The sequence below is a fragment of the Sphingobium aquiterrae genome, assembly GCF_037154135.1.
GTDB lineage: Bacteria > Pseudomonadota > Alphaproteobacteria > Sphingomonadales > Sphingomonadaceae > Sphingobium > Sphingobium aquiterrae.
Window position 1 is genome coordinate 110,318 of record NZ_JBANFL010000007.1, and the last position, 113,434, is coordinate 223,751.

At 64.3% G+C, this 113,434-nt stretch carries 110 protein-coding genes and 3 tRNA genes (2 of these 113 cut by a window edge); 76 read left to right on the top strand and 37 right to left on the bottom strand.

Translation table 11 applies throughout. From position 1 onward, the window contains the following. Nucleotides 1–208, bottom strand: partial view of a Ros/MucR family transcriptional regulator gene (locus WFP78_RS09380; RefSeq protein WP_336960978.1) — the 5' end (the start) only. 548 nt of this gene lie to the left of the window's left edge; the window shows 208 of its 756 coding nt (coding positions 1–208); it begins with the start codon at nt 206–208; its stop codon lies off the left edge, out of view. A 361-nt stretch (nt 209–569) separates the two neighbouring features. On the opposite strand from WFP78_RS09380, the gene WFP78_RS09385 reads away from it, so the two are divergent. The 36 genes from WFP78_RS09385 to WFP78_RS09560 all read left to right on the top strand — a co-directional run bounded on the left by WFP78_RS09385 (nt 570) and on the right by WFP78_RS09560 (nt 29,794). After that, nucleotides 570–776: a hypothetical protein gene (locus tag WFP78_RS09385; RefSeq protein ID WP_336960980.1), complete on the top strand. Its 207-nt coding sequence runs from the start codon at nt 570–572 to the stop codon at nt 774–776. A gap of 276 nt (nt 777–1,052) precedes the next feature. Further along, nucleotides 1,053–2,690 carry a PRTRC system ParB family protein gene (locus WFP78_RS09390; RefSeq protein ID WP_336960983.1) on the top strand — a complete coding sequence of 546 codons (1,638 nt, stop codon included), beginning with the start codon at nt 1,053–1,055 and terminating at the stop codon, nt 2,688–2,690. A gap of 36 nt (nt 2,691–2,726) precedes the next feature. Next, nucleotides 2,727–3,149: a PRTRC system protein E gene (locus WFP78_RS09395; RefSeq protein ID WP_336960986.1), complete on the top strand. Its 423-nt coding sequence runs from the start codon at nt 2,727–2,729 to the stop codon at nt 3,147–3,149. Between the two features lie 44 nt (nt 3,150–3,193). After that, the gene (locus tag WFP78_RS09400) at nt 3,194–3,400 is read left to right on the top strand and encodes a PRTRC system protein C (protein ID WP_336960989.1); all 207 of its coding nucleotides are present in this window, start codon (nt 3,194–3,196) and stop codon (nt 3,398–3,400) included. Between the two features lie 75 nt (nt 3,401–3,475). Beyond that, nucleotides 3,476–4,567: a hypothetical protein gene (locus WFP78_RS09405; protein WP_336960992.1), complete on the top strand. Its 1,092-nt coding sequence runs from the start codon at nt 3,476–3,478 to the stop codon at nt 4,565–4,567. Nucleotides 4,568–4,574: 7 nt separating this feature from the next. After that, nucleotides 4,575–5,390 (top strand): PRTRC system protein B, encoded by an 816-nt coding sequence (locus tag WFP78_RS09410; protein WP_336960995.1) that lies wholly within the window; start codon nt 4,575–4,577, stop codon nt 5,388–5,390. Beyond that, nucleotides 5,387–6,046 carry a PRTRC system protein A gene (locus WFP78_RS09415; RefSeq protein WP_336960998.1) on the top strand — a complete coding sequence of 220 codons (660 nt, stop codon included), beginning with the start codon at nt 5,387–5,389 and terminating at the stop codon, nt 6,044–6,046. Before WFP78_RS09410 ends, WFP78_RS09415 begins: the two co-directional genes overlap by 4 nt. Further along, nucleotides 6,036–6,794, top strand: a complete 759-nt coding sequence (locus WFP78_RS09420) for a PRTRC system ThiF family protein (protein ID WP_043152525.1) — start codon at nt 6,036–6,038, stop codon at nt 6,792–6,794. The genes WFP78_RS09415 and WFP78_RS09420 overlap by 11 nt, the downstream gene beginning before the upstream one ends. A 124-nt stretch (nt 6,795–6,918) precedes the next feature. Next, nucleotides 6,919–7,194 carry a hypothetical protein gene (locus WFP78_RS09425; protein ID WP_336961002.1) on the top strand — a complete coding sequence of 92 codons (276 nt, stop codon included), beginning with the start codon at nt 6,919–6,921 and terminating at the stop codon, nt 7,192–7,194. Next, nucleotides 7,191–7,391 carry a hypothetical protein gene (locus WFP78_RS09430; RefSeq protein ID WP_336961005.1) on the top strand — a complete coding sequence of 67 codons (201 nt, stop codon included), beginning with the start codon at nt 7,191–7,193 and terminating at the stop codon, nt 7,389–7,391. Before WFP78_RS09425 ends, WFP78_RS09430 begins: the two co-directional genes overlap by 4 nt. 122 nt (nt 7,392–7,513) lie before the next feature. After that, entirely contained in the window at nt 7,514–7,756 is a 243-nt protein-coding gene (locus tag WFP78_RS09435) for an AbrB/MazE/SpoVT family DNA-binding domain-containing protein (protein WP_043152496.1), read from the top strand. Continuing rightward, nucleotides 7,753–8,145 (top strand): type II toxin-antitoxin system VapC family toxin, encoded by a 393-nt coding sequence (locus tag WFP78_RS09440; protein ID WP_336961009.1) that lies wholly within the window; start codon nt 7,753–7,755, stop codon nt 8,143–8,145. The genes WFP78_RS09435 and WFP78_RS09440 overlap by 4 nt, the downstream gene beginning before the upstream one ends. A 61-nt stretch (nt 8,146–8,206) precedes the next feature. Continuing rightward, a complete protein-coding gene (locus tag WFP78_RS09445) occupies nt 8,207–8,896 on the top strand; it encodes a Mom family adenine methylcarbamoylation protein (RefSeq protein ID WP_336961011.1) in 690 nt (229 codons plus the stop codon). A gap of 202 nt (nt 8,897–9,098) precedes the next feature. After that, nucleotides 9,099–10,337 (top strand): hypothetical protein, encoded by a 1,239-nt coding sequence (locus tag WFP78_RS09450; protein WP_336961014.1) that lies wholly within the window; start codon nt 9,099–9,101, stop codon nt 10,335–10,337. Nucleotides 10,338–10,485: 148 nt separating this feature from the next. Further along, a complete protein-coding gene (locus WFP78_RS09455) occupies nt 10,486–10,968 on the top strand; it encodes a hypothetical protein (protein WP_336961017.1) in 483 nt (160 codons plus the stop codon). After that, on the top strand, nt 10,965–11,330 hold the full coding sequence (locus WFP78_RS09460; RefSeq protein WP_043152500.1) for a hypothetical protein: 366 nt from the start codon (nt 10,965–10,967) through the stop codon (nt 11,328–11,330). Before WFP78_RS09455 ends, WFP78_RS09460 begins: the two co-directional genes overlap by 4 nt. Then, nucleotides 11,323–11,541, top strand: coding sequence for a hypothetical protein (locus WFP78_RS09465; RefSeq protein WP_048577606.1), 219 nt, complete (start codon nt 11,323–11,325; stop codon nt 11,539–11,541). Before WFP78_RS09460 ends, WFP78_RS09465 begins: the two co-directional genes overlap by 8 nt. Continuing rightward, a complete protein-coding gene (locus tag WFP78_RS09470; protein WP_043152504.1) occupies nt 11,538–11,819 on the top strand; it encodes a hypothetical protein in 282 nt (93 codons plus the stop codon). The genes WFP78_RS09465 and WFP78_RS09470 overlap by 4 nt, the downstream gene beginning before the upstream one ends. 64 nt (nt 11,820–11,883) lie before the next feature. Beyond that, a complete protein-coding gene (locus tag WFP78_RS09475; RefSeq protein ID WP_336961025.1) occupies nt 11,884–12,360 on the top strand; it encodes a hypothetical protein in 477 nt (158 codons plus the stop codon). Between the two features lie 240 nt (nt 12,361–12,600). After that, entirely contained in the window at nt 12,601–17,754 is a 5,154-nt protein-coding gene (locus WFP78_RS09480; RefSeq protein WP_043152506.1) for a lactate dehydrogenase, read from the top strand. A 59-nt stretch (nt 17,755–17,813) separates the two neighbouring features. Then, nucleotides 17,814–18,509 carry a DUF5983 family protein gene (locus tag WFP78_RS09485; protein ID WP_043152508.1) on the top strand — a complete coding sequence of 232 codons (696 nt, stop codon included), beginning with the start codon at nt 17,814–17,816 and terminating at the stop codon, nt 18,507–18,509. 75 nt (nt 18,510–18,584) lie between these two features. Next, nucleotides 18,585–19,232 carry a hypothetical protein gene (locus WFP78_RS09490; RefSeq protein WP_043152509.1) on the top strand — a complete coding sequence of 216 codons (648 nt, stop codon included), beginning with the start codon at nt 18,585–18,587 and terminating at the stop codon, nt 19,230–19,232. 12 nt (nt 19,233–19,244) lie between these two features. Further along, nucleotides 19,245–19,706, top strand: coding sequence for a hypothetical protein (locus WFP78_RS09495; protein ID WP_048577612.1), 462 nt, complete (start codon nt 19,245–19,247; stop codon nt 19,704–19,706). Between the two features lie 39 nt (nt 19,707–19,745). After that, nucleotides 19,746–20,225 carry a hypothetical protein gene (locus WFP78_RS09500; RefSeq protein ID WP_048577613.1) on the top strand — a complete coding sequence of 160 codons (480 nt, stop codon included), beginning with the start codon at nt 19,746–19,748 and terminating at the stop codon, nt 20,223–20,225. A 368-nt stretch (nt 20,226–20,593) separates the two neighbouring features. Beyond that, entirely contained in the window at nt 20,594–21,874 is a 1,281-nt protein-coding gene (locus WFP78_RS09505) for a DUF3560 domain-containing protein (RefSeq protein ID WP_336961032.1), read from the top strand. A gap of 32 nt (nt 21,875–21,906) precedes the next feature. After that, nucleotides 21,907–22,587, top strand: coding sequence for a methyltransferase type 11 (locus tag WFP78_RS09510; RefSeq protein ID WP_336961035.1), 681 nt, complete (start codon nt 21,907–21,909; stop codon nt 22,585–22,587). A gap of 28 nt (nt 22,588–22,615) precedes the next feature. Next, entirely contained in the window at nt 22,616–24,718 is a 2,103-nt protein-coding gene (locus WFP78_RS09515; RefSeq protein WP_336961038.1) for an ATP-binding protein, read from the top strand. A 184-nt stretch (nt 24,719–24,902) separates the two neighbouring features. After that, the gene (locus tag WFP78_RS09520; protein ID WP_336961041.1) at nt 24,903–25,439 is read left to right on the top strand and encodes a hypothetical protein; all 537 of its coding nucleotides are present in this window, start codon (nt 24,903–24,905) and stop codon (nt 25,437–25,439) included. Nucleotides 25,440–25,441: 2 nt separating this feature from the next. Then, on the top strand, nt 25,442–25,735 hold the full coding sequence (locus WFP78_RS09525; protein ID WP_336961044.1) for a hypothetical protein: 294 nt from the start codon (nt 25,442–25,444) through the stop codon (nt 25,733–25,735). Beyond that, the gene (locus WFP78_RS09530; protein ID WP_336961047.1) at nt 25,732–26,097 is read left to right on the top strand and encodes a hypothetical protein; all 366 of its coding nucleotides are present in this window, start codon (nt 25,732–25,734) and stop codon (nt 26,095–26,097) included. The genes WFP78_RS09525 and WFP78_RS09530 overlap by 4 nt, the downstream gene beginning before the upstream one ends. A gap of 321 nt (nt 26,098–26,418) precedes the next feature. Beyond that, complete coding sequence (locus WFP78_RS09535) at nt 26,419–26,751, top strand: hypothetical protein (RefSeq protein ID WP_336961050.1); 333 nt, start codon at nt 26,419–26,421, stop codon at nt 26,749–26,751. 139 nt (nt 26,752–26,890) lie between these two features. After that, nucleotides 26,891–27,079: a hypothetical protein gene (locus WFP78_RS09540; RefSeq protein ID WP_043149990.1), complete on the top strand. Its 189-nt coding sequence runs from the start codon at nt 26,891–26,893 to the stop codon at nt 27,077–27,079. 105 nt (nt 27,080–27,184) lie between these two features. Beyond that, the gene (locus WFP78_RS09545; RefSeq protein ID WP_336961056.1) at nt 27,185–27,661 is read left to right on the top strand and encodes a hypothetical protein; all 477 of its coding nucleotides are present in this window, start codon (nt 27,185–27,187) and stop codon (nt 27,659–27,661) included. Nucleotides 27,662–28,004: 343 nt separating this feature from the next. Beyond that, a complete protein-coding gene (locus tag WFP78_RS09550; RefSeq protein WP_336961058.1) occupies nt 28,005–28,553 on the top strand; it encodes a hypothetical protein in 549 nt (182 codons plus the stop codon). A 148-nt stretch (nt 28,554–28,701) separates the two neighbouring features. Then, complete coding sequence (locus WFP78_RS09555) at nt 28,702–29,352, top strand: antitoxin of toxin-antitoxin stability system (RefSeq protein WP_336961060.1); 651 nt, start codon at nt 28,702–28,704, stop codon at nt 29,350–29,352. A 43-nt stretch (nt 29,353–29,395) separates the two neighbouring features. Further along, nucleotides 29,396–29,794, top strand: a complete 399-nt coding sequence (locus tag WFP78_RS09560; RefSeq protein WP_336961062.1) for a hypothetical protein — start codon at nt 29,396–29,398, stop codon at nt 29,792–29,794. 159 nt (nt 29,795–29,953) lie between these two features. On the opposite strand, the gene WFP78_RS09565 is transcribed toward WFP78_RS09560, so the two are convergent. Then, nucleotides 29,954–30,343 (bottom strand): hypothetical protein, encoded by a 390-nt coding sequence (locus tag WFP78_RS09565; protein ID WP_336961065.1) that lies wholly within the window; start codon nt 30,341–30,343, stop codon nt 29,954–29,956. 163 nt (nt 30,344–30,506) lie between these two features. Between WFP78_RS09565 and WFP78_RS09570 the strand changes: the two genes are divergently transcribed. The 7 genes from WFP78_RS09570 (at nt 30,507) to WFP78_RS09600 (ending at nt 39,124) form a co-directional block, all read left to right on the top strand. Beyond that, nucleotides 30,507–30,716: a DUF5818 domain-containing protein gene (locus tag WFP78_RS09570; RefSeq protein WP_043149874.1), complete on the top strand. Its 210-nt coding sequence runs from the start codon at nt 30,507–30,509 to the stop codon at nt 30,714–30,716. Nucleotides 30,717–30,867: 151 nt separating this feature from the next. Further along, nucleotides 30,868–32,322 (top strand): hypothetical protein, encoded by a 1,455-nt coding sequence (locus WFP78_RS09575; protein WP_336961067.1) that lies wholly within the window; start codon nt 30,868–30,870, stop codon nt 32,320–32,322. After that, the gene (locus WFP78_RS09580) at nt 32,319–34,643 is read left to right on the top strand and encodes a phospholipase D-like domain-containing protein (protein ID WP_336961070.1); all 2,325 of its coding nucleotides are present in this window, start codon (nt 32,319–32,321) and stop codon (nt 34,641–34,643) included. Before WFP78_RS09575 ends, WFP78_RS09580 begins: the two co-directional genes overlap by 4 nt. A gap of 99 nt (nt 34,644–34,742) precedes the next feature. After that, entirely contained in the window at nt 34,743–35,510 is a 768-nt protein-coding gene (locus WFP78_RS09585; protein WP_336961073.1) for a hypothetical protein, read from the top strand. A 9-nt stretch (nt 35,511–35,519) separates the two neighbouring features. Then, nucleotides 35,520–36,797 (top strand): YiiX/YebB-like N1pC/P60 family cysteine hydrolase, encoded by a 1,278-nt coding sequence (locus WFP78_RS09590; protein ID WP_336961075.1) that lies wholly within the window; start codon nt 35,520–35,522, stop codon nt 36,795–36,797. Between the two features lie 741 nt (nt 36,798–37,538). Next, nucleotides 37,539–38,030, top strand: a complete 492-nt coding sequence (locus tag WFP78_RS09595) for a DUF736 domain-containing protein (RefSeq protein WP_043149995.1) — start codon at nt 37,539–37,541, stop codon at nt 38,028–38,030. An 80-nt stretch (nt 38,031–38,110) separates the two neighbouring features. Next, nucleotides 38,111–39,124 (top strand): DUF2493 domain-containing protein, encoded by a 1,014-nt coding sequence (locus WFP78_RS09600; RefSeq protein WP_048577629.1) that lies wholly within the window; start codon nt 38,111–38,113, stop codon nt 39,122–39,124. A 151-nt stretch (nt 39,125–39,275) separates the two neighbouring features. Here WFP78_RS09600 and WFP78_RS09605 read toward each other — a convergent pair whose 3' ends face one another. Further along, nucleotides 39,276–39,632, bottom strand: coding sequence for a hypothetical protein (locus WFP78_RS09605; RefSeq protein WP_082166247.1), 357 nt, complete (start codon nt 39,630–39,632; stop codon nt 39,276–39,278). A gap of 466 nt (nt 39,633–40,098) precedes the next feature. On the opposite strand from WFP78_RS09605, the gene WFP78_RS09610 reads away from it, so the two are divergent. The 5 genes from WFP78_RS09610 (at nt 40,099) to WFP78_RS09630 (ending at nt 47,980) form a co-directional block, all read left to right on the top strand. After that, nucleotides 40,099–40,401, top strand: a complete 303-nt coding sequence (locus WFP78_RS09610) for a hypothetical protein (protein ID WP_272799423.1) — start codon at nt 40,099–40,101, stop codon at nt 40,399–40,401. After that, complete coding sequence (locus tag WFP78_RS09615; RefSeq protein ID WP_336961080.1) at nt 40,398–42,443, top strand: type IV secretion system DNA-binding domain-containing protein; 2,046 nt, start codon at nt 40,398–40,400, stop codon at nt 42,441–42,443. Before WFP78_RS09610 ends, WFP78_RS09615 begins: the two co-directional genes overlap by 4 nt. Next, a complete protein-coding gene (gene mobF / locus WFP78_RS09620) occupies nt 42,440–45,424 on the top strand; it encodes a MobF family relaxase (RefSeq protein ID WP_336961083.1) in 2,985 nt (994 codons plus the stop codon). The genes WFP78_RS09615 and mobF overlap by 4 nt, the downstream gene beginning before the upstream one ends. Then, the gene (locus WFP78_RS09625; RefSeq protein ID WP_048577633.1) at nt 45,414–45,947 is read left to right on the top strand and encodes a lytic transglycosylase domain-containing protein; all 534 of its coding nucleotides are present in this window, start codon (nt 45,414–45,416) and stop codon (nt 45,945–45,947) included. The genes mobF and WFP78_RS09625 overlap by 11 nt, the downstream gene beginning before the upstream one ends. Before the next feature lie 464 nt (nt 45,948–46,411). Then, on the top strand, nt 46,412–47,980 hold the full coding sequence (locus tag WFP78_RS09630; RefSeq protein WP_336961088.1) for a recombinase family protein: 1,569 nt from the start codon (nt 46,412–46,414) through the stop codon (nt 47,978–47,980). On the opposite strand, the gene WFP78_RS09635 is transcribed toward WFP78_RS09630, so the two are convergent. The 3 genes from WFP78_RS09635 to moaA all read right to left on the bottom strand — a co-directional run bounded on the left by WFP78_RS09635 (nt 47,966) and on the right by moaA (nt 49,906). After that, nucleotides 47,966–48,040: transfer RNA gene (locus WFP78_RS09635), tRNA-Asn, on the bottom strand. The two genes, WFP78_RS09630 and WFP78_RS09635, sit on opposite strands and share 15 nt — an antisense overlap. Nucleotides 48,041–48,116: 76 nt before the next feature. Beyond that, nucleotides 48,117–48,893 carry an NAD kinase gene (locus WFP78_RS09640; protein ID WP_336961091.1) on the bottom strand — a complete coding sequence of 259 codons (777 nt, stop codon included), beginning with the start codon at nt 48,891–48,893 and terminating at the stop codon, nt 48,117–48,119. After that, nucleotides 48,890–49,906: a GTP 3',8-cyclase MoaA gene (gene moaA / locus WFP78_RS09645; RefSeq protein WP_336961095.1), complete on the bottom strand. Its 1,017-nt coding sequence runs from the start codon at nt 49,904–49,906 to the stop codon at nt 48,890–48,892. The genes WFP78_RS09640 and moaA overlap by 4 nt, the downstream gene beginning before the upstream one ends. 189 nt (nt 49,907–50,095) lie before the next feature. Here moaA and WFP78_RS09650 point away from each other — a divergent pair, with 189 nt between their 5' ends. Then, nucleotides 50,096–52,159: a putative bifunctional diguanylate cyclase/phosphodiesterase gene (locus tag WFP78_RS09650; protein WP_336961098.1), complete on the top strand. Its 2,064-nt coding sequence runs from the start codon at nt 50,096–50,098 to the stop codon at nt 52,157–52,159. Between the two features lie 6 nt (nt 52,160–52,165). Here WFP78_RS09650 and mfd read toward each other — a convergent pair whose 3' ends face one another. Further along, nucleotides 52,166–55,633 carry a transcription-repair coupling factor gene (gene mfd / locus WFP78_RS09655; protein WP_336961101.1) on the bottom strand — a complete coding sequence of 1,156 codons (3,468 nt, stop codon included), beginning with the start codon at nt 55,631–55,633 and terminating at the stop codon, nt 52,166–52,168. A gap of 21 nt (nt 55,634–55,654) precedes the next feature. Further along, nucleotides 55,655–55,921, bottom strand: coding sequence for an FAD assembly factor SdhE (locus WFP78_RS09660; RefSeq protein WP_336961104.1), 267 nt, complete (start codon nt 55,919–55,921; stop codon nt 55,655–55,657). A gap of 135 nt (nt 55,922–56,056) precedes the next feature. Between WFP78_RS09660 and recG the strand changes: the two genes are divergently transcribed. Then, nucleotides 56,057–58,120, top strand: a complete 2,064-nt coding sequence (recG, locus tag WFP78_RS09665; protein WP_336961107.1) for an ATP-dependent DNA helicase RecG — start codon at nt 56,057–56,059, stop codon at nt 58,118–58,120. Between the two features lie 16 nt (nt 58,121–58,136). Here recG and WFP78_RS09670 read toward each other — a convergent pair whose 3' ends face one another. After that, the gene (locus tag WFP78_RS09670; RefSeq protein ID WP_336961110.1) at nt 58,137–58,451 is read right to left on the bottom strand and encodes a PilZ domain-containing protein; all 315 of its coding nucleotides are present in this window, start codon (nt 58,449–58,451) and stop codon (nt 58,137–58,139) included. Between the two features lie 113 nt (nt 58,452–58,564). Further along, a complete protein-coding gene (tyrS, locus tag WFP78_RS09675; protein WP_336961113.1) occupies nt 58,565–59,782 on the bottom strand; it encodes a tyrosine--tRNA ligase in 1,218 nt (405 codons plus the stop codon). A gap of 61 nt (nt 59,783–59,843) precedes the next feature. On the opposite strand from tyrS, the gene WFP78_RS09680 reads away from it, so the two are divergent. Next, complete coding sequence (locus WFP78_RS09680; protein WP_336961320.1) at nt 59,844–60,935, top strand: anhydro-N-acetylmuramic acid kinase; 1,092 nt, start codon at nt 59,844–59,846, stop codon at nt 60,933–60,935. A gap of 19 nt (nt 60,936–60,954) precedes the next feature. Here WFP78_RS09680 and WFP78_RS09685 read toward each other — a convergent pair whose 3' ends face one another. Together WFP78_RS09685 and WFP78_RS09690 are read right to left on the bottom strand one after the other, a co-directional pair. Further along, on the bottom strand, nt 60,955–61,725 hold the full coding sequence (locus tag WFP78_RS09685; protein ID WP_336961115.1) for a hypothetical protein: 771 nt from the start codon (nt 61,723–61,725) through the stop codon (nt 60,955–60,957). A gap of 591 nt (nt 61,726–62,316) precedes the next feature. Further along, complete coding sequence (locus WFP78_RS09690) at nt 62,317–63,495, bottom strand: vWA domain-containing protein (protein ID WP_336961117.1); 1,179 nt, start codon at nt 63,493–63,495, stop codon at nt 62,317–62,319. A 181-nt stretch (nt 63,496–63,676) separates the two neighbouring features. On the opposite strand from WFP78_RS09690, the gene WFP78_RS09695 reads away from it, so the two are divergent. Further along, complete coding sequence (locus WFP78_RS09695; RefSeq protein ID WP_336961322.1) at nt 63,677–65,041, top strand: methyl-accepting chemotaxis protein; 1,365 nt, start codon at nt 63,677–63,679, stop codon at nt 65,039–65,041. 36 nt (nt 65,042–65,077) lie between these two features. On the opposite strand, the gene WFP78_RS09700 is transcribed toward WFP78_RS09695, so the two are convergent. The 7 genes from WFP78_RS09700 to WFP78_RS09730 form a co-directional block, all read right to left on the bottom strand. After that, nucleotides 65,078–66,094 carry a hypothetical protein gene (locus WFP78_RS09700; RefSeq protein ID WP_336961119.1) on the bottom strand — a complete coding sequence of 339 codons (1,017 nt, stop codon included), beginning with the start codon at nt 66,092–66,094 and terminating at the stop codon, nt 65,078–65,080. A 107-nt stretch (nt 66,095–66,201) separates the two neighbouring features. Next, a complete protein-coding gene (locus tag WFP78_RS09705) occupies nt 66,202–66,627 on the bottom strand; it encodes a GFA family protein (protein WP_336961122.1) in 426 nt (141 codons plus the stop codon). Then, nucleotides 66,627–67,472: an AAA family ATPase gene (locus WFP78_RS09710; RefSeq protein ID WP_336961125.1), complete on the bottom strand. Its 846-nt coding sequence runs from the start codon at nt 67,470–67,472 to the stop codon at nt 66,627–66,629. The genes WFP78_RS09705 and WFP78_RS09710 overlap by 1 nt, the downstream gene beginning before the upstream one ends. A gap of 113 nt (nt 67,473–67,585) precedes the next feature. Next, nucleotides 67,586–68,257 (bottom strand): DUF6975 family protein, encoded by a 672-nt coding sequence (locus WFP78_RS09715; RefSeq protein ID WP_336961128.1) that lies wholly within the window; start codon nt 68,255–68,257, stop codon nt 67,586–67,588. 257 nt (nt 68,258–68,514) lie between these two features. Next, nucleotides 68,515–70,557 carry an RNA polymerase sigma factor RpoD gene (rpoD, locus tag WFP78_RS09720; RefSeq protein WP_336961130.1) on the bottom strand — a complete coding sequence of 681 codons (2,043 nt, stop codon included), beginning with the start codon at nt 70,555–70,557 and terminating at the stop codon, nt 68,515–68,517. Nucleotides 70,558–70,595: 38 nt separating this feature from the next. Next, nucleotides 70,596–72,485: a DNA primase gene (gene dnaG / locus WFP78_RS09725; RefSeq protein WP_336961132.1), complete on the bottom strand. Its 1,890-nt coding sequence runs from the start codon at nt 72,483–72,485 to the stop codon at nt 70,596–70,598. Nucleotides 72,486–72,548: 63 nt separating this feature from the next. Then, nucleotides 72,549–73,001, bottom strand: coding sequence for a GatB/YqeY domain-containing protein (locus WFP78_RS09730; RefSeq protein WP_336961134.1), 453 nt, complete (start codon nt 72,999–73,001; stop codon nt 72,549–72,551). Between the two features lie 154 nt (nt 73,002–73,155). Between WFP78_RS09730 and carA the strand changes: the two genes are divergently transcribed. The 5 genes from carA to WFP78_RS09755 all read left to right on the top strand — a co-directional run bounded on the left by carA (nt 73,156) and on the right by WFP78_RS09755 (nt 79,382). After that, nucleotides 73,156–74,337: a glutamine-hydrolyzing carbamoyl-phosphate synthase small subunit gene (carA, locus tag WFP78_RS09735; protein WP_336961137.1), complete on the top strand. Its 1,182-nt coding sequence runs from the start codon at nt 73,156–73,158 to the stop codon at nt 74,335–74,337. Then, entirely contained in the window at nt 74,334–74,702 is a 369-nt protein-coding gene (locus tag WFP78_RS09740; protein ID WP_336961140.1) for a ribonuclease E inhibitor RraB, read from the top strand. Before carA ends, WFP78_RS09740 begins: the two co-directional genes overlap by 4 nt. A gap of 85 nt (nt 74,703–74,787) precedes the next feature. Continuing rightward, nucleotides 74,788–78,126, top strand: coding sequence for a carbamoyl-phosphate synthase large subunit (gene carB / locus WFP78_RS09745; RefSeq protein ID WP_336961142.1), 3,339 nt, complete (start codon nt 74,788–74,790; stop codon nt 78,124–78,126). 79 nt (nt 78,127–78,205) lie between these two features. Beyond that, nucleotides 78,206–78,682 carry a transcription elongation factor GreA gene (gene greA, locus WFP78_RS09750; protein WP_336961145.1) on the top strand — a complete coding sequence of 159 codons (477 nt, stop codon included), beginning with the start codon at nt 78,206–78,208 and terminating at the stop codon, nt 78,680–78,682. Between the two features lie 22 nt (nt 78,683–78,704). Beyond that, nucleotides 78,705–79,382, top strand: coding sequence for a rhomboid family intramembrane serine protease (locus WFP78_RS09755; RefSeq protein ID WP_336961148.1), 678 nt, complete (start codon nt 78,705–78,707; stop codon nt 79,380–79,382). Nucleotides 79,383–79,555: 173 nt separating this feature from the next. Here the strand turns inward: WFP78_RS09755 and WFP78_RS09760 are convergent, their stop codons facing one another. The 5 genes from WFP78_RS09760 to WFP78_RS09780 all read right to left on the bottom strand — a co-directional run bounded on the left by WFP78_RS09760 (nt 79,556) and on the right by WFP78_RS09780 (nt 81,963). After that, nucleotides 79,556–79,774: a DUF4170 domain-containing protein gene (locus WFP78_RS09760; protein WP_336961151.1), complete on the bottom strand. Its 219-nt coding sequence runs from the start codon at nt 79,772–79,774 to the stop codon at nt 79,556–79,558. A 141-nt stretch (nt 79,775–79,915) separates the two neighbouring features. Then, nucleotides 79,916–80,638, bottom strand: a complete 723-nt coding sequence (locus WFP78_RS09765; RefSeq protein ID WP_336961154.1) for a hypothetical protein — start codon at nt 80,636–80,638, stop codon at nt 79,916–79,918. Further along, nucleotides 80,635–80,985 (bottom strand): hypothetical protein, encoded by a 351-nt coding sequence (locus WFP78_RS09770; RefSeq protein ID WP_336961157.1) that lies wholly within the window; start codon nt 80,983–80,985, stop codon nt 80,635–80,637. The genes WFP78_RS09765 and WFP78_RS09770 overlap by 4 nt, the downstream gene beginning before the upstream one ends. Then, a complete protein-coding gene (locus WFP78_RS09775) occupies nt 80,982–81,368 on the bottom strand; it encodes a hypothetical protein (RefSeq protein ID WP_336961160.1) in 387 nt (128 codons plus the stop codon). The genes WFP78_RS09770 and WFP78_RS09775 overlap by 4 nt, the downstream gene beginning before the upstream one ends. 34 nt (nt 81,369–81,402) lie before the next feature. Beyond that, complete coding sequence (locus WFP78_RS09780) at nt 81,403–81,963, bottom strand: hypothetical protein (protein ID WP_336961163.1); 561 nt, start codon at nt 81,961–81,963, stop codon at nt 81,403–81,405. Nucleotides 81,964–82,158: 195 nt separating this feature from the next. Here WFP78_RS09780 and eno point away from each other — a divergent pair, with 195 nt between their 5' ends. The 4 genes from eno to WFP78_RS09800 all read left to right on the top strand — a co-directional run bounded on the left by eno (nt 82,159) and on the right by WFP78_RS09800 (nt 86,397). Further along, nucleotides 82,159–83,433, top strand: coding sequence for a phosphopyruvate hydratase (gene eno, locus WFP78_RS09785; RefSeq protein WP_336961166.1), 1,275 nt, complete (start codon nt 82,159–82,161; stop codon nt 83,431–83,433). 92 nt (nt 83,434–83,525) lie between these two features. Next, complete coding sequence (locus WFP78_RS09790) at nt 83,526–83,837, top strand: FtsB family cell division protein (protein ID WP_336961170.1); 312 nt, start codon at nt 83,526–83,528, stop codon at nt 83,835–83,837. A 125-nt stretch (nt 83,838–83,962) separates the two neighbouring features. Then, a complete protein-coding gene (gene pdhA / locus WFP78_RS09795; protein ID WP_336961174.1) occupies nt 83,963–85,024 on the top strand; it encodes a pyruvate dehydrogenase (acetyl-transferring) E1 component subunit alpha in 1,062 nt (353 codons plus the stop codon). Continuing rightward, nucleotides 85,024–86,397 carry a pyruvate dehydrogenase complex E1 component subunit beta gene (locus WFP78_RS09800; protein WP_336961177.1) on the top strand — a complete coding sequence of 458 codons (1,374 nt, stop codon included), beginning with the start codon at nt 85,024–85,026 and terminating at the stop codon, nt 86,395–86,397. Before pdhA ends, WFP78_RS09800 begins: the two co-directional genes overlap by 1 nt. A gap of 107 nt (nt 86,398–86,504) precedes the next feature. Here WFP78_RS09800 and WFP78_RS09805 read toward each other — a convergent pair whose 3' ends face one another. Genes WFP78_RS09805 through WFP78_RS09815 form a run of 3 tightly spaced genes read right to left on the bottom strand, consistent with a single transcriptional unit; the run spans nt 86,505 to nt 89,421 of the window. After that, entirely contained in the window at nt 86,505–87,173 is a 669-nt protein-coding gene (locus WFP78_RS09805; RefSeq protein WP_336961180.1) for a TadE/TadG family type IV pilus assembly protein, read from the bottom strand. After that, nucleotides 87,170–87,754, bottom strand: a complete 585-nt coding sequence (locus WFP78_RS09810) for a TadE/TadG family type IV pilus assembly protein (protein WP_336961183.1) — start codon at nt 87,752–87,754, stop codon at nt 87,170–87,172. Before WFP78_RS09810 ends, WFP78_RS09805 begins: the two co-directional genes overlap by 4 nt. A gap of 26 nt (nt 87,755–87,780) precedes the next feature. Next, nucleotides 87,781–89,421, bottom strand: a complete 1,641-nt coding sequence (locus WFP78_RS09815; protein WP_336961186.1) for a TadE/TadG family type IV pilus assembly protein — start codon at nt 89,419–89,421, stop codon at nt 87,781–87,783. Between the two features lie 147 nt (nt 89,422–89,568). Here WFP78_RS09815 and WFP78_RS09820 point away from each other — a divergent pair, with 147 nt between their 5' ends. Both WFP78_RS09820 and WFP78_RS09825 read left to right on the top strand, forming a co-directional pair. Continuing rightward, nucleotides 89,569–90,240, top strand: coding sequence for a squalene/phytoene synthase family protein (locus WFP78_RS09820; RefSeq protein WP_336961189.1), 672 nt, complete (start codon nt 89,569–89,571; stop codon nt 90,238–90,240). Between the two features lie 90 nt (nt 90,241–90,330). Next, a complete protein-coding gene (locus tag WFP78_RS09825) occupies nt 90,331–90,783 on the top strand; it encodes an EF-hand domain-containing protein (protein WP_336961191.1) in 453 nt (150 codons plus the stop codon). A gap of 25 nt (nt 90,784–90,808) precedes the next feature. Here the strand turns inward: WFP78_RS09825 and trmFO are convergent, their stop codons facing one another. The 3 genes from trmFO to gyrA form a co-directional block, all read right to left on the bottom strand. Continuing rightward, the gene (gene trmFO / locus WFP78_RS09830; RefSeq protein ID WP_336961193.1) at nt 90,809–92,152 is read right to left on the bottom strand and encodes a methylenetetrahydrofolate--tRNA-(uracil(54)-C(5))-methyltransferase (FADH(2)-oxidizing) TrmFO; all 1,344 of its coding nucleotides are present in this window, start codon (nt 92,150–92,152) and stop codon (nt 90,809–90,811) included. A gap of 3 nt (nt 92,153–92,155) precedes the next feature. Next, the gene (locus tag WFP78_RS09835) at nt 92,156–92,506 is read right to left on the bottom strand and encodes a DUF952 domain-containing protein (RefSeq protein WP_336961195.1); all 351 of its coding nucleotides are present in this window, start codon (nt 92,504–92,506) and stop codon (nt 92,156–92,158) included. A 127-nt stretch (nt 92,507–92,633) separates the two neighbouring features. Then, on the bottom strand, nt 92,634–95,318 hold the full coding sequence (gene gyrA, locus WFP78_RS09840; RefSeq protein ID WP_336961197.1) for a DNA gyrase subunit A: 2,685 nt from the start codon (nt 95,316–95,318) through the stop codon (nt 92,634–92,636). A 301-nt stretch (nt 95,319–95,619) separates the two neighbouring features. Between gyrA and WFP78_RS09845 the strand changes: the two genes are divergently transcribed. Beyond that, nucleotides 95,620–96,909: a hypothetical protein gene (locus tag WFP78_RS09845; protein WP_336961199.1), complete on the top strand. Its 1,290-nt coding sequence runs from the start codon at nt 95,620–95,622 to the stop codon at nt 96,907–96,909. Nucleotides 96,910–96,992: 83 nt separating this feature from the next. Next, nucleotides 96,993–98,264, top strand: a complete 1,272-nt coding sequence (locus tag WFP78_RS09850) for a tetratricopeptide repeat protein (protein WP_336961202.1) — start codon at nt 96,993–96,995, stop codon at nt 98,262–98,264. 73 nt (nt 98,265–98,337) lie between these two features. Here WFP78_RS09850 and WFP78_RS09855 read toward each other — a convergent pair whose 3' ends face one another. Beyond that, entirely contained in the window at nt 98,338–98,817 is a 480-nt protein-coding gene (locus WFP78_RS09855; RefSeq protein ID WP_336961205.1) for an Lrp/AsnC family transcriptional regulator, read from the bottom strand. A 206-nt stretch (nt 98,818–99,023) separates the two neighbouring features. On the opposite strand from WFP78_RS09855, the gene WFP78_RS09860 reads away from it, so the two are divergent. The 7 genes from WFP78_RS09860 (at nt 99,024) to WFP78_RS09890 (ending at nt 105,021) form a co-directional block, all read left to right on the top strand. After that, the gene (locus WFP78_RS09860) at nt 99,024–100,784 is read left to right on the top strand and encodes a sensor histidine kinase (protein ID WP_336961208.1); all 1,761 of its coding nucleotides are present in this window, start codon (nt 99,024–99,026) and stop codon (nt 100,782–100,784) included. Nucleotides 100,785–100,845: 61 nt separating this feature from the next. Then, the gene (locus WFP78_RS09865) at nt 100,846–101,889 is read left to right on the top strand and encodes a polysaccharide deacetylase family protein (RefSeq protein WP_336961211.1); all 1,044 of its coding nucleotides are present in this window, start codon (nt 100,846–100,848) and stop codon (nt 101,887–101,889) included. Nucleotides 101,890–101,937: 48 nt separating this feature from the next. Then, a tRNA-Ile gene (locus WFP78_RS09870) sits at nt 101,938–102,013 on the top strand. Between the two features lie 13 nt (nt 102,014–102,026). Continuing rightward, nucleotides 102,027–102,103, top strand: a tRNA-Pro gene (locus tag WFP78_RS09875). A 214-nt stretch (nt 102,104–102,317) separates the two neighbouring features. Beyond that, nucleotides 102,318–103,661 carry an erythromycin esterase family protein gene (locus WFP78_RS09880; RefSeq protein ID WP_336961214.1) on the top strand — a complete coding sequence of 448 codons (1,344 nt, stop codon included), beginning with the start codon at nt 102,318–102,320 and terminating at the stop codon, nt 103,659–103,661. Between the two features lie 2 nt (nt 103,662–103,663). Beyond that, on the top strand, nt 103,664–104,317 hold the full coding sequence (locus tag WFP78_RS09885) for a dienelactone hydrolase family protein (RefSeq protein WP_336961217.1): 654 nt from the start codon (nt 103,664–103,666) through the stop codon (nt 104,315–104,317). Between the two features lie 2 nt (nt 104,318–104,319). After that, complete coding sequence (locus WFP78_RS09890; protein WP_336961220.1) at nt 104,320–105,021, top strand: phosphoribosyltransferase; 702 nt, start codon at nt 104,320–104,322, stop codon at nt 105,019–105,021. Between the two features lie 12 nt (nt 105,022–105,033). Here WFP78_RS09890 and WFP78_RS09895 read toward each other — a convergent pair whose 3' ends face one another. Further along, complete coding sequence (locus tag WFP78_RS09895) at nt 105,034–105,783, bottom strand: sulfite exporter TauE/SafE family protein (protein ID WP_336961222.1); 750 nt, start codon at nt 105,781–105,783, stop codon at nt 105,034–105,036. A 201-nt stretch (nt 105,784–105,984) separates the two neighbouring features. Between WFP78_RS09895 and WFP78_RS09900 the strand changes: the two genes are divergently transcribed. Beyond that, nucleotides 105,985–106,941: an acyltransferase family protein gene (locus WFP78_RS09900; protein ID WP_336961225.1), complete on the top strand. Its 957-nt coding sequence runs from the start codon at nt 105,985–105,987 to the stop codon at nt 106,939–106,941. A 93-nt stretch (nt 106,942–107,034) separates the two neighbouring features. Here WFP78_RS09900 and WFP78_RS09905 read toward each other — a convergent pair whose 3' ends face one another. Further along, nucleotides 107,035–107,241: a hypothetical protein gene (locus tag WFP78_RS09905; RefSeq protein ID WP_275488429.1), complete on the bottom strand. Its 207-nt coding sequence runs from the start codon at nt 107,239–107,241 to the stop codon at nt 107,035–107,037. 156 nt (nt 107,242–107,397) lie between these two features. Beyond that, on the bottom strand, nt 107,398–108,765 hold the full coding sequence (locus WFP78_RS09910) for a M20/M25/M40 family metallo-hydrolase (RefSeq protein ID WP_336961233.1): 1,368 nt from the start codon (nt 108,763–108,765) through the stop codon (nt 107,398–107,400). A 109-nt stretch (nt 108,766–108,874) separates the two neighbouring features. On the opposite strand from WFP78_RS09910, the gene ettA reads away from it, so the two are divergent. Together ettA and WFP78_RS09920 are read left to right on the top strand one after the other, a co-directional pair. Continuing rightward, nucleotides 108,875–110,554 carry an energy-dependent translational throttle protein EttA gene (ettA, locus tag WFP78_RS09915; RefSeq protein ID WP_336961236.1) on the top strand — a complete coding sequence of 560 codons (1,680 nt, stop codon included), beginning with the start codon at nt 108,875–108,877 and terminating at the stop codon, nt 110,552–110,554. A gap of 26 nt (nt 110,555–110,580) precedes the next feature. Next, complete coding sequence (locus tag WFP78_RS09920) at nt 110,581–111,024, top strand: nucleoside deaminase (RefSeq protein ID WP_336961239.1); 444 nt, start codon at nt 110,581–110,583, stop codon at nt 111,022–111,024. A 25-nt stretch (nt 111,025–111,049) separates the two neighbouring features. On the opposite strand, the gene WFP78_RS09925 is transcribed toward WFP78_RS09920, so the two are convergent. The 3 genes from WFP78_RS09925 to WFP78_RS09935 are packed head-to-tail and all read right to left on the bottom strand — an operon-like array spanning nt 111,050 to nt 112,745. Further along, nucleotides 111,050–111,328 carry an acylphosphatase gene (locus WFP78_RS09925; protein ID WP_336961242.1) on the bottom strand — a complete coding sequence of 93 codons (279 nt, stop codon included), beginning with the start codon at nt 111,326–111,328 and terminating at the stop codon, nt 111,050–111,052. Beyond that, nucleotides 111,325–112,056 (bottom strand): NYN domain-containing protein, encoded by a 732-nt coding sequence (locus tag WFP78_RS09930; RefSeq protein WP_336961245.1) that lies wholly within the window; start codon nt 112,054–112,056, stop codon nt 111,325–111,327. Before WFP78_RS09930 ends, WFP78_RS09925 begins: the two co-directional genes overlap by 4 nt. 41 nt (nt 112,057–112,097) lie before the next feature. Then, nucleotides 112,098–112,745: a carbonic anhydrase gene (locus WFP78_RS09935; protein WP_336961248.1), complete on the bottom strand. Its 648-nt coding sequence runs from the start codon at nt 112,743–112,745 to the stop codon at nt 112,098–112,100. Between the two features lie 62 nt (nt 112,746–112,807). On the opposite strand from WFP78_RS09935, the gene lipA reads away from it, so the two are divergent. Continuing rightward, nucleotides 112,808–113,434 carry the 5' portion of a lipoyl synthase gene (lipA, locus tag WFP78_RS09940; RefSeq protein ID WP_336961251.1) on the top strand. 345 nt of this gene lie beyond the right edge of the window, so only the first 627 of its 972 coding nucleotides appear in the window; it begins with the start codon at nt 112,808–112,810; the stop codon falls past the right edge of the window.

Below are 113,434 nucleotides of genomic sequence, written 5' to 3' on the forward strand. Positions count from 1 at the left end.
CGGATGCGGGAGCGGGGACTTCGACCCCGTCTTCCTCGGTCTTCACTTTGGGCGCCGAGGCAGCGACTGGTGCGCCGCCCAGCAGGGCCCGTCGTGTGCCCTCGACGAGTGCAGGCAGTTCGCTGCTTGGGACGGTGTTGTTCGCAAAATAAGCGCTGAGTAGCGTCACGGTCAAAGACATGACGCCCGCTTCTTCGGTCTCGGCCATGCAACGTCCTTCTTCTGGCTGGAAATAGCGGTCTTGAACCGGGCTCACTTGCGCAAGCGTAGACGACAAGTGCCGAAATTCATCGCGCGAGTCAAAAAGGGAGGGGAGGAGGGCGGTCATGGTTGGCGTGGTTATTGGGCCGCGCAGTATCGTCCTGGAGAAGGCCCATGGCGGATCGGTTCCCGCGTAAATAGCCATCGACGGGCAAATCCCACTCGCATGTATTTCCGAACTCATTCGGCATGATCGCACTCGATCAGCTGCGGACCACGGCGGCGGCCCCTCCAGTTTCAACCCCGCTCATGCTCGGCGGCTTCGACCTCGGTCGGAGCCGCCCTTTTCGTTTCGAAAGGAAGTCACCATGCACGCATCTTCGCACATCGAGCTCCACAGCTTCACCGTCGAGATCGAATTCTCAAGCGGCGGCGAGCCCTATGCAATCGCGACCTACAAGGTCGAGGCCACCGACTGGTATCGCGCCCGGCGTGACGCGCTCGAGATGTCGGTCAGCAGTCCCTATGACAATGTTCGCATCCCCGACCTCACCCGCCGCGTGATCACGCGATAACCAACGGCGCAAGTGACCCGCACCGTGCGAGATTTCTCGACGCTCGGCGTGGGGAAGCTCAACCCATTCGAAAACGACTGCCCCACCGGGCTCTCCGGCCACGGGAGGGAAGGGGGAGGGGTAATGGTGATCCGATCGAGGTTGCCGTCATCCCCACCAATTCGATGACCTGACCGATATCGATCCGCACGACTTCGCCATCGACAGCTCGACCCGCAGCGGCCGCACACACGGCCCGGCAGGACGGGCCTGTCACATTCCACGAGGAAATCAGCCATGGATGTACCGCAACCGACCTATCCGACCACGCTGCGACTCTCCAGGATCGTAAAGGGGGATAACCCCCGCCGCTATTTCGACCAGAAAAAGCATGATGATCTCGTAGCCTCGATCCGGCTGCGTGGCGTGCTCCAGCCCATCCTGCTTCGTCCGAAGGGCGACGTCTTCTCCATCGTCGCCGGCGAACGCCGGTACCGGGCCGCGCTTGAAGCCTATGGTCCTGACGGTCACGTTCCTGTCGTCATCCGCGAAATGACCGATCAGGAAGCACTCGAAGCCGCGATCGCCGAGAATGACGACCGTGACGACCCTTCGGAAACCGAGCAAGCGGATGCCGCCGTCCGCTACCTCGCGGCGTGCCAGGGCGACCGTGCCGATGCCGCAGGACGGCTCGGTTGGTCCCGGGCCAAGCTCGATCGCCGTCTGGCGCTCGCCGACCTTTCCGACACCGTCAAGCTCGCACTCGATGAACGCCGGATCAAGGTCGGGCACGCCGAACTGCTTGCGGCCGTGCCCGGGGACAAGCAGGACAAGGCCCTCCAAACGATCCTGACCGCCGGCCTCGACGTCGCAAAGACGCGCGAGCTGCTCATGCGCGTCACGCAGAACCTTGGCAACGCCTGCTTCGACAAAACCGAATGCACCACCTGCCCGTTCAACTCGGGAACGCAGCGCGTCCTCTTCGAGACCCATGTCGACGACGGGAGTTGTACCAATCCCACATGCTTCCAGCTCAAGACCGAAGCCGTCGAACAGGTCCGTCTCGGGGAGCAGGAACGCGCCGCGGCTGCTGCAAGGACCGCGGCTCCTTCCACTGTCGATGATGACGATGATAGCGGACAGGATGACGCCGCCGACGAACCCACGCAATCGGCTGACTCTCAGGAACCGTCAGCCGACGACGCCGGATCCGCCAGCGGGAACGAGACACGCGGGGCCACAGCATCGACGCCGGCCAAGTCCGTGAGCAGCGGATCGGCCGTGCAAAAGCCGATCGTCACCGCCCAATCGATCGCACGACGCACCACCGACCTTCGCGAGGCGACATGGCGAACCGCGCTCGCCCGGGCGCTCGCGGGCAATGCTTCGTACGCCCACACCGCGATCCTTGTCGCCGCGATGTCCGGCACGCTCTCGCAAATCAAGGCCGATACGCTGACGTCGCGCGCTGGCCTGCTGGTCGGCGCCTCCTTCCCGACCCTCGATTACAAGGGCAAGATCGCGGCCATTCGCGCGCTGCCGGACCGCCACGCGGCAAACGTGCTTTCCGTCATCGGCGCCGCCTACGCCAAGGACGTCCTCACCTTCGGGCATGTCGCCGACCTCGCGAGGGCCTTCGAAATCGACCTGCGCGACACCTGGAAGGTCGATCAGGGATTCCTCGACCGTTACACCAAGGACGAACTCAAATTCATCGCCCAGGAATGCGGCCTGGTTGCGCATATGGGCCAGAAGGCGTTCGCAAAGCGCCTCGCTTCCAAGAAATCCGACCTCGTGGCCAGCATGCTCAATGCAATCGGGTTCGATTGGTCCGGGCGCCTGCCGAGCGCCATGACGCTCGAGGGCCAATATGGGCCGCCGCCGGTCCGCGTTGCCTCGCAAATCGAACCTCCGATCACGGAAATCGCCGCCTGACCCGCGCCCACGCGCTCCGACACAAGGATACCAGCCATGTTGATTTCAAACCTGCTCCCGCTACTCACCCGGTACTCGCTCGGCTTCGACCTCGTTGCCGGCCCCGACGACACCGTCACCCTGACCGTCATTCCCCGCAAGGCGGAAAGCTCGGGTCCCAATCTCGAATCCGGTGAGACCCGGCCGATCTCGATCACAGCGAGCGCTGCGGAAATCGATGCGGAACTCGCCAAGGGGCCAGCCGGCGCGCTCGGGGAACTCATTGCCACGCGCAAGACGCTTGCTGACCAGCTCGCCGAGCAACGGCAAGCGGCCGAAGCCGCGAGGACCGCAGCTGCAGAGGCGGCGAAGGCGAAGGCCGCGGCCAGGACGCCCACGTCCACCACTCCCGCGAAAGCTCCGGCCCCGACCAGTCCGCCGGCCAACGCTAAGCCGGACGAACCCGCCAGCCTCTTCTGACGGACCTCACTCGAAATTTCCCACGACCATGCCGGGAGGCATCCATGAAGATCAATCATCTCACCCGCACATATAGATATGACGGCATCGACCTTCCGGTACCGCCGCACCTCGCGAACGACCCGGAAGGCCTGCGCGCCTACCATGCCACGCTCTATCCGGCGATCCTCAACGCCGAGATCGCGGATGCCGGCGTATCGGGCGCCGCACACGTCACCGAATATCGCCGCGCCGTCGGCACCAAGGGCTGATCATGCCCCACGGCAAGCGCGCGGCCATTCCGGCAGCACCCCGCAAGACGCTCCTCCAATGGATCGAGTCCGACGATGGCGACACGACCGACTTCACCTCGCCTGCCTGCAGCACGCACGTCCAGGCCCTCCACGCGCGGCTTCTCCTCGACCCGGAAAACCGCACGAGCGAAGCCACCGAACCGCTTCAACCGCCTCCGGGCCTCAGCCTCCCGCCCCTCGGCTGATCTCGCGGGACGATCCGTCGCGCTCTCCGACGATATTCCCGCCCTCTTCGACCATCCGCTGGGACCGCATCACAAGCTGATCGGCGGCTGGGTCGCGGCACGGGAAACGTCGCCGAGGCAATATACCCGCGCGCAGGCCCGTCGCCGCATCGAACAGGTCTTTGGTGCAGCGGTGCTTGAAATCCTCGCGCCGGTCGACCTCGCCGACTTCCGGATGACCGTCCTGAAGGGCGAGGACGGCGACCCGCCGGCGATCGCCATCGTCTGCGACAGCATGGGGCAGATGGACCTCGGGTGGATCGAGACCAGCGATGCGCCGATCTCCTGGCGCGCCGCTGCCTATCGCGCGCTCGAGCAAAACCTGGGCTGCGTGCTTCCGGTCTTCGGCTACCAGGACCTCTTCGACCAAATCGCCATGTACTATTGGGACGGAGAGACGGAAGACGAAGGCGCCCGTCAATCCCTGATCTACTACCATGGCGCGGACGAGGCCGACCTCGAGGAGCAGGCGCTGCCGTCCACGATGAACGCCCGCCGCCCCGATTGGATGATCACGGCGAACGCCGCACGACCGGCGCAACTCCCTACCGGCCTGCAACAGAAGCTGCGGAGCCTCCACCATGCGCGGCGCGCCTTGAAGCGGCTGCAACCGGAACGCAATGCCTGGCACTTCGACATCGATCTCATCTACCAATACGTCCCCGGCTTCGAGGAATGCTCGTCATTGCCGCCGCTGACGCTCGTGCCCACAGAGCAGTTCGCGCCCGAACTCGACGATGTCGGCCGCCACGGCATGGAAATGGGCTTCATGGACATCGCGGGAATCTGCCCGCTGCCGGAAGCGGGTCGGATCGACGACTGGCTCACCTCATTGCGGCTTGGCGCGCAATTCCTGCTCGCCGCCCAGCATCTGATCCAACTGGATCCCACCAATCTGTGAGGCCGACATGCCCGACCATAGCACCCATTTCGAAGCGAGCGGTGGCGGCGTGGTGCTGACCAACGCCATCCTGCTCTACAGGCGAGACGCGCCCCGCAACATCAATTCCTACGGTGCGACCCGACGGGATGCGCCGGCCTTTGCCAGCATCCACGCGGTAGGGCACGATGACGAAGGCCAGCCGTCGATCGGCGCGGGAGCTCCGCTGACGCGCGCGCACTTGCGGCAATGGACCGAGGCGCTTGGTCGGACCGTCCTGCCCGAGATACTGCCAGCCAACGTGCTGGTTGCCCATCCCGACATGCTCGCATGGTGGATTCCCGCACAGGTGCGCTCAGCCTATTTCGCCCTGTCGAGCCCGCCTGCCGGCCTCAAGGCCCTGTCCGAGCGAACGGTCCTGCCGGTCCCGTACCCGGCGCATCTGTTTGTCGCCACCCGATCCGGTCTTGGCGTCTATGCTCTTCCGACAGACGAGCGCCCCACCGCCGACACCGAGCTGCTGCACTCGCCGGTCCTCAATGTCTACGTCGACGGGCGGCTTTGCTGGGGGAACATACCGCAGCCGAAATCGCCGACGATCGCATCCATCCCGGAATTCGAGCGCGCGGTATTCGACTCCTGGTCGACGCACCCCAATACGGGCCAGGAACTGACCGTCACCGGCAAGGGGGGACTTGTCAGGCTCTGGGACGATCTCGCCGCGCGACGTGCGGTCCGCTTTCCAGTCCGCCGTCTCAGGCCCTTCCGCGGCCGGCAAACATCGCGGGCAGCTTCGGCCGAGCCGATGACGGTCGGGAAGCTTATTGCGAGCGCGCGGCGATGACCCTGCTTGCCGATGATCCGACAGCCGCTGCAGTGCTCTCCGCTGTACCCTGCTACCCGGTTCCGCCCCACGGGCGATCGCCCGCCCTCGATGCGCTTCGCGCCGCACGCACCGGCCACGGTCTCGCCATCGGGAACGACGGTGTCATGCTCATCCTGCGCCGGGCCTGGCTCGCGCTCGATGTTCCTCTAACGCCGCCGATCTCCGCTTATCTCCCCTATGGCAGCGCCGGCGAGCCAAGGGCCGATCTGCGGTGCGGACTGATCCCGCACGAGCATCTTGTGTCCATTCTCGAGCATTTCTATGCGGCCTTGCCTAACGAGGCCGCCGGGTTCGTGCTCTGGAACGAGGCGACCAAGGCCTTCTCGTTGCATTTCCCCGCCATCGACGAGGCAACGCCTTCGCGCCTCGTGTACCGCACGCCTGTCCTGGCGCCTGATTGGCATGTCGTCTGCGACATTCACAGCCACGGATCCGGTCGTGCATTCTTCAGCGCCACCGACGATGCCGACGACGCCGATGCCACGAAGATAGCGATCGTGATCGGCCGGCTCGACCACGCGGAGGGTCTGGAAATGGCGTCGCGCCTCTGCGCCAACGGCTTGTTCCTGGCTGTCCCGCGCAGTCCTTTCTCAGGAGATGATGATGCAGCCTGACCACAAGGACCGCCACTATCTTCCCGCCGCCTTCGACAATCGCACCATAAGGATACTGCTCGCCGGCTGCGGAGGGAACGGCGCTCAGATGTTGATGGGTCTCGCCTCACTGGACACGGCACTGCGGGCGATCTCCTCCCGATCGCTGCATGTCACCGTGGTCGACGATGATACCGTGAGCGAAGCCAATCTCGGCCGCCAGCCCTTCTACCGCTGCGATCTAGGGAATTCGAAGGCGCGCACACTGACCGAAAGGATCAACCTCGCACACGGGCTCTCCTGGGAGGCGGTTCATGGTCGCGCACCCGGCGCGATCGGTGTGGAAGACGCCGACATGCTCATCACCTGCGTCGACACCGCCTCGGCCCGTCGCACGATTGGTTCGGCGCTTGGCGCGAGGAAATCCATGCCCAGCTACTGGATGGATCTCGGAAATCGCGCGACCGACGGACAATATCTTATCGGCTGCCCGGGCCGTGCCAATGACAAGGCCGTCCGACGTCTTCCGACCGTGCTCGAATATTTCCCGGAACTCGCAGACGAAAGCTCGGCCGACGACAATGCCCCGTCATGCTCGGTTGCCGAGGCGCTCGAGCGTCAATCGCTGTTCGTCAACCGCGTCCTGGCGAGCCACGCTCTCGCGCTTTTGTTCGATCTCCTCGGGCGCGGCTCCATCGGCCACGCTGGCGCCTTCCTCAACCTCGCCAGCGGGCAAGCCGTCCCGATCCCGCTGCCGCGAAGCGACTGAAGCAGCGCGCCTGACCACCCGCCTTCGCAGGCAAAGACATTTCCTATGTCCTCGATCCGGATTTCCCCATCCCGCGGTCGCGACGCACTGTGGACCTCAACGAACTTTTGGAAGGAGGATGTGTATGACACACATTACCGGCAATGGCTGGACGCTCCATTACACGATCGGTCGCGAACTGGCTGCCAAGGTCGAGCCAGGCGACATGGTTCATTTGCCTGGCGGCCGTGGCGACTGGATCGTGCTCGGCGGCAGGGCGCCGCTGCGCGTCAATGACAGCGGCGGCGTGATCGTGCGTGATCCCGGCACCCGGACCATCGATGGGCAAGAGGCCCGGCCGGGAGCATTAGGCATGGTCTGGATCAGCGCTGCTGGCGGCTGGTCGGAGATACCGGCATGACCGAGAATTCCCCAACCGGCTACAGCGCCGAGGCCGTGCAACAGCAAATCGAGCGCGATCGCCGGCGTCACCGGATCAGCAAAAAAGAAGAGCGGCTGATTCATGCGCTGCTGAAAGGCTCGGCGAGTAATCGACCGCCTCCGACTCAACCCTCACACAGCGATGAGGGCTGCGGCCCAATGGCCAAGAAACCCTGACCGCCGCTGCTTCACGCTTCTGTGGACGGAACGCCGGGCGGAGAATGGCATGTTGTCGCTTCCGGTACGCCCCGCACCGTGATATATATCTTTGATACCTACCACAGGCATAGGAGGCGAACATGGAAATCGCCAAGATATTCAAGACCGGTCGCTCCCAGGCCGTGCGTTTACCCAAGGAGTTTCGCTTCGAGGGAGATCAGGTTCGCATTCGACGAGAGGGAGATGCCGTCATCCTCGAACCGATCTCGTCCGACTGGAACTGGCTCAAGGCGCTGGTTGGTCCGGTGGACGAAGATTTTGAGGCCGCGGTCAACGAGCCGCAGAAGTTCGAAATTCGCGACGCCATGGACCCTGACGCATGACGTTTTCGCTCGATGCCAACACAATCATCGCGCTGTTCAAGGGGAATAAGCAGGTCTGGAAGAATCTCGAGCGGCACAGCACGCTCGATTGCGTCGTGTCGTCGATCGTCATGCACGAACTCTATTTCGGCGCATTCAACAGCGCGCGGGTCAAGGAGAATCTGGATCGGATCGGGGCCTTGCGGTTCGAGGTCGTGGACTTCGCGCGCGGAGATAGCCGAACGGCCGGAGAGGTTCGAACGAACCTGGCCCGCATAGGTAAACCCATCGGGGCCCTCGATACCCTGATCGCGGGCCAGGCGCTTGCGCGCGGGTTCACCGTGATCACCCGCAATATCCGCGAGTTCTCCCGCGTCGAGGGGCTTTCTTTCGAGAATTGGGAAGACTGAGCCGCCGAAGAGCAGAGGGAGGGGAGGAAGAGGGCGGAAGGCAATCCACAAGGAGATTGCCATGCTCACCACCCGCACCCAACGCTGGCGCGATCGACGCTGCCGCTGGATCCCGAACGCCACGGAAATCGATCCCAAGCACCTCGCCGTCGATGTCATCAGCACCAAACGCCAGGCGGCGCCCTTCGTGCAGGCGCATCACTATACGGCCTCTATGCCTGTCGCGCGCCTTTCGGTGGGCCTCTTCGCAAATGGCAAGGGCGGTCGTTCCGAGCTGGTCGGAGTGTGCGTCTTCTCGCACCCGGTCAACAACGCCAGCGTGCCCAAGAGCGCGGGTCTCACCGATCCACGGACGGCTTGCGATCTCGGGCGTCTCGTCATCGACGATTCCCAAGGCGGCAACGCCGAGACTTTCATGATCGCCCGAGCATTCCGGCTCCTGCGGCGCGAGAAGCCTGAAATCCTCTCGGTCATCTCCTACGCGGATCCCGTGCGACGCGTCGACGCCGATGGCCGAGTGGTCCTGCCCGGGCATTGCGGCCTCGTATATTGCGCGGCCGGGAGCCAATATTCTGGGAGATCGAGCCCGCGCACCGACCTGATCCTGCCGGACGGCCAGCCGATCTCCTCGCGCGCCATATCCCAGATACGCCGAGTGCGGCCAGCGCTATGCGATGGACGCGCTTCTCGAAGCGGGGGCGAGGCCTCCGCACTTCGGCGAGGACCGCGCGGATTGGCTCGCCGACCTTGAACGAACAGGGTTCCTGCGCAGGCGGCGCCACCCCGGCTGCCATACCTTTCTTTTCCCTCTCACGAAGGCAGCCCGGATCGCGGCCCGAAAGGTCCCGAGCCTGCCTTACCCGGTACTCGATCGCGCCGCGACGCAAGGCGATGTCACCGCGTTGCCGCTGCTTCAGCTCGCAGCTTGAACAGCCGCGCAAAGGACTCCCGACATGACCGACATCTTCGATCCCGCCGACGCGGGATGCTGGATAGCGCGCGGCCGTCCGGCCCACCACGCTCGAGCGATAGCCGACGCCTGGAGATGCCTCCCCGATCTTCCGCACGACGCGCCGCTGGACGTCCGCATGGCGCGGACCCGCGAGCGCGTCCAGATGCTTGGTCCGCTGCACGAAGCGATCCGACTGGAGACCGAGCAACAGCGTAGGGCTGCGAACTTCACCTTTGTCGAACGGCAGATCGCGCAGGGCAGCACAGACAGTCGCCATGTCGCCATTCTCCATGCCCGCAACATTCATGGTTATGACTGGGACGCCGCCGTTGCGTATGCCGATGGCCGCTATGCCGCGCGCGCCGGATGGTTGGCACGGCCGCCGTCGTCGCCCCGTCCGGACCAACCGGATGTTCGCCGACCTGCTTACCATCAGGGCTTTCTGGATGGCGGCGGCCAACCCGACGACGTCTTCGACGTCGCCCGACGATCCTTCGCGGCCACTCCGTCCGAGCCCATTCGCGCGGATACCCCGCGAGCCGCACGCCCGCTTCCCAGCCAATGGCCAAGCCCGAGCGACGTTCCTCCACCCGTTTCATGGCATCGGCGTCTGCTTCTGCTCGGCGAATCCGAAATCACGGCAGGGGCTATCGGCATCCTCGCGATGCTGCACCAACGGCCCGGATACGAAGCCGCGGCCCTTTTTGTGGTCAACGCCGAATCCGGGCTCCGCCCGCTATGGACATCGACGGGCCCGGCACCTGGCGATGGTGCTGCGCTTCGCCAGTTCCTGCGCCAAGGCGACTATACCGATATTCTGGTCGTTGCCAACGACGCGGAACTCGGCCGCATCGACGCTGATGCCGATATGCTGCCTCTCGCCCGAACGATGGAACGGACGCGCAATTCAGTGCTCCAGCAGCGCGCGCAGTTCCGCCATTGGCTCGCGCGCGGCCGCGCGCCCGGCGACCAATTCGCCGCCGGACACATCCGCTGGAGCAAGATGGCCGCTGGCCTTTCGGGGCGCCTCGGGGATTTCACCGCGCGTTACGGTGGCCCAGCGAAACCTCGTGGCCACCGCATCGTCGTCGAGGACGCAAACGGTCAATTGGCGCTCGGTTACCGCACCGCGCTCGGTCGGGAACTCCAGCCCGAGATCGTCATCGGCAACAAGGGCCATGCCCGAAGCGCGATGGCCGACCTGCTACGCCAATATGCCGCTGCGCTTCGCCTGGGATGATCCGATCCGGCGCCAGCTAGCCATTTGATCGCTGACGCTCAGGCGCAGCTGTCGTGGCCATGCCCAGCCGCTGCTCCGAGCACATCGAAATCCAAAGCAGTCCGATCCAGCCCCCGTGTCAGGCGGGAGCAAACCTACGGAGGTTATCATGGCCAATCGAGTACCCGCGTCCATCCGATTGGGTGGAACGCTCTCCGCAGCCGCCTATGACGAGTCGGCGGACATCATCCTCGCCGAGCGGCTGTCGGTCGAGTGGGATGGCGAACCCTTCGATCCGTCCCATCGCATGCCCGGCCAGCCACTCGACCTCTATGCTCACGGCGTCGTGGGTGGACAATTCGAGGACCTCGAAGCGCGATGCATCGAGCTGAACCTGCCTTTTATCCGCTCGTGCGACGGCTATCCCGGCGAGTGGAATCCCGAACGCGTCGTCTTCACCGGCGAGGGCGGGCCGGCTTCCTATCCGGCCGACGAAGGCGGCTACGTCGTGTTGAACCGGGGAACTGCCGAAAAGCTCGGCTCGCTCGAAGCGATCATCGCCTGGTTCGACGCTGCCGATTTTCGCCTGCCGCCCCTCATCGTCGAAGGCGATCCCGCCGACACGTCGCTCTCAGAAAGGAAATCATCATGACAATACAACGCAAGGTGCTCGTTGTCATGCGATCCAGCCATCTCCACACCGAGCTGGTCGAGATCACCGCCAAGGTGAACGTCATCGGCGACGCCATCAGTCCCAGGGTCGGAGCCGACCTCGCCGCGATCGAACGCGAGGCGCGCAAGGCCTTGCGTCGCCAGGAGCCTCTTCCCGGACAGACGGAGTCAGGTTTCGGTCCCTGGTACGACCCCGAACGCGCCTTCGAAGTCGACTTCGTGCTTTGCGCGCCCGTCGACGCGGCGATGAACCGGGGCCGGATCGTGCCGGTCGAGCAGGTCGAGACCGAGACCGAGACCGTCCAGCGCTGGGGCAAGGGAAGGGAGACGAACGATGCCTAGATACCAGGTCGACGTGAAGGCGTTCATCTCCGTGATCGTCGATGCGCAAGACGCCGCCCAGGCGCAGGGTCGCGCCGACCGTTTCGTCGAATGGCTGTCCCCGACAATCGAGCAGATCGACGATTACAGTTCCGACCACGAGCCGATCGACACCGACACCGGCCCGTTCGACGTCGATGGTGAAAGCAGCGTCGAGGAGATCGACGAATGAGCAAGCTTCATCATGTCCATGTCTATGCGACGATCAGGGTCAAGGTCGCGGTAACGGCGGAGGATCACACCGACGCAATGCGGCAAGCCGAAGGAATCGTCGGGACGGGGATATTCCCTGTCCGCCTGCTTCCCAATGCTGCCGCAGTGCTCGACGCAGAGCCTGCCGAGGAGATCACCGGTTTTCTGGTCGATGAAACGGACGATCCGGAGTTCGAGAAGAGCTGTTCCTATGACGCGGAATACAGGCCCCTCGGAGCGCAGGACGGTCCGCACTGACCGAAAGGAGGGGAGGAGGATGGGGAGGGGCGCTCCGTTTGCTGGAGCGGTCTGGAGCTTCCCCATGAAAATCGAGCTAAAGCACATCCAATATAGCGCCGCGCTGTCGCAAGAAACGGCTGCTTACACCGCTGAGATCTGGATCGACGGCGAGCTGGCCTTTCACGCCCGAAACCAGGGAACCGGCGGCGCTGATTTCTATCATCAGGTCGGCCGATGGACCGAAGGCGAAGTCGACGCCTGGCTCAAGGCCAACCGGTCACCGCGCTCTTTCGGCGACATGACCTTCGATCATGATCTCGAGGCCGAGATAAGCGACCTTCTTTCGCGCGCCGTCGAAGGCCGTCGGCTGAAGCGCTTGCTGCGCACCAATCTTCTCACGATCGAGAATGATCAGATCCTGCAATATCCGCTGCGGAAGCGGCCGCTTGCGACCATCGAGCGCGCAGTGCGCGCCACCAATCCCGACGCTGTCGTCGTCAACGACGCCGGCGATGAGGTGTTCGGGCGAGCCTTGGACCTTCTGCTCTCAAGCCACTGACACTCCAAATCGGAGATGGCCATGATCCTGGTTCTTGCGACCGTGGCCTCTGGAACGACGGCGCGCCCTCGATAGCGATCGTCCGACGCACGTCTGGCGAGGCCAGTTCTTTGCCGGCCGCTGGAATCCGGGCGCGCGCAAATCCGCCTCTTTGCCCTTCCGACCACATCGCTGCCCGGTGTCCGGCACGAACCCGAGACGCCGTGCGGCACCCTTGAAATCACCGAAAGGAAGCACCCCATGCGAAACAGTGCATCCGCGCTGGCTCTCCAGCTGAGCCTCGACTTCGACCAGATCGTTGCGTCCGCCAGCGAGGCCATTGCCCGCGACATTCGGGAAACGGCGCTCCTTCCATCGGCCGCGATCTCCCTCACCGCTGCCGCATCGCCAGTTTCGTCCTTCGACTTCTCGCTCGCTGCGGGGCGGGACTTGGCGCCATCCTGGAAGGGCCGCGCACGGGACAACGTCGAGGCGATCAAGCTTTTGAACCTCCTGGATCAAGAGCAAAGACCGGCAACACCGGCCGAACAGGAGCGCATCGCCAGGTTCATCGGGTTCGGCGCTTCCGAGCTTGCGAACAGCATCTTCGCGGATCGCTCGGAGACATTCCGGGAGGGCTGGGAAGACCTCGGAAAGAGCCTGATCACCGAAACCACCGACCGCGAGCTCCAGTCGCTCAAGCGCGCTACGCAATATGCCCACTACACGCCCGAGTACATCATCCGGGCCATGTGGGACGCCGCCCGGGTCCTTGGCTTCAGCGGCGGGCATATCCTTGAGCCGGGATGCGGAAGCGGCCTGTTCATGGGGCTTCGGCCGCCCGATCTCTCCGACGGCACGGTGTTCGTCGGCATCGAGAACGACCCCGTCACCGCCCGCGTCGCCAGCGCGCTCTATCCCAACCAGGTCATCCGCTGCATCGACTTCGACAAGGCATCGCTGCCCGGCGATTTCGACCTGGCGATCGGCAATCCGCCTTTCTCGAACCTCTCTATCCACAATAAGACGCAACTCGGCCGCCTGGGTCTGTCGCTCCACGACTTCTTCATCGCGAAATCGCTCGAACACGTCCGGCAAGGCGGCATCGCGATGTTCGTGACGTCGCGATATTCCCTCGACAAAAGCGACCCGAAAGCGCGGCTCCATATAGATTCCATCGCCGATTTCCTCGGCGCGGTGCGCCTGCCGAGCAAGGCCATGAGGGAGGAGGCCGGCACCGACGTCGTCGTCGATATCCTGCTCTTCCAGAAGCGCGCGCCCGATACTCCGTTCGCCATGCGAAACTGGATCGAACTGGCCGAGGTTCCCGACAGCGACGAAGGGTTCGGGTCGCTCCGGATCAACAGCTATTTCCTCGACAATCCCGACCATGTTCTCGGCGTCCACCAATGGCAAAGCGGCCAGTACGGCATGGAATATTCCTGCGCGGCCGAGCCCGGGGTCGACCTGAGGGACGCGCTCTCGTCCACCTTGTCGGCGATCGCATCAAGACAGGCAGGCATCTATCGCCCCGTCGAGCGCACCACGTCACTGCGCGACAAGTTCGATGTCACCTTCGACCTCGACGTCGGCACCGCCGCCGACGAAGCGGAGTTCAAGGAAGGCAGCTATCTCGTTTCGGACGGCATTCTGCGACAGATCGTCAACGGACTTCCGACCGCGGTCGAGGTGAAAAACGGGCGCGGCGGTTCGGGCATGTTCGCCAAGCATGCCAACATCGTCAGGGGGCTGATCCCCATCCGGGATACGGTCCGCGCGATCCTGCGCGCCCAGCTCAATGACCGGCCCTACGCCGACTGCCAAGAAAAGCTGCTCAGCCACTACAGGCACTTCATCAAGAAGCATGGGCCGATCAACCGGACCATCACCAGCATCCGCATCGATCCGGAAACCGGCGCCGAGAAGGAATATCAGCGCCGCCCTAATCTTCAGCCCTTCCTCGATGACCCCGACGTATGGCTGGTAGCCTCGATCGAGAATTATGACGAGGCGGATGACGCCGGCACGCCGGGTCCCATCTTCACCGAACGCGTCGTCAAGCCGCCGGTTGTCCAAGAGATCCAATCGGCCCAGGATGCCCTGGCGCTGTCGCTCCATGATCGCGGCCGCATCGACATTCCGCTGATCGCCGGGTTGCTCGGGATCACCGAAGTCGAAGCGCTCGCCGACCTTGCCGGTGATGTCTATCTCGACCCCGTCCGCAGCACGCCCCATTTCGACAATTGGGTTCCGGCCGACGAAGCCCTTTCGGGGCCTGTCCGCACCAAGCTGGCCCTGGCGCGGGAGAAGGCCGAAACTGATCCGCGGTTCAATGCGACCGTAACTGCTCTCGAAGCCGTCCAGCCCGTCGATCTCAAACCGAGCGAGATCACGGCGCGTCTCGGGGCGCCCTGGATTCCGGTGGACGTCATCGAAGCGTTCGTCGCCGAAGCCATGGAGGTCCAGACCCGGATCCGTCATACCGTGGCGCTCGCGAGCTGGACGGTGGACAAGGCCCCGTTCCTCGGACACGTCAGTTCAACCTCGACCTGGGGCACTGCGCGCCGCAGCGCGGCCGACCTGCTCGAAGACGCGCTCAATTCCCACATACCCAAGATCTACGACATCCACCGGGAGGCGGACGGTTCGGAGCGCCGGGAACTCAACACGACCGACACCGAAGCCGCAAAAGAGAAGCTGGCGGCGATCAAGTCGACCTTCGAGACCTGGGTCTGGCAGGAAAGCGATCGCGCCGACCGGCTCGTGCGGATCTACAACGATGCCTACAACAACCTCGTGCCCCGCGCATTCAACGGCAAGCATCTGCATCTGCCGGGCGCATCGACGGCGATCAGGATGCGCGATCACCAGAAGCGCGTCATCTGGCGTATCCTAGCCGCCGGCTCGACCTACGTCGCCCATTCGGTCGGCGCAGGAAAAACCTTCAGCCTGTGCGCCGCCGTGATGGAGCAGCGCCGGCTAGGTCTCGTGAACAAACCGATGATCGCGGTGCCCAATCACTGCCTGGCCCAGATCGCGCGCGAGTTCCTGATGCTCTATCCCACGGCACGGATCCTCGTTGCCGACGATACGAACTTCGTGCGCGAGAAGCGTCAGCGATTCCTGGCGCGCGCGGCAACCGGCAGCTGGGACGCCATCATCATCACGCATGATGCCTTCAAGTTCATCCCGACGCCCGCCGCATTCGAGAAGCAGCTGATCGAAGACCAACTCGCCAGTTACGAGGTGCTGATCACGGGCATCGACAACGAGGATCGTGTCTCCCGCAAGCGCGTGGAGCGCCTGAAGGAAGGGCTGAAGAACCGACTCGAAAATCTGCAGGCCCGCAAGGACGACCTCGTGCATATCGGCGAGATCGGTATCGACCAGATCCTCGTCGATGAAGCCCAGCAATTCCGCAAGCTGACCTTCGCGACAAATCTGGGCGACCTCAAAGGGGTCGATCCGGCGGGTTCGCAGCGCGCCTGGGACCTTTATGTGAAGAGCCGTTATCTGGCCGGGATCAATCCCGGACGCGAGTTGATCCTCTCGTCTGGAACGCCGATCACCAACACCCTCGGCGAGATGTATACGCTGCAGCGCTTCATGCAGCCCGACGAGCTCACCGCGAAGGGCTTGCACGAGTTCGACGCCTGGGCGGCGAACTTCGGCGACACGCGCACCGAACTCGAGCTGCAGCCGAGCGGTAGCTACAAGCCGGTCACCCGCTTCTGCGAGTTCGTGAACGTCGCCGACCTGATGGCGATGTACCGCAGCGTGGCCGACGTCGTGCTGAAGGACGATCTGCGCCAATATGTCCGGCTGCCCACCATCAAGGGCGGGAAGCGGAAGATCATCGTCGCCAAGTCGGGCGCGCCCTTCAAAGCCTATCAGAGGGTGCTGGCCGGACGCATCAAGGCCATCGAGAACCGCAGCGGACGGCCACAGAAGGGCGACGACATCCTCTTGTCGGTGATCACCGACGGCAGGCACTCCGCGATCGATCTCCGCTTCGTCGACCCCATGATGGGGAACGAGGAGGGCAACAAGCTCAATCTCCTGATCGAGAACGCATACCGTATCTGGCACGAGACGCGCGACTATCGCTACACGGACCCCGAAACCGGCAAACCTTACCCGCTGCCCGGCGCCGTACAGATGATCTTCTCCGACCTCGGCACCGAGGCCGCGCTCGAGACGCGGGGCTTTTCCGCTTATGTCTGGATCCGCGATCGACTTGTCGCGATGGGCGTGCCTGCGGACCAGATCGCGTTCATCCAGCACTACAAGAAGAACAGTGCGAAGCAGCGCCTGTTCAACGACCTCAACCAGGGACGAAAGGGTTTCGTCGTCGGCTCGACCAGCATGATGGGCACCGGGGTAAACGCGCAACAACGCCTGATCGCGATGCATCATCTGGATGTCCCCTGGCTCCCCTCCGATATCGAGCAGCGCGAAGGCCGGATCGAGCGCCAGGGGAACCAGAACGACGAAATCGAGCTCTACGGCTACGCCACGAGCGGCTCGATGGATGCCACCAACTGGCAAATGCTCGAGCGCAAGGCGCGCTTCATCAACATGGCCATGTCGGGCGACCGCTCCATCCGGCGGATCGAGGACGTCGGTTCCAACGTCAATCAGTTCGCCCTGGCAAAGGCGCTCGCATCCGGCGACGACCGCCTGATGAAGAAAGCGGGTCTCGACGCCGAGGTGGCAAGACTCCTGCGCCTGCGCGATGCGCATATCGACGACCAGTTCAATATCCGCAGGACGATCAGGCGAACGACAGATGATATCGAGAACTGCCGCCGGCAGATCGCCTGGCTGGAATCCGACATTGATCAACGTATTCCCACCGATGACGACGAAATCATCTTCGCTTCCGATGGCACGATCATCGCCGACCGCAAGGCCGCCGGGGAAAAGATCCTCCGACAGGCTCACGAGATGCGAGCGAGCGGCATTCCCACGCGCCAGATGCTCGGAAACTTCAACGGCATCGACCTGGAGATTTCGGGCTATGAGGCCAGAGATGACGACGGGCATCGGTGTATCTGCACCACGATCGCCATTCAGCACCACGGCGAACATCGCGGATTCGAAGTCACCGACAAAACGCGGTCGAGCACCGTGGTTGGCCGCATCGAGTCTTCCATTCGCAATCTCGACGCCGACCTCGCCAACCTGAGGGCAAACCTCGAAGCCGATGAACGGCGCCTCCCGGCGTTCGAGGCGCGCCTGGGTCAGGAATTCTCTGACACTGAATTGCTCGAAGACAAACTTCGGGAACTCGCTGACCTCGAAGCCGAGCTGGCAAACACCAAGGGCGAGTTCGAACCAGGCAACGATAACGCGCCCTTGGCCGAGGGCACCCAAGGCGACCTGCTGCCCGACCCGGCTGTCTCTGCCGCCTGAGGGCACCGATGGAGCGTGACCTAAGTCCTCGCCAGAATCCATATGTGAAAGGATATCCTATGGCTGATCACACGCGATCCGCGCATCTCGCGCTGCTGGCGCGCGCCAAGACCGCCCTGGCACCCCATGCCGGGGCATCCGGTGACATTGCCGACACCATTGCCGATCTCGACGCCGCCATGGGACGGATCAACCAGATGCCAATTCCCTGGGGCCTTCCTGTCCATCTCGCCATAATCAGCCATGGTCACGGGACCAATGTCGCCGCCGCCGTCAGCCACAAGGGGCTGGTGGAACAGGTGGCGGTCTTCTGTCGATCGCGATGGGGTGAGATCAACGACAGCCGTGATCCCGACCGCGTCGATGATCCCGCTGTGGTGCGCGACTATTTCAATCTTCACCCCGAAGACCAGCTCCTCAGCCGCATGGAGTGGATCGAACCGGAAGTCGGTTATGATCGCGAGCGCCTTGAGATCGGAAACTATCTCGCCATGTCATCGTGCCATGTTTCATGGCCGACGACCGCGATGATCGACGAGTGGATGACACGCGAACCGTCCGACCGTCCCATGAGCATCGCCGATACGCATTATGGCTGGCTTATATGCACCATTGCGTCCTCGTTCGGCGACCCATTCGCGATTCCGGCCGACCTAACCGATACGCTGACATTCGCGCAAAAAAAGGGTTGCGACTACCTGATCCTGGATCGCGATGCCGCCGCGACCGACCGGCTGCCACATTTCGAGTGGTGACCACCTGACGGGAGGGAAGGGGGGAGGGGATTTGGGCGGGCGTGAAGATGCGTCCGGACCCCAGGAGAAATCCCCATGTCCTATGACCTGGCCTTTCGGCACCAGCAGGCGCTCGACCCTTCGGCGCTTCCTACCCTGGCAACCGCCCTCTACGCGCTCAATGCCGCGATCGAGGACTGCCGCAACGCCGGGCGACCGCAAGACAGCGATCCGGCCGTCATCCTGCTCGCACGCCACCTCGGCACCATCGCCTCGGAGATCGAGGACTCCGATGTCGAACTTCGACGTGCCTGCATCGACGCCATCGCCGATATTCGGCGCAGGCCCGCACTGATCGCGCTGGCCCACAAGGGCGTCGCCTATGACGAACCCGCGAAGAAGCTGTTCCACAGCGACGGTCGCAAGGCATTGCGCGCGCTGGCCGACGCGCTCGGCCTCGCTGAAGACAGTTACGATATTCGTTCGAACCGTGGGGGCATCGCCGTAAGCGGTGAAGTGATCCTCCACGGCGTGAGCATCTACGTGCAGCTCAGCCTCGGCGCGATGGGTTTCAGCCGCGAAGTGATGTTCCGCAAGGTTGCCGGCCGCAAGGACTATGTTGGCGATCGCAACAACTGGGCATCGGTCGACGAGCTGGTCCAGCCGGTGCGATTTGCGGCGCGCATCCGCCGCGAACTGCATCTTCCCCGCTCCGACGCTGCGGCAACGCTGCTGGTCGCCTGAAGGAGATCCACCATGGACATCATCGTCGCCCGTTCCCGCATTGCGGGGACGCTGCCTCACTATGTCTATCGCGCGCTGGTGCCCGCCGACACGGTATCCGCCGAACGCCGGGCGCTTGCCGGTACCGTTGCCGGCCCGAAAAGCGTCGGGCGCGTCCCATGCGTTCGCATTGCCCCGCTGCTGGCGCCCGTGCGCTATTTTGCGATGGAACATGCCGAGCGAGGCGGGCTTGCTCCCCGCATCGGTCTCCTCGCGCGCCGGATCGAGACACTGACCATCCGAGCCAATTTCCCCGAGATGACCGCAGACTCGCTGCCCATCGTGTTCCAGCTCGATGATGACCCCGGTGATGCGTTCACCTGGATCAATATTGACGATCTTACGGACGCTTTCGACCGTCTCGAGCCGGATCTCGACGTCCTCACCGCCTTCGATCTCGGACTTCGCGACGCCGATGGCCGCCGTGCCGCCTGACGCCCGTCCTCCGTCACCCCGAACCGGAGTATCCATGCCATGACCGTTATCGGACATAATCTGATCCGCAGGGTCGAGAACTTCGACGGCTTTGAAGTCCTCGCCCATCCACTTCCCAGCCGCGACGATCGCGTCTTCCATCGCGGCGAATCCGAAACATCGCGGGTCTCGGTCACCTACGCATCCCACGACGTGCGGATTGCACGACCGACGGGCATCGGCGGCAATGGCCGACTCGCAATCCTGATGCACCATGGCGGCGGCCGTCATGTTCTCGAATTCTACGAAAGCGCGTTGCCGATCGCCGAGGCTCTTCTCGCCCTTCCGGATCGGGAGCAATATGCCCTTGCCTATACGCTCTTCGAGCAGGCCGACGAATGCGCCGCCGGCGCCCGCGCCGCCGAAGCAAGGCGATGGGCCGATGCGTTCGTGGATGGCCGCATTCGCAAACGCCGGAGCGGCGGGAAACGCTATGTCCATATCGAAACTCCTGGCGAAAAGACGCTTCGGCTTTCCTAGCCCTACCTGAAGTTCGGGCTCCCGCCCGACCAGTTCGCCGGCTCGCCGCCAGGCGATCGTGCAGACCCTCAAGCCATCAGCCGCGCCGAATCCCGCATCGGCGTGATGCACCGATTTGCCCCCGGCACATGACAGCCGCGGCCCCTTGAAAGGACGATCAATGACCAGCTTCACCGCAACATATAGCCCCGAGGACGACAAGATCCGCCTCTACGCGTCGTCGCGTCTCGACGCCGAGACCTATGCACGGGTCAAGGAGGCGGAATTCATCTGGGCCCCGAAGCAGGAGCTTTTCGTTGCTCCCAAATGGACGCCGCAAGCGCGAGGACCTTGCCGTCGAACTGGCGGGCGAGATCGAAGCCGAAGAGATGACGCTCGCCGAACGCGCCGCGATCAAGGCCGAACGTCTCGACGGCCTCGCGCACAAACGCCACGCCGAAGCCAATGCCTTCGCCCGCCGTGCCGACGAGCTCTCGCAGGCCTTCCATATGGGCCAGCCCATCCTTGTCGGTCATCATAGCGAGCGCGGCGCGCGCAAGACGCAAGAGCGCATGCATTCGGCCATGAGCGCCTCGAGCGACGCCGAGAAGGCCGCGACTTACTGGCTCTACCGCGCCACCGGTGTCGAGCGCTTCGCCAATATGAAGAGCGATCCGCGCACCCGTGCCAACCGGATCAAGGCGCTGCTGGCCGAGCTTCGGGACCTGCAACGGGGTATCAATACGGCGCATGCGGCGCTGGCGATCTGGGATCTCTTCACGACCGACGAACAAATTCGCCACGCGCTCGGCAACATGGATACGCGCAAGACATGGTCGAATTACGACCTCTACTACAAGGTCGATAAAGGCGAGATCACGCCGGCGGACGCCCGCCAATCGTGCATCGAGGGGGCAACCCTCGCGGTCAATGGCCCGGTCCGTCGCCGATGGATCGAGCATGTTCTGAACCGGCTGGCGTTCGAGCGTTCCATGCTCGGCGACGTCCCGCACTATGACGGCGAGCTGACCCCGGTCATCATCCAGGCGTTCGCACGCGAGCAGGGCGCCGAAGTCCCGAAATGCACCGTGCCCCATGCAGGGGTTTTCCGGCTGGAAAGCCCGGTTCCGCTTCCCGCCCACATCGCCCCGGAAGCCTCGCTCGCCTTGAGCGAGGATGGCTGGCGCGATCTCATGCAGGCCAGCGGCTACACCGTGCCCGCCAGGACGGCGCGCCGTGTCTCGGCCAAACCCAACGCCGTGCCGCTGATCAATCCGTCACAGGAACAGGCCGAGCAGCTGCAGACGATATGGAACCTGCATATGGTCGCGGCCTGCAAGGGCAAGCACAGCGCGGCCAAGCCCAACTCGATCTATTCGACGACCCAGACCACCTATTCGGCCAATTCGAAGGGGGATTACGCCCCTTTCAAGACGATCGAGATCGCCGCCGACGGCCGCCGCGTGCGGATGGAATGGCAAAGACAGGAACGCGTGCGCTCCGGCGAACCGGTCGCCCGCATCCGTATTTCGACGATCGGTGCCGAGTTCTACAAGACCGACGCGCTTCTTGTCATCACCGACAAGCCGACCAAGCCGCTGCCGATCGACCTTGACACCCTCGAAGCAGCCGCGCGCCAGGCGGCCGGCGAGGAGGAGGCGGCGGCATGAAACCGGGCGTTTACACGCGGCCCGCCAGGCCGATGCGGATCACGGTGAAGTCGCGGCCCGGCTTCGCAAATGTTGAGATCGCGCGAGCGCCCGAGATCATCGCCGTCGATAGTGCTACCGAATGCCATGTGACGCCGCCGGATGTCGCGGCGCGGATGGTGCGCTATCTTGGTGAAGTCGGTGATTATCTGACCCTCGAGCCGAGCGCCGGGACCGGTAATCTCTCGCGCGCCCTGATCGAAAGCGGGCACAGCCGCTACGAACTTGTCCAGGTCGAACGCCATATCAAGCTTGCTGCCCAGCTCCACCGTTTCGGGACCGTGATCAACCGCTGTTTCCTCGAATATGCCGTCGAGGTGCGCGGGAAAGTCCAGTTTCCCCGTGTCATCATGAACCCCCCGTTCCGCGACGTGCGCAAGCATATCGCGGCGGCTCGCGACCTGATGGGTCCCCATGGACATGGCGAGGCGCCGACGCTGGTCGCACTCGTGCCGATCACCTTTCAGACCGACGACATGGAGACGCTCGAGCATCTGCCCGATGACACGTTCGCCACCGCGAAGGTGCGGACCAAGATCATCCGCATTCGCTCCGACCCGCATCCGACGGAATCCGGGCGAAAGCGGTGGTTTTTTGAACTGTCGCCGCTCGCAAGGAGCGAGTCCTCGACCGTGGATCTCGACGATCCAGGCTCCGACCAGATCGCCGCCTGATCATTTCCCCAAGCGAAAGGCCTTGCTCATGCAGGACTCCAATTGCGCCTTCGCGCTCGAAACCGCGGCCTGCCTCTGGGAAGCGGTGCTGTCCCTGCGAGACCATCCTGTCACCAATCCGGCCGACATCGAACGCGCGCTGCTCATCCGTGAATCCTGCAACGCTATCGGCACCGCCGCGCTGCGCATGACCGTGATCGGCTGGACAGATGCCGTTGACGCCGCTTGGGCGAAGGTCGCCAACGACTATGTGATGAGCTTCGACTGGGATTTCGTTCCCGACTGGATCATCCGCCATGTCGACTGGTCTGACCCCTGCCACCCCCTGTTTCGACAGGAGCCTGGCCATTCCCGCGAGCAAGCGGACGAGACCGGAGGGGAGAAAGCCGGGGATGGTTGCGACGAGGATGTCGCTGCAAATCCGGAGGCCTTCATGACCTTTCCTACCACGATCAAGACCACAGTCGGTCAGTCCCTGATCACCAAAATTGGACGTTTCTTCAATGGAAGCGTGTCCGACTGTCTGGCCGAGATAATCCAGAACAGCAGGCGCGCCGGCGCGACCCGTATCGATATTGCCAGGATCGAGAAGAACGACCGTCCGGTGCTCCGCATACGCGACGACGGGCGCGGCATTGCCGAACCGGCCAAGTTCCTCACGCTCGGCGATTCCGGGTGGAACGAGGACATCGCCCGCTCGGAGGATCCGGCCGGCATGGGCGTGTTCAGTCTGGCGGGCCGCCACGTCACCGTGCGTTCCCACGCGGCCGAACTGGGTGCGGCCTGGCAGGTGACCATCACGCCCGACGCATGGGAAAGCGGCAAGCTCCTCGATCTTATCCCCTCCTCCCTCGGCCAGGGCACCGAAATCGAGATCGACTTGCCGGAAAGCTGGGCAAGCGCGCTCGAACAGGCGATGAAGGACGTCGCGCGCTTCTGCCCAGTGCCAATCTGGTTCGGCGACCACAGGCAGTCCCAGGAGAGCTTCCTGCGGGAAGCGAAACGCGTCGAGGAATGGAAGGGCTGCCGCATCGGCATCTTCGTCGACGAATATCATCTGAACCGCGAAAAGGTCCGGATCAACTTCCACGGTCTGACCGTGCCTTGCCGCCTGCCGCATATCCATGACGCCGACGGCGGTCGCGGCTGGTATGCCAAGGTTGACATCGTCGATGCTCCCCAGCTCCAGCTCGTGCTCCCCGCGCGCAAGGAAATGGTGCAGAACGCCGCCCTCGATGCGCTGCGTGACGCCTGCGAGGCGGCGATCTTCCGCACGATTGCCCGCGAAGGCCACCACCGGCTCTCCCACGCCGATTGGCTGCGGGCGATGGCGCTGGGCGTGACCTTGCCCGAAGCTGCGCCCTGGCTCAACGCATGGACGCCGCGCACCGCGGAGACGGACAGTGTTCTACTCGGCGACAGGGTGGCCGGCGAGCCGATGATCCTGATGCCAACGGACCAGCCCCATATCGAACAATGCGTTGGCCGAGCCATCGCTTCGGGCCGGCCGCTCGGCGCGACGCCGGTCCACCCGGTCGGCGATTTTACGGGTTACGGCTGGTATGATGCCTTGCCGCGCGCGCTCGGCTATTCCTTCCGGATCGAACGAGGCGAGGGCGATGTCTTCGACTATGCCGCCGACACACAGCTACCACCGAACCTCGTCTCCGGACGCGTCGATGGAATCGCGCTCGAACTTGCCGTCCAGGAAACGACTGTTTCCGATGCCCCCGCCGAAGTCATCGCGCTGCCCGCCGACCTTCTGATCGTTCCCGGCGATTGCTGGACCGATCTCGAAGAGGTCGGCATCCTGCTCAGCACCGACTGCGCGATCACGCCCGGCGAACTTGCTTCCCTGCTGGAACGCGCCTGTTTCTATCCAGATGAAGACAGTGATGCCGACAGCTATCATACCCAGCAGGCGGCGTTCGATATGCAGGCACGCTTTACCGCCAATCTGCTACTGCTCGGCGAGGACGCCGCGATCATCGAGCGGGTTCGCGAGGCAATGCGCGAGCATGTTTCCTGGCTGATTCCGAAGGACCGCGCGATCGCTGTGCGCGCGGTGAATTACCAGGTGGACGCTGCCTTCGCGGACAAGGACATGGCGCCGGCGATCACCACCGCCTGAACCGCTTGCTCCACGCCAATCTGCTCACGATCGAGCAGGGCAAAATCGACTAATATCCGCTGCGAAAGCGACCGCTCGCGAACCGTCAGCGCTGCTCAGGCGGCGGTGCCCATGACTCCTGCCATCGCCGGTCTCGCGAGCGGCCCATTCGCACTTCACGACATCGCCATCAGGGAGACACAAGATGGCCAACACTTATCTGGAAACGGCGTTCAATGTGCCGGTCACGCCCGAAGAGGCCGCGTTGCTCGAAGAATGCTTCGCCACCACCGCGGAGATATCTGCCGGGTTCGCCAGCATTCCGCAGGAGGAGCTTGAGGCCGCGAAAACCTGCTATGCATCTCGCAGCGGCCTGTTCAGGGCGACCTTCCCACCGCAGGCCGACGAAGACGATCCTTTCGCGACATTCCTTGGTCTCTGGTCCGATCCCGATTTTCCCTGTTTCGACGCAGACCTCACTGTAAGCGCCGACCCCGGCGGCGAAGGACAGGTCGCTTACATTCATGGTCACGAGGTCGATATTTCGGCACTCGCATCCCTGATCCAGAAAGTCTGCAAGTCGGCGCTGCCTTTCGGCTTCGAATGGGCGCTGGTGACCGACCAGGACAGACCGGGTGGATTCGGTGGCGGCTATTTCGTCGTCACCGAGACCGAAATCCTCGGCGGCTCGACGCATTGGCTGATGCACGAGACCCTGCAAACCTTGCGGGCGGGAGCGTGACCATGGCGGACACGATCAGCGCCAGCGTGACGCTCTATGTCGAGGTTCTCGATCCGCAGGCCATGTGGGATCACGCCCACAGGGCATATGCCTTGGCGCATCTCGACCACAAGATCCATGACGATGCACAGCCGACGCGCCTTGCCGACGAGCTTCTTGCCGAGTTCGTATCCCTCTGCGGCACTCGCAAAGAGCCCGACATCGGCGATTGTCTCCGCATGATCTTCGACCCCGGCGAAAGCCCGCCGGGAATCCTGATCGAGGACAGCTCGGCCGAGGTGGAGGGCCGCTCATGAAATCCGTCCTCAAACGGCCCTGCAACGAATGCCCGTGGCGCCGCAACCATCCGGCCGGATGGCTTGGCGGCTATCGCCCCGAAGACTTCACGGAGCAGATCCAGTTCGATGGTCCGCCGCTGCCTTGCCACAAGACCATTCCCGGAGACGGGAGCGATGCGCGTGCCATGTGCGCGGGCGCCCTTATCTTCATGCGGAACTGTGCCAAGGGAACGCACCACCCCGACTATGGAGATGCGCTCGAGACGATCGAGCCGGATGCGGAAACCGTGTTCCAATGGTCGCAGGAGTTCCTGGACCATCACAACAACCCGCAGAAGTGGATCGAGCGCATCTGCGGCCAACTGAAGAACCGGCGGTGACGCCGTTTCGGCCACTGATCCACCGCGACCGATCGAAGACCGCCGTGGAGGGAAGGGGGCGGGGCGTGGTCGCGACGAAGAGTTCGCTGCCCACCCGGAGGTTCTCATGCCATTTTCCACCACGATCCCTCTTGCCGACCGCCGGTCCAGGGTTGGACCTGTCGACAGACGTTCAGGATCGCTCCCCGACATTCTGGACGAACTGCTCCGCATCGCCCAGCAAGCCGACGCCTATGAGATCCACGTCGAGACGTTCGACTATGAGAGGCGTCCGATTCTCTCCGTCTATGACAACGCTCGGGGATCGAGAGTCCGCGAGACTTGTTCGCACTGGATGCGATCGGGTGGCGCGGATCCCTCTCGCATCCCGGAAATGGTGACGGGATAGCACTTTCCAGCCTCGCGGGACGCCATGTGATCGTTCGGTCCGGTCCCGATGAAACCGAACGCGGATGGAGCGCGACGATACCTCCCGAAGCCTGGACCGGCGCAGCGCCGATCACGATCGAGCCCGACGCCGGTCTTCGCTGCACCAACGTCATGGTCGAGATTCCGGTCGAAGAGCGCGTGGGGCTTGAAGAAGCAGTAGCGGCGGCCGCACGGGACCTGCCGGTGCGGGCCTACTTTCACGCCAGATGGAAGAACCGCCCCTGATCCCGACAGATCAGGCGATCGCCACGCATGTCCGCGACGATGGGGATCGCCCACCGAAATAGGGCCTGCTCCAGCACCAGCCTCGCCCGCTCGGCGGACGCCAGCGCTACCGCACCGCAAAATCCACATGGAGAATATCATGGCCCCTCTGTCTCCGCTCAGGGCGCGTTTGGCAGGCTTTCCGCACGCATATGCCTGCGCGATCCAGCGCTGGACCGCCACCGGCCGCAACCAGTTCGTCATCCGAACCCGCAATCCCATCCAGCCGTTCCGCGTAACGGAGGCGCTTCCGGCCAATGACGAAGATCTGGTCCTGCGCGTCGCCTGAACTCGATCTCCGATGGGGCAGCTCAGCCCGGTTCGTCGCCTACCTCCGCTCTCTTACACCGTCACCAGATCCCGGATTCCTCCAATACCCTGCCGGAGACCCGACATGCGTATCAGCCATCTTCAGGCGATCGCCGACATCCTGCTCGGCGATGCCAAAACCCTTGCCCGCGGCTATCATGAGATCATGACTGGCGCCGGCGCGGACTTCGACACCGCGGAGGCACGCAGACGTTGCGCAATCGCCGTCAATGCGGTCGGCCTGGCAATCGACACCGATCGCTACCAGTCAGCCCTGAACGCGCTCGCAGCGCGACCGCGCGTCGAACCAAAATGCGATCGCTGTGGCAGCAACGAACTGATCCGCGACGCTTCGGCCGAATGGGACTGCGCAGCCCAACAATGGGTGCTCGCGGGCGTCTATGATTCCACGATCTGCCAGACCTGCGAGGCCGAAAGCGATTCCCTCTGCGACTGGAAGCCCTGCGCTCCCGACGCCGGACAGCCGCTCGCCGCCGCGCCCGCGCCGATCCGTGACCCGGAGGCCCACCAGGCCCAACACGAAAGCAATTCCCATCAGTGAAGCCGGGAACGCGGACCGGTCCCGCGTCAACACGGTCCTGTGGGTAATGCCCGCCGTCGTCGAGGATCGCACCCGCAGAAGTTCTTGTCGTGCGGAGCTGACGGCGATGCCGGCAAGCTTCCCCCGATCACCGACCGTCACGAGGCAATCCAATGAATAGTGCCGATCAATATCCGATAAAGCCGGGCATGTGGATCAGAACGGAGGAGGACGAGAGACTCCTCTTTCGACGATACTCGTCGACCGGCCATTGGGGGTTCTTTTCCGAGAGCAACCACCACACCGCGCGCGAGCACAAGCTTCCGCTCGCTGGTCTCAAACCCTGGGACAAGGAACGCCGGACATGAAAACCCATGCCATGGCGAGCGGACTTCGGATCACGCTGACGAAGATCGAATTGCAGGCCTTGCTCAACCTCGCACGATATGGCGCAGACCAACTCGACACCGCCCGACATAATCATATCCTGCCCAGAAGGCAGGAAGCCGTGGCGGCCGACGTCATTCAGGGCCTCGAATGCGGCCTTGCATCGGTCCAATGGAAGCAGGCGGAGGCCAAGGCAAGGCGAGAGCAGCCCAAGAGGGACGCCGAACGCCGCGCAGCCCGCGAGCACCATGCCCAGATCGACGGCTATTCGGTTTGGGCCATGCTCGGTGACTGGACCGACATGTCCGATGATCCCGATCGGCGCCAGTGGGCGGATATGTTCCACCCCGACACCAAACCTCGCGAGCAGGGCGAAATCCGGCGCAATGTCTGGCGGATTTTCATCAGCAAGGGCCGCGCGGCATTGGACGACCTCGTAGTTTTGTCCGGCGATTGCACGACAACCGCCGATCGGGACGAGATCGAACAGCTCGCGCGCCGGATCATCGCGAACCATCAGGAATGACAGCCTTCGTGTGAAGTCCGGCCGTCTCGGCTGAAAACAGCCTATAAGGACGCGGCTTCCCTCAAAAACGAACCACGCCACGTCCACGGTGCCGGGTCGCCGAACGGATTCCCCTGGCCTCGGCCGCATCCCACAAGGATCCCAGACCATGCCCGAACTCATGGAAATAGAGACTTATCGGCTCGAAGAACTGTCCGAGCGCGCGAAGACAAACGCCCGCAGCTGGTATCGGGAAACCGGCCTCGACTATGACTGGCACGACTCCACATACGATGACTTCGAACAGGTCTGCGACATTCTCGGTGTCAGCCTCAAGATCAATATCGTGCGCCTCCATGGCGGAGATACACGCAGCGAGCCGCGCATCTACTTCAGCGGCTTCTGGAGCCAGGGCGACGGCGCATGCTACGAGGGCTTCTACTCCTATGCGAAGAGGGCCCATCGTCGGATACGGGACCACGCGCCCCTCGACACCGAGCTTCATCGTATCGCCGATGCCCTGCGGGCCTTGCAGAGCCGCAACTTCTATCAGCTCAGCGCCGGCGTCCATCACCGCGGGCGCTACTATCACGAACACAGCATGGCGATTTCGGTCGAGCGCGACGGAGCCTTCCAGGACATGACCCCTGGCGCCGAAGAGGCCATCGCCGAAGCGCTCCGCGACCTCGCCGGCTGGCTCTATCGCGGTCTTCGCGCGGAGTATGAATATCTCAGCTCCGACGAAGCGGTCGACGAAAGCATCACCGCCAATGGCTACAGATTCACCGCGTCCGGCGAACGCTTCGTGCGCATCGCATAGCCAATGCAGCCACATCGACCGCCCACGACGGGAGATCCGACAAATGACCGGAACCGTTCGACTGTCCGCCACTGATATCCGGCAGCTGCGAAACGTCGCCGAGCAGATCGCGCGGGGAGAAAGCGTCGCGTCCCGCTACACGATCGAGATCGCCGAACGCTTTCATCTAACGACCGGCCGAACGGCCCTCAATATCCTCGCGATCAGTGACGATCCCGATTGGGCGGACACCGACCTCAACACGACACATCCCTGGTCGCGGATCCACAAGCGTCATGAGCTTGTGAATGGCCGGGCGCTGTTCGACCTCTACGTCTATGAACGGCCCCCCTTTGGCGAGACCGGCGACCTTGTCTGCTGCGTTCAGACGGAACTCGATGCACGAGGTCTCGCTGCGGTCCACGCTGACAATGCAAAGAATATCTGGCGCCGGCTGGAATGATCGGGGGCCATGAAGCGCGCCATATCCGATCTGTTGCGGGTATCATCGGAAGCCCCCGATCAACACGCGACGCGGTCGAAACCGGATACGCATCGTGGTGCTGGGGACGGGAAAGAGGCAGGTCCGCCGGCTACGACCTACCCCTCCCGCACCTTCGAGCTATTGGCCGAGAATATCGGCAATCGGCCGCGCCATGTCGACACGCCGCTTCATGAGGTCGGTGAGCCAGCAAAGATGCGCGGCCGCGTCGGCCAGCGGCAGTTCGCAAACTTCCTCGAACATCTCCCGCTGATAATCGAGGTCGCGCGCGAGGATGCCTCGCAGCCGCCGGCGCGCGGGGCTGTCGTCATCCTCGATTTCTTCATTCGCCTCACGAGCCGCATCGAGAAATGCCTCGGCCAGCTCCTGTGCTTCATAATAGCCGCCATCCAGACCCTCGATCGAGGCAAGACTCGCCAGCCGCCGACGCACCAGCGGCAGTTCGGGATCGACCGCCGCATCGTCGAGTGGCAGGTTGAAATCATAAGTGGCGAGATAGTCCCGGATCATGGTTAGCTCCTTGAGCTGGCGAAGGAACATAGAATGAACAAGATTGCAACCTCTGTCCCGGCTATGCAATGAGTCAGCGCATGCCTCCTTCGATTTTCTTCACCCTTATCGCTTCCCCTTTCGATGACATTGCCGTGCTTGCGGACATTGGAGGTTCTCGGTCATGACCGACAGCAAGCCCCCGCTGCGTTTGCGCGGGATTGTCCGAATGAGTGATCGCGGGCCACTGCTGGAAGTCGCGGATGGCTTGGTCTGGCGACTCGAAACGCGTGACGATTTGCATGCTCATCGGGACCAGAATGTCCAGATCGAAGCCTGGCAACGCGGACCGAGCCTGCTGGAACTGCTCTGGATTGGTCCTGCTAGCGACTAGCATCGCGTTTTTCGGTTTAGGCTGATTTCTACCAATTCGAGGATGTCTCGGGCATGTAACTCCGCTCAGAGCATGACGATATGGGGGCGATTTGTATCTATTGCCGCAATGGACCGAAAGGGCCGACAAGCGCGGCCTTGATCCGCTTGGAATGCAGAATAGCGGGGTTGTGCTTTACCAGTCGCTTCTCCCCGGCATCAGCAACGTCACCCTGCGGATGCGCTATTACGGCTATTATTGCTGGGTGAGCGAGACCTATGCTCGCCGCGGCGCCACCAGCGAGTTCGAGGCCTGGCGCACCTGGGTGCGGCGCGCCGAAGCGCTCTATGCCCTGGTCTCCGCGCGGGCAGGGGAAACCGGCGTGGGCGGCGTCGACTGGGCCAACCGCCGGTTGGCCGCAGAGGAGCGGGTCATCGACTTCGCGGCCGCGGCCTCCACCGACGCATCGCAGGAACGCTATCTGCGCCAGTCGCTCGGCGTCTTCGGCGGCGCCTACTATACCCAGATGGCCGAATTGGGCCTCTTCACCGAGAACCGCCACGGGATACAGGTCGCAACCCGCGATCTCGGCCGGCGCGCGGCCGGCCTGTTCGCCGACGCGATCGGACCCGATCTCGCAAAGCTCCTGCGCCAGAAGATGGCAGATGCCCGCGTCAGCGCCCGCGACCTCGATCGCCTCGAACCGATCGCGCCCTCCCAGATCCAGTTGGAAAGCGAGGAGCGCAGCTTCTACGAAGCCCTTCTCTTCGCACGCGAGCAGTCGCCCGGGCAGGGGGCGGCAAGTCGCGCCGCCACGCTCAGCCTTATCCTGGAGACCGCGCGCGCCATCGAGGAACAGCCTGGACCGGAGGATGTCCGCTGGCACCTCTTCAACCCGCCGCAGGCACCTTTGCCCGAAAGTCTCAAGGCGCAGCGCCTCAACTGGGAAGCCTATCAATGCCAGGATCTGATGCAGGTGGCATCGGCCGCCATGCTTGCCTGGGCAATCACGATCATCAACGCGGACGGGCAGGGCCAAACTCTCGCTGATATCCGCGACGAGGTGGTCTCCCATTTGACAGGGCATGACGAGGACGCGTTCGCAGGGAGCTGGCGCGACCTGCGCCTGAGCCTCGATCCGGGGACCTTTCCATATCAGGCCATATGGGATGACCTGACAAGCGCCCGCGGCGCGCCGGCCGACAAGGCTATCCCTGCCATCACCCTGATGGCTGCCTTGCACCAGCGGCTTCGGACACGTCCCGATCTCGCCGATGCGGCAGCGCGCGGCTTGCCTGGCCGCGGTCCTGCACGATCGCTCCGCACGGAACTCGACTGGCTCGAAAGCAGGGATACGGACGGCGTCGTCGACCGGATCGCCGACTATGTGATCGACCGCGTCGTCCGCCGGCATAGTTGGGTCGCCATGCAGAAGCTCCGCCGGCAGCGCGACTACACCTTCCTGTTCGAGCTGCGCGATGGACGCCTCTTCTTCCTCGCCGGATATCAGCCGGTGGCCACCACGCCCCGCCTTGCGCCCGCCATCCAGTTTCTCGAGGACATCCATCTCCTGGACGAGGATGGGCTGACGGCGCTCGGGTTCGACGCGCTGGGAACCTCCCGATGAGGCTGCCGGATCGTCTCGGCCGCCGCCTCGGCCGTCCCTTTCACAGTGCGATCGTCACGAGCTTCGCCGTGGAGTTCGCGGCTGTCGAACAAATCCTCCTGCCTCAGCTGATGGCGAGCGGCGCATCGAACCTGCTCCTCATCACCGACGCACGCATGGCGTCACTCGCCCTTTCGGACGGATCGATCCTGCCGACAGCGCTCGGGCGCGACTATGCGCTCCACAGCCCGCCAGCCGCCGACGGGATTTTCCACCCCAAGATAATCCTTCAGATCGGCCGTGACAGCGCTCGCGCCTTCGTCAGCTCCGCCAACCTGACCGCGGCGGGCCTTGCCGGAAACGCCGAAGTCTCGATCGAGATCGAGTGCAAGGATGAGGACGGTCCCGAGCGCGAGATCGTCCGATCCATCTGGCGCTATCTTAACGCGCTCGTGCCATCCGAACCGTCGCCTGCGCGAGAAGCCCTGCGCTGGGCGGGCGAGCGCGCGGCGTGGCTCGACGGTCCGCCCGGTTTGGTCCTGCAGGAACTGGACGACGGTTCGGCGATCGCGTTCCTCCATGCCCCAGACGAAACGGGAATCGGCGATCACTTCGTCTCCTTCGTCGGAGGCGACAAGGTTCAGTCGCTGGTGGTGATCAGCCCCTATTGGGACGACGATCTTTCCGCCCTTGGCGATCTTTCCCGGCGTCTCGCGCCCAAGCGGATCATCCTCCCGATCGACAGCACGAGTCACGAGTTTCCGGCCGACGCGCCGTTCGCCAGCAAGCCCCGTATCGTCGAGCTTTGCTGGCCCACCCGGCGCTTCACCCACGCCAAGATCCTCATCGCTTCCACCGCGCGTCACGACCATATCCTGTTCGGAAGCGCGAACTGCACAACCCCGGCGCTGGGGCGGGCAGGGGCCATCGGCTCCAATGCAGAGGCCTGCATCTATCGGAGGCTACAGCGCGGGGCTGCACGCGAAGCCCTCGGGCTCGATCGCTGGCTCGACGGCGATGTCATCGCGCTTGCCGATCTTCCGCCACGCACCCCACCGACACCCATTCCCCTCAAGGCAATCGAAGCGCGCCAGCCCGGCAGCTTCGATCTCGACAATGATATTCTCATCTGGCGCCCGGCGCGCGGCGGGATGCAGGAAGGCGAGGTCCAACTCCTCGACAATGGAGCAAACCTGCTCCTGTCCATCCCGGGCGCGTCCTTCCACCATTCCGGCGACACGCGCACGGTGCCAATCGATCCGGCGCTCCAACGGACGCTGTGCTTCGCGCGCTTCGTCTCTGGCGACTTCAGCTCGACCATTGCCCACGTCACACACCGGAAAGCATTGCGCGGACGTCGCAGGGAAGTGGCGACCGGGGCTGTCGCTCGCGCGCTCGCGCCATTCACCGATGGAACCGACTTCGATCTCTGGATGCACCAGGCCTTCGAAACTCTCGCCCGGGCCGACTTCGAGCAAGCGAGCAATGCGCCTCAGATTGCGGCCAAACGCAGGCCGATGCGCAAAGCCGATGGCGAGGTCGAACCCCCGGTCGCGCTCAGCTATGAGGAATTCGTGCAGGCGCGGCCTGTCGGCGGGCGGTCGGGCGCCGCTGGCGCGAACAGTCTCGCCGGGACCTACAGCGACAGCATCCGCGATTTCCTCAATCTGCTCTCCGGCCGAACTCCCGCTCCCACCGCTGGCGAAGACGATGATTCCGCCTATGACGAGCTTGCGGAAGAGGGCGGTGACGCTGATCTCGATGATGGCGCCGACGGTGGCGACCTTGAGCAGCCGCGCCAGCCGGACGAGGAGCCGAATGATCCCGCCCCGATCGACGGGCGCCTCTATGAGCGCCACGTTATCGGCTATGCCGAGGGTCTCGAATGGGACGAAGAACCGCTCGGCCCGAGTGATGTCCTGCGACTGCGCTTCTGGATCCTATGCCTCCTCTATAAGGCCCGCTGTCCCGATCTCCCTCACGGCCTCGACGGTTCGAGCGCCCCGCTATCCTGGCCGCGCTTCATCGTCCGTATCCTTGTCGCCTTCTTCTGCGGCCGCACGCCGGCGATCACCCGGCTCATGATCGCGCGTGACTATAGTGGCATGCCCGTCGACTTCATGGAGTGCTGGATCACCGTCCTCTGGAGCCTCGATGCGATCGAGAATTCCTTGGCCGACCGGCCCAAGGAACGCCAGTTCCGCAAATATATCCCCGAACTGCGCCGGCGCGTGGTCGCCCTGCTCGGGCTCTCACCCGACGAGCTGGCCGGGTCGGTCGCCGCCGAGGTTCGCGAAGGGCTCGACCGTTCGATCGGACAAAGGCTCACTCTTGTCCCATAAGCCACCCAAGGAGAGCGCCACGCTCCGCAGGGCCTTGCCGCAAGATGCCCGATGGGAGACCGCAATATGCAGCACGCAGCAGAAGGCAGGACGAGCCGGATGACCACCGAACGAGGCGCGCCTGTCGAACCCCGGCCGATTGAAGATGGAAGACGCTGGTCGATCTGGATCGACGTTGAAGGCTTCGGCACGCTCTGGGAGCGTGGGCACAAAGCCGTGTTGGGCCTGAGCGCCCTCATGGAGGGCATCTACAGCCTCGGAACCCGGCTCTACCGCGATGACGGCGACCGCCTCTTCGCCCACCAGTTCGGGGACGGATTCATCATCGTCGCCGACTTCCATGAGCCCCAGCTCGATCGCTGCGCCGCCATCGCCGTTGCGCTCATGCGCCACATCTCTCGTGCCGGATGTCTCGCCCGCGCTGCCATAGCCGAAGGGGAATTCGCCGACATCTCGGGGCTGTGGCCCAAGGTGATCCGGGAGGCCATTGCGTGCGACGGGTCGGACGATTGCGTGTCGCTCGGAAGTGGCCTCATGACGCTGTTGCCCGTCATGGGAACCGCGCTGATCGCCGCCAACAAGCTCGATGCGAGGAATCCCATTAAAGGATCGATCCTCACCGTCGCGACCTTGGACAGCGCACGGATCTCCCCCAGCTTTCCGAGCCGCACCGTCGATGGCCACGCCGCCTTCACAATTCTCGATTGGGTGCATGCGGAGCATGCCCATATCGACCGCATATGGTCATGCGCCGGCGTTGGCGGATCGCCCGCGGACGCCGAGCGCACGATCCGCGACTATATCGATACCGAAGAGCCGCCAACGCTATGGATCCGGGGAACCCTCGACTCCACCAACCTCAGCTAACGGTACCCCATGCCTGACGAACAGACCCGCCGCATCAAGGTCGAACGGCTCATGCCGGGCGACATCATCCTCACCGCGTCCCGCGGCAAGGTGAGCAAGGCCATCCGCCTCGCCACCAAGGGGCAGGTATCTCACGCCATGATCTGCGTCCAGCACGGCTCGATCGTCGACTCAACCGATGACGGCGTGCAGGCGCACAATATCCAGCGCGAGCTTTACGGGCCGGACGATCATGTCACCGTGCTCCGCCTTCGCTTGCCCCCGAGCGACCTTCAGCTTGGCATCATCATCGATTTCGCGCGCGCCGAAATCGGAACACGTTACTCCAAGAGCGAAGCGGTGCGATCGGTCCTGAGCGGTCCCAAGCCAAGGACACGGCAACTCTTCTGTTCGCGCCTTGTCGCCCGGGCGTTCGCCAGCGCGGGCGTCCACCTCGTGGCCGACGCCGACTATTGCACGCCCGAGCATATCCGATGCAGTCCGCTTCTCGCCGAGCTTCCGGTCATGACCGAGACGGTGTCGCCAGCCGAGCTGGCGGCGTGGGCCAAGCGCCCGAACCCGATCGCCGACATGCAGGAGGTCCAGAACCGCATACTGGCCGCCGGGCGGCGCCTCGATCCATCGATCGAGAACTTCAGCGACCTCGACCAGCTCGTTCAGGATCACCCCGAGTGGGACGACGAGATCGCCCGCGTCTATCGGGAGAGCGGCTATCTCGACCTTTGGCGAGCCGACTTCGCGATCAACCCGTGGCATTGCGATCTCGACCATATGGAGGAGAGCGCCGGACCTCACCCCGATCAGGGCCTCCTCGAATATTGCATCAGCACCGTTCGGGAATTCCACACCGGTGGCCTGCGCTTCGCCGTCAATCTCCTTCACTACCAGCGTGCTCTGGAGGCGAACCGCCGGAAGACCACTGCGCAACTCGTAATGCTCTACCAACAGCTCGTGGTAAACGACCAGACACGGCGCGACGTTGCTCTCGCCTGGCTGAAGCGGCACCACCCCGAGGAAGCCGCTCGCCATTTGCAGCGCATTCCGCCGCACTCGGATCTGTGGTTCTCGATCGTGGACCGCGTGGAGCCCCGGCTTGGCGCCATCTCGCGCATCTCCATCCAGCGTATGGGGTCACCGGATGTCTGTTCGGCATGCGGCGATCCGGCCGACGACTATCGCCTCGTGAACGCAGCCGAGGCAATGCCCGGGGTGCCGTCGCTCAGGCTTTGCAGCGATTGTGTGCGCATTCGACGCGGCGGTGGCGAAATCCTTGAACCGATCACATGACCGCAGCGAGGTTCGCAATGGCCGACAGTCGTGGCCGGGGTGGGCGGATGCCCGCCCGAGGCGGGCACCGGGCTCTATCTCCACTACGCTCCGACCAAGCCCCCTTGCGGGGTCTTGTCCGCTTCGCGGTAACGATCCCTTCCGCGGGTGCGCGCGGCATGTGAGGCGCTTCCCTCTCGACCGAAGGGTCCGGCCGCACGACGACCGCAATGCAGGCTTCGCCTAAGGAATCGCGCTAGTCGCGCGATGCGGATCGTGGAGCCAGCCCGACCGCATCGCCCCCTTCGCCGCCCTCGCAGGATCCGTGCGTTGCAGGACGGGTTTCGTCCGCAAGAATTGCGTCGGGACAAAGCTACGCTAGGCGAAAAGGGGCCGGCGATGTTTGTCTGTTTTCAACAGAAGCGCCGGCCCCTTTTCGCCAAGCTTCGCTAGAGCCCCTCCCGTGCTTCTTGCGGACAAGAGCCCCGCCCTGCGCCTTCGGACCTGCGAGGGCGGCTCCGGGTGCGATGACGATCGAGCCGGCCCACGCTCCCTTTCCATTCAAGCGGAACCGACCGCTGCGCGGCCGGTGCGTCTTCGTCATTTGTGGGCCGCTGACGCGGCCGTCTGTGCTCGGGCTCACCAGGCACGATGAAAATCTGTCAATAAATCAATAACATGGAAGTAATGGAGGGGAGGGAGTAGGGTTTGTATGCGGCCGGGAAAGAAAAACGGCCCGCACCCAAGAGAAAGGATGAAGTAATGAAGATCGGTAGCTTCAAATTCGACGAGCGCGCCAGCGACATTATCGGCAAGATCGCCACTCGCGAGATGCGCTTTCCCTACCTCATCATGCGCCGTGTCGAGGATCGACAGAGCGACAGCGCCCCCGTCTATGAAATCTACGAGACGAACCGCGCGGGCGACGAAATCCAGATCGGTGTCGTCTGGGAACGCAAGATGCGCTCCAATGACGAGGTGTTCCTGTCCGGCATGGTCGACGATCCGAGTTTCCGCGAGCCGCTCCCCATCGCCTTGTTCGGGGACGAAACGAACGGCTTCGATGTCCAGTGGCGGCGCGAACGCGAGCGCGAGGCGCAGGGCGGCGGCTTCGGCGGGCGCTCCAATGGCGGACAACGACAGGGCGGTTTCGGAGGCCGGTCAGGTGGCGGTTTCTCCGGCGGCAGCACCGCAGGGGCAGGCGGCGAATATACCGGAGGCGGACGCGGCCTTGACGATGAGGTGCCCTTCTAAGCGGCACTAAAGGCGGGCCGGAGGAGCGCTGGAACGCTTCCCCGGTCCTGAACCGTCACCCGACCAAAGGAGTCCATCCCATGAGCAAGCCAACGGCCTTGCGCAGCGTTAGCAACTTTGCCGACCTGCCGGAACTCTATGCCGAACTCACCGCAACCCCCGATTTCGTGGCGTCGTTCGGCGATCCCTTGCCTCTTACCATTATCGACGCGGGCGAGGAACCCGCCGAACACACCATGCCCAACCCGCTCGCGGCGCAGGCGGAATGCGGCGGGATCATCGCCGCCATTTTCGACCTGCTGGACGATACGCGATTGGACCCGCTTGCGCCGGAACTCGCATGGGGCTTCGTCAACAGCTTTCACTTCGTCGCGAACAAGCTGGAAAGCCGGGAGGACAGGCTGGCCGATACGATCCGCGACATGGCCCGCCGTCTGGAACCGGGCGAGGTGTTCAACAAGGAATTGGAAGACACCCAGCTTGAATGCCAGTCGGTCGCCGAACAGCGCGCGGCAATGGAAGCCATGCGCGACTATGCCGCCGCCATGTTTCGCGCCTATGCCGGTCGCCCTTGGTCTCCGGCCAAAGGCTCGCGCGCATCCCATGTCACCACCGCCAGCCAGATTTCCGCGCTCGACTTCCTGCGCGCACGATCCGAGCGGCGGCGCGATCGCTACGACCCGCAAGGCCCCGTCGTCGTCGTTTCCGGCCCGCAGGACTGGCACGACTGGCGCGTCATCTGGAACAGGCTCGACCAGATCAGGGCGCGCATCCCGCACATGGTGCTTGTCACCACCGGGCAGCGCGCCGGTGTGGACGCCGCCGCCGCCGCATGGGCAGCGCAGCGCGGTGCCGTCTGTATCGCGTTCGGCCTCTATGGACGCGGCAAGGGCAAGGGCTTCAAGCGCAACCGCGACATTGCCGAGCTTATGCCGGTCGAGGCGCTGCTGTGCGAAGGTTCCGGCATCCAGTCGAGCCTCTATGACCTGCTCAACCCGGAGAAGGGCCACCGCGTGCCCACGCATGTTTTCATGAGGACCGATCAGGAACCCGATGTGCCGATCAAGCGCAAGCGCCGCGTCATAGCGGCCTGATCGGACGAACACCGAACGAGAGGGACCGGCGCGGGCCACCGCAGCCGGTCCCTTGTCGTGCTTGTCGCACGAGCGGGGGAAACCCGAACGGTTTCCCCCGCGTCGCTCCTTTTGCCGGGCGTTCCGCCCGCCAACGTCGCTCCCCTTTCCGCTAAGGCTGCACCGTCGCCTGGCTCGCTCCTCCGGCCTCCGATCCGGGCGGCGGCGTGGCGCCGGACTTCCCCCGCGCGGCGGCACCAGTCTTGACCGGCAAACCCCGTGCGGGCGGATCATCGGACGCAGCGGGAAGCGCCTTCAAGGCTGCCAGCGCGGCACCACCGCCGACCCTGATCGCTTGGCCGAGGACATCGCGAAACTCGCGCTCGCTCAGTCTCTCGACCGCTAGCTCCGTCGCGACCTTTCCATATTGCGCCCGCAATCCGCGCCGCACCGTCTCGGCTTCTTGCGCGAGGTTGCGCTGGTCGGCCTCGATCTTCGCGAGCCGTTCCCGTTCCGTCATCTTGGGCATGTTTGGACTCCTTCTAGGAAGGAGGTCTGCTCGCCAGTCCCGACTATTCATCAAGGAGCTTTCGCTTGCAACGCCTTCCCGCCAACAGAGCGCAGTCGATCAAGCGCGGCTCCCCTGCCGGGAGGACCCGCGCCGATCGGGATCGACGGGCGCAGCGGGCAAGCGCGCTGCGGGCGAGGGACGCACGCCGGAGGCGGGTGTAATGCACCCCACGCACGGGTGCTGCGGGCGCGAATCGCCAGGAATTTCGCCATTTTCAGAGGGCACAGAGCGGCTGTCGATCGGGCACTGATCGGCTGCCGCCGGCAGCCAGGCCCGGAATGATGCGGGCCTAAGCGATTGATCTCGCTTGGCACTCACTGGCTGCCACCGGCAGTTTCGATAAATTGTTGAGATCACGGCGTAAATCGGCTATAAGGGTGACGCTTCACCACGTTGCTGGCGTGCCGGACAAGGAGTCCGCCGCTTGGCACGCATCACTATTCGCATCGACGATGACCTCTATGCGCGCCTTTCTATCCAGGCGCGCAATGCCGGTCTCGGCGCCGCGACCTATTGTCGCGACATCCTCGAACGCTTCGAAGGCACAGATCCTTCGGGCTACCATGCCCGCTTCGATGAGCTCCATGCGACGGTCATCCAGGCCTTCGCCATCCTCGCCACGTCTGTCGGCGAGCGGTCGCCCGACATCCTCCAGAAGGGACTGGGCGAGGCGCGCCGGCTCCTCCGCGAAAGGGGGCTGCTCGATCCCGAGCAGGACCGGCCATGAGCATCTTCCGCCACGACACGCTGGGCTCCTGGACCCGCGGCGGGCAAGCCATCGTCCACAACGTCCGGATGACCACCCAGGTCTTCTACCAGACCTTCCTTGCAGGACTGGTCATCTGGATCGGTGGGATCATCTGGTACGCGCTTGAGAAATCCTCAGAGTATGAGCGCTTCGTTCTGTTGAAGCTCGGCCAGGCGACCTTCATGGGGGACACTGTTCCCGGCAGCGCGACCCCGATCCTCTTCAAGACTCCGGCGGGCAAGCAGTATTGGACGACGCCGAAGGGCTTGCTCGACTCCGGTGTTGCCCACAAGACGCTCGCTGCCTTCGAGACCTACCTGCTCCACGGTGCAGCGCTCTCCGGGCTTTTCGCCCTCGCCATGCTCTTCTGGGCCTGGTTCTATTTCACCCGAACGGGGAGAGGGCTTGGCTCCAACCAGTTCCTGCGCGGCGCGCGCTTTGGAACCGTTCGGCAGGTTCGCCGCGCGCTCTGGCGCTACGCCAGGGGCAGCTTCGAAATCGGCGGCGTCAACGTGCCCGACGCCTTCGAACCGGAGCACATTCTCATCTGCGGCGCTCCGGGCACCGGCAAGACCAACATCATCGTCAAGATGCTCGACGGCATCCGCAAGCGGAAGCGCCGCGCCATCGTCTATGACACTGCCGGAACCTTCGTCGAGAAATTCTACCGGCCCGGTATCGACGTGCTGTTGAACCCGCTCGACGCCCGGGCGGATTGCTGGTCGCCCTGGGTCGATGTTCCTCGCGACTATCACTACGACCAGATCGCCGAGTCCACGATCCCGGACAAGACTGGCGATCCCTTCTGGGCAAAGGCCGCGCGCGGGACTCTGGTCGCCGTCCTGCGGAAGTTGGCGCGCCAGGAACAGACTCTCGTCTCGATCCTGCTCGACACGCTGCTGCGCTCCAAGCTGAAGGACCTCGCTGCTTTCGCCGCCGGCACCGATGCGGCGGCGTTCATCTCGACCGAAGGCGAGCGTACCAGCGCCGGCATCCAGGCCGAGCTCGCCTCCGTCATGCGCAGCTTCTCCTATCTCGACGATACCGCCGACGGCTTCTCGATCCGCGACTGGGTTGCCAACGAAAGGGACGACAGCTGGCTCTTCATCACCGTGAAGGCGGACCAGCTTCCCTCGCTCCGCCCCCTGATCACGGTGTGGCTCGACATCGCGATCAGCGCGATCATGAGTATGACAGCCGATCGCAGCCGCCGCCTCTATTGCGTCATCGACGAGTTGCCGACGCTCCAGCGTCTGCCCTCGCTCGGCGACTTCCTTGCCCGCGCCCGGAAATACGGCGGCTGCGGCATCCTCGGTTTTCAGAGCTACCCTCAGCTCGAGGCGACTTACGGCATCCAGGACGCCGCAGCGATCACCGGCTACTGCTCGACGTGGGTGGCGCTCAGAGCCAACGACACCCCGACCGCAAAGCATGTCAGCGAGAACCTCGGCCAGGTCGAGCAGGTCGAGGCAAGCGAAGGCATGTCCTATGGCGTGAACGACATGCGCGACGGTGTGAACCTCTCGCGCATGCAGGTGACGCGGCCCCTGGTCATGCACACCGAGGTCACCAACCTGCCCAATCTGATGGGCTATCTGCGCTTCGGACGCAGCCTGCCGGTGGTCCGGTTCGAGGACAGCTACCATAAGGTCGCTTCTGTCGCCGAGGCGTTCGAGGAGCGCAGAGCACCGCCCGTTCGGCTGGCGGTCGCGGTCCCACCGGCGCCGCCTATTTCGGTTACGCCGCCGCCTCCGGCTAAGCCGAGGGCGGGCACCCAGAAGCGACGCCGGCCCGATCCCAAGGCGCACGAGGCCGAGTTGCCACTTCCTCCGCCACCAGAAGAGTCAGAAACATCGGATGGCGCCCCAAGTGCCGGCCCGATGTCGCCGTCCCATCCGAACGGGGACAACGAACCGGCACCCACTTCACCTCCGCTCGAATTGTTCGGCAAGCCCGCCGGGTTTCGCCTCAGCCAGCACGGCCGCCATGACGGCGCCCGCAACACAGCGAGGCCGGCATGATCAATCCCATCCGCCTGAAGGGAAAACCCGCGAACATCGCCCGCTACTATACCGTCGGCGACTATTACACCAAAGGCGCCGACGAGCACTCCGAATGGGGTGGCAAGATCGCCGCCGAACTCGGCCTTGAAGGGAAGGTCGATCCCGGCGTTTTCAAAGAGCTTCTTGCCGGCAAGCTTGGTGATCAACAGCTAGGCCGCCGCCGCAAGGATGGCAACATCCAGCATCACCCTGGCTGGGATTTCGCGGTGAACGCTCCGAAATCGGTCTCGATCATGGCGCTGGTGGCAGGCGATGATCGTATCATACAGGCGCATGAGCGGGCGGTCGGGGTCGCGCTCTCCTACCTCGAAGAGCATGCCACAATGCGGCATCGCGTCGATAGAGAGGTTGTCGAGAAGACGACCGGCCGGCTCATCTACGCTCGCTTCACCGAACATGCGTCGCGCGAGCTCGATCCTCATCTTCACACCCATGTCGTCGTCATGAACATCACCGATGAACGTGATGGCGCAAGGAAGGTCAGCCTCGAGACACGCGCCATGTTCGCCGAGCAGATGGCTGCGGGACAGATCTATCGGAACGAACTGGCGCACCTTCTCAAGGAGCTTGGCTATGAGGTCGATTTCGATCCCGGGCGCGGCCTCTTCGAAATCAAGGGCGTCCCCAGGGATCTGATCACCGAGATGTCCCAGCGCGCCGAGCAGATCGAGGCTCATGCGAAGGAACATGGTCTGACCGGGCAGGCGGCGCGGCAGCAGGCATTCTACGTCACACGCGGTCCGAAGCAGAAGGTGTCCCTTGAGGAATTGCACCAGCGATGGGACGGGCGACTGGGGCAATATGCGGAAGCGGTGAAGGACACGCGCGCGATCGCTGAAAAAGTCGGGGAGCGGAAAATCGAGGTCGAGCTCGCGACTGCCGCGCGCGCTATGCTGTTCGGTCTCCGTCAGTCGGAAAGTAAGGAAGCGGTCAACAACTTAGGACGGTTGTTGCAGACGGCATTGGCTTCGCATGTGGGGGAGGTTCGCCTCTCCGACATCCGACCCGTCGTCGAGGAACATCAGGCGCGGGCAAAGCTCCTGGAAACCCGGCATCGCACTGGTGACGAAATCCATACGCGCGGCCGTACCACACGAAAGACGGCCCGCCTGGAAATGGCGCTGTCGGACCATCTCGCGCTTGCCCTTAACGACGCGCGGCCGCTTGCGACAGTCGAAGCGCTCCGCGACGCCGGGATTGCCCACAATCTCAAGTCAGAGCAGAGAACGGCGCTTCTCCATATCGGCACGACCGACCATCGGGTTGTTGCCGTGCACGGTGTGGCCGGCTCCGGAAAGTCGACCATCATCGGCGCATTACGCGAAGCAGTAGGGGAGAGTGCCACGCTGATAGCATTGGCTCCCACCTCATCGGCTGCCGGTGAATTGGGTCAAAAAGCCAATATCGAATCGCGCACGGTGGCGAGTCTGCTCGCCACCGGCGGGGCGAGGCTCGACGACAGCCATGTCCTCTTGATCGACGAAGCCGGGCAGCTCGGTAACCGCCAGGCGATCCGTCTACTCGAGATCAGCCGGACCACCGGCGCGCGTATCATCCTGCTCGGTGACACCCGTCAGACAGGAGCAATCGAGCAGGGCAAACCCTTCTGGCTGATGATGCGATTGGGTATGCCCAGGGCGGAGCTGAAGGATCCAATCCGCCAGCAAGACGACAAGATCATGCAGGCCGTCCGGCTGGCCCGTCTCCAGAATTATGACGGTTCGATCGGGGCCCTGGACAAGGTCATTAGCGGCGAAACCAGCGAGAAGCTTGCGGAGTCTCTGGTCGCTGATTGGACGCGCCTGACGCCCGAGGGACGGGCGAAGACCAACATCCTGGTGCTGGAGAATGCCACCCGCCTGATCGTCAACACCAAGGTCCGCGAAGCTCTAAAAACCGAGGGCGCCATCGCGGCCGAAGAGACTCGGCTTTCAATCCTGTCACCCTCCGGCATGTCCGACCAGGAGAAGCATTTCGCACGCTTCTATTCCCGAGGACAGGTCGTGGTGTTCTCCCGCGACAATGTTGGGCTCGGGATCGCCCGGGATGCCGAATACAAGGTGATTGGGGTCGGGCGGGATGCTCGCGGACGCCAGACAGTCAATCTGGTCGATGAGCATGGCCGAAGCATCCATTGGGACCCCCGGCTAGGGCGGGCCTCCCAGATCAATGTGTTCAGGGAAGAAGCGCGCGTTCTTGCCGCCGGCGATCGGATCCAGTGGCGTCTGGTCAACAAGGATCTGGATCTCAAAAATGCCGAGCGCGGCACCGTCGAGCGACTCGACGGTACGCTCGCGACAATCCGCTGGGATCGAGACGGCAGGAACCAGGAGATCGATCTGTCTCAGCACAAGAACTGGGACCATGGTTACGGCGAAACCGTTTATTCCGCGCAGTCCAAGACCTACGATCGGGTCTACGTCCTTGCGCCGGTGAATTCGCTGCTCGTCACTGGCCAGAACTATTACACCGCCATCACCCGCGCGAGGTTCGGCGCGAAGCTTTGGACAGAGGACCGGAAGCGGCTGGTCGAAAAGCTGAAACAGCGCTCGGGCGAGAAGACCTCTTCGCTCCAGGGTCTGGGACGGATCGAACGGGACAGCGTTAGGGGCCGGACGGCCCGCCACGGGGAACGCTGGGATCGGCTCCGAGCCGAGCAGCGTACCGATCGCGAGGCCCGCGAGGCCCGCGAGGATCGGTCCGCGGCGCAACGAGAACCCTCGGAAATCTCTCGTCCCAGGGGGATAGCCGAACGCATCGCCAGCCGTGCTCAGTCCGCAGCGACCATTCTGGATCGATGGATTGTCTCGCTGCTCGACCGAAGTCCCGCCCAAGCACAGGATCACGAAGACGGGCGGTCCGCTACGACCGCGCCGCGACCGGCTCCTGAATCTGCCCACGCGCCCTCCCAGGATCACGACGCCGGCCATGATCGCTAACGCCAGACATACCCGCCGGCTTCTGACGCTGCTCATCCTGATTGTTGCTCCAGCGGGCGCGAATGCGCGGCCTGTGGCGGCGGCTATTCACGAGGCTCGCATAGGTGACTGCATTCGGCAGGCATCAGGCGGCCGTGCTTGGCTTGAAAAAACCTTATGGGGTCTGCGCGACCAAGAGGCAGGCTGGATCGGTGCCGAAATCGCCAACACCAACGGCACGCATGACCTCGGTCCACTTCAGGTCAACAGCTTCTGGGTGCCGAAGCTCGCTAATGCTGTGGGTCGCCCGCCCGCCGACGTGCGCGCTTGGCTGATTCGCGATCCATGCTTCAACGTGCAGGCGGCGAGATGGATATTCCTCAAAGGCCTGTCCGTAACACGCGACTATTGGAAAGCGGTCGGCGTCTATCATAGTCCAACGGCTTGGCGACAGCGAAGGTATGCCGCCGCCGTATCGCGCCATCTGGCGAATCGCTTCGGTAGCCGCGTCTTTGGCTCTGATCGCTCGTCGGTGAAGCAATGAGGCGGACCAGGCTCGATTCCACCACCTATGGAGAGGCGAAACCTGTCTCCGATGAGGTAGACGAGACGGCGCGCGTGCCTTTCGTGGATGAACCGTCCGGCAGAGAGGACCGTTGGACGGTCAGGAGAGGCGCGCTGTCGCGGCAGTTAGTTCTCGATGCTCAGGCGCTCTTCGAGCAGAGAATGCAACGGCAAGTCTCCGAAAACGGGGCCAGAAACATGCTAGGCAATCTCGCCGATTATGTCTGGATGCTCGTCGAGTGGGAGGTGTCCGCCGTTGATCCGACCGCAGCGATCCGGGAAAAGAACCCTCGGGGCAAACCCCGTGGACGGTCTCGGAAATCCGATTATGAAAAGCGAAGACAGTCACGTCGATCGCCACCCACATAATTATGTCCTTCGCCGTTTAGTGGAGGGAAGGGGGGGGGGATGGGACGGCGTTTGTTAGGATTCAGGACAGAGAAAATGGCACGCCCACGTAAACCCAAAGCGCAGCAGACTGGTCGGGGACGCCCCGCCGGAACCGAGAAGGCTGTCCTCTATGCTCGCGTATCTACCGCTGAGCAGGAAAAGGAAGGCTTCTCGATCGACGCCCAGGTGGCTCTAGTGCGTGAATACGCCGAGCGCATGGGTCTCCTCATCGTCGAGCAGTACGTAGACGTTGAAACCGCCAAAAAATCGGGTCGAACTCAGTTTGAGGCGATGCTCAAGTATCTTCGCGGGCATCCAGGCGTCCGACATCTGCTGGTGGAAAAGACGGACAGGCTCTATCGCAACATCAAAGACTGGGTAACGCTTGATGGGTTCGACATCGAGCTCCATCTGGTCAAGGAAGGAACGGTCCTGTCTCGCGATTCGCGCTCTTCGGAAAAGTTCATGCATGGGATCAAGGTTCTCATGGCCAAGAACTATGTGGACAATCTGTCCGAAGAGGCCCGCAAGGGCATGCTGGAGAAGGCGAAGCAGGGCATCTGGCCCTCTCAGGCGCCTTTGGGGTATCTCAACGTCGTCGGGCCTCTTGGGAAGAAAATTATCGTTCCTGACCCCGACCTCGCACCCATCGTAACCCGCGTCTTCGAATGGTTCGAGACTGGCGATTATGCTCTGAAGGACGTTACACAAAAAGCGAGAGCTGCCGGCCTCCGCTATCGTCGCAGCCAACGGCCGGTTGGAATCAGCACAATCCACTACATGCTTCGGAACCGGCTCTACGCAGGGGCTTTCGAGTGGGCAGGACGCCTTTTTCAGGGGACCCATGAGCCGATCGTAACCCGTGAGACATGGGAGAACGTCCAGGAGGTTCTGGACGGTCGCAGCGCGAGCAATGTTCGTGCCGAGCCATTACGATTTGCGTTCACGGGCCTTATCAAGTGCGGACACTGTGGGTGTGCGGTCGTGGCTCAGATGCAGCGTGGCCGCTACATTTATTACCACTGTTCCGGATTCAAGCAGAAATGCCCTGAGAAGTACGTCCGAGAGGAAGCCTTAGCAAAGGCATTTTCGGAGCAACTCGCCCGTTTGCACATGGATGACGAGGTCTTCTCGCTCATCGAGCGGGCTATTCGCGAATCTCATACAGATAAGAGCCGGGAGCGGGTTGAGGCGATTGCCCGACTGCGGGCAGACGCCGATCGGCTACAGCACCGCCTGGACACTCTTTATGTCGATAATCTTGACGGTCGGATATCGAGCGACATGCATGATCGAATGGCAGCGACGTGGCGCGAAGAGCGGGCGGTCTGTCTACGGCGACTAGATGCCCTCCACAATGCGGAAGACGCTTTCGTCGACGATGGTATCGCGCTGCTGAATCTTGCTCGGAAGGCTCACTCAACCTTCAACCTACAGTCACAAAACGGCAAAAACATCGCTTTGAATCTGTTGGTTTTGAACAGCACGTGGGCAAACGGCCAGCTGACGGTCACCTTCCGCGAACCATTTGATATGCTTGAGAAAATTGTGTCTGGAGCCCCGCCCGCCGAGCCCCCGACCGGGTCGGGTGGCTCTGGAGTTTCAAGTTGGCTCCCTGAGTAGGATTCGAACCTACGACCGTCCGATTAACAGTCGGATGCTCTACCGCTGAGCTATCAGGGACCAGACCGGCTTTCGCCGGGCAGGCCGCGCCTATAGCAGCGGGATTCGTGAAAGCGCAAGCGCTAAAGCAGTGCCGTCATGCGATAAATTGTTCGGCCGCGATTCGGTCGTCCAGCGTGTGTTCGGGATCGAACAAAAGGGTCAGCGGCGTGGCGCGATCTATGCTCACCTCGACCGTCGCGACATCGCGGACTTCGCGCTGGTCTCCCACCGCGCTGACGGGGCGTTTGACCGGGTCCAGCACGGTAAAGCGCAGCGTCGTGTTCTCCGGCAGGATCGCGCCGCGCCAGCGCCGCGGGCGGAACGGGCTGATCGGGGTCAGCGCCACCAGGCCCGATCCCAGCGGCAGGATGGGGCCGTGGGCGGAAAGATTATAGGCGGTGGACCCGGCCGGCGTCGCCACCAGCACGCCGTCGCAGACCAGTTCGGGCAGCACGACGCGACCGTTCACCTCCACCTCCAGCTTCGCGGTCTGGCGCGTTTCGCGCAGCAGCGACACTTCGTTGATGGCGGGAATCGAAAAGCGCTCGCCGTCGACCGTTTCCACGCGCATCCGCAGCGGATTGACCTTGTAGACCTTCGCCGCTTCCAGCCGCTGCTCCAGCCGCTCCAGCCGCCATTCGTTCATCAGGAAGCCGACGGTGCCAAGGTTCATGCCGAAGATCGGGACGATCCGGTGGGTTTCGAGCATGGCATGCAGCGTCTGCAGCATGAAGCCGTCGCCGCCCAGCGCGATCACGATGTCCGCTTCCCCCGGTGGCACGAAGTCATAGGCGGCGCGCAGCCGCTCCTCGGCCGCACGCGCCGCCTGGGTCGGCGATACGACCAGCCCCCGACGCGGTTCTGCGCTCATCCGCCGGTAACGCTCATGTGGCGGTGGGTGGCGGCGGCTTCATCCTTGCCGATGGCGAACTGGTGGCGCAACGGCTTGGCTTCCAGCGCGCGGTCGAGCAGCACGTCGATGGCCGCCGCGCCGCCTTCGCGGAAGGCGGCCTTCAGGTCGACATGGTCCTCATGCCCCAGGCACATGTAGATGCGCCCCTGGCACGTCATGCGCATGCGGTTGCACCCGGCGCAGAAATTGTCGCTCATCGGCGTGATGAGGCCCAGCCGCAGCGCCATGCCCTCCACCGCGAAATAGCGGGCCGGGCCGCCGGTCCGATGGGCGATGGGGGTGATGGCGTGATGGGCCCGGACGGGCGCCAGCGCTTCATGCAGGGGCAGGTAACGGTCCGTCCGGTCCTCGTCGATGTCGCCCACGGGCATGGTTTCGATCAGGGTCAGGTCATGCCCCTGCGCGTCGCACCAGCGGAGCATCGGCAGGATGTCGTCCTCGTTCAGGCCGCGCAGCGCGACCATGTTGACCTTGACGGCCATGCCTTCCGCCTGTGCGGCGGCCATGCCGGCCAGCACGCGGTCGAGCTGTCCGCCGCGCGTGATGAAGGCGAAGCGATCGGGGTCGATGCTGTCCAGGCTGACATTGATCCTGCGGATGCCGGCATCCGCCAGCGCGGCGGCATGTTCGGCCAGATGGGTGCCGTTGGTCGTGAGCGTCAGCTCGTCCAGCGTGCCGGCCTTCACATGCCGGCCGATCCGGCGCGCCAGATCCGCGAAATCGCGCCGCACCAGGGGTTCGCCACCGCTCAGCCGGATCTTGCGGACGCCGCGCGCGATGAAGCTGTCCGCGATGATCCCGATCTCATCCAGCGTCAGCAGTTCGTTTCTGGGCAGGAATGTCATCCGCTCCGCCATGCAATAGCGGCAGCGCAGGTCGCAGCGGTCGGTGACGGAAATGCGCAGATAGTCGATCCGCCGGCCAAAGCCGTCGGTCATCGACCCTTCATGCCGCTTTTCGCGCGTCTCCATGGATATAAGCTAGGGCATGGCAGGGGTCCGTGCAAGGCGCGGCATCGGAAGGGCGCCGATGGCGTCGGTCGCAATATGTGCATGGGAGGGCCGTCAAGCGTGCGGTAAGGTTCCGGCGCTAGAACGGTGCGCTGCGCTGCGGATGGCGTCGCCGGGGGATATTCCCCGGCCTGTCGTGAAAGGAATTTAATGGAGAACGGGCAACAGCACGGCAACTGGCGGCCGGGCCTGTTCATCCTGTCGGCGGCGGACCGCGACGGTCTGGCGCAATGCGCAGCCGATGCGGGCTGGCGCAGCGTCGCCGCGCGACGCGCCACGGCGATTGCGCAGCGTTTCCTTGCGTCGGATGCGCTGGTGGTGCTGGTGGACATGCGGGGCAGGGCCGCGTGGACGGCGCCGCTTGTTGCGCTGAACGATGCGGTGATGGCAGCCGGCGGGGCGATGATCGCGCTGATCGATCCCGATGCCATCGACGCGGTGCCCGATCTGATCGCGGCGGGCGCGACCCATTATCTGGTCGGGCCGACGACATTGCCCTCCCTGCGCGCCGTGCTGGCGAGCGCGTCCGCGCATGTCGACCGGCTGGGCGGCGGGATCGCGCAGGCGCGCGATCGCCACGCGATCCAGCGCAGCGATTCGCTCGGCTGGCGGTATGATCTTGCCACGGGCCTCGTGACGGTCAGCGAAGCGCTGGCGGCGCAGATCGGGCTGAACGGCCGGCAATGCATGCCAAGGGACCTGTTACGGGCGGTCGCGGTGGAAGACCGCCAGCCGATGCTGGGCGCAATCCGCACCGCATCGCGGCGCGGCGGCCCCACGGCCTTTGCCCATGGCCTGCGCGATGGCGCGGGGCGACGGGTGGTGCAGCATCTCCACCCGGATGCGGACGGCATCGCCGGAGAGGTGGAACCGCTCGTCAACGAAGCGCAGCGCCCGCCCGAGCAGCGCGACTATCTGACCGGCCTGCGCAACCGCGCGGCGGCGCTGGCATGGCTTGAGACGGCGACACAGGGCCAGGGTCAGGGTCAGGGTGGCATAGCGGAGCCGGATGAAGCGCGGCCCATCGCCATGTTGATCGCCATCAGCCAGTTCGACCGGCTGAATTCCGCTTATGGGCAGGTGGCCGGCAATGCCCTGCTCAGCCGCGTCGCGCGCCGCATGGAGCGATTGGTGGACAATCTGGGCACAGGCGGCGATGCGATCATCGCCCGGATCGCCGGGACGGAATTCCTGGTCGGGTTGACGGGGACGCATGTTGACCGCGCGACCTTCATCGCCCGGCGGCTGGTGGCGGAGATCAGCAAGCCGTTCAGCGCGGGCGATCACCTGATCCACCTGACCGCGCGCTGCGGCATTGCCGAGGCGCTGCGCAATGATGACGCCGCCCGGCTGCTGCGCCGCGCCGGCACGGCCCTTGCGGATGCCCGCGCCTCGACCAGCGAGGGCATCCGCATCCTGCGCAGCGCGCGCGGCAGCCGGGAAGTGGATGGCGACCGGCTGGAGGCCGACCTGCGCCTTGCGCTGGACCGGGGCGAGATCGAGCTGGTCTTCCAGCCGCAATATGCCACGAAGGACAACCGCATGGCCGGGGTGGAGGCGCTGGCCCGCTGGCAGCACCCCCATTATGGCATGCTGGGCGCTGCGGCGCTGTTTGCGGCGGCGGGGCGGTCCGACTTCATGTTGCCGCTGTCCGCGCATATCCAGCGCGAGGCGCTGCGTCTGGCGGCGGCATGGCCGGCCACGCTGGACAGGCTGCGCCTGTCGATCAACGTCACGGCCGCCGACATCGCCCAGCCCGATTTCCTCGGCGATTTTCTGGCGCGGGTGGATGGCAACGGCTTCCCTCGCGCCCGCGTGACCGTGGAGATCACCGAAAGCGGCCTGATCGAGGACATGGACAGCGCCGTCCAGCTGCTCGACCGGCTGCGTGCCGAAGGGTTGCGTGTGGCCATAGACGATTTCGGGACGGGCTATTCCAGCCTCGCCTATTTGAAGGCGCTGCCGCTCGACTATCTCAAGATCGACAGCGCGCTGGCGCAGGACATCGCGGGGTCGCGGCGCGACCGGGTGATCGTGCGCGGCGTCATCCAGATGGCGAAATCGCTGGGGCTGGCGGTGATCGCCGAAGGGGTGGAGACCGACCGGCAACTGGCGCTGCTCGCCCGCGAGGGGTGCGACTATTATCAGGGCTTTCTGCGATCGGCAGCCGTCGGCAGCACGGAACTGGCGGCCCTGATGGCGGCCGATCGTTGATATTCCTCAGGTACGGGCGGACTTCGCCAGTCCCTTGGACAGTTGCAGCGCCGCATTCAGGCGCGCGACCGGATCGCTCCAGCTGCGCATGAACACCAGCTTGCTGTCCGGCCGCAGCCGCGCCGTGCCCTCCAGCCGCTGGACATAGGCGATGAGGCCGGCGGGGTTGGGGAAATAATCGTTCGCAAAGCTGACGAGCGCGCCATTGGGGCCCACGTCGAGTTTGGCGATGTTCGCGCGCAGGCAGTTCTGCTTGACCTCGATGAGCTTGAGCAGGTTCTGCGTCGGCGTGGGCAGCTTGCCGAAACGGTCGATCAGCTCGGCGGCAAAGGCTTCGATGCCCTGCCGGTCTTCCAGCTCGTTGATCCGGCGATAGAGCGCCATGCGCAGGTCGAGGTCCGGCACATAATCGTCCGGGATCATGATCGGCGCGTCGATGGTGATCTGCGGGGAATAGGCGTCGCGCGGCTGCTCCAGCCCCACGCCGCCGGCCTTGGCCGCCATGATCGCGTCTTCCAGCATCGACTGGTAGAGTTCGAAGCCGACTTCCTTGATGTGGCCGGACTGTTCGTCCCCCACCAGATTGCCGGCGCCGCGAATGTCGAGATCATGGCTGGCGAGCTGGAAGCCCGCGCCCAGCGTGTCGAGATCGGACAGCACCTTCAGGCGCTTTTCGGCAGTCTCGGTGATGATCCGGTCGGCCGGCGTGGTGAAATAGGCATAGGCCCGCGTCTTCGACCGGCCCACACGGCCGCGCAGCTGGTAGAGCTGGGCAAGGCCGAAGCGTTCGGCGCGGTGGATGATGAGCGTGTTGGCGCTGGGGATATCCAGCCCGCTTTCCACGATGGTGGTCGAGAGCAGCACGTCGTAGCGCTTGTCGTAGAAGGCCGACATGCGCTCTTCCACTTCGCTCGCCGCCATCTGGCCATGGGCGACGACGGGGCGGATTTCCGGCACTTCGGTGCGCAGATATTCCTCGATATCGGCAAGGTCGGCGATGCGGGGCACGACGAAGAAGCTCTGCCCGCCGCGATAATGCTCGCGCAGCAGCGCCTCGCGGATGACGACACCGTCCCACGGCATCACATAGGTGCGCACGGCGAGGCGATCGACCGGCGGCGTCTGGATCACCGACAGGTCGCGCAGGCCGGACATCGCCATCTGCAAGGTGCGCGGGATCGGCGTTGCCGTCAGCGTGAGCACATGCACGTCGGTCTTCAGCTGCTTCAGCCGCTCCTTGTGGGTGACGCCGAACCGCTGTTCCTCGTCCACGATCACCAGGCCAAGCCGCTTGAAATCCAGCCCCCTGGTCAGCAGCGCATGGGTGCCGACGACGATGTCGAGCGTGCCGTCGGCCAGCCCCTCCTTCACCGCCTTCGCCTCGCTCGCGGGCACGAGGCGGGAGAGGCGGCCGATCTTCAGCGGGAAGCCGCGGAAGCGCTCCTCGAAATTCATGTGGTGCTGGCGCGCGAGCAGGGTGGTGGGGCAGATCAGCGCCACCTGCATCCCCGCCATCGCCGCGACGAAGGCGGCGCGGAGCGCGACCTCCGTCTTGCCGAAGCCGACATCGCCGCAGACGAGGCGATCCATCGGCTTGCCTGCGCCCAGATCGTCGATGACATCGGCGATGGCACGATCCTGATCGTCGGTTTCCTGATAGGGGAAGCGGTCCACAAAGGCAGGGTAGCCCGCGGTATCGGGTTCGGCGACGGTGGCCGGGCGCAGGGCGCGGGCAGCGGCGGTCTTGAGCAGTTCGCCCGCGATCTCGCGGATGCGCTCCTTCATCCGCGCCTTGCGGCGTTGCCATGCCTCGCCGCCCAGTCTGTCGAGCGCGACGCCCTCGCTCTCCGATCCGTAGCGCGAGAGCACGTCGAGATTTTCGACCGGCACGTAAAGCTTATCGCCGCCGGCATAGCCCAGTTGCACGCAGTCATGCGGGGCTTTGCCGACGGGGATCGAGGTTAGCCCGTCATAGCGGCCAATGCCATGATCGGCATGGACGACAAGGTCGCCGGGGGAGAGCGTCGCCAGTTCCGAAAGGAAGGCGTCGGCGCTCTTCTTGCGCTTGTTCCGCCGCACCAGCCGGTCGCCCAGCATGTCCTGCTCGGTGAGCAGCGCGACATCGGGCGCGGTGAAGCCATGGTCGAGCGGCAACACGGCGAGCGATATCGCACCGCCGGCTGCCGTGCCGAGCGCGTCCTGCCAATTCTCCGTCTCGACCAGCCGCTTCACGCCATGATCGGCCAGAAGCCCGGAAAGCCGCTCGCGCGCGCCCTTCGAATAGCTGGCGATAACGATCTTCCTGGTGCCCAGGCGCAGGGCGGCGAGATGCTTGGCCACCGCTTCGTAGATATTGAGGTTCTGCGCGCGTTCGGGGGCGAAATCGCGGGCGCTATCCACGCCGAAATCCAGGACCTTTGCGCTTTCGGGCTCGTGAAAGGGCGTGGTGCTGTGGATCGGCAGCGCGCTGGAGGTCGCCGCCCATTCCTGCGCCGTCAGGTACAGGCTTTCGGGCGGCAGCGGGCGATAGGCGCCGGGATCGGCGGATTTCGCGGCGATGCGGTTGGCGTGATAATCGCGGATCGCCTCGAACCGACCCTCCGCCGCGCCGGTGACGCCATGGTCGGCGACGATCACGGCATGGTCGCCCAGATGATCGGCCAGCGGCACCAGCCGTTCCTCGAACAGCGGCAGCCAATGTTCCATGCCGGCCAGCCGCCGGCCATCGCTCACCGCCTGATAGAGCGGATCGCCGGTCGCGGTCGCGCCGAAGGTTTCGCGGTAGCGGCCGCGAAAGCGCTTGATCGTCTCCTCGTCCAGCAGCGCTTCGGACGCGGGCAGCAGGGTGAAGCCCGCGACATTGCCGGTGGTGCGCTGGTCGCCCGGATCGAAGCTGCGCATCGTCTCGATCTCGTCGCCGAAGAAGTCGAGGCGCAGCGGCTGGGCCTCGCCGCCGGGGAACAGGTCGACAATGCCGCCGCGGATCGCGAATTCGCCGGCATCATAGACGGTGTCCGTGCGGGCATAGCCATTGGCCTGCAGCATCGCCGCCAGCCGATCGATGGCGATCCGCTCGCCCGGTGCCAGCCGCGCGACCAGCTGCCGCACGCGAAAGGGCGTCAGCGTGCGCTGGGTCAGGGCGTTGATCGTGGTGACGACCAGTTGCGGCCCCCTGGGCTTCTCCTGCAGCGCATGAAGCCCTGCCAGCCGCCGCGAGGCCGTGCGCAGCGAGGGTGAGGCGCGGTCATAGGGCAGGCAGTCCCATGCCGGCAGCGCGATGATCTCCAGTTCCGGCGCGAACCAGCCGGCGGTGTCGGCCACCGCCTGCATCATCTGTTCGTCGGAGGCGACGAACACGGCGCGCAGCGGCGCCGCCCGCGCGATGTCGGCAAGCATCCATGGCTGGAAACCGGCGGGGACGCCGGCGAGGGTCAGTGGCGCCCTGGCCCTGATGATGGTCTGGATATCGGTCATGGGATCAGGCGCGTCGCGCGGTCATTCGGGCACCACTATATAGTCGAGCCGGCAGAAGGCCTCCATCATCGGCCCCTGGAAGCGCTCCGGCACGGGCTGGGTGCCCAGCGCCCAGGCCATGATGTCGACATCCTGCTCCTCCAGGAAGGTCTCGTACCAGTCGATCTCTTCGTCGTTCCAGTTTTCGCCATGGCGGTCGAAGAAGCAGCCGATCATGATGTCGGCTTCCTTCGTGCCGCGATGCCACGCACGAAAGCGCAGGCGGCGGAGGCGGATGTCGTCGGTCATGCTCTTGTCCCCGCTGGAAAGAATCTTCGGGCTCGTGCCGGTTCGATCAGAACCAGCATGAGGCCGGGCGCGAAAAATTGACCGGAGCGGCATTTGTATGACCGGCCCGGCTGGGCTAGGACGCCGGAGATAGCCATGCGACCCGATATTCTCAATCCGCTGTTTGCCGAAATATCGGCGTTGAAGGGCGTCGGCAGTGCGCTGGCCAAGCCATTGGAGCGCCTTGGCCTTGCCCGGGCGGTCGATCTGGCCTTTCATCTGCCCACCGGGGCGATCGACCGGGTGCTGACGGATCGGCTCGATCCTGCCGATGCGGGGCGGGTGATCGGCATCACGCTCACGCCCTTCGACTATCGCGCGTCGGGCAGCGCGCGGGCGCCCTTCCGCGTGCAGGCAAAGGATGGGCATGGCAATGTCGTCTCGCTGATTTATTTCGGGCGCAACAGCGCCTGGCCCCGCAAGCTGCTGCCATTGAACGAGCCGCGCTTCGTGTCGGGCAAGCTGGATGTCTATGGCGACCAGCTGCAGATCGTTCACCCCGACCATGTCCTCCCGCCCGAAGAGGCCGACAATGTGCCGGCGCGGGAAAGCGTCTATGCGCTGTCGGAAGGGCTGACCAACAACCGCCTGCGGGATTTCGTGGCGCAGGCGCTGGAGCGGGCGCCGGAACTGCCCGAATGGATCGACGCCGGCCTGCTTGGACGCAAGGGCTGGCCGGAATGGCGGCAGGCGCTGTTGGCCGCCCATGCCGATCCGCAGGCCGCCAAGGCCCGGGAACGACTGGCCTATGACGAGATTTTTGCCGGGCAGCTGGCGCTGTTGCTCGTGCGGGCTTCTTCCCGCCGGCGGCGCGGCGTGCCGATTGCCGGCGATGGGCGCCTGCGCGCCATGCTGACCCTGCCGTTCGCACCGACCGGCGCACAGCACCGCGCCTTTGCGGAGATCGAGGGCGACATGGCGCAGCCCGTGCCGATGCTGCGCCTGCTGCAGGGCGATGTGGGCTCCGGCAAGACGCTGGTCGCGCTGATGGCGCTGCTCAACGCCGTGGAAGCCGGCGCGCAGGGCGCGATGCTAGCGCCCACGGAAATCCTCGCGCGGCAGCATTTCGCCACGCTCCAGCGGATGCTGGCCGGTCTTCCCGTGACCGTCGCCATCCTGACCGGGCGGGAAAAGGGCAAGATCCGCGAATCGACGCTCATGGGGCTGGCCGATGGCAGCATCGACATCCTGGTCGGCACCCATGCGATTTTTCAGGATGCCGTGGCCTATCGCAATCTGGCGCTGGCGGTGATCGACGAGCAGCATCGCTTCGGCGTCGCCCAGCGCATGATGCTGGCCGCCAAGGCGGAGCGCGCGCCGCACCTGCTGGTGATGACCGCGACGCCGATCCCGCGCACCCTGACGCTCACCTATTATGGCGAAATGGACGTGTCGCGGCTGGACGAGATGCCGCCGGGCCGCCAGCCCATCGAAACGCGGGTAATTTCCTCCGGGCGGCTGGACGATGTCGTGGACGCGCTGGGGCGTCATATCGCCGGCGGGGGGCAGGCCTATTGGGTCTGTCCGCTGGTGGAGGAAAGCGAGACAAGCGACCTGACGGCGGCCGAAGCGCGCGCGGAAAGCCTGCGCCAGCGCTTCGGCGACCGGATCGCGCTGGTCCACGGCCGGATGAAAGGGCCGGAGAAGGACGCGGTGATGGAGCGCTTCAGCCGCAATCAGGCGAGCGTGCTGGTCGCGACCACGGTGATCGAGGTCGGCGTCGACGTGCCCAATGCTACCTTGATGGTGATCGAGGGCGCCGACCGCTTCGGCCTAGCCCAGTTGCACCAGCTGCGCGGCCGGGTGGGGCGGGGGGACAAGGCGTCTGTCTGCCTGTTGCTGCGTGGCAATGCGCTCAGCGAAACGGCGCGGGCGCGGCTGGCATTGATGCGGGAGACCAATGACGGTTTCCGGATCGCGGAAGAGGATCTGCGGCTGCGGGGCGCCGGCGAATTGCTGGGCACGCGGCAATCGGGGGAGGAGCGCTTCCGCCTGGCGTCGCCCGAGCAGATCGGCGGCCTGATCGACGCCGCCCGCGACGATGCCCGGCTGTTGATGGAGCGCGATGGCGGGCTCGATTCGCCGCGAGGGCAGGCTGCGCGCCATTGCCTCTATCTGTTCGAGCGCGATGCGGCGGTGGCGCTGATCCGGAGCGGTTGAGGGTGCCGCCCGATGGCTACCAGCTGTTCTGGCGGCGCGTCATGGCGGAGAGCATCATGGCATAGGGCGACGGTTCCATCGCCATCGGAAATTCCACGCCGATCCGGCTGTCTTCGCACCATCGCACATCGGCGGCCAAAGGTGGGACATGCGGCAGGATGAAATGGACGCGCTGGCCGACCATCAGTTCCGCCGGGCATCGCGCCATCAGGCCAAGCGGCGAGATGTTGACGATGCGGACGGCATGGACGCCGGTGCGGGTCGAAAGCTGCGCCTGGTGATCCACCAGGGCCCGCTCGACCCGCCGATGTTCCAATGGCAGCCGCTGCACGGATGCCCATCCAGACCGTTGCATATCGAACCCCCGTTCACACAGGAGTTTGACCGATCCGCCGTTTATCAAAGGCTAGCGAAAATCCTTAACGTCGCGCTTGTAACAAAGAGTCAGGCGACGACGATCCCGTGCCGTTTGGCGCCAAAGCTCACCTTGTCGCCGGGCGCGAGCGCATGAGCGGGATCGCTGACCACGTCACCGTTGACCCGGATCGCCCCTTCGCCAAGCTTGCGGCGCACTTCCTTGTTCGACGCGGCAAAGCCCAGGCCGACCACCGCCTGGACGATGGCGAGGCCATCGCTCCCCAGCGCCACGGTGGGCAGATTGGCGTCCGATGCGCCTTCCTCGAAGGTCTTGCGGGCGGTTTCGGCGGCGGCGTTCGCGGCCTCGACGCTGTGCGCCATGGCGGTCGCCTCATGCGCCAGCACTTTCTTCGCCTCGTTGATCTCGGCGCCTTCCAGCGCCGCGAGCCGGGCGACCTCGTCCAGCGGCAGGTCGGTGAACAGGCGCAGGAAGCGGCCGACATCGCCATCCTGCGTATTCCGCCAGAATTGCCAATAGTCATAGGGCGACAGCGCATCGGCGTTCAACCACACCGCGCCATTCGCCGTCTTGCCCATCTTGCCGCCGTCGGCGGTGGTGATGAGCGGGGTCGTCAGGCCAAAGACGCCGGTGCCGTCGACCCGGCGCGACAGCTCGATACCGTTGACGATATTGCCCCACTGGTCCGATCCACCCATCTGCAACCGGCAGCCGGCGCGGCGCGACAGCTCCAGGAAGTCATAGGCCTGGAGGATCATGTAATTGAATTCGAGGAAGCTGAGCGACTGCTCGCGGTCCAGCCGCGTCTTGACGCTGTCGAAGCTCAGCATCCGGTTGACCGAGAAATGCTGGCCGATGTCGCGCAGGAAAGGGATATATTCCAGCCGGTCCAGCCAGTCGGCATTGTCGACCATGATGGCGTCGGTCGGGCCGTCGCCAAAGGTCAGGAATTTTTCGAACACGCGCTTGATGCTGGCGACGTTCGACGCGATCACATCGTTCGTCATCAGCTTGCGCGCTTCGTCCTTGAAGCTCGGGTCGCCGATCTTGCCGGTGCCGCCGCCCATCAATACGATGGGCTTGTGCCCGGCCTGCTGCATGCGGCGCAGCATCATGATCTGCACGAGGCTGCCGACATGCAGCGAGGGCGCCGTGGGATCGAAACCGATATAGCCGGGCACGATCTGGCCCTGGGCCAGCCCGTCCAGCCCTTCCGGATCGGTGATCTGGTGGATATAACCGCGTGCGTCGAGTAAGCGGAGAAGATCGGACTTAAAGTGGGTCATGATGCTTGTCTTTGCCGGAAAACCGGCGCGCGCATAACATGAGGAATGCAGATTGGATAGCATGCTCGCCATCGGATTGATGTCCGGCACCTCCCGCGACGGGATCGACGCGGCGCTGATCCGCACCGACGGGGTGGCGGCGGGGGAAGCGCTGGCCTTTCACAGCCAGCCCTATGGCGAGGGTTTTCGCATGCGGCTGGCCGAAGCCTGCCTGCGCGCGATGGCGATGGACAGGCCCGGTTTCGAGCCGCTGATCGCCTCCGTGGAGGAGGAATTGACCGCGCTGCATGTCGATGCGGTGGCCGACCTGCTGGGCCGCGGCGGCATGAGCGCGGAGGAGATCGGCGTCATCGGCTTCCATGGCCATACGATCGCGCATCGGCCGGAACGGGGATGGACCTGGCAGATCGGCGACGGGGTGGCGCTGGCCGGGGCATTCGGCATCGCGGTGGTCAACGATCTGCGCAGCGCGGATGTGGCGGCGGGGGGGCAGGGCGCGCCGCTGCTGCCCGTCTACCACCGGGCGATGGCGCAGGGACTGCCGCGTCCTTCGGCCATCCTCAATCTGGGCGGCGTCGCCAACATCACCTTCATCGGCGAGGGCGACGACCTGATCGCCTTCGATACCGGCATGGCGAGCGGCCTGATCGACAACTGGATGCAGGCGGAGGGCAATGCGGATTTCGACGCCGGCGGGGCCGTGGCGGCGACGGGGCGGGTGGACGAAGCGATCCTTGCCGCCATGCTCGCCGATCCGTGGTTCGCCGCGCCGCCGCCCAAGAGCATCGACCGGGAGCGTTTTTTGACCGAGCCGGTGGCGCGCCTGTCGCTCGCCGATGGCGCGGCGACGTTGACGGCCTTTACCGCCCATTCGGTCGCGCGGGCGCTGGACCATCTCCCCGCGCGTCCGGTTGCCATCCATGTCGCCGGCGGCGGGCTGCACAACGGCACGCTGATGCGCATGATCGCACAGGCCACGGGCATTTCCGTCCATCCCGTCGGCGATATCGGCCTGAACGGCGACGCCGTGGAGGCGGAGGGCTTTGCCTATATGGCCGTGCGCCGCCTTGCCGGCCTGCCGATCAGCTTCCCCGGCACGACCGGGGTGCCCGCGCCGATGACCGGCGGCGTGCTCCATCGGTGCGGGGCATAGTCGCCGGCGAGTCCGCCGGTCAGGCGCCCGGCATGGGGGGATAGGCATTGGGCGTGATCGCCGCGCCCGGCGTGCCCTGAGTGACCGCCCGGTAGATGACGGGGCCGACCGGACTGCCTGCCAGTACCACGGCCCCCATCTGCACGCCCGCAATCGCGGCCACGCCCCACCACCAGGCCGGATGAACCGTGCCGCTGCCGCGAAGATCGCGGACGATCCCGGCCAGCGGGAACAGCATCACCGCCGCGAACACGGCCCAGCCCGCCCATGGGATGAACAGCGGCATCGGCAGCAGGCGTCCAAGGCCCGGCCCGGTCAGGATCGCCATGCCGCAGAACATCAGCCGGCGATGCCATTGGGTGTGGCGGCGCAGCAGGATGGCGCTTGCCACAAGCCCGGCAAAGACGAGGATCGACAGCGGATTCATCAGCAGGAAGTAAAGCGGCTCGAAAAAGAAGGGCGCAGCGCCTTGCTGGACCTTCCTGACCGTGATGAACGTGCCGAGCACGACCATGGCGGGCACCATGACGGTCGCGATCCAGCCCAGGCGGCGGTGAAGGGCGGTAGACCCGCCGGCGGCCAGGATATTCTGGAGAAGATACAATGCGGTCCAGCCGAAAAATGTCAGTGCATGGGCATGTACATAGAGCGGCGAAGCAAAGGTCGACCGCCCCATCGCCAGCTGAAACGAAAAACCGCCGACAAGGACCATGGCCATGACGATGGCCGACATCAGGAAGAATTTCTCGTCGCGTCCTATCCCGACGCGCGCCGCTGGAACCGTTGCCATCACTTTCCCCCTCCAAGTGCAATGCGCCGGATATTATCGTCAATCGGCGTCAAATTGAATGATGATCCTGTCATGACGACAAGCGGCCATCGCTGCCACCAGTCTTGCGATCCGGAGGCTGCTATTCCGATAATCGGGCGCGCGGACAAATGGCGATCGGCGGAAGCGACCGATATTTCATGTGCGACCACGACCGGCAACTGAGGTCGGGGGTCTCACCTGGGGGTGGAGACGGATAGCAGGCATTCATCCTCTTCCTCGTAGATGACGCCGGTTCGAACCTATGGCTAATCCCGCGATCCCGCCGTGGCCGCGCGCCATCGCGACAGTTTGATATCGTTACGCAATGGTAATAATAATCTTTTCAATATTTTTCAGCATGTTGTTTGCGTCGACAGCGTTTTGCGGGCCTGGCCCTTCCGGGAAATGCGCGATCATGGATTAGGGATTCCGCTGGTCATCCGGCGGAAGACGGGATGCATGTATCGACGGACGGATGGCGCATCCGGAGACGCGCCCGCCATGCACGGACTGTCCACGCACCGTCTGGTGATGCACCGCCTGTCGCCCCGGTTCAGTGCCCGTTCTGGCCTATCGCTTGCGGCTCAGTTCCCGCATCGCATCGTCCAGCCCTTCAAGGGTCAGCGGATACATCCGGTCGGACATCAGTTCACGGATCATGCGGGTGGACTGGCTATATCCCCAATGCGCCTTCGTCGAAGGGTTCAGCCAGACGGTGGCGGGATAGGTGTGGGCGATTCGCTGGAGCCATGTTGCGCCCGCCTCTTCGTTGAAATGCTCCACCGATCCGCCGGGATGGCTGACTTCATAGGGGCTCATCGCCGCATCGCCGACAAACACGACCTTATAATCATGGCTGTATTTGTGAAGGATGTCCCAGGTTTGGGTGCGCTCCGTGAAGCGGCGGCGATTGTCCTTCCACACGCCTTCATACAGGCAGTTGTGGAAATAGAAGAATTCCATGTTCTTGAATTCGGCGGTGGCGGCCGAAAACAGCTCTTCGCAGAGGGAGACGAACGGGTCCATGGAGCCGCCCACGTCCAGGAACAGTAGCAGTTTCACCGCATTGTGGCGCTCCGGCCGCATGTGGATGTCCAGCCAGCCCTGACGCGCCGTGCCGCGGATCGTTTCATCCAGGTCCAGCTCGTCGGCGGCGCCCTCCCGCGCGAAACGGCGCAGGCGGCGCAGCGCGACCTTGATGTTGCGCGTGCCAAGCTCACGTTCGTTGTCCAGATTCCTGAATGCGCGCTTTTCCCACACCTTGATCGCGCGCTTGTGCTTGCCCTCGCCGCCGATGCGCACGCCTTCCGGGTTGTACCCGCCATGGCCGAAGGGGGAGGTGCCGCCGGTGCCGATCCATTTGCTGCCGCCCTGATGCCGGCCCTGCTGTTCCTCCAGCCGCTGCTTCAGCGTTTCCATGATCTCGTCCCAGCTACCCAGGGACTTGATCTTCTCCATCTCCTCGGGGCTCAGGAACGTTTCCGCGACAAGGCGCAGCCAGTCTTCGGGAATATCCTTGCCGGCAACCTCATAGCTGCCCTCGATCCCCTTGAAGACCTTGGCAAAGACCTGGTCGAAACGGTCGATCAACCCTTCGTCCTTCACATAGGTCGCGCGGGCGAGATAATAGAATTCCTCCGGCCGAAGCGCGATCGCATCGCGCTCCAGCGCTTCCAGCAGCACCAAATGCTCCTTGATGCCGGCGGATATGCCCGCCGCGCGCAATTCATCCAGAAAGTTCAGCAGCACGATCGTTCCTCAAAGGGCGCAGGCTTCCGGCTATGTTGACCAAGGCCGGCCGGGTTGCAAGGCGCCCGGAGCGAAACGCCGCAGCGGCGCGGTTATCGGATCGTTAATTGTTGCAATGCATGGTTAACCCGGCATTGTTGCCATTCACGTCAGGGGCGCGCAATCATTGGAAAAGCTGGACTTGTTGGCCGATCTTGGTGAACGGTCGGGTGACATCGCCTTGCAGTGCAGCGAGACCGCCGGCTTCCTGGGGGAAGTGAACGCGCGAATCCGGGCCGATGCCGGCCAGTTGAACGGCCTGCACGCCGACATGGCGGTGCTGGACAGCAGCCATGATGAAAGCGTGAACGCGGCGCAGGAACTGGGCCTGACGGCTCGCCGCGCCGGAACGATCATCACCGACGGGCATGAAGCGGCCGCGCTGTCCCTGGAGGAGGTGTCGCGGCTGATCGCGCATGTCACCGGGCTGGAGGGCCATTTGCGGCGCTTCCTGTCCGTCATCGAAGCGGTCGGCGGTATTTCCGACGAACTGGCGATGATCGCGCGGCAGACCCGCATGCTGGGTGTGAACGCGGCCATCGAAGCGGCGCGTGGCGGCGAGGACGCCAGGGGCTTCGCGGTGGTGGCCGACGAGATTCGGCGGCTGGCCGAACAGTCGGGGGCTTCGGCGGCATCCGTCAACGACAAGCTGGGGCAGCTGGATGGCGACGCCCGCGCGCTGATCGAGGGCGTGGAGGCCAATATCGCGCGGGGGCACGGGGTCAGCGCGCATATCGACACGTTGCGGACGACGTTGACGGAGATCGCATCGCTGGTCGGCCAGTTTCAGGAGCGGTCGGACGCCATTCTGGGCTGCACCGATGCCGCCGGGGCGGCCGTGACGGCCCTGCATGGCGCGCTGGCAGGGTTCACCCGGTCCGCGACGCAAAGCGCGGGGCAGGTCAATGAGGCAAGGATAAAGCTGGAGCGGCTGGAGGGGCTGGCCAATGACATGCTCAATACCTCCGCCCATAGCGGCGGGCGCACGCGCAACAGCCATTATATCGCGCTGGCGGAGCAGGGGGCGGACGAGGTGTCGGACCTGATCGGGCGGGCGCTTCGGGAAGGGCGCCTGTCCGCCGACGCGCTGTTCGATACGCAGTACCGCGCCATCGAGGGGGCCGACCCCCGGCAATATCTCAACGGTTTCACCGACTTTGCCGACCGGATAATCCAGCCGCTGCTGGACCGGCGCACGGCGGAAGACCCCGCCATCGTCGGCTGCTGCCTGATCGACATGAACGGCTATCTGCCGACCCATATCAGCGCGCGCAGCCAGCCGCCGCGCACGGACGACCGGATGTGGAACATGGAGCATGCCCGCAACCGGCAGATATTCATGGACAGCCAGACCCGCCGCGCGCTTGACGGCGACGATGATTTCTTCCTCTTCACCTATCGGCAGGATTTGGGCGATGGGCGCTATCGTGCGCTGCGCAGCGTCTTCGTGCCGCTGGCCTTCGAAGGGCGGCGCTGGGGCGTTTACGAGGTCGGCTACCTAATCTGATGATTGATCCAAGATTGATCTGAGCCCGCCTTCGGGTCAGCGCGCCGCCGTTATTGTCCTGCCGCCATCGGCCCGATAGGCCGTGGACGCGCGCGGCGTGGCGCCGGCGACGTCGCTGCCGTCCAATATCGCCGCGATCTGCTCGGCGGTGGGCACTCGGTCATAGACATTATAGGCGTCGGTCCGGCCGATTTCATGCATGCTCAGCTGATAGCCCGCCGCGCCGGCCCGTTTTTCCACCGTGAGCATCCGCCCGGCATCGTCGAGCGGCACGAACAGCATATCCGGATCGGCGACGGGCTGCAGCATCTGCACCTTGCCGTCGGCGAGCGCGATGCTGCCCCGGATGCACAGGCGCGACATCGGCGTGCGTGCCGGCGCATCGTCGGCCTCTGTTGCCGGCTCGGCGTCGATGATCCGTGCGCTTGCCTGGGCGGCGGCCGGGCACGCGGCCATAGCGCTGGCGACGGCGGGCGCAATCCGGGCTTGCGGCGCAAAGCGGATGGAGGACAGCATGGCGTCAAGGCCCGCCGCAACGTCGCGCGTCCGCTCGGTGGGGCCAGTGACCCGCAGCTTGACCATCCACCGTCCGGCCTGGATGAAGGCGGCGCCGGTCACGAGCGCGCCATCGGCCGCATGTTCATAAAAGCTGCGGATGGCGGCTTGGGCATGGCCGCCGGCGGCCACCGATGCAAAGGCCGTGCGCCGGGTCGCCGCGCCAAAGCGCTCGTGGATCGCCTGATCCGTCATATGGGCGGCGATGGCCGTATCGGCATGGCTGGGCAGGTAGATATAGGCCGTGGCCTGGATAACGCCGTCGGCCGACACGAATTGGGCATAATTGTCGATGCCGCTGCCGCCGCTGGAGATTTCCCCGGATTTCACGAGCGCGAGTGCCCCCATCTGGAGGGGGAATCCGACGCCGGCGGCATCGAGCGCGGCGGTGTCGCCATCGACCCGCCATGCTTCGCGCGTGGCATCGCCATCCGCCGCCTGCGCCTGCAGGCAGATCAATGAAAAGGGAAGCAGAGTCAGGGCAGTCCAACGACGCATCGCATCCATCTCCTCGACGACGGCCGTTCCGGCTCTTGTCCTGATGGAAAGGATCACATGCAAACCGGACCCGCGCAAGCGACGATTTGCGCCATTTAGGGGCTTTTTCAGCCGGCAGGGGGCATTTGCGCTTCATGATGGGGCAAATCGGGGTCGAGTTGCGCCCAGGCGGGTGCTTCCTTCGCCCAGATGATCGCCTGCGGCGCGATCAGATCGGGATCATCCAGCGCGCCGGCCCGGATAATGGTGAGGTGCGGGCGCGATTCGGCCAGGCTCAGCAAGGGCGTGCCGCATTGCGGGCAGAAGCCCCGGCGCATCCTGTTGCCGCTGTCGGCTATGCTTTCATACCAATGCACGTCGCCGCCGATCACCACCTCCTCGGTCGGGAAGATGATATTCACCGTGCCCGATCCGGCCGCCAGATACTGACACAGGCGGCACCAGCAGATGCGCGCGGCGATGGGATCGGCGGCGATAGTCATGCGTACCGCGCCGCACAGGCATCCCGCGCCGTGGATGGATCGGTCCGCCATCACTGCGTCTTTCGGCGGCTCATGAAGGCGAGGCGTTCGAACATCATGATGTCCTGCTCATTCTTCAGCAGCGCGCCGTGCAGCGGTGGGATGGCCTTGCTGCTGTCGGCGGACTGGAGCACGTCCAGCGGCATGTCCTCGGCCAGCAGCAGCTTCAGCCAGTCGAGTAGCTCGCTGGTGGAAGGCTTCTTCTTCAGGCCCGGCACCTCGCGGATGTCGTAGAAGATATCCATGGCCCGGCTGACCAGGATCTTCTGGATGGCGGGGAAGTGGACATCCACGATCTGCTGCATCGTCTCCCGCTCGGGAAAGCGGATATAGTGGAAGAAACAGCGGCGCAGGAAGGCGTCGGGCAGTTCCTTCTCATTGTTCGAGGTGATGATGACGACCGGGCGCTCGGCCGCCTTGATCGTTTCCCCGGTCTCATAGACATGGAATTCCATGCGATCGAGTTCCTGCAACAGGTCGTTGGGGAATTCGATGTCGGCCTTGTCGATCTCGTCGATCAGCAGCACGGGCAGGGTGGGGGAGGTGAACGCCTCCCACAGCTTGCCCTTGCGGATATAGTTGGAAATGTCATGTACGCGGGGGTCGCCCAGCTGGCCGTCGCGCAGCCGCGCCACCGCGTCATATTCATACAGGCCCTGATGCGCGCGGGTGGTGGACTTCACGTTCCATTCGATCAGCGGCGCGCCCAGCGCCTGCGCGATCTGCTGCGCCAGCACGGTCTTGCCCGTGCCCGGCTCCCCCTTCACCAGCAGCGGGCGGCGGAGCAGCACGGCTGCGTTGACGGCGACCTTCAGATCGTCCGTTGCGACATAATCCTCGGTGCCTTCAAAGCGCATGGGCCTGCCATTCCCCCGGTTGCAAGATATCGCATCGGGAGTAGGGGGCATGCGATTGGGGCGCAAGGTCTAACGCATGGGAAGGCCCGATGCGGGGAATGGCCGATCGAGGCTCAGTTCCCGGCGCGGATGGCGGCGCGGGCCTGGAGCAGGTCCCACAGGCCCCGATGCTGCCGCACCAGCTGGCCGGCGCCGAACAGCACGGCGCGCAGCACGGCCGGCTCGGTGGCAAGGGCATCGGCAACGGCCAGCGTTTCATTGCGCGGCGGCAGCATCGTGGCATGCGGCTCCAGTTCGAGCCGGAGCGCAACGCGGTCCAGCATCGGGCGGATGGCGCCCCAGTCGAGGATCAGCGCAAAAGCCGCGCCAATGGCGCACCCCCGCCGGTCCGATTGGGCCAGCATGTCGAGCGCGTGGCGCTGGCCCAGTACGGTCGCGTCGCAATCGCTCTGCCCGGCGGTGCTGGGCACGGGCCCCGCAGCAACGGCGATCCGCGTCAGATAGGCGCGTTCGGCCGCGAATCCCTCTATCGCCTGGACCAGCCACTGGCGGGCGGCGTTGTCGGCGCTGCGGACGGCGGCATGGTCGATCACGCCGGGGTGGCGGCCGTGCAGGACGCACAGATAATGAATGGCATCGGTCAGGTCGGCGGGCGACCGTTCGGCAAACCCGGCGGCATGGGGATGATCCGGCGTGCCCTCCACCATGACCAGGCTGGAAAGCACTTCGGCGACACCGGGGCCGGAACCGGGACCGTCATTTCGCAGTTCAACCGTCTCGCGCATACCCAGAATCCTTGTTTGCGCGGCAAGACGCTCGCGTCATTTAGACAAGCTTTGCCAGCTTTGCGTAAACGGAGGGTTTATGATGGGTGCTATTTCACGCCCATTCCGCCCCATTATGGGGAGAATTCAACGGTAAAGGGCATGGCTGCGGGCGGGGCTGCCGGTCGGCCCCTCAGCGCCGGATATGCGTATCCAGACATGCAAATGCCGGCCGAACAGGAGTTCGACCGGCATTATACGCATGCGGTGATGGAGGCTTACTGGTCGAGGAAGCTGCGCATCTTGCGGCTGCGCGAGGGGTGCTTCAACTTGCGCAGCGCCTTCGCCTCGATCTGGCGGATACGCTCGCGGGTCACGCTGAACTGCTGGCCCACTTCCTCCAGCGTGTGATCGGTGTTCATGCCGATGCCGAAGCGCATGCGCAGCACGCGTTCTTCGCGCGGCGTCAGGCTGGCCAGAACCCGCGTGACGGTTTCCTTCAGGTTCGCCTGGATCGCCGCATCCACCGGGATGATGGCGTTCTTGTCTTCGATGAAGTCGCCCAGATGGCTGTCTTCCTCGTCGCCGATCGGCGTTTCGAGGGAGATCGGCTCCTTGGCGATCTTCATCACCTTGCGGACCTTTTCCAGCGGCATGGAAAGGCGCTCGGCCATTTCCTCCGGCGTCGGCTCGCGGCCCTGCTCGTGCAGGAACTGGCGGCTGGTGCGCACCAGCTTGTTGATCGTCTCGATCATGTGGACAGGAATGCGGATGGTCCGCGCCTGATCCGCAATGGAACGCGTGATCGCCTGCCTGATCCACCAGGTGGCATAGGTGCTGAACTTGTAGCCGCGGCGATATTCGAACTTATCGACCGCCTTCATCAGGCCGATATTGCCTTCCTGGATGAGATCCAGGAACTGCAGGCCGCGATTGGTATATTTCTTGGCGATGGAGATGACGAGGCGCAGGTTCGCCTCGACCATTTCCTTCTTCGCGATGCGGGCTTCGCGCTCGCCCTTCTGCACCATGTTGACGATGCGGCGGAACTCGCTGAGCGCCATGCCGGTCGCCTGGGCGATCTCGCCGACCTCGGACCGCACGCGCTCGACCGCGCGCCCTTCGGCGGCCACGAAGGCGGTCCATTTCTTGTCGATCCTGCCGACCTTTTCCAGCCAGCCTTCGTCCAGCTCATGGCCGACATACTGGTCCAGGAAGTCCTTGCGGGGCACCTTGTGGCGCTCGGCAAGGCGCAGCATCTGGCCGCCCAGCGCGGTGAGGCGCCGGTTATAGGCATAGAGCTGATCGACGAGATATTCGATCTTCTGCTGGTGGAACTGGACGCTCTCGACCTGTGCTGTCAGGTCTTCGCGCAGCTGCTGGTAATAGTCCTCCGCCTTCTGGCTCAGCGCATCGCCATTGGCCATGGCGGCGAGGCGGGTTTCCTGTGCCTTGGAAAAGGCCCGGAAAATCTCCGTGATGGTCGCGAATTTCTCAAGCGCCATCGGCTTGAGCGTCTCTTCCATCTGGGCGAGGGAGAGGGTGTTGTCCTCCTCATCCTCTTCCTCCACGCGCGGGGCGCGGCGCTCGGTCATCGAGTCCTCGTCCTCCCCGTCGGCGGATTCCTCCTCGGGCTCTTCCTCTTCCTTGAAGCTGGGGCCGGCGGTCTTCGCACTGATCTCGCCGTCGTCGTCGCTGTCCTCGTCGGTCAGGCTTTCGGGCGCGGGGTCCTTGGACAGCATCGCGTCGAGATCCAGGATCTCGCGCAGCTGCATCTCGCCATTGTTGAGGGCGGTGGACCATTCGATGATCGCGTTGAAGGTCGTCGGGCTTTCGCACAGGCCCAGGATCATCGTGTCGCGCCCGGCCTCGATCCGCTTGGCGATGGCGATTTCGCCCTCGCGGCTGAGCAGCTCGACCGCGCCCATCTCGCGCAGGTACATGCGCACCGGGTCATCGGTGCGGTCGATCGTTTCCTTCTTCTTTTCGGCGACCGGGCGCGACGCGCCGTCATCGTCATCCTCGTCGGCCGAATCGGCGGTGTCGGTATCGTCCTCGCGCGGTTCGTCGCCGTCTTCGCTGGCTTCTTCGTTCTCGACGATGTTGACGCCCATGTCGTTGAGTGCCGACATGACATCCTCGATCTGCTCGGAAGACATCTGGTCCTGCGGCAGGGCGGCGTTCAGTTCATCATAGGTGATGTAACCGCGCTTCTTGGCGCGGACGATCAGCTTCTTGACCGAAGCCTCATTGAGGTCGAGCAGCGGGGCATCGCCGGTATCCGTATCCTCGCCCGCACCTTTATTCGCCTTGCTTGCCATCTATTCGCCTTGACCCCAGTGGCCCATGAACGGGCCAATCACATCATATCTTCCGGTTGCATCAGGTCGGCGAGTCGCCGCTGATGTTCCGCTTGCATCTTCAGCAGCCGCTGCTGCTGTTCCAGGCTGTCTTCGTCCAGTGCCGCCATCGCCTGCCGTGTGGCCTGCGCCAGCGCCGCCTCGATCTCCGGCCCTGCAGCCATCACCCGAATCGCTTCCCTCAGATCGCGCCGCGCACGATCAGGATCGGCCTGTTTGCGGGTAAAGGTGAAGGTCAGCGCATCGGCCCGGAGTAGCCCTTTCGCCATATTATACACATCACCTTGGCCCAATATGGTAAGGAGTGTGTCTATTTCAACAATTTCTTCTGCTCCAGCCGCAGACAAAAGTCCGCGAACCAGATCAGCCAGCCCTTTATCAGCGATTGAAAGGGCCGAGAGTTCCTCCCGGTTGCGCCGAATTTCGTCCGGATAGCGAATCAATCCGCCCAGAACCGCACGCAGAAGGCGCGCCTCCATGCCCGTCGCGCCGATGGCGCGCGCCTCCTCGGTCGCCGGGGGCAGGGGCGGGGTCCAGCGGCCCTTGCCGCCGCCATTGCGGGGGGCGTTCCACTGACGCTGGCCCTGTGGCACGAAAGGCTGCTGCTGGCGCCGCGCAAAGAACAGCGCGTCATAGCGCTCGCGGAAGATCTGCTGATAATGGGCGCGGATGTCCGGGTGGGCGATCTGTTCGACGATGGCCGACAACCGCTGCTTGAAGCCCGCGCGCTGTTCCGGCGTGTCGAGTGGCGCCGCGGCCATCTCATGCGCCCACAGCCGTTCCACCAGCGCCTCGGCAGCGGCCAGCACCGCTTCGAACGCACCGGAGCCCGCGCTGCGGACCAGATCGTCGGGGTCCTGCCCCGCCGGCAATGTCGCAAAGGCAAGGCTGTGGCCGGGGCGCAGCAGGGGCAGGGCGCGGATCGCGGCGCGGATCGCTGCCTTCTGCCCCGCCGCATCGCCATCGAAGCAGAGGATCGGCACCTCCACCATCTTCCACAGCCGCTCGATCTGATGTTCGGTGAGCGCGGTGCCCAGCGGCGCCACGCTTTCGCCAAAGCCCGCCTGCGACAAGGCGATGACGTCCATATAGCCTTCGACCACGATCACCCGGCCGCTGTGGCGCGAGGCGGGGGATGCCTTGTCCAGATTATAGAGCGTGCGCCCCTTGTCGAACAGCGGCGTATCGGGCGAGTTCAGATATTTGGGCTCGCCCGCGCCCAGGATGCGCCCGCCAAAGGCGATCACCCGGCCGCGCGCGTCGCGGATCGGGATCATCAGCCGGCCACGGAAGCGGTCGTAGCTCTCCCGCTTCCTGGCTGCCCCGTCGCCTTCCGGGTCGATCAGCATGCCGGCTTCGATCAGCATCGGTTCGCCGAAGTCGCGCAAGGCGGTTTTCAGCTTGCCGCGGGAATCCGGGGAATAGCCAAAGCCGAAGGTCCGGCGCGTGTCATCGCTGATCTGGCGGCGTTTGAGGTAATCGCGCGCCTCGCTGCCGTCGATGCCGGCCAGTTGCTCTTCGAAAAAGCCCTGGGCCGCCGCCATGACGTCATGCAGGCCCTTGGCCTGTTCGGCACGCTTGGCGGCGCGCGGATCGGCCGCGGGCACCTCCATGCCGGCGGTTGCCGCCAGTTCCTTCACCGCCTCCATGAAGGGCAGGCCGCGCTGGTCGGTCATCCAGCGGATGGCGTCGCCATGCGCGCCGCAACCGAAACAGTGGTAGAATCCCTTTTCGTCGTTGATCGTGAAGCTGGGCGTCTTCTCGTTATGAAAGGGGCAGCAGGCCTTGTACTCGCGCCCGGCCTTCTGGACCTTTACCGTCTTGCCGATCAGCGTCGACAGCGTCGTGCGCGCGCGCAGTTCGTCCAGCCATTGGGGAGACAGGCTCATGGCCGCGCCTCCGTCCCGAACCCCGGCCTTTTGGCGGCGGAGCGGGGTGTCGCGGCAGGGAAATCAGGCAAGCGCCGCCTTCACCAGGGCGCTGGCCTTGCTCATGTCGATGACGGTGCCGTGGCGTTCCTTCAGCAGGGCCATCACCTTGCCCATGTCCTTCACGCTGGCCGCGCCGACTTCTGCCTTGATCGCCTCGATCGCGGCGGTCGTTTCCGCTTCGCTGAGCTGGCTGGGCAGGAAGCCTTCGATGACGGCAAGCTCGGCCTGCTCCTTGGCGGCCAGCTCCATGCGGCCGCCGGTCTCGAACATGGCGATGGATTCGCGGCGCTGCTTGGCCATCTTCTGCAGCACGTCGACCACGACGGCATCGTCGTCCGGCACCGACGAGGCGGTGCGCAATTCGATGTCGCGATCCTTCAGCTTGGCCAGGATCAGGCGGACCGCGGCCAGCCGATCCTTCTCTCCCGCCTTCATCGCCTCGATCTGGGCAGTTTTGATGGCGTCGCGAATCATGGGCGAGTGCGTCCTTATGTTTTCGGAAAGGAAGCAATATAACGGCAAAAGAGATTTTTAACAGGAGTTGACCTGTTACCATCTGCAGCCTAGGTCGCGGGCCGTTTAACCCGTAGAAAACGGGACCCCGCAAAAGCATAAAGGACCGCATGTCATGGCAGACGCCAAAACCCTAACTGTGCCCAAGGGAGCGACGGGGGTATTGGTTTTTGCAGACGGCGCCTGCGTCTTCGGCCGCGGCTTCGGCGCGGTGGGCGATGCGGTGGGCGAGCTGTGCTTCAACACGTCGATCACCGGCTATCAGGAGATCATGACCGATCCCAGCTATGCCGGCCAGATCATCACCTTCACCTTCCCCCATATCGGCAATGTCGGCACCAATGCGGAGGATGTGGAGGCGAGCCAGCCCTTCGCGCTGGGCTGCGTGGTGCGGGAGGATGTGACGGCGCCCAGCAATTTCCGCAACATCCTGCCGTTCGACACATGGATGAAGCAGCAGGGGCGCATCGGCATCTCCGGCGTCGACACCCGCGCGCTCACCCGCATGATCCGGCTGAAGGGCGCGCCCAATGCGGTGATCGCCCATGATCCCGAGGGCAAGTTCGATATCGCCGCGCTCGCCGCCAAGGCAAAGGCATGGCCGGGGCTGGAAGGCATGGACCTCGCCATCGAAGTCACCCATCCCCAGCGCCGGGAGTGGACGGACGGCATCTGGACGCTCGGCCATGGCTATGCGCTGAACCAGGCGGGCGAAAATAGCCCCCATGTTGTCGCGATCGACTATGGCGCGAAGGACAATATCTTCCGCAACCTGGTGAAGGCCGGCGCCCGCGTGACGGTGCTGCCCGCCGACACCAGCTATGAAGCGGTGGCGGCGCTCAAGCCCGACGGCGTGTTCCTCTCCAACGGCCCGGGCGATCCGGCGGCGACCGGCGTCTATGCGGTGCCGGTGATCGCGTCGGTTCTGCAGGCCGATATCCCGGTGTTCGGCATCTGCCTTGGCCACCAGCTGCTTGGTCTCGCCGTGGGCGCGAAGACGGTGAAGATGCATCAGGGCCATCGCGGCGCGAACCATCCGGTCAAGCGGCTCTCGGATGGCGCGGTGGAGATCACCAGCATGAACCATGGCTTCGCCGTGGATGCCGACACCTTGCCCGCCAATGTACGCCCGACCCATATATCGCTGTTCGACGGTAGCAATGCCGGCCTAGAACTCACTGACAGAAATGCCTTTTCGGTGCAGTATCACCCGGAAGCCTCGCCGGGTCCGCAGGATAGTTTCTACCTGTTCAAGCGGTTCGTGGACGGCCTGAAACCCCAGGAGGTGAAGGCATGAGCATCAAGCTGCCAGAGGTCGATCCCGCCCGGCTGGACGCGGAATGGGCGGCGGACAAGGACGTGCTCGCCAACCTCGCCGCCAATGGCGACAAGGCGCGCATCAAGCGCCCCGTGGACGTCAGCTTCCGGGGCAGCGAAAAGGATTTCGAGCGGCTGCTGGTCGTCGCCAGCCAATTCGGCTTCGTCGAGCTTGATCGCGAGGAGGACGAGGAAGGCGACCTCTACCTCTTCCTCGAATGCGAACAGGCGGTGGACGAAGCGTCGATCCGCGCGCTGACGAAGACATGCCTGCAGCTCGAAATGCTGTTCGACCTGGAATATGACGGCTGGGGCTGCGAAGCCGTGACGGGGGCGGTGCATTGATGACGCACGGCGGCTTGTCACAGGCGCTCGATCTCAGGAATGGCCATATCGGCAACGAAGCACAATCCAAGGCTGATAAGAACTAATGCCCAAGCGCACCGACATCTCATCCATCCTCGTCATTGGCGCTGGTCCGATCATCATCGGGCAGGCGTGCGAGTTCGATTATTCCGGGACGCAGGCGGTGAAGGCGCTCAAGGAAGAGGGCTATCGCATCATCCTGGTCAATTCGAACCCGGCGACGATCATGACCGATCCCGAGCTGGCCGACGCGACCTATATCGAGCCGATCACGCCGGAAATCGTGGCGAAGATCATCGAGAAGGAGCGGCCGGACGCGGTGCTGCCGACCATGGGCGGGCAGACGGCGCTCAATACGGCGCTGGCGCTGTTCAACGACGGCACGCTGGAGAAATATGGCGTGCAGATGATCGGTGCCGATGCCGAGGCGATCGACAAGGCCGAAGATCGCATCAAGTTCCGCGACGCGATGGACAAGATCGGCCTGGAAAGCGCGCGTTCACGCATCGCGCATACGATCGAGGAAGCGCTGGAGGGGCTGGAATTCACCGGCCTGCCGTCGATCATCCGTCCCAGCTTCACCATGGGCGGCACCGGCGGCGGCATCGCCTATAATCGCGACGAGTTCGTGAAGATCGTGACCGGCGGCCTGGATGCGTCGCCCACGACCGAGGTGCTGATCGAGGAATCGCTGCTCGGCTGGAAGGAATATGAGATGGAGGTCGTGCGGGACAAGCACGACAATGCCATCATCATCTGTTCCATCGAGAATGTGGACCCGATGGGTGTCCATACCGGCGACAGCATCACCGTCGCCCCGGCGCTGACGCTGACCGACAAGGAATATCAGATCATGCGTTCGGCGAGCATCGCCGTGCTGCGTGAAATCGGCGTGGAAACAGGTGGTTCGAACGTACAGTTCGCAGTCAATCCCAAGGACGGCCGGCTTGTCGTCATCGAGATGAACCCGCGCGTGTCGCGCTCTTCCGCGCTGGCGTCGAAGGCCACTGGCTTCCCGATCGCGAAGGTCGCGGCGAAGCTGGCGGTCGGCTATACGCTGGACGAGATCGTCAACGACATCACCGGCGCGACCCCGGCCAGCTTCGAGCCGACCATCGACTATGTCGTGACGAAGATCCCGCGCTTCGCCTTCGAGAAGTTCAAGGGCGCCGAACCGCTGCTGGGCACCGCCATGAAGTCCGTGGGCGAAGTGATGGCCATTGGCCGCAACATCCACGAATCCCTGCAAAAGGCGCTGCGGGGCCTGGAGACCGGGCTTTCCGGCTTCAATCAGGTCGATCATCTTGTGGGCGCGCCCAGGGACGACATCATCGCCGCGCTCTCCCTGCCCACGCCCGACCGGCTGCTGGTGGCCGCGCAGGCGCTGCGTGAAGGTCTGACCGTCGCGGAAATCCACGCCATCGCCAAATATGACCCCTGGTTCCTTGAGCGGATCAAGGAGATTGTGGATGCGGAAGGCGAAGTGCTGAAAAACGGCCTGCCGCGCGATGCGGCGGGCATGCGTCGCCTCAAATCCATGGGCTTTTCCGACAAGCGGCTCGCCTGGCTGGCGCTGCAATCGGCCAATGTCGCGCGGGGCATGGAAGCGGCGATCCGTCGCGGTTCCGGTCTTGTGCGCGATGCCGTGGTCGCGATGACCGGCGGCGTGACCGAGGACGAGGTGCGCGCGCTGCGCCACAGGCTGGGCGTGCGCCCGGTCTTCAAGCGCATCGACACCTGCGCCGCCGAGTTCGAGGCGAAGACGCCTTATATGTATTCGACCTATGAAGCGCCGATCTTCGGCGAGCCCGAGAATGAGGCGCAGCCGAGCGACCGGAAAAAGGTCGTGATCCTGGGCGGCGGGCCGAACCGGATCGGGCAGGGCATCGAGTTCGACTATTGCTGCTGCCATGCCTGCTTCGCGCTGGACGAGGTCGGTTATGAAACGATCATGATCAACTGCAACCCGGAAACGGTCTCGACCGATTATGACACGTCGGATCGCCTCTATTTCGAGCCGCTGACGGCGGAGGACGTGCTGGAAATCCTGCATGTCGAGCAGTCCAACGGCACGCTGGCCGGCGTGATCGTGCAGTTCGGTGGCCAGACCCCGCTGAAGCTGGCGCAGGCGCTGGAGGATGCGGGCATCCCCATTCTTGGCACCTCGCCCGACGCCATCGACCTTGCCGAGGATCGCGAGCGCTTTGCCGCGCTGATCGACCGGCTCGGCCTGAAACAGCCGGCCAACGGCATCGCGCGCAGCCGGGAAGAGGCGATCGCCGTCGCTACGCGCATCGGCTATCCGGTGCTGATGCGCCCCAGCTATGTGCTGGGTGGCCGCGCCATGGAGATCGTGGACGGCCAGGCGCAGCTAGAGGAATATATCACCACCGCCGTCCAGGTATCGGGCGACTCGCCCGTGCTGATCGACCAGTATCTGCGCGACGCCATCGAGGTGGACGTGGATGCGCTGTGCGATGGCGACGATGTGGTCGTGGCCGGCGTGCTCCAGCATATCGAGGAAGCCGGCGTCCATTCCGGCGACAGCGCCTGCTCGCTGCCGCCTTATAGCCTCAGCACGGAGATCATCGCGGAAATCGACCGGCAGGCCGACATATTGGCGCGGGCGCTCAGCGTGCGCGGCCTGATGAACGTGCAATTCGCGGTGAAGGACGGGCAGGTCTACCTGATCGAGGTGAACCCGCGCGCCAGCCGCACCGTGCCCTTCGTCGCCAAGGCCATCGGTTCGCCCATCGCCAAGATCGCCGCGCGCGTGATGGCGGGCGAAAAGCTGAAGGATCTGCCGACCATCGACCGGCACGCGATCGACCATATCGCGGTGAAGGAAGCGGTGTTCCCCTTCGCGCGCTTCCCCGGCGTCGATCCGGTGCTTTCGCCGGAAATGAAATCGACCGGCGAGGTCATGGGCATCGACCGGGATTTCGCGACGGCCTTCGCCAAGGCGCAGATCGCGGCGGGCACTATCCTGCCGAACGGCGGCACCGTGTTCATTTCCGTGAAGGACAGCGACAAGGAGGTCATCCTGCCCGCCGCCCGCAAGATCGCGGACCTTGGCTTCTCCATCATCGCCACCACCGGCACGGCCCGTTTCCTGGGGGAACAGGGCATTGCGGTGGAAACGGTGAACAAGGTCGCGCAGGGCCGCCCGCATATCGTGGACCGGATCACCGACGGCGCCGTGGACCTCATCTTCAACACCACGGAAGGGTGGCAGTCGCTCAAGGACAGCCAGTCGATCCGCGCGGTGGCGCTGCGCCTCAAGATCCCGAGCTTCACGACGGCGGCGGCCAGCGTGGCGGCGGTGGACGCGATCGAGGCGTTGCGCGCGCGTCCCCTTGAAGTCAGGCCCCTGCAATCTTATAACCTACAACCGCAGGCTTGATCCCCCACATCATCACGCTGCGAGTGTCCCCGTACAGGGCGGGGCCGCATATGGGGCTTATTGACGAAGGATTCGCATAATGGCGACCGTGGAAAAAATGCCGATGCTGCAGGCGGGCTATGAAAAGCTCTCTGCCCAGCTCCGTGAACTGAAGGCCGAGCGGCCGCAGATCGTGGACGCGATCGAAGAAGCACGCGCGCATGGCGACCTGTCGGAAAATGCCGAATATCATGCCGCGAAAGAGCGTCAGGGCCAGGTGGAGGCGACGATCGCCGATCTGGAGGACAAGCTGTCGCGTGCCCAGATCATCGATCCCAAGACGCTGTCGGGCAACAAGATCGTGTTCGGCGCCACCGTCACCCTGCTGGATGAGGACGACAAGCCCGTCCGTTACCAGATTGTGGGGCAAGCGGAGGCCGATGCGCGCCTGGGCATGATCAGCTATAACAGCCCGCTCGGGCGCGCCCTTATCGGCCGCCTGGTGGGTGACGAGATAGAAGTCACGGTCCCGTCAGGGGACAAGTTCTATCTGGTCGACAAGATCGAGTTTATCTGAACACCCATTGGAACATCGGATCATGCGCATCCCCCATGGCCGCATGACCGATTGGCTGGCGGCCGTCACCACCGCCATCTTCCTGCTGCTCTGGCTTGCCGGGCAGATCGACTATGCGGCGCTGGTCGGCGGCTTCATCCCGGCACGCGTGACGGATGCGGCGGCGGTGGTCGCGCAGGGCGCGCCCGCAACGATGCTGCCGGTGTGGCTGACACCGCTCAGCGCCACGCTGGTCCACGCCAACTGGCTGCATATCGCGTTCAACATGCTGATGCTGTTCTTCTGCGGCCGGCATGTGGAGCATGTGACGGGGCCGTGGCTGCTGCTCGCCCTCTATGCCATCGGTGCCTATGCCTCGGCCGGGGCGGAGTGGCTGTTCACCATGCATGCCCTGAACCCGATGGTCGGCGCGAGCGGGGCCATTTCGGCACTGCTGGCGACCTATGCGCTGCTCTACAGCCAGCAGAAGGTGAAGGCGGTCGGCCCCATTTCCGCCAATGCGGTGCGCATCCTCTGGCTGGCCGCCGGCTGGACGGCGATCCAGATCATGATCGGGCTGGCGATGCGCGGGGATGGGCTGGGCGTCGGCCAGGTCGCGATTGCCGCCCATATCGGCGGTTTCGTCGCGGGGCTGCTCGTGACCCGGCCGCTGCTCCACCTGCGGTTCCGCAAGGGGCTGAAGGGGCTGGCCAAGCGTTAGAGCATGATCCGATCCGATTGTCCCGGATCATGCGTCTTTGGCCGCGCAGGCGCATTGTTCACGCGCCGGAAGAATGCACGCGCCAGATGATGTCATCCGACTGAACCGGCTTGGGCGCAATGCCCGGCAGGCCTTTGCCCTGTCGATAAGGGGTGTCGACCGGCTGGACGCGATCAGGCGTGCGCGTCGGGTTCCATCAGGCGATGGAGATGCACGACGACATATTTCATTTCGGCATCGTCGACCGTGCGCTGGGCGGCGGCGCGCCAGGCCTTTTCGGCCGTAGCGAAATCAGGGAACACGCCGACGAAATCGATCGCCGAAAGGTCTTCGAATTCCAGCGTCTGGGGGTCTTTAACGCGACCGCCCATCACCAGATGCATCTTGCTCATGGCGAACCCTTTTCCTGTTGCGAAAGGTTGAGAAACTGCGACGGCCCCTAGCAGCGGCAACCCGTCATTCCAAGGCCGGAAACATAAAAAGCCCGGCAAAAAGCCGGGCTCTTAGACGAAAGCAGGGGGTGGGGATAAGGGCTATTGCGGATCGAGCGTTTCCCGTACCTTCTTGCCAGCCGCGATCAGCGCTTCGCCGGTATGGCTGGCGGCCGTCTCGGCAAGGCGAGAGGCCTTTTGCGGAATGCGCGCCTTCTCGATCCCGACCCGCGCCGCATGGGCGGCTTCCATGGCCTTCGTGCGCACCAGCCCTGGAATGTCGGCATCCCCGATGGCCGTGCGCGCGGTGCTGGCCGCATCGCTTGCCCTTTCCAGCGCGAGCCCGGCGATCTCGATCGCCCGGGCCTTGGTCGCGGAGGCCGCGTCTGCCGCGATGTCGCGCGCCGAAGCCGTGAGTTCGCCTGCCCTGCTGCGGACATTGGCGGCAAGCTCGCTTTCCGCCGCCGCCTCGCCCAGCGCCCTGGCGCGTGCAAGTGCGCCGCTGGCGACATCGGGCGCATTGCGGGCCGCCGATTTCATGGCGCCGCGCACCTTGGGAAACAACATGGCGATCGCCGCGCCGGCCGCGACGGCGGCGGCGGTCGCGGCAAGCGGATGTTCGTTGATCAGGCGATTGGCCGCATCGGCCGCCCGGAACGTCTTGTCCTTCGCGCCGGCATAGGCGGCGCCGGCCTTCTTGCGGGCTTCCGATGCGTTCGTCAGCGCCGTGGCGCTTCCTTCCTTCAACCGGTCGGCGGTCGTTGCCGCCTTGGCCCGGGCAAAGTCGCGCGCGCGTTCGATCTGGTCGTAGATATCGTTGCTCATGTCCGTTCCTCTCGACTGTCCGTGTCGGACCGTCGCTCACGATAGCGCCCGATCCTATCCCTCGCCTGAACGAATAATCTGCAGGAAAGTGCCGTGATCGGGCGACGGAAAATCCAGCCGAAAATGGCTGCGGCGACGGCGCCCAGCGCCCAGGGATGCGCGCGCGCCGCTTTCCCGGCGCCTTTGGCCATCGTCCGCGCCTGAACCGAAGCCTGATCGACAAGGTCGGACTTCAGCCGATCCGGCGACAGGCGTGATCGCGCTTCGGCGACATCGGCAAGCAATGTCGCCCTTGCCGCCGCCGCGCGGGACGATGCGGCCAGATAGTCTTCCCGAAGGTCGCTCATTGCCGGATGTCCGCCAGCATGTGCCGGATGCGCCCGCGCGCGGCCAGGGCGAGGATGATACTGATGCCGATCCCTCCGGCGGATACGGCGGCGGTCGCGCCAAGGGGCGTCAGCAAGGGCGCAAGCGCGATGACCAGCCCGATCAGCAACGTCACCAGCGCGGCGAACAGCAGGATCAGGGCGACGACCAGCAGGATGGCCGCCGTCCGCACCCCGGCGCCTACCAGCGCCGCGCGCAGTTTCTGCCGATCCAGTTCCGCCTCGGCATAGTCGCGGCCAGATGCGATGAGCCGCGCGATCACGTCACGTAGCGGCTCCTGCTCCTCTTCCCCGGGCAATTCTTCCCTGGGCAATAGCGCCGCGTCGGCGTCAATGTCTGTCACGCGATCCCGCTCCGTGCGTGCGGTAAAGGAAAGGTCAGGCCTCTTCCCCACCCGAACCCTTGGCGAGCCGCATCAGTACGAACCCGACGACGGCGGCCGCGCCAATGGCCACGGCAGGGCTCTTGCGCACGAAATTCCGCGCTTCGGACGCCAGCTGGTCGATATCCTTCGCGTCGAGGGACTTGGCCGCTCCGGCAACCGCTTCGGCGGCATAGCGCGCATAGTCGCCATATTGCGGCCCCAGCTTGGCATCCACGGTGCCCGCGGTGTCGGAGATCAGCCTGGCAAGGCCCTGCATGGTGGAGCCGGTCTTGTCCTTGGCCGTATCCGCCGCGGAACGCGCGGTCTTCGCGGCTTGTGCCTTGATATTCCCGGCCTGCGCCTTCCAGTCGGTCGATGCCGCCTTGGACTTTGCCCTGGCACTCGGGGCCTTCGCACTCGGCGCCTTGGCGCGCGGGGCGGCGCGCTTGGTCACGGCCTTTACCGACGCGACCTTCTCCGCCTTGGGGGCCGCCTTGGCCGCTGCGGGCACCTTTTTCGCGCGCGGCTTGCGGGCCGGCTTCTCGGGCTGGGCGGGCGCTGGGATATCGGCCATCGTCTTTTTCCTCCTGCGGCTTGGGTCAGGCAACCAATGCTTGGGCGAATTATCAGTTCCGCTACCGTAATACACCCCGTAATCTGCGCAATGGAGGAAGTCGGCGATTTCGTCGCATTGCAATATGAGGCTGCTCTGGCTAATCGGACCGCAGCCATACACTCCGCCGAACATTATGTTGACAAGGGGACACGCATGACCGCCATTCTCGATATCCATGCCCGCCAGATTCTCGACAGCCGCGGCAACCCCACTGTCGAAGTCGACGTCATGCTGGAGGATGGCAGCCTGGGCCGCGCCGCGGTGCCCTCGGGCGCCTCGACCGGCGCCTATGAGGCGGTGGAAAAGCGCGATGGCGACAAGAGCAGATATCTGGGCAAGGGCGTGCTGCAGGCGGTTGCCGCGGTCAATGGCGAGATTGCCGACGCGGTGCGCGGCCTGGAAGCCGAGGATCAGGGCGAGGTCGACGCGGCGATGATCGCGCTGGACGGCACGGAGAACAAGGGACGCCTGGGTGCCAACGCGATCCTGGGCGTCAGCCTGGCGACCGCGAAGGCCGCCGCCGATGCGCGCGGCCTGCCGCTCTATCGCTATGTCGGCGGCGTTTCCGCCCATGTGCTGCCGGTGCCGATGATGAACATCATCAATGGCGGCGAACATGCCGACAATCCCATCGACTTCCAGGAATTCATGGTGATGCCCGTCGGTGCGGAAAGCATTGCCGACGCCGTGCGCATCGGCGCGGAAATCTTCCATACGCTGAAGAAGGGCCTGCACGACAAGGGGCTGGCGACGGCCGTGGGCGACGAGGGCGGCTTTGCCCCCAATCTGGCGTCGACCACCGATGCGCTCGACTTCATCATGGCCTCCATCGAGAAGGCCGGCTACACGCCGGGCGACGATGTCGTGCTGGCGCTGGATTGCGCCTCGACCGAATTCTTCAAGAACGGCAAATATGAGATGGTGGGCGAGGGCAAGAGCCTGACCTCCGCCGAGATGGCCGACTATCTTGCCGACCTGTGCGCCCGCTATCCGATCAAGTCGATCGAGGACGGCATGGGCGAGGATGATTTCGAAGGCTGGAAGATTCTGACGGACAAGATCGGTTCGTCAGTTCAGCTCGTCGGCGACGACCTGTTCGTGACCAATCCGAAGCGCCTTGCCATGGGCATCGAAAAGGGCCTGGCGAACTCCCTGCTCGTCAAGGTGAACCAGATCGGTTCGCTGACAGAAACTCTCGCGGCCGTCGGCCTCGCGCAGCGTTCTTCCTATACCGCGGTGATGTCGCACCGTTCCGGCGAGACCGAGGATGCGACCATTGCCGACCTTGCCGTGGCCACGAACTGCGGCCAGATCAAGACCGGGTCGCTGGCCCGTTCCGATCGGCTCGCCAAGTATAACCAGTTGATTCGTATCGAAGAAGAGCTGGGTGACATTGCCGTCTTCGCGGGTCGTTCGATCTTCAGGTGAAATCTTTGCGGTAATGCCAGGAAAATGGGGCGGAACTGCGCGTTCTGTCACATTTTTCTTGCATCCTTAATAGGGTTGTGATTCAACGGGCCATGGCGCATATTGCAAAGCTCAGGATGTTGCTTTTCTCGGCTTTCGGCCCGGCATTCGCCATATTCCTGCTCCTGCTGTTCGCCGGCTATGCCGTGCTCGGCCCCAGCGGCATCCTGGCATGGGGCGATTACACGCGCCAGTTGCGGGACAGCCGGGCGGAGTTGGCCGTGGTGCAGGCCGAACGGTCCCGCCTGCGCAACAGGGTCAACCTGCTCAATCCCCGCCATGCCGATCCCGATCTTGTGGAAGAGCTGGTGCGCCGCGACCTCAATGTCTACCATCCCGATGAGGTCATTGTTCCACTGAACTGATTTAACCGATATGGTACAGGAATGTGCAGCATTTGCCTTTTCCTGCCGGCCCTCCATTGCATTTCCTGCAACTTCGCCTCTATATCGGCTCCGTCCTCCCAATTCTGAACAGAAGGATTCCGGCTTTGGCAAAAGCAGCTTCCGCGCGGTCGCCCAGGGCTAAGGCGGCCGTACCGCCTACCCCCAATCGTGAACGTCCCGCGCAGCCCGAAAGCTATGACGCGAGCAAGGAGGAGTTGCTGGAATTCTACCGCCAGATGGTGCTGATCCGGCGTTTCGAGGAAAAGGCCGGCCAGCTTTACGGCCTGGGCCTGATCGGCGGCTTCTGCCATCTGTATATCGGCCAGGAGGCCGTTGCGGTGGGTATCCAGTCCGCACTTGAGGTCGGAAAAGATAGCGTTATCACAGGCTATCGCGACCATGGCCACATGCTGGCCTATGGCATCGATCCCAAGCTGATCATGGCCGAGCTGACCGGTCGCGAAGCCGGCATTTCGCGCGGCAAGGGTGGCTCCATGCATATGTTCAGCGTGGAGCATAAGTTCTACGGCGGGCATGGCATCGTCGGCGCGCAGGTGTCTTTGGGCACCGGCCTTGGCTTCTCGCACAAATATCGCGGCGATGGCGGCCTGTGCGTCGCCTATTTCGGCGACGGCGCGGCCAACCAGGGCCAGGTGTACGAAAGCTTCAACATGGCCGAGCTGTGGAAGCTCCCGATCATCTTCGTGATCGAGAACAACCAATATGCCATGGGTACGTCGGTCAACCGTTCCTCGGCCGAGGATCAGCTCTACCGCCGTGGCGAGAGCTTCCGCATCCCCGGCCTGCAGGTGGACGGCATGGACGTGCTGGCCGTGCGCGGCGCCACCGAAGAGGCGGTGAAATGGGTGCGTGCCGGCAAAGGGCCGATCCTGCTGGAAATGAAGACCTACCGCTATCGCGGCCATTCCATGTCCGACCCGGCGAAATATCGTTCGCGCGAGGAAGTGCAGGAAATGCGCGACAAGTCCGACCCGATCGAGGGCGTGAAGAAATATCTCGAGGAAGTGGGCGTTACCGCTGACGAGATCAAGAAGATCGACCAGGATATCCGCAAGATTGTCGGGGATGCGGCGGACTTTGCCGAATCCTCGCCTCTGCCGGAACCGGCCGAATTATATACTGATGTTCTGGTGGAGCAGTATTGATGGCTATCGACATCAAGATGCCGGCCCTTTCCCCGACGATGGAAGAGGGTACGCTGGCCAAATGGCTGGTGAAGGAAGGCGATGAAGTGAAATCCGGCGACCTGCTCGCCGAGATCGAGACCGACAAGGCTACGATGGAATTCGAGGCGGTCGACGAAGGCACGATCACGAAGATCCTGATCCCGGAGGGCTCCGAAGGCGTCAAGGTTGGCACCGTGATCGCAACGATTGCCGGCGAAGGCGAAAGCGCGAGCGAGGCCAGCCCGGCTCCTGCCGCGGTCAGCGCGCCCGCCATTGTCGCGGAGCCGGCCCCCGAAGCGCCGAAGGCCGCGCCACCGGGGAACCAGGCCAAGCCCCGCGCTGCCGACCCCGACGTGCCGGAAGGCACGGAATATGAGACCATCACCGTCCGCGAAGCGCTACGCGACGCCATGGCCGAAGAGATGCGCAAGGATGATCGCGTCTTCGTGATGGGTGAGGAAGTCGCCGAATATCAGGGCGCCTACAAGGTCACGCAGGGCCTGTTGCAGGAATTCGGGCCGCAGCGCGTCATCGACACGCCGATCACCGAATATGGCTTTGCCGGCGTCGGCACGGGCGCGGCGATGGGCGGGCTCCGGCCCGTCATCGAATTCATGACGTTCAACTTCGCCATGCAGGCGATCGACCACATCATCAATTCGGCCGCGAAGACCAACTATATGTCGGGCGGCCAGATGCGCTGCCCCATCGTGTTCCGCGGCCCGAACGGGGCGGCAAGCCGCGTCGCCGCGCAGCACAGCCAGAATTACGGCCCCTGGTATGCCAGCGTGCCGGGCCTGATCGTCATCGCGCCCTATGATGCGGCGGATGCCAAGGGGCTGATGAAGGCGGCGATCCGGTCGGAAGATCCGGTTGTCTTTCTTGAGAACGAACTGCTTTATGGCCGCAGCTTCGATATTCCCAAGATCGACGACTATGTCCTGCCCATCGGCAAGGCGCGGATCATCCGTCCGGGCAAGGATGTCACCATCGTCAGCTATTCGATCGGCGTCGGCCTTGCGCTGGAGGCGGCGGACAAGCTGGCCGAAGAGGGCATCGATGCCGAGGTGATCGACCTTCGCACCCTGCGCCCGCTGGACACCGCGACGGTGCTGGAAAGCCTGAAGAAGACCAACCGCATGGTGGTGGTCGAGGAAGGCTGGCCGACCTGCTCGATTTCGAGCGAGATCATCGCCGTCGCCATGGAACAGGGCTTTGACGATCTGGACGCCCCCGTGCTCCGCGTCGCCAATGAAGATGTGCCGCTGCCCTATGCGGCCAATCTGGAAAAGATCGCCCTAGTCGACACGCCGCGCGTGATCGCGGCGGTGAAGAAGGTCTGTTATCGGTAAAAGGATGAGGCGATCCGCCGTCGCGGCGGGTCGCCTCACCTATGTTTCGCGGTTTGCCTGTTCTTTTCCGCAAACGCCCGGCCTATCGTTCCAGCGCTGCCTTGATTTCAGGCTGAGAAGGTTGAGCAAGGGGACGCGGTGCCGACGTTCTGGATATCGTTGGAGCTGCGTTCGCGAACAACCATGCTGGCGATGGCAGACAGGTTCTGCGTGCCGAGGAAGCTATTACTGATAAGCGGCTGGTAAGTGTAGCGGATCTCCACGAAAATCATTTCCGTGTCCGGGGCGGCCGCGATCTTGCGCCCGGTGGGGCCCATGCCGGTCGTACCCAGCGACGCGCTTTGCACGCCATAGCTCGACGTTGCGTTCAACGCGCCACTGCATCTTTGCCAACGAATCTTTTCGTCGGTCACATTGCCGCTACCGTCCACGATCGGCTGCAGGCTGGAGATGATGATGCGGCCGTTATTCCTGAACTTGATGGCGTCGCCCATGAGTTTGACGCCCGTGAGTGCATCCGTCACATCGCCTTCGCCGATGCCGACACGCACGCGCGAGACACTGTCTGCGGCAAGGGTCGCCATATCCCCGAGCTTCTGGTGCGCAAAGGCAAGGTTTGCCGCTTCCGCACCGCCCATCGTCAGGGCGACAAGGAAGGGCAGGGACAGCGCGAATTCAACCATGGCCATGCCAGATTGGTCCGCACCCATTGCACGGCGGAGTTTCGACATGGCCAGGATGGCCGCCGTCGCCGGGTGCATCTTGCCGACGGTCATGTCTTGCACCTTTCAACGGGTGGCGTCTGGCCCTGATAGGGTTGACGCTTGGTCATCGCGACCGTGGTGAGTTGCGCCTGCTGGGGAATGCCGATGAAGCCATAAATGGGCAGCAGCCGCTTGTAGGTTACGACGACCGTGTAGCGCACGACGTCATCGGCAGCACCGATGCCATCCTTGCCCGCAGCAACGACATTGCGTTCGCCATTGTCGTCGATGTCTTCCCAGCAATCGCCTGGCGTCGTGCCGACGGGGCCGTCCAATGAACCGTTGCCGTTCCGATCAACCGTTATCCGTTCCATCGTATCGATGTTGCTGAACTGGAAAAAACTGCCTTTGGTGATGGTGATATCCGCTTTAGGCGCGATCTTCTTGATCTGTTCGCGAATGGCATCTTCCACCGCCGTGGAATCCGCCGTCTGCAGCGTCGTCATGCGCGAGGCATATTCCACGGCGCCCTGCATCACCGAGCGGACATAGATTTGATAGGCCATGTCCATGCCGCCCAATAGCATGATGCACAGGGGGATGACGACCAGCCCGAATTCCGGCAAGGTTGCACCGCGCGGGTCGGCGATCATGCGCCTGAAGGAGCGTGCGCGCGCAATCACCGCGAAAGCCTTAGCGAGCCGATATTGTCGCCAATATCGCGGAAAGCCTGGTTCAATTCATCCGCGTTCGCCGCGCGATAGCCATAGCCGGCACCCGACGAGCAGCCCTGCATGTCGGAATTGAGTGTCGAGCCGGCGCCGAAAGAAATGGCGTAAATACGCGCATCCGCATTCTTGATGGCGGTGCAGATCATGGACAGACGCTTGCTGTGATTGGCATTGCTGGTCGCGACAGCACCATCGCTGGTGACCCGCTTCCAGAATTTTTCCTGGGCGTAGGCGGCATAACCATATTGCCCAGTGTCCATTTCGCCATCGGTCATGAAAATGACGAAGCGGGCGACAGGGAAACTATGAAAATATTGGGGATTATCGTCTTTCCATAGCCCCGTGCGGGACAGGAGACGGCCAGCCCAGAGCATGCCGATGTCCAGGAACGTGCCGCCATTGGCGATGAAACCGTTGTTGAACGCGAAATAGTCATTAAATTCAGTTGCAGTCATCTGATCGAGTTCGCGCATGAATTTCGGGCATGCATATTGTGCATCTCCCGTCGCGCTGTCATCAGCAACTGTCCATCTGGTTTGCGTGCTGCTGGGGGCGGTATCGAAATTAAGATCGTTCGTCCCGCTGGGAAGGTTGTTGGGGATCGAATAGGAGGATGACGTCGTAATGAGGTTGCTCGTCTGGGTTTCCTCCACACAGCCATCCCATGTGCTGCTCATCCAGGTGCTGCCATGCGAAACGCTCGTGGCTGATCCCGCGCTTGTGCCCGATGACTTGCGATAGGAGCCGGTGCTGTTGAACCAGTCGCTATGCCGGTTGTAGAGTGTCGTGTCCGCCGGACCGATGCTCAGGCCGGCGTTGACCATCTGCGAAAAGGGGACGATCGACCAGCGCACACGCTTGCGGCTCCCTTCGGCAGCCGTGTTGAATTGTGTCTCGATGGTGGCCATGGTCGATTGCAATGACGTCAGGGCGTTGCGCAACGCCTGCATGCGTGACACATTTGTGCCGCTGCTCGTCTCCTCCTGAACATATGTGACCGTGCGTCCGTTGACCGTCATGGTCTTGCCGGACTTGACCTTCTTGTCCTCAATCTGGCCGTTGATCCATTGGGAGCAGTTGGTGCCGTCGCGCTCCGGCTTGCACGCCATCGATCCGGTATTGTCGAGCACAAGGACGATGTCGATGTTGGAATAATCATCGCGGGCAGTACAGGAAACGGACAGATCGATCGAAGCCTTGCCAAACAGCTTCATTACCGCCGTGGGGATGGTGGTGGAGAGTGAAAGATCGATTTGGTCATTGGCAGCAAGTGTCGGGACGACCGCGTAGCTGCTTGTTCCCTGATAGCCCTGGGGAAAATTGAACTCGACATATTTTTTGACTTCGTTGGTGATGTCGGTCGTCACCGTTCCGCCTGCCGGCATTTTCTTGCGGCCAGCGAGTACGCCGGCATCACATGCCTGTTGCAATCGGGTTTTGGTGAGGTAGGCCCGGCTGAGATCCAGCCCGCCACCGATCATGCCGGCCAGCGGAAACATGGCCGCAGCCACGATCACCATGGTGTTTCCCGCCTGGCTGGCCAGCAGCCGGGCCAGAAAACCCTTTGTTTGGCTTGGCTTTTTCGCCATATCCCTGTCCCATCACGTGTGATCGCAATCCCCCCAGGGACAAGATCAGGTTTCTCCATGCACGAGTGCTGGTTAGGATGATTACAAGGATGACGGTAAACAGGCCGTTTACGTGGGTGCGCGCGCTGTTCCGCCCGTTTGTGCGCCATGGATGAGGAAACCCCGCTCCAGCGCCTTCTGATCGCCCATGCCGGCCGCGACCGGCAGAAGCACAGGCTGTTATGGGCCTATGACCGACGGCTCGCGGATATCGTCCGCACGACCCGGGAACCGATGATCGGCCAGATGCGCCTCACCTGGTGGCATGACGTCATCACCGACCCGCAGCGTGCCAAAGGGCGGGGCGATCCGCTGGTGGATGCCCTGCGCGCGGACATGCCGCAGATGGTGGGCGGCGAGGATGACGGCGCGGCCCTCATCGCCATGATCGACGGGTGGGAAGCGCTGCTCGAACCCATGCCGCTGGATGAGGACATGCTCGCCGCCTATGCGCAGGGGCGGGGCGGCGGACTGTTTCGCGCGATGGCGGGGGAAGAGGGGCGCATGACGGGCGGGTTGCCGGATGCCGGGGCCATCTGGGCGCTTTGGGACCTGGCAGCGCATATCAGTGACGATCCGACGGCAATGCGCGCGGTCGGGCTTGCCCAGGCGCGCGAAGCGGCCTTGCCCCCCATGCGCTGGCCGCGCACCCTGGCGCCGCTGCGGATCGCGACGAAGCTGGCCGCTATCGACATCCGGAGGGGCCAGCGCGCGCCTGCGGAGATGACGCCACGGCTCCATGCCCGCTTCCTGCGGATCGCCCTGTTCGGCCGATCATGATGGCATCGCGGGCGGCAGATGTGCCGTTGGCAGTGCTGGCGTAACGGGCTAGGCTTGTCATCGCATTCACGGGGGATATCACGAAGCGCAATGGGGAAATCCATATTGGGTGCCATCGCGGCGCTGCTGCTCGCCGGCGCCGGCCTGTTCTGGTGGCAGGGGCGTGCCTCTGTCGAACAGCGCCCGGCGCCCGGCGCCTATACCGCGCCGCCGCCGGAAGAATTGCCCGAGGGCGATCCGGAGGCCATGGGGGATGCGCCGGCGATGCCACCGGAGGCTTCGCCCCGGGACAGGGAGGCGCGGCGTTTCTCCCGTTACGACCGCAACCGGGATGGCGCGATCACCCGTCTCGAGATGATGGGCAGCCGCGCCCGCGCCTTCAAGAAACTGGATGCAGACGGCAACAACCTTCTCTCCTTCGAGGAATGGGCCGTTGCGACATCGGATCGCTTCTCCGCCGCCGACGCGGATGGCGACGGACGGCTGACCCCGGGGGAATTCGCGACCACCGCGCCCAAGCGCAAGCCGGCCTGCAAATGCTGATATGCGTGGATCAACGATGTGCGGATCAGGCGTCCGCCAGCGCCGCCCCGGCGATCCAGCCGTGCAGATCCTCCCGCGCGCGTGACGTCATGGCTTCCTTGCGCTGCTTCTTGCGGACGTCGTCCATCGGCGGGAACAGGCCGAAATTGACGTTCATCGGCTGATAGGAAGCCGCATCCGCGCCGCCCGTCACATGGCCGAGCAGGGCGCCCAGCGCCGTCGTTCCGGGCGGGGAGGGCAGGGCGCGGCCGGCCAGTTCGGCGATCAGGAAGCGCCCCGCCATCAGGCCGATGGCGCTGCTTTCCACATAGCCCTCGCACCCGGTGATCTGTCCGGCGAAGCGGATATGCGGCGCGCTCTTCAGGCGCAGTTCCCGGTCCAGCAGCTTGGGGCTCTGGATGAAGGTGTTGCGGTGGAGCCCGCCCAGCCGCGCGAATTCCGCCTTTTCAAGGCCGGGGATGGTGCGGAACAGCTCCACCTGCGCGGCATGTTTCAATTTGGTCTGGAAACCCACCATGTTCCACAGCGTGCCCAGCGCATTGTCCTGCCGCAGCTGCACCACGGCATAGGGCCAGCGGCCGGTGCGCGGATTGTCGAGGCCGGTCGGCTTCATCGGGCCGAAGCGCAGCGTTTCCGGGCCGCGTGAGGCCATCACTTCGATCGGCATGCAGCCCTCGAAATAGGGCGTATCCTTTTCCCACTGCTTGAACTCGGTCTTCTCGCCATCAAACAGCCCCTGGATGAATGCCTGATATTGCGGCTTGTCCATCGGGCAGTTGATATAGTCCTTGCCGTCGCCTTCCGGCCCGACCTTGTCCCAGCGGCTCGCCATCCAGCAGATGTCCATGTCGACGCTGTCGCGATGGACGATGGGCGCGATGGCATCGAAAAAGGCGAGGGCATCCATGCCGGTGGCGGCGCCGATGCTGCCGGCCAGCGCCATGGCTGTCAGCGGCCCGGTGGCGACGATGGTCGGCCCCTGCGCGGGCAGGGTGTCGATCCGTTCGCGGACCAGAGTGACATTGGGATGATCCGCGAGCGCGCGCGTGACCCCTTCGGAAAAGACGTCCCGATCCACCGCCAGCGCAGAGCCCGCCGGCACCTTCGCCTTGTCCGCCTGCGCCATGACCAGCGATCCCAGCGCCCGCATTTCCTGATGCAGCAGGCCGACGGCGTTCTTGTCCGCATCGTCCGAACGGAAGCTGTTGGAACAGACCATTTCGGCAAGGCCGTCGGTCTGGTGCGCGGGCGTCATGTCGCCACCGCCGCGCATTTCGGAAAGCCGCACCTTCACCCCGGCCTGCGCCAGCTGCCAGGCGGCCTCCGATCCTGCCAGGCCGCCGCCGATGATGTGGACCTGATATGTCATGGCCTAAAATCCCGCCGGAAACTGATGCTGCCCGTCATCGCCGATGCGCAGCACGGTGTGACTGGTCACGGCCGCAAGGGGCAGCGGGGCGTAGAGATGCGGGAAGAGTTGCCCGCCGCGCGAAGGTTCCCAGCGCAGCACGTCGCTGGCGAACACCGCCAGGTCGATCATGGCCAGCACCAGCCGGTCCTGCCCGGCAAAATGCTTCGACGCCGTCTCCGCCGCCTGCGCGCGCGTCGACATATGGATATAGCCATCCTGCAGGTCGATGGGCGCCCCGGCAAAGCTGCCCTCGGCGCGCAGCTGCTTCCATTGGTCGTCGGTCAGGATCTTGTAGGCGAAAAGGTCTGTCATCCAGCCCCGTTAGCCCAAGCATGGAGGGATGGCCAGTTCGCGACGCCCGGAAAGGGCGGGAAATGCGATGTGCAGGCATCGCCTGTGCGACGCCTGCACATATGCGTCATCGACTTTATCGGCGCTGTCAGCCTTCGACGGTCTCGCTGACTTCGGCGTCCTCGCCTTCGTCGCTTTCCTCGATCCGCGCGGCGCTGACCACATGCTCCTGGTCGGCCACGTTGAACAGGCGGACACCGGCCGAGTTGCGGCCGATGACCCGCATGGAGCCGAGCCCCATGCGGATGAGCTTCGCCTGATCCGTCACCAGCATCAGATGGTCTTCATGCGCCACAGGGAAGCTGGCGACGACCGGGCCGTTACGGCCGATATTGTCGATATTGGTGATGCCCTGACCACCACGGCCGGTCTGGCGATATTCAAAGGCCGAGGACAGCTTGCCATAGCCATTGGCGCAGACGGTGAGGATGAACTGTTCCGCCTCCGCAAACTGCTTCATCCGCTCGGGCGAGAGGTTGGGCGTGTTCTCATTCTCCTTCCACGGCGCGGCGCGCAGATAATCGTCGCGCTCCTCCGTGGTCGCCTCGAACCCACCGAGGATGGAGAGCGAGATCACCTCGTCGCCATCCTTCAGCGTCATGCCGCGCACGCCGGTCGACGTGCGGCTCTGGAATTCGCGCACGTCGGTGGCAGAGAAGCGGATCGCCTTGCCCTGGCGGGTGGCGAACAGCACGTCGTCCGTCTCGGTGAGCAGCGCCACGCCGACCAGGCGATCGGTCGCATCCTCATCGAAGCGCATGGCGAACTTGCCGTTGCTCGGGATGTTGGCGAACGCGTCCATGCTGTTGCGGCGGACATTGCCGTGCGCGGTGGCGAACACGACGGACAGGTCCTTCCAGCTGTCCTCGTCTTCCGGCAGCGCCAGCACCGTGCGGATGGTTTCCCCCGGCGCGAGCGGCAGCAGGTTGACCATCGGGCGACCACGGGTGGCCGGGCCGCCTTCCGGCAGGCGCCACACCTTCAGGCGATAGACCTTGCCATGGGTGGAGAAGAACAGCACCGGCGTATGCGTGCTGGTGACGAACATCTCGGTGATGGCGTCCTCATCCTTGGTCGCCATGCCGGACCGGCCCTTGCCGCCACGCGCCTGCGCGCGGAAGGTTTCGAGCGGGGTGCGCTTGATATAGCCCTGATGGGTGACGGTGACGACCATCTCCTCGCGCTCGATCAGGTCTTCGTCGTCGATGCCGTCGGCCGCCGCCGTGATCGTGGAACGGCGCGGCGTCGCGAATTCGCGCTCGATTGCCTCGAACTCTTCCCGCATCACGGCATAGAGCTTCGCCCGGTCGGCCAGGATGGCGAGATATTCGGCGATATTCGCGGCAAGACCGGCCAATTCGTTGCCGATCTCGTCGCGGCCCAGCGCGGTCAGGCGATGCAGGCGCAGGTCGAGGATGGCGCGGACCTGCGTGTCGGACAGGCGATAGGTGTCGCCCTCGACCTCGGTCTCGATCGCTTCGACCAGGCGGATGTAGGAGACGATCTCCGCGATCGGCCATTCGCGCGCGATCAGCGCTTCGCGCGCTGCGGCGGGGCTGGACGATCCCCGGATGATCCGCACGACCTCGTCCAGGTTCGTCACCGCGATGACGAGGCCCAGCAAGATATGCGCCCGCTCGCGCGCCTTGTTCAGCTCGAACTTGGTGCGGCGGGTGATGACCTCTTCACGGAACCTGACGAATGCCTCGATGATGTCGCGCAGCGACAGCGTTTCGGGCCGGCCGCCGCGAATGGCCAGCATGTTGGCGGGGAAGCTGCTCTGCGCCGGGGTGTGGCGCCACAGCTGGTTGAGCACCACTTCCGGGGTCGCATCGCGCTTCAGGTCGATGACGATGCGCACGCCTTCGCGGTTCGATTCGTCGCGAATGTCGCTGACGCCCTCGATCCGCTTGTCCTTGGCGGCTTCCGCGATCTTCTCGACCAGATTGCTCTTGCCGGTCTGATAGGGGATTTCCGTGAGCACGATCGAACGGCGGTCGCCGCGATTTTCCTCCACCACATGGCGCGAGCGCATGATGATGGAACCGCGGCCGGTATGATAGGCGCTGCGCGCGCCGCTCTGGCCCAGGATCAGCGCGCCGGTCGGGAAATCCGGGCCGGGGATGATCTGCATCAGCTCTTCGATGGTGATGCCGCCATTGTCCATATAGGCAAGGCAGGCACGGATCACTTCGCCCAGATTATGCGGCGGGATGTTGGTCGCCATGCCGACGGCGATGCCGCCTGCGCCGTTGACCAGCAGGTTCGGGAAGCGCGCGGGCAGGACCTGCGGCTCGCTTTCCGACGCGTCGTAATTGGGCGTGAAGTCGACCGTGTCCTTGTCCAGGTCTTCCAGCAGGGCGTTGGAGACCTTGGCAAGCCGCGCTTCGGTGTAACGCATCGCGGCCGGCATGTCGGGGTCCATCGACCCGAAATTGCCCTGGCCGTCGATCAGCATGACGCGCATCGACCAGTCCTGCGCCAGACGGGCCAGCGCCATGTAGATCGCGCTGTCGCCATGCGGGTGATATTTACCCATGACGTCGCCGACGATGCGGCTGCACTTGCGATAGGGGCGGCCGGCGACATAGCCGGCCTCCTGGCAGGCGAACAGGATGCGGCGATGCACCGGCTTCAGCCCGTCGCGGACATCGGGCAGCGCGCGGCTGACGATGACGGACATGGCATAATCCAGATAGCTCGTCTTCATTTCATCGACGATGCTGATCGGGCTGATATCAGAAGGGTCGGCGAGGGCGATCTCGTCGGTCAATGCGACTCTCTTTTCGGGTGATGGTTTGCGTGATGCTGCACTAGCCGAGCGAAAGCCCGATGTCACCCCTCGCGCGCGTACGCGTACGCGCGGAAGCCATGCGGTAAGGGCTTCGCAATCGCGTGCGGCAAAGCGTCGCGATAACGCCTTGCAATCCTCAGACTGTCATGACAGCACCTGCAACCGCATCTATATGAGCGTTCAACGGTTATTCACGCACATATCCCTAGGCATCGGCCGACGCCGGACCGAAGGATGGTGTACGTTGGCCTCCCCCCAAGGCCCTGTCAGGAGAATGGATATGCGTTTTGTTTCCCCCGTCGCCCTCGGACTGATGCTGGGCCTCGCCAGTACCACGATGCTGGCGGCACCGGCCTTTGCGGCAAAGGAAAAGGCCCCGGCCGAACCCAAGCGCAATTTCAGCAAGGAATTCGTCGCCGCTGCCCAGCCCGCCCAGAAAGCGGCCGAGGCCAAGGATTATGCTACCGTTTCCGCCGCTCTTCCCGCGCTCGAAGCGGCCGTGAAGACGCCCGACGACAAGTTCCTGCTGGGCAATCTCCAGCTGAACGCCGGCATCGGCCTCAACGACAAGACGCTGCAGCGCAAGGGCGTGGAAACGATGCTGGCGAGCGGCACGACCGCCGCCGCGGACGTGCCCAAGTTCGAATTTTTCGCGGGCCAGTTCGCGCTCGACGCCAAGGATTATGATCCCGCCATCGCGCATCTGAGCAAGGCGTCGGAGCTGGGCTATCCCGGCAGTGCGACTCCGCTGATGACGGCCGAAGCCTATTTCCAGAAGGCCATTGCGATGTCGGAAAGCGCCAAGGGGCAACTGGTGCCGGCCGCCAAGCCGATTGCCGCCCAGGGCCTGCCCTTCCTGAAGAGGGCGATCGAAACGGAGAAGGCCGCGGGCACCGCTGTCCCGGCATCCTGGTATAATCGCGGCTTCACGATGTCCTATCTCGCCGGCACGCCCGACGCCGCCGAATGGAGCAGGCTGAACCTTGCCGCCGATCCCAGCCCGCGCAACTGGCGCATTCTGGTGCGCGGCTATCAGGATTCGCATCCGCAGCTCGCGCGCGGCGAGAGCCTGGACCTGATGCGGCTTGCATCGGTCGCCGGCGCGCTCGAAAGCGAATATGATTATGCGGAATATGCCGATACCGCCCAGCGCCTGGGCCTTCTGGGCGAAGTGAAGGCCACGATCGACAAGGGCCGTGCCCTGGGCAAGCTTGCGCCGACGAAGCTGAGCGATTTCTATTCCATGGCGACCGAAGGCATCGCCCGCGACAAAGCGTCGCTGCCGGGGACGGAAGCGGCCGCCGCCAAGTCGCCCACCGGCAAAGTCGCTGCGTCGACCGCGCACGCCTATATGGGCTATGGCGAATATGCCAAGGCGATCACGCTCTATCGCCTGGCGCTCCAGAAGGGTGGCGTCGATGCGGACGAGACCAACACCCGCCTGGGCATCGCGCTGGCGCTCAGCGGCGATGCCGCCGGTGCCAAGACGGCCTTCGGCGCCGTCAACGGCACCGTCCGCAAGGATATCGCGAATATGTGGCTGACCTGGCTGGACCTGAAAAAGGCCTGAGCTGTTTCATGTTCGGGTGCGCGGGTGTATGATCCGCGCACCCATATTTTGCTGTGATGACGAAAATGATTAGGGGAAGCGGGATGAAGCTTGGTCAGGCGCGCAGATGGCTGGCGCTGCCCATGCTGGCAACGGCGTTGGTGATGGCTCCGCAGGCTCAGGCCAAGAAGGAGAAGGACAGCGGGATCGCGATGAGCGAGACATTCCGCACCCAGGCCCGCACCGCGCGCGCCGCCATCGCATCGGGCGATGTCAACAGCGCCAATGCGGCGGTTGCCGGGCTGGTGCCTTCCAACGATCTTGAGAAATATATCGTCGGCAGTCTCCGCATGGAGATTGCGTCGCGCCGCGCCGATCCGCAGGCGCAGCGCCGGGCCCTGACCGACATTCTGGAAAGCAAGGCCGCGCCGGAAAAGGACGTGCCCTATCTGCGCTTCCTCGCGGGCTATTATTCCTATTATCTGGGCGAGTTCGACGATGCGATCGCACAGGTCAACTATGCGCGCCAGCTCGGCTATTCGGGCATCGATTCGACCATGCTGCTCGCCGACGCCACCTTGAAGAAGGGCCGGCGGGCGGAAGGCATGAAGATTGTCGATCAGGCATTCGAACAGCAGCGCGCCAGCGGCAAGCCCGTGCCCGCGCCCTGGTTCGACAAGGCCGCTGCCTTCTCCTATCAGTTGGGCAACTGGCAGGATGTGGCGCGCTGGTATCAGCAGAAGCTGACGCTTTATCCCAGCATGGGGAACTGGCGCAGCGCGCTGACCAATACCATGGCCAATGCCTCGCTCGATCCGCAGGTGAAGCTGGACCTGTATCGGCTGCAGGCCGCCAATGGCGCGATGGCGAGCGAGCGGGACTATCAGGCCTATGCCGTCCTGGCCTCCGGCAGTGGCTATAGCGCCGAATCGAAGGCCGTGATCGAGGCCGGCCGCGCCGATGGCGCCCTGACCCCGACGGAAACGGTCACGGCGGCGCTGTTCAAGAGTGTCGCGCCAAAGGCGGTCAAGGAAATGGCGGCGCTGCCCGCGCAAGCCAGCAAGGCTGCCAAGGCCGCCAACGGCGCGACCGCTCTGACCGCTGCCGACGATTATTTCTCGCTTGGCCAATATCCCAAGGCCGTCGAGCAATATCGGCTGGCCCTGTCGAAGGGCGGGGTGGATGCGGATCGCGTCAATGCCCGTCTCGGCGTCGCGCTGGCACGCTCGGGCGACCTGCCCGGCGCGCGCGCCGCGCTGGCGCAGGTGAAGGGTGGAGCCTGGGCCGACGTCTCGCGCTTCTGGGGCGTGTGGGTCGATCAGCAGGCGCAGAAAAGCGCCAGCATCACCCCCGCCGCAACGTCTCCGACAAGCTGAGGAAGACCGGAACGGCGCGCAGGGGCATCATGCCCGGCGCGCCGTCCTTCTTCACTCCTGTATGTGTATGCCCTCAACCCTGCGCGCGCAGGGGCACGCCGGGTTCGTTCTTGGATGTGCGGATCGTCAGCGACGTCTTCACGCTCGCCACATTGGGGGCGGGCGTCAGGCGAGAGGTGAGGAACTGCTGGAAGCTCTGCAGATCCTTGGCCACGACCTTCAGGATGAAGTCGATCTCGCCGTTCAGCATATGGCATTCGCGCACTTCGGGCAGCTTGGCCACATGGTCCTCAAACGCCTTCAGGTCGGCCTCCGCCTGGCTGCGCAGGCTGACCATGGCGAACACCGTGATCGTGTAGCCCAGCGTGCCGGGATCGACCACGGCGTGGTAGGATTTGATCGCGCCACTTTCCTCCAGCGCGCGCACGCGGCGCAGGCAGGGCGGGGCGGTAAGCCCCACGCGACGGGCCAGATCGACATTCGTCATCCGTCCGTCGTCCTGTAACTCCGCCAAAATCTGCAGATCTATATCATCAATGCTCGTTGCAGCCATGAACTAACAATTTCCGTTCCCGTGTGTGCGCCACATACTAATAATATTTCAGAGCTTTGCAATTGTCCCACTATGCAACGTTGCAATGGGCATTGCGAACAGCCCCTTTTCCTTCGCGGCCGCTGGGCCTAATCCATGCAGACGGGCTGCGCGAACGGAAAATGAAAACCGGTGGTCGACAGCGGGAATGGAATTGAGGAATCGGCTTGCGCTTTAACGACATCATGCAGACGGTTCTGGCAGCCGAAGGCCAGGGTAACGGCGCGGTGACGCTGTGGCGGCAATGTGTCGACCTGCTGGCGCAATATGATCGGCCGGGGCGCCCGCCGCTGGATTCGCAGGACCGCGAAGCGTTGCTGGACCGCATGGGCACCTTGCGGGAGCGGCTCAGCGAAACCCAGCGGATCGCGACGGTTGTCGAACTGGGCAGCCGGCTGCGCTCCACCACCCTGCTGCGCTTCTTCGCGCAGGACCGGCCAGCGATCTGTGCTGCAGCGATGTCGCGCGCGCGGCTGCCCGAATCGGCATGGCTTGCCCTGCTGCCGGAACTGGGCCCGACCGCCCGTGGCGTGCTGCGGGGCCGGCGCGACCTGGGCGAGGAGACGCGCCGCGCGCTCGACAGCTTCGGTCAGGTCGACCTGGTCCTGCCCATGGGGGATACGGCCTGGCAGGCGATGGACACAGCGCCTTCGGACAGTCCGCTGCTGCTGGATACCCCGACCGCCGAAGCGGCATGGCCACAGGGTGCCTCCCCCGAAGACGGCAACCAGATCCGTCGTCTTGTCGATCGGATCGAGCGCTTTACCGCCACCTACCGGCCGCAACCGATGGGCGTGGTCGATACCGGCCGGGATGCGGACGCGGATGTCGATTCCGGGGATGCAGCCGCCCCGCTGGCCGATATGGTGCCGCGCACCTTCGCGTTCGAAACGGATGCTGCGGGTATCGTGACATGGGTGGGGCATGGTCCGCGTGCCGCCTTGATCGGCCTCAGCATCGCAGAGCCTGCCGCGACGGGCGGCAGCGGCCCTGACGGCAATGTCGCGGGCGCCTTTGCCCGGCGCAGCGCCTTCCAGAATGGCCGCTTCATCATCGCCGGCGGCGTGCTTGGCGGGGAATGGCGCATGTCCGCCATTCCCTTTTTCGATCCCCGCTCGGGCCGGTTCCAGGGCTTTCGCGGCCAGGCGCGCCGGCCGCATCTGCATGAGGTGCCATCGACGCCGCCCTCGTCGGATATCCTCGCGCTTGGTGGCCTGTCGGCGGATTCGGTGCGGCAGCTGGTGCATGAACTGCGCACGCCGCTCAATGCGATCATGGGCTTTGCCGAGATCATCGAGCAGCAGCTCTTCGGCCCGGCCGGCAATCAATATCGCGACATGGCCCGGCAGATCATGGGGGATGCGCGCCACCTGCTTGCCGCCTTCGACGATTTGGACCTTGCCGCGCGCGTCGCCAGGGGCGGGGAGGCATCCTCGCCAAAGGCCATCGATCCCGCATTGATGGTCGCGCGGGTCGCGATGCGCTTTCGCGAGGGCCGGGCGGAGGGCGCGACGGCGATCGATATCGCGATGGCACCGGACCTGCCGGCCGCCAGCGCCGATCCCGCGCAGGCGGAACGGATGATCCAGCATCTGCTGCGCACGCTCGTATCGGTCTGCGGCGAGGGCGAAGGGCTGACGGGCGCCTGCGCGCATCGCCCCGGCAAGGATGGCGGCGTCATCATGCTCGGCATCGACCGGCCGGCCGCGCTGGCGGGGATCGATGAAGCCCAGCTGCTCGACCCCGGCTATGGCGAGGATGGCGAATGGCCCGACGCGCCGCTGCTGGGGCTCGGTTTCTCGCTGCGGCTGATCCGCAGCCTTGCCGCGAGCATTGGCGGAACGCTGGATGTGACCGACGATCGCCTGGTCCTCTCGATGCCGGCCATGGCAAAAAGCGCCCGGGACGACGAGAGCGCCACCCCCTGAGCGAGGCGGGGACGAGCCCTGCAAACCGGATCGCAACCTTTAACCGGTAGCGAGCAATGCCATGGACAATGCCGCCCGACATGATGGCAGCCTGCTGAAGGCGCCCGCGCAGGAAGACATGATTGCGCTGTCCCCGGATTTCGGCACGCGCTTCATGCTGTTTGTCGATACCGAGGAAGAGTTCGACTGGAATGCGCCCTTCTCCCGCACCGGGCACGGCGTCACGGTGCTGGATGGCATGGCAAGGGCGCAGGCATGGTTCGCCGCGGCGGGGATCGCCCCGGTCTATGTCACCGACTGGCCGGTGCTCGAAAATGACGCCGCGGCGGCGATGATGGGGCAATGGATCGCCGACGGCACGGCGGAGATCGGCGCGCATCTGCACCCCTGGGTCACGCCGCCCCATGTGGAGGTGGTGAATGCGCCCAACAGCTATGTCGGCTCACTGCCGGAGGCGCTGGAACGTGCCAAGCTGACCGCCCTGCGGGACAGGATCGCGGAGCGCTTCGGCGTGCCGCCACGCGCCTATCGCGCAGGGCGCTATGGCGTGGGGCCGAACAGCGCGCGCCTGCTGGAGGAGCTGGGGTTCCTGCTCGACAGCTCGGTGCGGCCGCGTTTCGATTATTCCGGCCAATATGGTCCGGATTTCAGCGGTATGCCCCTGCATCCCTGGCGCGCGGGGCCGGGCAGGGGCGTGATCGAACTGCCGCTCTCGACCGCCTTTACCGGGCTTCTGAGGGGCGCGGGCGAGCGCCTGTTCCGTGCCGGGCAGGCGATGGGGCCGCTGGGCGGCGCCATGGCGCGGGCGCATATGCTCAGCCGCGTGCCGCTGACCCCGGAGGGGGTGCCGCTGGCCGATGCGATCCAGGCCATCGATGCGCTGATCGAAGAGGGCGTGCCGGTGCTGAATTTCAGCTTCCATTCGCCTACGCTGGGCATCGGCCATACCCCCTATGTGCGCGATGCGGGCGATGTCGAACAATTCTATGCCTGGTGGGGCCGGGTAGCCGAACATCTCGCCCGGCGGGGTGTTTTGCCCGCCTCGCTGGATATGTTTTTGAAAGCTGCGACGTTCGATGTCGGGAAAGCTTGCCAAGCAGCCTGACCCTCGGCTATCGGGCGCTCATCAGGAATACAGATGGGGCCTGTCGTCGGGCCTGTAGCTCAATGGTTAGAGCTGGCCGCTCATAACGGCTAGGTTGCGGGTTCGAGTCCTGCCGGGCCCACCATCTGTCCGTATGTCGGGGAGTAGCGCAGCCTGGTAGCGCATCTGGTTTGGGACCAGAGGGTCGCAGGTTCGAATCCTGTCTCCCCGACCAAACGGCCGGTTCATAAGGGCCCCTGCGCGTTGCCCGTCCCCGCCCGGAGGGTTCGCGCCCTGCTGCGTATAGTTGCGTAATGCTCGCTGCACGATTCCGGCCGAAAATGAACCTTGCGACTCAGTCTGACCCCAGAGGGATCACGTCCTGACGCGTGCATCACGTCTTGGCCGTTCCCCTCGGGCATCAGGCTGGAGATTCGAGGAGTCGGGCGATGAAGGAATTCACCGCGCACGACGGCGTTGAACGTGCAGTGCCCGCTGAACTTGTCGAAATGCTGCGCCGATATGCGGAGCCCTTGCCCTCGCCCGCCAGGGCGGATGCGTTCGGGGCTGTCTTCGATCGCTATGGCGACGCGCGAATCGTCCTGTTGGGAGAGGCGACTCACGGCACATCCGAATTCTATCGCGCGCGCGCCGCGATCACCCGCCATCTCATCGCCCATCACGGGTTCAACATCGTGGCGGTCGAGGCCGACTGGCCCGATGCCGGGCGCATAGACGATTATGTGCGCTATCAGGCGCCACGCCCGCGCCGCGGGGATGTGTTCGTGCGTTTCCCGACATGGATGTGGCGCAATATCGAGATACTCGAATTCGCCGACTGGCTGCGCGGCCATAATGCGGGCCTGCCGGAGGATCGGCGCGCGTCGTTCCATGGGCTCGACGTCTACAGCCTCAGCGAATCGATGCACGCCGTGCTCGCCTATCTCGACACGGTCGATCCGGACGAGGCCACCAATGCCCGCAGGCGCTATGGCTGCCTCACCCCGTGGCAGGACGAGCCGGTGCATTATGGCCATGCCGTCGTCCGGGAAGGCCGTCATGGCTGTGAGGATCGCGCGGTGGCGCAGCTGCGCGCGCTGCTCGCCAGCCGCCTCGACTATATCGTGGGAGACGGCGAAGGCTGGTTCGACGCAGTCCAGAACGCCCGCATCGTCCGCGCCGCCGAGCGCTATTATCGCGCGATGTACCAGAACTCGACCGAGAGCTGGAATCTCCGCGACCGGCACATGTTCGGAACGCTTCAGGCGCTGCTCGCCCATCGCGGCGATGGTGCCAAGGCGGTGGTCTGGGCGCATAACAGCCATGTCGGCAACGCCGCCGCGACCGCGATGGGCTGGCAGGGGCAATTCAACATCGGCGAGCTTTGTCGCATGACGCATGGCGACGATGCGGTCCTGATCGGCTTCGGCACCGATACCGGCCTGGTCGCAGCGGCGGACGGCTGGGGCGGGGACATGCGGATCAAGGCGGTCCGCCCGGCACGACCCGACAGCTATGAGCATGCCTTTCGGCGCACCGGTCTTGCCCGCACGCTGACCGACTGGCGCGCAAGCGATCGGCGGGATCTGGCGGACAGGCTTCGTGCCCCTCTGCTCGAACGTGCGATCGGCGTCGTCTATCGGCCCGAGACGGAGCTGCTCAGCCATTATTTCGAGGCGGTGCTCGCCGAACAGTTCGACGCCTGGGTCTGGTTCGACCAGACGAGCGCGGTGACGCCGCTTGGCGATGAGCGGCCGCATGGTGCGCCCGAAACCTGGCCGTTCGGGCTATGACCATGGACACTCTTGTTGGCGGCAAGCCCGTTCCCGTCACGGTCCAGCCCGACGGATTGAAGGGCCTGCTCGGCATTCCCGTTTCGCTCAGGGGGCTCGTCATCTTCGCGCATGGCAGCGGCAGCGGGCGGCTGAGCCCGCGCAACAACCATGTCGCGGACGGGCTTCGCGCCGCGGGGCTCGCCACGCTGCTGATCGACCTGCTGACACCGGACGAGGAGATGGACCGCGCCAAGGTCTTCGACATTCCGCTGCTGGCTTCGCGCCTGACGGGCGCGGCGGCGTGGGCCCGACGCGTTCCGGGGCTCAAGCGGCTCCCCATGGGCTATTTCGGCGCCAGCACAGGCGCGGGCGCCGCGCTGCTGGCGGCATCCACCGCCGGGTCGGACATAACAGCCATCGTTTCGCGTGGAGGGCGCCCCGATCTGGCCGGCGCGCAGGCGCTTGCGCATGTGCAGGCGGCGACGCTGCTGATCGTCGGCAGCCGCGATATCCCGGTGATCGGTCTCAATCGCGTGGCGATGCGTCATCTCCGCGCGGAGAAGGCGTTGGTGATCGTCCCGGAGGCGACCCATTTGTTCGAGGAGCCGGGCACGCTCGACGAGGTCATCCGCCACGCCGCCGACTGGTTTGTCCGGCATTTCAAGGAGGCCTGAGGATGACCGGACATCGTTTCGCTTTCAAGGATCGGCGGGACGCCGGGCGGCGGCTGGCGCTGGCGCTCGGCCATCATGCATCCAGCCATCCGCTGGTGCTGGCCTTGCCACGCGGCGGCGTTCCCGTCGCTTATGAGGTCGCGCGCGCGCTCGATGCCGAACTCGACCTGCTCTTCGTGCGCAAGCTCGGCGCTCCAGGATATGAGGAACTGGGGATCGGCGCGGTCGTCGATGGCGCAGAGCCCCAGCTCGTCCTCAACGAGGCGGTCGTTCGTCAGCTCGCGCCCAGCCCCAATTATATCCGGGCCGAAATGCATCGCCAGCTGGCGGAGATCGCACGCCGCCGTCGCGCCTATCTTGGGAATATGGAACCGATCCCGGTCGATCGGCGGACGATCGTCCTCGTTGACGACGGGATCGCCACCGGAGGCACCGCGAAGGCGGCGCTCAAGGGCCTGCGGAAAGCGCATGCGGGCAGGATCATCCTGGCAGTGCCGGTCGCGCCGGCCGCAAGTGTCGCCGAGCTGCGCAGCGAATGCGACGAGCTGGTCTGCCTCGATCAGCCCGATCCCTTCTTTGCGGTGGGCGCGCATTATGCCATGTTCGACCAGACGAGCGACGAGGAGGTCGTGCGGTTGCTGGAGGACGCCCGCAAGCTGCACGCAATATCCCTCCGGGACGCCCATGCCCCGAAGGGAAGATGAGGCGATGACCCGTCAGAACAGGGCGTCGGCGATCAGCTTGAGGCCGAGCAGGACCATCAGCAGATAGATCAGCCGGTAGAAGCGGGCAGGATCGACCCGGCGGACCAGCGCGACACCCGCCAGCGTGGAGACCAGGGCCAGCGGCAACAGCATGGCCGTGGCGATCAGGTTGGCGCGCGTGAACTGGCCGAGCGCCGCATAGGCCGGCACCTTCATCCAGTTCATCGTCGCAAAGGCGATGGCGGTGGTGCCGATCAGCGTATCGCGCGGCAGCTGGCGGGGCAGCACCCACATCTGAAAGGGCGGCGATCCGGCATGGGCGATCTGGCTGGTGAAGCCGGATGCGACACCGAAAAGCGTGCCGATCCAGTGGGGCGAGTTGGAGGGGACGGAGGTCGCCCCGCCGCGCTCCAGCCAGAGACGGTGCAGCCCGAAGACCACCGAGATCGCGCCCAGAACGCCCAGGACGGCGCTTTCGTTCACGCGGGCGGCGAAGAGATAGCCGATGGCGATGCCGGTCGCCATGCCCGGAAGCATGACGAGCAGCACCGTGCGATCCCATGAATGGCGGAAAGCCCATATGCTGACGGCGTCCTGCACGATCAATATGGGCAGCAGGATGGCCGCCCCGGCGATGGGATCGATGCCAAGGGCCATGATCGGCATGGCCAGCGCTCCGATGCCGGCAAAGCCGCCTTTGGCGAGGCCGGAAAGGATGACCGCCGCAATGGCGCACAGAAAGAAGAAAAAGTCGTGCTGCATTGTTGCGGCCATAGGGCAGATGATGCGCCTTTGCACGGGGGTGTCGGGGGAGCGTCCACCGCTTTTCACCTTGCCGGCAATCGCGGGCAATCGGCATGGCGCGGATTGCACCCGCCATGTCGCAGGGCGCCGGAACTTTCCCCGCATTCCCGGGGTTCACATCCCGGCCGATGTGCCGTGGGGTGAAAGGCCAGTTAATCGATGCAGGCGAAGCGGGGGCGTGTTGACTGGATCGATCAGCTCAAGGGGCTGGGCATCCTGCTGGTCGTCATCGGCCATGTGACGACCTATGCGCCGCTGCATCACTGGATCTTCCTGTTTCACATGCCGCTGTTCTTCCTGCTTTCGGGCTATCTTGGCCGGGCGCGGGCAAGTGGGGAGATCGTCCGTTCCCGCTTCTTCTCCCTGCTTGTCCCTTATGCGGCCTTTCTGCTGCTGGTGACGCTGCTCGATTATGCATGGGGGCGGCTGGATGGATCGGGCTCGCTCCTCTCCCACCATGGTCTGGGTGGCGCCGCCGTCCGTCTTATTTTCGGCGGGTCGGCGCTGGTGGGTGCCTATGGCACCTTCTGGTTCGTGCCATGTCTGTTCGTGGCAAGCCTTGCATGCAACCTGATCATCGGGCGGCGGCAGGCGATGTTCCTGGCATGGGCCGCCATCGGCCTGGGTGTCGCCATCAGCGCGATGATGCCCGCCATACCCTCACCGCTCGGCCTGATGCAGGTGCCGATGGCTGTCGCGCTCATGGCATGCGGCTGGCTTGCGCGCGGTCAGGCGGGCGTGTCGGTCGCCATGCTGGCGGTGGCGGCGACGATATTCGCGGTGTCGGGATGGTTCGCCGGGCCGTTCGACATGAAATATCTCGATTTCGGCATTTTTCCGACGAATCTCGTCGCGGCATTGACCGGAGTCGTGACGGTGGCGGGGGTGGCGCGATGGCTCGGGCGCATCGCCGGGATTGGGGGAGCGCTGGTCCTTCTTGGCCAGGCCTCGCTGGTGATCATGTTCCTCCACCAGCTCATCAATGTCCATCTTCGCCCCTATCTGGGCGACTGGCCGACGATCGCGGTCGCTATCCTCCTGCCGCTCGCCTTCTGGTGGCTCGCCGGGCGGACCGATCTTTCGTCCCGCCTTTTCCTCGGCAAGCCCGCGGGCTGATCCGGCAACCGTCGCCAGGCGCGCGGGCAAATAAAAAGGGACGGCGCGCTGAGAGCGGCCGTCCCTTTCGAAAATCTTGCGCCAGGCGCAGGATTACATCGCGTTCGTCGCGTTAGCGGCGTTCTCGGTCGCGTTAGCGGCGTTGTTCGTCGCGTTAGCAGCGTTCTCGAGCGCGTTGGCAGCGTTGTCGACAACGTTCTCGACGGCGTTCGAGGCGTTGGCTTCGTTGGCAGGCTTCTCACCGCAGGCGGCGAGCGCCATCAGGCCGGCCGAAGCGAAAACAACAGCGATCTTCTTCATTGAAAGGCTCCCATAGCAATAAGCCGCGTATGGCGTATTCGGTCCCTTACGCGAGCGACCGCATTAACCTGTGCAGTGCACAAATCAACGCATTTTTTGCATCGGTGAAACGAAAGAATCACGCGACGACGTGTTGTCTACTATAGAAGTCCACTTTTATCGCAAGGCTTCTTGGTCGTCTGCGGCAATGGCGAGCGTCGCTGTCCATGCCGCGACATTCTGGCGCAGTTGCTCGGGATCGACCTTGTCCAGCGTGTCGTCCGCGGTGTGATGGATGTCGAAATAGCGGGTGCCGTCCTGCTGCAGATCCAGTACCGGCGTCCCCGCATTCACCAATGGTTCGATGTCCGAACCGCCATGCGCCTTGTCATGGCTGATACCGATACCGAGCGGCGCCAGCACATCCCCGATCTTCGCCGCCAGGGGCGCGGCGCTCTCGGGCAGGCCGAACTGCACCTGCCACACCCGGTCCGCGCCGAAATCCGATTCCATCACCAGGGCATGCGACTCAGCGCCGTGCGCCTTGAAATAGGCATCGCCGCCAAAGCCGCCCACTTCCTCCGCGCCAGCCAACAGCAGGCGGATCGTCCGGCGGGGTTTGCGGCCGGAGGCCAGGATCTGCCGGGCGGCGGCGGTCACGATCGCGCAGCCGGCGGCATCGTCGATCGCGCCGGTCGCCAGGTCCCAGCTGTCCATATGGCAGGCGGCAACGATCATCCCCGCCTTGGGATCGGTGCCGGGCACCTCCGCGATCACATTGCCCGAACCATGTTCGCCGATGAACTTCGGCGTCAGCGTCATGGCGATGGTGACGGGCTTGCCGCGCGCCACGATACGTTCCAGCTGCTCGGCATCGGGCACGGACAGCGCCGCCGCCGGGATCGGGGTGACGCCCTTTTCCCAGTTCTGCACGCCGGTATGGGGCACGCGGTGATGATCGGTGCCGATCGAGCGGATGAGGATGGCGATTGCGCCCTTCCTGGCCGCGATGCTGGGCCCCTGTCGCCGGACCGCACCGAAATAGCCATAGGCGGAACCGTCCTGCGTGGCCTTCATCGCATGGCTGACAAAGGCGATCCTGCCCTTCAGGCTGCCTTCGGGCGCGGCCTTGAGGTCGGCGAGCGTGGGGAAATAGACGACTTCGGCGGACAGCCCGCCTTCGGGTGTCGCGCCGCTGTTGCCCAGCGCGGCGATGGTGAGTTTCTGCGGGAACGGCCCGACGACGTGGGCGGTTTCGGCGCCGCGTACCCAGACGGGCATCTGATAGGCTTCGATCCGCGCATTGGCGAAGCCGAGCGCCTTCAGCCGCGCCAGTGCCCAGGCCCGGCCATTGGCCTCTTCGGGCGTCCCGGCCAGCCGCTGCCCGACTTCCGTCGTCAGCCCTTCAACAAAGTCCCATGCCACCTTATCTTCGCTCAGAGCGGTGTCGCGCAGCTTGGCCACCTGATCGGAGGGGCCAGCGGCGTTGGACATGGCGGGAATGGCGGCGAGGAGCGCGATCGGCGCGAGAAGGATTTTCTGCATGGAAAGCGGCTTAACCGCGCGCGCGGGGTTTGCCAATGCCGCCTCGCTCGGCTAACCGGGCGCCAAACCCCGCATTAGCGATTTTTACGACATCGGAGCATCGACCAGCATGGCCGTCCAATACAGTTTTGTGATGAAGGGCCTGACCAAGACCTTCCCCGGCGCCAACAAGCCGCTGTTCAACAATATCCACCTGCAGTTCCTGCCGGGCACGAAGATCGCGATCATCGGCGTCAACGGCGCGGGCAAGTCGACCCTGATGAAAGTCATGGCCGGCATGGACAAGGATTATCAGGGCGAGGCCTGGGCGGCGGAAGGGCTGCGCGTCGGCTATCTGGCGCAGGAGCCGCAGCTCGACAGCAGCAAGTCGGTGATCGAGAATGTGAAGGACGGCGTGCGCCCCATCGCGGACCTGGTCGATCGCTTCAACGAGATCAGCACGATCATGGGCGACCCGCCGGAGGATGTCGATTTCGACGCCCTGATGGAAGAGATGGGCACGCTGCAGGAAAAGATCGACGCGGTGGACGGCTGGACGCTCGACAACCAGCTGGAAATCGCCATGGAAGCGCTGCGCTGCCCGCCGGGCGACTGGTCGGTCGGAAACCTCTCGGGCGGTGAAAAGCGCCGGATCGCGCTGTGCCGCCTGCTGCTCGAAAAGCCCGACATCCTGCTGCTGGACGAACCGACCAACCATCTCGACGCCGAAAGCGTGCAGTGGCTGGAACAGCATCTGATCAACTATGCCGGCAACGTCATCCTCGTCACCCATGACCGTTATTTCCTCGACAATGTCGTGGGCTGGGTGCTGGAACTCGATCGCGGCCGCGGTATTCCCTATGAGGGGAATTATTCCAACTGGCTGGACCAGAAGGCCAAGCGGATGGAACTGGAAGAGCGTGAAGACGCCGGCCGCCAGAAGGCGATCAAGGAAGAGCTGGAGTGGATCAGGCAATCCCCCAAGGCCCGCCAGACCAAGAGCAAGGCGCGTATCCGCGCATTCGATGAACTGGTCGAAAAGCAGGAAAATCGTGCGCCCGGCAAGGCCCAGATCGTCATCCAGACCCCCAAGCGCCTTGGCAGCAAGGTGATCGAGGCGCATGGCTTGACCAAATCCTATGGCGACAAGCTGCTGTTCGAAGGGCTGGACTTCCTCCTGCCGCCCGGCGGCATCGTCGGGGTGATCGGCCCCAACGGCGCGGGTAAATCGACGCTGTTCAAACTCATCACCGGGCAGGAACAGCCCGATGGCGGCAAGATCGAGATCGGGGAAACGGTGCAGCTCGGCTATGTCGACCAGAGCCGCGACTCGCTCGACCCGAACCATAATGTCTGGGAAGAGATTTCCGGCGGCCATGACCTCATGACCATCGGCAAGCATGAAATCCAGACGCGGGCCTATGTCGGCGCCTTCAACTTCAAGGGCCCGGACCAGCAGAAGAAGGTCGGCCAGCTTTCGGGCGGCGAGCGCAATCGCGTGCATCTGGCCAAGATGCTGAAGGAGGGTGGCAACGTCCTCCTGCTGGACGAACCGACCAACGACCTTGACGTCGAAACGCTGCGCGCGCTGGAAGACGCGCTGGAGAATTTCGCCGGCTGCGCCGTGGTCATCAGCCATGACCGCTTCTTCCTGGATCGTCTGGCGACCCACATCCTGGCGTTCGAGGGCGACAGCCATGTCGAATGGTTCGAAGGCAATTTCGAGGCCTATGAGGAAGACAAGCGCCGTCGCCTGGGCGATGCCGCCGATCGCCCGACACGCCTCGCCTACAAGAAGCTGACGCGATAAGCGGCAGGGCGGGGGGAAGGACGGCCATGCCCGATTATATCCCTGCCTTCGTCACCCGCGCCTATGAACTGGCGCTGCAGGGCTATGGCGAGGGGGGATGCCCCATCGGCTCCGTCCTCGCGCGTGGCGACCATCTGATCGCCGAGGGCTATAACCAGCGCGTCCAGCAGGGCGATCCGATCGCCCATGGCGAGATGGATTGCCTGCGCAAGGCGGGGCGGCAGGCGAGCTATGCCGGGATGACGCTCTATACCTCGCTCTCCCCCTGCATGATGTGCGCGGGGACCATCGTGCAGTTCAAGATCCCGCATGTCGTGATCGCGGAAAATGCCACCTTTGGCGGGAACGAGCAGTTCCTGCGCGATCATGGCGTTGCCGTAACGCTGCTTTCGGACCAGCGCTGCATCGACCTCATGTCCCGTTTCATCGCGGAAAAGCCGGCGCTCTGGAACGAGGATATCGCCGAATAGGGCGCCTGTTCAGGCCGGCGGCTATTCAGGCCGTGGGGCGGCGATCGAAGGGGTAGGGCAGGGTGGTTTCATTCTCCGCCGGCTTCTGGTCGATCCGGTCGACGCGCGCGGCGGGTGGCCCGACCCTTGCCTTGGCGATGAAATCCGCGACGGTCGCGTCGTCACCACTCACGACCGCCTCGACGCTGCCGTCCATCCGGTTGCGGACCCAGCCTGAAAGATCGAAGCGCCGCGCCGCCCGCACGGCCCAGTCGCGATAGCCCACGCCCTGCACCCGACCGACAATCGAGAGACGCAGGATCACCGCACCCGCTTCACATAGCTATGGCCGTCGTCCCGCTGCTCCACGGTGAAATTGGGCATGCGGGACAGCAGCTCGGAAAGGCTGGCCGCGCCATAGTTGCGCTTGTCGAAGCTGGATCGGTTGGCGGCGCGCTGGCCGACTTCGTTCAGCGAGGCGAAATTGCGCCCGTCGCGTTTCGAAGCCTTCCAGGCATCGGTGATCAGGCGGATCAACGCCTCGTCGATCTCGGCCTTGTCCGCCGGCCTTGCGGGGCGATCCGCCGACGGGACCGGCTCGTCCTCCGATCGCAGCAATGCGCCCACGTCGATGAAGCGGGTGCAGGCCTGCCGGAACCCTTCGGGCGTATTGGCTGCGCCAAAGCCATAGACCGGCAAACCGTCCTGCCTGATGCGCATGACCAGCGGCGTGAAATCGCTGTCGCTCGACATCAGCCCGAAGCCCTGCACCCGGCCGCTGTAGAGCATGTCCATGGCGTCGATGGTCATGCGCATGTCGGTGGCGTTCTTGCCCTTGGTCAGGTCGAACTGCTGATAGGGCTGGATCGCCTGGGCGATGGACAGGTCCGCCCAGGCCTTGAGCGCGGGCTTGCGCCAGTTGCCATAGGCGCGGCGGATATTGACCGTGCCAAGCTCCGCCAGCACCGTCAGCACCGGGTCCAGCGCGCGGTGGGAGGCGTTGTCGGCGTCGATCAGCAGCGCGATATTGGCGGTAGCGGCACTGTCAGCCATGGATTTTCTCCAGCAGGGACGGGATGCGCCCGATACGGGTTTCAGGCGGCGGCGGCCGGGATGAAGCGATCCGTGCCTTCGTCCAGCACATGCAGCACGCCATCCGATATCGCGAAAAAGGCGCCGATCAGCCGGACGGTTCCCTTGCGTTCCTTGCTCTGGATGCAGGGGAAGGTCCGCAGGTTGGTCAGGCTCACCCTCACCGCTTCCTGCTCCATCGCGCGCTGGGCCGGGCGGTCGCGGGCATCGCCATGCACCGCCACCACGCGCTCCCGCGCGCCGTCCAGCATTTCGATCCAGTTGGCGATGAAGCCGCCCTCGCCCGGCGGGGCATCCTTCAGTTCCTGCGTCAGCGCGGCACTGCAGCCGCCGCACAGGCCATGGCCCATGACGACGATTTCCCCCACGCCCAGCACCTGCACCGCGAATTCCAGCGCGGCCGACACGCCATGATGACCCGGCGCGGTCTCGAAGGGGGGGACCAGTGCCGCCACATTGCGGACGACGAAGATCTCGCCCGGATTGGTATCGAATATCTGCGCCGGATCGACTCGGCTGTCCGAACAGGCGATGATCATCACCCTGGGCTTCTGCCCGGTGCTCAATTCCCCCCAGCGTTCCCGCTGGCTCGCCCATCCGGTGTCGCGAAAGCGCCTGTAGCCGGCCAGCATGTCAGAAAAATCGGTCATGATGCTCCGCCTTGGTTCGTTCATGCCGTTAGGACGGGCGCAAGGGGCTGGCAAGAGCGGCGATGCATCGCTATCTGGGGCGCATGAACGAGATCGCACGCATCGACCCATCTGCGCCTCGCACGCGCAAGCCTGACTGGATACGGGTGAAGGCCCCGACAAGCCCCGGCTATGTCGAAACCAAAAAGCTCATGCGCGAAAAAGGTCTTGCGACCGTGTGCGAGGAAGCGGCCTGCCCCAATATCGGCGAGTGCTGGAGCAAGAAGCACGCAACCGTCATGATCCTGGGCGATGTCTGCACCCGTGCCTGCGCCTTCTGCAACGTCAAGACCGGCCTGCCGCGCAAGGTCGATCCGCTGGAACCCATGCATCTGGCCGAAGCGGCGGCGGAAATGGGCCTTGAGCATATCGTCATCACCTCGGTCGACCGCGACGACCTGCCCGATGGCGGCGCATCGCAATTCGTGAAGGTGATCCAGGAACTGCGCCGCACGACACCGAACACGACCATCGAGATTCTGACCCCTGATTTCCGCAACAAGGCGCAGGCAGCGGTCGAGTCGATCGTCGAGGCGCGGCCGGACGTCTACAACCATAATCTGGAAACGGTGCCCCGGCTGTACCCCACCATTCGCCCCGGTGCCCGCTATTATGCCTCGCTGCGTCTGCTCGAATCGGTGAAGCGGCAT

Coding starts and splice junctions, on each gene's coding strand:
- WFP78_RS09385 (WP_336960980.1), top strand. CDS start 570: ATGCACGCATCTTCGCACATCGAGCTCCACAGCTTCACCGTCGAGATC.
- WFP78_RS09390 (WP_336960983.1), top strand. CDS start 1,053: ATGGATGTACCGCAACCGACCTATCCGACCACGCTGCGACTCTCCAGG.
- WFP78_RS09395 (WP_336960986.1), top strand. CDS start 2,727: ATGTTGATTTCAAACCTGCTCCCGCTACTCACCCGGTACTCGCTCGGC.
- WFP78_RS09400 (WP_336960989.1), top strand. CDS start 3,194: ATGAAGATCAATCATCTCACCCGCACATATAGATATGACGGCATCGAC.
- WFP78_RS09405 (WP_336960992.1), top strand. CDS start 3,476: ATGGCGACACGACCGACTTCACCTCGCCTGCCTGCAGCACGCACGTCC.
- WFP78_RS09410 (WP_336960995.1), top strand. CDS start 4,575: ATGCCCGACCATAGCACCCATTTCGAAGCGAGCGGTGGCGGCGTGGTG.
- WFP78_RS09415 (WP_336960998.1), top strand. CDS start 5,387: ATGACCCTGCTTGCCGATGATCCGACAGCCGCTGCAGTGCTCTCCGCT.
- WFP78_RS09420 (WP_043152525.1), top strand. CDS start 6,036: ATGCAGCCTGACCACAAGGACCGCCACTATCTTCCCGCCGCCTTCGAC.
- WFP78_RS09425 (WP_336961002.1), top strand. CDS start 6,919: ATGACACACATTACCGGCAATGGCTGGACGCTCCATTACACGATCGGT.
- WFP78_RS09430 (WP_336961005.1), top strand. CDS start 7,191: ATGACCGAGAATTCCCCAACCGGCTACAGCGCCGAGGCCGTGCAACAG.
- WFP78_RS09435 (WP_043152496.1), top strand. CDS start 7,514: ATGGAAATCGCCAAGATATTCAAGACCGGTCGCTCCCAGGCCGTGCGT.
- WFP78_RS09440 (WP_336961009.1), top strand. CDS start 7,753: ATGACGTTTTCGCTCGATGCCAACACAATCATCGCGCTGTTCAAGGGG.
- WFP78_RS09445 (WP_336961011.1), top strand. CDS start 8,207: ATGCTCACCACCCGCACCCAACGCTGGCGCGATCGACGCTGCCGCTGG.
- WFP78_RS09450 (WP_336961014.1), top strand. CDS start 9,099: ATGACCGACATCTTCGATCCCGCCGACGCGGGATGCTGGATAGCGCGC.
- WFP78_RS09455 (WP_336961017.1), top strand. CDS start 10,486: ATGGCCAATCGAGTACCCGCGTCCATCCGATTGGGTGGAACGCTCTCC.
- WFP78_RS09460 (WP_043152500.1), top strand. CDS start 10,965: ATGACAATACAACGCAAGGTGCTCGTTGTCATGCGATCCAGCCATCTC.
- WFP78_RS09465 (WP_048577606.1), top strand. CDS start 11,323: ATGCCTAGATACCAGGTCGACGTGAAGGCGTTCATCTCCGTGATCGTC.
- WFP78_RS09470 (WP_043152504.1), top strand. CDS start 11,538: ATGAGCAAGCTTCATCATGTCCATGTCTATGCGACGATCAGGGTCAAG.
- WFP78_RS09475 (WP_336961025.1), top strand. CDS start 11,884: ATGAAAATCGAGCTAAAGCACATCCAATATAGCGCCGCGCTGTCGCAA.
- WFP78_RS09480 (WP_043152506.1), top strand. CDS start 12,601: ATGCGAAACAGTGCATCCGCGCTGGCTCTCCAGCTGAGCCTCGACTTC.
- WFP78_RS09485 (WP_043152508.1), top strand. CDS start 17,814: ATGGCTGATCACACGCGATCCGCGCATCTCGCGCTGCTGGCGCGCGCC.
- WFP78_RS09490 (WP_043152509.1), top strand. CDS start 18,585: ATGTCCTATGACCTGGCCTTTCGGCACCAGCAGGCGCTCGACCCTTCG.
- WFP78_RS09495 (WP_048577612.1), top strand. CDS start 19,245: ATGGACATCATCGTCGCCCGTTCCCGCATTGCGGGGACGCTGCCTCAC.
- WFP78_RS09500 (WP_048577613.1), top strand. CDS start 19,746: ATGACCGTTATCGGACATAATCTGATCCGCAGGGTCGAGAACTTCGAC.
- WFP78_RS09505 (WP_336961032.1), top strand. CDS start 20,594: ATGACGCTCGCCGAACGCGCCGCGATCAAGGCCGAACGTCTCGACGGC.
- WFP78_RS09510 (WP_336961035.1), top strand. CDS start 21,907: ATGCGGATCACGGTGAAGTCGCGGCCCGGCTTCGCAAATGTTGAGATC.
- WFP78_RS09515 (WP_336961038.1), top strand. CDS start 22,616: ATGCAGGACTCCAATTGCGCCTTCGCGCTCGAAACCGCGGCCTGCCTC.
- WFP78_RS09520 (WP_336961041.1), top strand. CDS start 24,903: ATGGCCAACACTTATCTGGAAACGGCGTTCAATGTGCCGGTCACGCCC.
- WFP78_RS09525 (WP_336961044.1), top strand. CDS start 25,442: ATGGCGGACACGATCAGCGCCAGCGTGACGCTCTATGTCGAGGTTCTC.
- WFP78_RS09530 (WP_336961047.1), top strand. CDS start 25,732: ATGAAATCCGTCCTCAAACGGCCCTGCAACGAATGCCCGTGGCGCCGC.
- WFP78_RS09540 (WP_043149990.1), top strand. CDS start 26,891: ATGGCCCCTCTGTCTCCGCTCAGGGCGCGTTTGGCAGGCTTTCCGCAC.
- WFP78_RS09545 (WP_336961056.1), top strand. CDS start 27,185: ATGCGTATCAGCCATCTTCAGGCGATCGCCGACATCCTGCTCGGCGAT.
- WFP78_RS09550 (WP_336961058.1), top strand. CDS start 28,005: ATGAAAACCCATGCCATGGCGAGCGGACTTCGGATCACGCTGACGAAG.
- WFP78_RS09555 (WP_336961060.1), top strand. CDS start 28,702: ATGCCCGAACTCATGGAAATAGAGACTTATCGGCTCGAAGAACTGTCC.
- WFP78_RS09560 (WP_336961062.1), top strand. CDS start 29,396: ATGACCGGAACCGTTCGACTGTCCGCCACTGATATCCGGCAGCTGCGA.
- WFP78_RS09565 (WP_336961065.1), bottom strand. CDS start 30,343: ATGATCCGGGACTATCTCGCCACTTATGATTTCAACCTGCCACTCGAC.
- WFP78_RS09570 (WP_043149874.1), top strand. CDS start 30,507: ATGACCGACAGCAAGCCCCCGCTGCGTTTGCGCGGGATTGTCCGAATG.
- WFP78_RS09575 (WP_336961067.1), top strand. CDS start 30,868: ATGCAGAATAGCGGGGTTGTGCTTTACCAGTCGCTTCTCCCCGGCATC.
- WFP78_RS09580 (WP_336961070.1), top strand. CDS start 32,319: ATGAGGCTGCCGGATCGTCTCGGCCGCCGCCTCGGCCGTCCCTTTCAC.
- WFP78_RS09585 (WP_336961073.1), top strand. CDS start 34,743: ATGACCACCGAACGAGGCGCGCCTGTCGAACCCCGGCCGATTGAAGAT.
- WFP78_RS09590 (WP_336961075.1), top strand. CDS start 35,520: ATGCCTGACGAACAGACCCGCCGCATCAAGGTCGAACGGCTCATGCCG.
- WFP78_RS09595 (WP_043149995.1), top strand. CDS start 37,539: ATGAAGATCGGTAGCTTCAAATTCGACGAGCGCGCCAGCGACATTATC.
- WFP78_RS09600 (WP_048577629.1), top strand. CDS start 38,111: ATGAGCAAGCCAACGGCCTTGCGCAGCGTTAGCAACTTTGCCGACCTG.
- WFP78_RS09605 (WP_082166247.1), bottom strand. CDS start 39,632: ATGCCCAAGATGACGGAACGGGAACGGCTCGCGAAGATCGAGGCCGAC.
- WFP78_RS09615 (WP_336961080.1), top strand. CDS start 40,398: ATGAGCATCTTCCGCCACGACACGCTGGGCTCCTGGACCCGCGGCGGG.
- mobF (WP_336961083.1), top strand. CDS start 42,440: ATGATCAATCCCATCCGCCTGAAGGGAAAACCCGCGAACATCGCCCGC.
- WFP78_RS09625 (WP_048577633.1), top strand. CDS start 45,414: ATGATCGCTAACGCCAGACATACCCGCCGGCTTCTGACGCTGCTCATC.
- WFP78_RS09630 (WP_336961088.1), top strand. CDS start 46,412: ATGGCACGCCCACGTAAACCCAAAGCGCAGCAGACTGGTCGGGGACGC.
- WFP78_RS09640 (WP_336961091.1), bottom strand. CDS start 48,893: ATGAGCGCAGAACCGCGTCGGGGGCTGGTCGTATCGCCGACCCAGGCG.
- moaA (WP_336961095.1), bottom strand. CDS start 49,906: ATGGAGACGCGCGAAAAGCGGCATGAAGGGTCGATGACCGACGGCTTT.
- WFP78_RS09650 (WP_336961098.1), top strand. CDS start 50,096: ATGGAGAACGGGCAACAGCACGGCAACTGGCGGCCGGGCCTGTTCATC.
- mfd (WP_336961101.1), bottom strand. CDS start 55,633: ATGACCGATATCCAGACCATCATCAGGGCCAGGGCGCCACTGACCCTC.
- WFP78_RS09660 (WP_336961104.1), bottom strand. CDS start 55,921: ATGACCGACGACATCCGCCTCCGCCGCCTGCGCTTTCGTGCGTGGCAT.
- recG (WP_336961107.1), top strand. CDS start 56,057: ATGCGACCCGATATTCTCAATCCGCTGTTTGCCGAAATATCGGCGTTG.
- tyrS (WP_336961113.1), bottom strand. CDS start 59,782: ATGACCCACTTTAAGTCCGATCTTCTCCGCTTACTCGACGCACGCGGT.
- WFP78_RS09680 (WP_336961320.1), top strand. CDS start 59,844: ATGCTCGCCATCGGATTGATGTCCGGCACCTCCCGCGACGGGATCGAC.
- WFP78_RS09685 (WP_336961115.1), bottom strand. CDS start 61,725: ATGGCAACGGTTCCAGCGGCGCGCGTCGGGATAGGACGCGACGAGAAA.
- WFP78_RS09700 (WP_336961119.1), bottom strand. CDS start 66,094: ATGCGTCGTTGGACTGCCCTGACTCTGCTTCCCTTTTCATTGATCTGC.
- WFP78_RS09705 (WP_336961122.1), bottom strand. CDS start 66,627: ATGGCGGACCGATCCATCCACGGCGCGGGATGCCTGTGCGGCGCGGTA.
- WFP78_RS09710 (WP_336961125.1), bottom strand. CDS start 67,472: ATGCGCTTTGAAGGCACCGAGGATTATGTCGCAACGGACGATCTGAAG.
- WFP78_RS09715 (WP_336961128.1), bottom strand. CDS start 68,257: ATGCGCGAGACGGTTGAACTGCGAAATGACGGTCCCGGTTCCGGCCCC.
- rpoD (WP_336961130.1), bottom strand. CDS start 70,557: ATGGCAAGCAAGGCGAATAAAGGTGCGGGCGAGGATACGGATACCGGC.
- dnaG (WP_336961132.1), bottom strand. CDS start 72,485: ATGAGCCTGTCTCCCCAATGGCTGGACGAACTGCGCGCGCGCACGACG.
- WFP78_RS09730 (WP_336961134.1), bottom strand. CDS start 73,001: ATGATTCGCGACGCCATCAAAACTGCCCAGATCGAGGCGATGAAGGCG.
- carA (WP_336961137.1), top strand. CDS start 73,156: ATGGCAGACGCCAAAACCCTAACTGTGCCCAAGGGAGCGACGGGGGTA.
- WFP78_RS09740 (WP_336961140.1), top strand. CDS start 74,334: ATGAGCATCAAGCTGCCAGAGGTCGATCCCGCCCGGCTGGACGCGGAA.
- carB (WP_336961142.1), top strand. CDS start 74,788: ATGCCCAAGCGCACCGACATCTCATCCATCCTCGTCATTGGCGCTGGT.
- greA (WP_336961145.1), top strand. CDS start 78,206: ATGGCGACCGTGGAAAAAATGCCGATGCTGCAGGCGGGCTATGAAAAG.
- WFP78_RS09755 (WP_336961148.1), top strand. CDS start 78,705: ATGCGCATCCCCCATGGCCGCATGACCGATTGGCTGGCGGCCGTCACC.
- WFP78_RS09760 (WP_336961151.1), bottom strand. CDS start 79,774: ATGAGCAAGATGCATCTGGTGATGGGCGGTCGCGTTAAAGACCCCCAG.
- WFP78_RS09765 (WP_336961154.1), bottom strand. CDS start 80,638: ATGAGCAACGATATCTACGACCAGATCGAACGCGCGCGCGACTTTGCC.
- WFP78_RS09770 (WP_336961157.1), bottom strand. CDS start 80,985: ATGAGCGACCTTCGGGAAGACTATCTGGCCGCATCGTCCCGCGCGGCG.
- WFP78_RS09780 (WP_336961163.1), bottom strand. CDS start 81,963: ATGGCCGATATCCCAGCGCCCGCCCAGCCCGAGAAGCCGGCCCGCAAG.
- eno (WP_336961166.1), top strand. CDS start 82,159: ATGACCGCCATTCTCGATATCCATGCCCGCCAGATTCTCGACAGCCGC.
- WFP78_RS09790 (WP_336961170.1), top strand. CDS start 83,526: ATGGCGCATATTGCAAAGCTCAGGATGTTGCTTTTCTCGGCTTTCGGC.
- WFP78_RS09800 (WP_336961177.1), top strand. CDS start 85,024: ATGGCTATCGACATCAAGATGCCGGCCCTTTCCCCGACGATGGAAGAG.
- WFP78_RS09805 (WP_336961180.1), bottom strand. CDS start 87,173: ATGACCGTCGGCAAGATGCACCCGGCGACGGCGGCCATCCTGGCCATG.
- WFP78_RS09810 (WP_336961183.1), bottom strand. CDS start 87,754: ATGATCGCCGACCCGCGCGGTGCAACCTTGCCGGAATTCGGGCTGGTC.
- WFP78_RS09815 (WP_336961186.1), bottom strand. CDS start 89,421: ATGGCGAAAAAGCCAAGCCAAACAAAGGGTTTTCTGGCCCGGCTGCTG.
- WFP78_RS09820 (WP_336961189.1), top strand. CDS start 89,569: ATGGATGAGGAAACCCCGCTCCAGCGCCTTCTGATCGCCCATGCCGGC.
- WFP78_RS09825 (WP_336961191.1), top strand. CDS start 90,331: ATGGGGAAATCCATATTGGGTGCCATCGCGGCGCTGCTGCTCGCCGGC.
- trmFO (WP_336961193.1), bottom strand. CDS start 92,152: ATGACATATCAGGTCCACATCATCGGCGGCGGCCTGGCAGGATCGGAG.
- WFP78_RS09835 (WP_336961195.1), bottom strand. CDS start 92,506: ATGACAGACCTTTTCGCCTACAAGATCCTGACCGACGACCAATGGAAG.
- WFP78_RS09845 (WP_336961199.1), top strand. CDS start 95,620: ATGCGTTTTGTTTCCCCCGTCGCCCTCGGACTGATGCTGGGCCTCGCC.
- WFP78_RS09850 (WP_336961202.1), top strand. CDS start 96,993: ATGAAGCTTGGTCAGGCGCGCAGATGGCTGGCGCTGCCCATGCTGGCA.
- WFP78_RS09855 (WP_336961205.1), bottom strand. CDS start 98,817: ATGGCTGCAACGAGCATTGATGATATAGATCTGCAGATTTTGGCGGAG.
- WFP78_RS09865 (WP_336961211.1), top strand. CDS start 100,846: ATGGACAATGCCGCCCGACATGATGGCAGCCTGCTGAAGGCGCCCGCG.
- WFP78_RS09880 (WP_336961214.1), top strand. CDS start 102,318: ATGAAGGAATTCACCGCGCACGACGGCGTTGAACGTGCAGTGCCCGCT.
- WFP78_RS09885 (WP_336961217.1), top strand. CDS start 103,664: ATGGACACTCTTGTTGGCGGCAAGCCCGTTCCCGTCACGGTCCAGCCC.
- WFP78_RS09890 (WP_336961220.1), top strand. CDS start 104,320: ATGACCGGACATCGTTTCGCTTTCAAGGATCGGCGGGACGCCGGGCGG.
- WFP78_RS09895 (WP_336961222.1), bottom strand. CDS start 105,783: ATGCAGCACGACTTTTTCTTCTTTCTGTGCGCCATTGCGGCGGTCATC.
- WFP78_RS09900 (WP_336961225.1), top strand. CDS start 105,985: ATGCAGGCGAAGCGGGGGCGTGTTGACTGGATCGATCAGCTCAAGGGG.
- WFP78_RS09905 (WP_275488429.1), bottom strand. CDS start 107,241: ATGAAGAAGATCGCTGTTGTTTTCGCTTCGGCCGGCCTGATGGCGCTC.
- WFP78_RS09910 (WP_336961233.1), bottom strand. CDS start 108,765: ATGCAGAAAATCCTTCTCGCGCCGATCGCGCTCCTCGCCGCCATTCCC.
- ettA (WP_336961236.1), top strand. CDS start 108,875: ATGGCCGTCCAATACAGTTTTGTGATGAAGGGCCTGACCAAGACCTTC.
- WFP78_RS09920 (WP_336961239.1), top strand. CDS start 110,581: ATGCCCGATTATATCCCTGCCTTCGTCACCCGCGCCTATGAACTGGCG.
- WFP78_RS09930 (WP_336961245.1), bottom strand. CDS start 112,056: ATGGCTGACAGTGCCGCTACCGCCAATATCGCGCTGCTGATCGACGCC.
- WFP78_RS09935 (WP_336961248.1), bottom strand. CDS start 112,745: ATGACCGATTTTTCTGACATGCTGGCCGGCTACAGGCGCTTTCGCGAC.